The organism is Hydrotalea sp. GW822-HT8A01 (genome assembly GCF_058798575.1).
On the sequence record NZ_CM179506.1, the window covers coordinates 1,242,844 to 1,358,186 of the forward strand.

A 115,343-nucleotide genomic window follows, 5' to 3' on the forward strand; every position below is an offset into this window, starting at 1 on the left:
TTGAAATATCTAATGATTGTTGCTGCAGTAGTTCAACAATCTTATTGTGTAAATTTTTCTGATACACTGCCGGTTTAATTTATAGGATGTAAAAATTTAAGCTTTAAAAATATCACTATTCAAATGTTTAAATGCCTCCATCGCGCCCATGTAGGCACAGGTTCTGGCACCGGCCTTATTGGCGTTGATAACAATTTCCTGCCAGTTGTTGATGTTTAGTTGCATTATGTTGTTTTTTTCTACACAACTTAACTGGTATAATACAGCGCCAACAAATGCATCGCCTGCACCGGTGGTATCCACCACTTCAACGGGTATGCTGGGTATGGTAATTTGTTTTTTTTGATAGCACAATAATGTACCCTCTTTGCCTAAAGTAATACAGAATACTGCATTTGAAAAATTAGCCAGCCAATTTGCCGCATCGGCAACAGAACTGCAGCCCGATAATAACATTGCTTCTTCATCGCTCACCTTAAAAAAATCGCTTTCTTGTAAAAAGTACAACGATTGATGAATAAAATTTTGTTGTTGGTGCGCAAAAAGCAAATGCCGGTAATTGGGGTCAAAACTTACAAAACAATTTTTTGCTTTGGCTTCTTTTAAAAGGGTGCGGTAAGTTTCTTGTAAGGGGCCCGGTAAAAATGCAGTGGCAGACCCAAAGTGAACAATGCCGGTATCGTTAGTAAGCATTCCATGGGTTTCCTGTTGCATCAAATAGCCATCCGCACCGCGGTTAAAAACAAAGTCACGCTCACCATCTTCTTTTAATGAAACAAATGCAAAAGTGGTAAAATGCTCGTTGCTGGTATGCATCCATTGGGTATCTACACCAAAATCCTGCATCGTATGTATCAATTGATGCCCAAAGGGATCATTACCTACTTTGGCCGCTAATTGTATCCTGCCGCCAAGCGCTGCAATAGCTGCTGCCACATTGGTAGGTGCGCCGCCTGTTTTTTTCAGAAAATGTTCACTGGTTTCCAATGATTTTCCTTTATCGGTACAAATCATGTCTATCAACGCTTCGCCTATACAAATAATGGTATGCATAATTTTATTTTTATGTGTTCAGCTTTTGTTTTTCATGGCATTGCCTCTTGTGTCACTCACTGCATCGGTCAGAACAATGATGCGCTGTTTAATGTCCTCCACCCGATGCAGCGGGTATCAGTTTGTCGTCATCCATCTTTCCTCTTTTTATCAATGTAGTGGCTACAGCAGCCAGCAATAATAATATTCCCGCAAAGGCTATAGCGTTAGTGGGTTTATCAGACAGTAACCAGTGGTACACAAATCCAAATGTGGTAGTTTGTAAAATCATGGGTATTACAATCATCATATTAATAATGCCCATGTACACTCCATAACGTTCTTTCGGTATACTGCCCACTACCATAATGTAAGGTACCCCCATCATACTGGCCCAGGCAATACCAAAGCCAATCATGGGTACAAACAATAATTCTTTTTGTACAATATGTGGAAATATAAGCAGGCCAATTCCTGCCATGAGTAAGCAAAGAATATGCACATACTTAGCACTTATTTTTTTGGCAAGCCACACCAGGCCAAATGCAGAAACAAAAGTAACAATATTGTAAAAGCCGTTTACTTTTCCGGCCCAAACAACGGCTTGTTCATATAATTCGGCATTACCATCGGGCGTAGTGTGAAAAACCGATTGGGCAATGCTTAACGATACAAATTGCCAATAGCAAAACATGGCATACCATTGAAATAAATAGACTAATGCCAGTAACCACATAATGCGGGGCATATCACCAATAGCCAAAAATATTTCTTTCATGGAAGCAAAAAATCCTGATTTTTTTGCCCGCAGTTCAGCCAATTCTTCTGCTGTGGGCGGAATTTCAGGGGTGGTACTGACCGACCATACCACGCTTACAATTGAGCAAATAGCACCCACAAAAAAAGAGCCAAATACCCAGTAAGGAATACCTGAACGTCCATCGCTGGTGGTGCTTTCACCGGTAATGATGTTTTTAAAAAATCCAAGGGAGAGATTGGCTAAGGTAATACCCAGACCTGTAAAGAAACTTTGGGTTAAAAATCCCATAGCTCTTTGTTTTTCGGTTAGTTTGTCGGCTATAAAAGCACGGTAAGGCTCCATAGCCGTATTATTCGCAGCATCTAAAATCCACAATAAACCGGCGGCCATCCACAAACTGCGGCTAAAGGGAAAAGCAAACAGGGTTAAACTGCAAAAAATAGCACCAATTAAAAAAAATGGTTTGCGCCTTCCCCAGCGCGGATGCCAGGTTCTGTCGCTAATTGCACCAATTAATGGTTGAATCAGTAATCCGGTCATGGGACCGGCTAAATTTAATAGCGGTAATTCTTCAGGCCGGGCATGTAAAAACGTGTACAACGGATTTATGGCAGTCTGCTGTAAGCCAAAGCTGTACTGGATTCCAAAGAATCCTACATTCATATTAATGATTTGCCAGAAACTGAGTTTTGGTTTCGTAAAGGCCATGTATTTGGTTTAATCGTTAGCAGTTGTTACCTGTAATACTTTTTACCAAAAGCTTGCAAAAAACAAATGGTATTAAAGATAAGAAACACCAAGTTCCAAGTATGATTTATGTAAAGGCGCAATCGTTTGCTGTTTACATTTTGTAAAAGGCCAATTTTTACTGCTTATCCTCAATTATTTCAACTTTATCGGAAAAAATAGTTAAAAAAATTTTTCTATTGTGTAAAAAGTACACAAATTTGTATGGCATTGTGTATAAATAACACATTGCTGCAAACGTTTGCAGTACAACTTGAACCATATGAAACGATTTCTACTTGCTATTTTGTTGATTTTAACAGGTATAACAGTCGATGCGCAATTATTAAGATGGTCGCCTGCTTTTATTCAGGATACCAGTGCTTCTATTACCATTACCTGCGATGCAACCAAAGGAAACAAGGGATTATTGAATTACACACCTGCTACAGATGTATATGTACATATTGGTGTAATTACTTCTGCAAGCACATCATCATCAGACTGGAAATATGTACCCTTTACCTGGGGCACCACCAACCCTGCTGCCAATGCGCCAGCTGCCGGTACCAATTTGTGGCGGTATACCATTACCGGTGGTTTACGATCATTTTTTAATATCACCAATCCTTCTGAAAAGATTCTAAAAATTGCCATTCTTTTTCGAAATGGCAATGGCAGTATTAAACAAACCAATGCCGATGGTTCGGATATGTATATCCCGGTGTATGATAATGGATTGTATGCAAGAATTGATACACCCTTAAAACAACCTACTTATATACCCATCATTGAGCCGGTTACAAAAAATGTGGGTGATGTGTTGAATATCAATGCAAAAGCCAGCCAGCCCTCACGCCTTACCATTTATTATAACGGTACTGCCATTGCGTACGATAGTGCCGTTACACAACTATCTGCAGCACCCACTATTGCAGTAGCAGGCACACAAACCGTGATTGCAGAAGCATATAGCGGAAGTGCATTTTCGAGAGATACAGTAAGTTTTTTAGTTTCCGGCGGAACCAATTTTGCTCCATTGCCGGCCGGTGTTACCGATGGTATTAACTATGAACCCGGCGATACTTCTGCTACTTTGGTGTTATATGCGCCTAAGAAAACTAAAATTATTGTACTGGGTGATTTTAATAACTGGGCTCCCTCTTTAAATTACCAGATGAATGAAACCCCCGACAGCCTGCGCTTTTGGATTCGGTTAACCGGTTTAACGCCCGGTGTAGAATATGCTTATCAGTATCAGATAGATGGTAGCTTAACTGTGGCCGATTACAATGCAGAAAAAATATTGGATAAAAATGTAGATCCACAAATACCCTCAACTACTTACCCTAATTTAAAACCATTCCCTGCCAATGCAGTGGGTTCAATTGTAAGTGTATTGCAAACAGCAAAGCCTGCCTACAACTGGCAAGTTACCAATTTCTTCCGCCCTGATAAGCGCAACTTGCTGATATATGAATTGCTGATTCGCGATTTCACAGCTACACAAAATTGGAAAGGATTACAGGATACGTTAAGCTATTTAAAACGCCTCGGTGTGAATGCCATTGAAGTAATGCCCTTCAATAACTTTGAAGGATACAGCAGTTGGGGCTACAACCCTAATTTTTACTTTGCGCCCGATAAAGTGTATGGCACTGAAACAGCAGTGAAACAATTTATAGATGCCTGTCATCAGCAAGGCATTGCTGTTATAATGGATATGGTAATGAATCATTCATTCGGTTCTTCACCAATGGTGCAAATGTATTGGGACCCGGTAAAAAATATTCCTGCTGCCAATAATCCATGGTTCAATCAGTATCCTACCCATGCATATAATGTTGGGTATCAGTTCAATCACCAAAGTCAGGCTACCATTGATTTTAGAAACCGCGTCATAACCTACTGGCTTACTAAATATAAAATTGACGGATTTAGATGGGATTTGGCTAAAGGCTTTACCCAAAAAAATACCTGCGATGCTTTTGGCAACAATTGTAATGTAGCTGCATGGGGCAATTATGATACAGCCAGGGTAGCCACTTGGAAAAATATTTATGATAAAATTCAATCTGTTTCACAAGGGGCTTATTGCATATTAGAAATGTTTGCAGATAATTCGGAAGAGCAGGTAGAAGCCAATTATGGCATGATGATTTGGGGAAATTTAAACAGCAATTTTAATCAGGCTACCATGGGTTACAGCAACCCTTCCTGGGATGTAAGTTATGGTGTGTACACCAATCGGGGTTACAACCAACCCAACCTTATTACTTATATGGAAAGCCATGACGAAGAAAGGCTGATGTATAAAAATGAACAATATGGTAATAGCAATGGTAGTTATGCCATAAAAGATACTGCTACCGGTTTAAAACGCAATGCTATGGCTACTGCTTTATGGGCCATGATTCCCGGTCCTAAAATGTTGTGGCAATTTGGTGAGTTGGGTTATGACTATAGTATTAACACTTGTCCTAATGGAACTGTAGATGCTACCGGTGGATGCCGTACTGATCCTAAACCGCTGCGTTGGGATTATTACAGCAACCCCAATCGGTTGGCATTGTATAATGTATATGCCCAACTGCTTAAACTAAGAACCAATCCGGTTTACAGTTCAACATTTACAGCGCCAAAAAATATCAGTTATAATTTAGGTAATGCTTTTAAACAGTTAATCGTTACCGGCGATTCATTAAGCGTTGTATTTGTGGGTAATTTTGATGTAAATCAGCAATCCACCTCCGTTACCTTCCCTTCTGCGGGTACTTGGTACAGTTATTTATCTTCAAAAACCATTACCGCATCAGGCGGTGCCGATAACATTACATTGCAACCGGGTGAATATTATGTATACACCAATAAGAATGTAAACAATACTGTAGTAACGGCCGTAACACCGGTGAATAATCCGTTAGAAAACATGCAATTGCAGATATCACCTAATCCTGCTAATGCAGCAGCTATGGTGAAGTTTCAGGTACCGGCAAGCGGTGTGGTACGATTAGATGTGTATAATATAGACGGGCAATATATGGCCAATATATGGAATGGGTTTAAACCCAAAGGCATGCAAACAATTTCTTTGTATGCCAATGGGTTTAGCAGTGCAGGTTTGCCAAATGGAGTTTATTTTTTAGTGATGGAACAAAACGGACAAAGAAAAGTGCAACAATTTTTATTAGCGAAATAAATCAACTTTTTTACTTCTTAAAAAACAGAAAACATACAACTATGAATTTAAAACGACTGCTTGTTGCTGTTACGCTGGCCCTGTTTGCTTTTAGTGTGCCTGCGTTAGCCCAAAACAAGGAGGTTACCGGGAAAGTAACCGATGTAAAAGATGGTAGTCCGTTAGCCGGTGTAACTGTTGCCATAAAAGGCACGCAGATTGCTACCGCAACCGATGCCAATGGTTTATTTAAATTAAAAGTACCAGCTGATGCCAAAACGCTTACCATTTCAAGCATTGGTTTTGCAACACGTGAGGTACCTGTTGAAGCAGGTGAAATGAGCATTGGTTTATCGGCCATTAGCACTTCATTAAATGAGGTAGTAGTAATTGGTTATGGTACCAGCCGTAAAAAAGATTTAACCGGTTCGGTCATCAATCTTACGACAAAGGATTTTAACAAAGGTAGCATTACCACTCCTGAACAATTAATTATGGGTAAAGCAGCCGGTGTACAAATTACTTCGAATGGTGGTGCGCCCGGTGCAGGTAGTACCATACGTATACGCGGTGGGGCTTCATTAAATGCCAGTAACGATCCTTTAATTGTGATTGACGGTGTGCCCTTGTCGAATAACCAAATTTCTGGACAAGCTAATCCGCTTTCTTTAATTAATCCCGATGATATTGCCAGTTTTACTGTGCTGAAAGATGCCTCTGCTACCGCTATTTATGGGGCCCGTGGTTCAAATGGTGTTATCATTATTACTACCAAAACCGGCTCAAAAGGTAAACCTAAATTCAGCTTTACATCACAACTATCGGTATATACGCCCACTAAAGAAGTGCCGGTATTAACTCCTACACAGTTTCGTGCATACGTAAATGCCAATGGTAATGCTACACAAAAAGCATTAATGGGTAATGCCAATACCGATTGGCAAAAAGAAATATACCATACTGCTTTGGGCCAAAATAATGAGCTAAGTATGTCGGGCTCTTTGAAAAATATGCCCTACAGAATTTCAGCGGGCTTTTTAAATCAGGATGGTATTTTGAAAACCGATAACTTAAAAAGAACATCTTTAAGTATAAACTTAAATCCGCATTTGTTTGATAATCATTTAAATATTCAATTAAGTGTATTAGGTACTTACAGCCAAAGCCGTTTTGCGAACCAGGGTGCTATTGGTGCTGCTGTTAATTTCGATCCAACACAACCGGTATACTCCGGCAGCAATCGTTTTGGTGGATATTGAGAGTGGTTAGATCCTACTTCCATCAGCGGATTAAAAGGCCTTGCGCCTCGTAACCCATTGGGCTTGTTAATGATGCGGGAAGATAAAAGCACCGTGCAAAGAAGTATTGGTAGTGCTCAGTTCGATTATAAAGTACACTTCCTGCCCGACTTACATGCTAAATTGAATTTGAGTTATGATATTTCTCAGGGTGAAGGAACCATTTATGTACCCGATAGTGCTGCCGCCAGCTACAAACGCTTTGTAGATGGCAATGGTAATTACCATAGTGGTGTGAAAAACCACTACAAACAAACCAATTCCAATACCTTTTTACAGTTTTATTTGAATTATGTAAAAGATTTAAAATCAATACGTAGCCGCATTGACGTAATGGGTGGTTATGAATACAACGATTATTTAACTACCAATTATTATTATGCCGATTATTCTGCTAACGGCGTAAAAGCACCTAATTCAGATCCTACTTATCCGTTCGATAAACCCGAGAATACCATCCTTTCCTATTTCGGCCGTTTGAATTATACTTATGCCGATAAATATTTATTAACAGCTACTTTCCGTCGCGATGGTTCTTCTCGCTTTAGTCCCAATAACCGTTGGGGTAATTTCCCATCTGTAGCCGTTGCGTGGAAAATTAATCAGGAAAATTTTCTGAAAAATGTAAATGCATTGTCTGATTTAAAATTACGAGCCAGCTATGGTATCACAGGCCAGCAGGATGGTATTGGTAACTACGATTATATTTCTTATTATGGTTTAAGTAATGCAACCGCGCAATACGATTTTGGGGGAACGTATTACCAAATGTTCCGCCCCGGTGGTTATTATGCCAATCGTAAATGGGAGCAAACCGCCACCAGTAATATTGCTTTAGATTATGGCTTTCTCAACAATCGTATTACCGGTAGCATTGAGTATTATTATAGAAAAACAACCAACTTGTTAAACCTGATTAACCAACCTGCAGGTACCAATTTCTCTAACCAAATTGTGGCTAATGTGGGCGATATGGAAAACAAAGGTTTGGAATTTACCATTAATGCCACACCGGTTCGTACCAAAGATTTAGAGTGGAATGTAGGTTTTAATATTACTTACAATACCAATAAAATTACCAAATTAACCATTTCTAATGATCCCAATTATCCGGGTAACTTATACGGTGGTATTTCAGGCGGAACCGGAAATACCATCTTAATTAACTCAGTTGGTTATCCGCGTGGTTCATTTTATGTGTATAAACAGATTTATGATAAATCAGGCAAACCCATTGAAAATTTATTTGCCGATTTAAACAGAGATGGTATTATTACCGCCAGCGATTTATACCGTTATAAATATGCCGATCCTCGTGTATTCTTAGGGTTTAATACTAATTTAAATTACAAAAAATGGAATGGGGGTTTTTCTATGCGTGCCAACCTGGGTAACTACTTATACAACAACGTAGCATCCAGCACCGGTACCATGAAGAATATTTTGAATCCTTTAGGTTATTTGAGTAATGGTTCATCTGATGTATTAAATACCAACTTTACTGGCAATGGCACCAACTATTACTTGTCTGATTATTATGTACAGAATGCCTCATTCTTAAGAATGGATAATATTTTCATAGGCTACAATTTCGGGAAAGTGTTTAAAAATACAGTGGGCTTGCGTTTAGGCGCCAGTGTTCAGAATGTGTTTGTGATTACCGATTACAAAGGCACCGATCCTGAAATTAGCGGCGGTATAGACAACAATTTCTATATCAGGCCCAGAACCTTTGTATTGAACCTGAATTTAGATTTTTAATCAAAATTCCATTTGCTACAATTATAAAAAATAAGATATGAAAAATAATTTGCTTAAAATAACAATGGTGGCTACACTGGCAGCAGGAGTAATGATATCCTGCACCAAGAAGTTAGATCTAACCCCCACCAATGGTATAACCGCCAATCAGGTGTTTAGTACAGCGCAGGGGTATATAGAAGCGGCTGCAAAAGTATATGGCAGTTTTGCATTAACCGGAAATCAGGGTCCGGCCGGTAGTGGCGATATTCAGGGAATTGATGAAGGTACTTCCGATTTCTTTCGTCTGTATTGGAATGCACAGGAGTTAAGTACTGATGAAGCCGTTGTGGCCTGGGGCGATCCGGGTTTACAAGATTTTCATTTAATGAACTGGACTGCCAATAACCCCATGTTGCAAGGTTTGTATTATCGTTCTTTCTATCAAATAACATTATGTAACAATTTCATCAATCAGGCTTCTGATGCTAATCTGGCGGCCAGGGGCATTACCGGAACCAATGCAGATAATATTCGCAGCTTTAGAACAGAGGCACGTTTTTTAAGAGCTTATCAATACAGTGTGCTCATGGATTTATTTGGTAATCCACCATTTGCAACGGAGAAGGATGCCATTGGTTCATTCCTGCCCAAACAAATTAAACGTGCCGACTTATTCAACTATGTTGAATCTGAATTGAAAGCCTGTGATTCCAGCTTGCCGGCACCAAAAGCTAACCAGTATGGCAGGGCCGATAAAGCTGCAGCAGAAGCTTTATTAGCACGTATTTATTTGAATGCACAGGTGTATACCGGAACTGCTCGATATACTGATGCAATTACCTATGCTTCTAAAGTAATTAATGAAGGCTATAGTTTAATGCCCGATTATCGGTGGTTAATGCGTGCAGATAATAACTTAAATACCAATGAATTTATTTTTACCATTAACTATGATGGCTTAAAAACACAAAATTATGGCGGTTCAACATTCCTCTGCCACGGTTCATTAGGCGGCAGCATGAATGCCGGCGATTATGGATTGGATGCGGCCTGGGCCGGTATGCGAACCACTAAAAGTTTAGTGAATTTATTTCCTGACCCCAACGGCAATGCCGACCAACGTGCTGAATTTTATACCAATGGTCAGAATTTAGAAATCAATTCACTCACCACTTTTACCGATGGATATGCCGTTCAAAAATTCATCAATAAAACAAGGCCTACCACACCTAATGTATTAACATCGGGCAATAATGGCTCTAATCCCACATTTGCCGATGTTGATATTCCCTTATTCCGCCTGCCTGAAATGTATTTAATTTATGCAGAAGCGGTTTTACGTGGGGGTACAGGTGGCAGCGTTTCACAGGCATTAACCTATATCAATCAATTGCGCACCCGTGCTTATGGTGGCAGCACTGCAGGAAATATTGGAACAGCTGATTTAACACTCGATTTTATTTTAGCAGAACGTTCTCGTGAATTGTATTGGGAAGGATTTAGAAGAACCGATTTAATTCGCTATGGCAAGTTCACAACATCAGCCTATTTATGGCCTTGGAAAGGTGGCGTGCCTACCGGAACATCTGTAGGCGATTACAGAAACCTGTATCCATTGCCTTCATCAGATGTATCTTCTAATACCAACTTAACGCAAAATCCGGGCTATTAATTTTCAGGCTGCCGGCCTTCCACAAAATGTTGGCAGCTGTATTAAAATAAAGAAATTTATACAGCGAATATTGAAAATAAAACAGCAGATTCTTTATAAATAAACATTTTAAAATATACACAAATGAAAACATTACTTGCCAAACTCCTCATCTTCGGTGTAGCCATGGCATTGTTTGCATCTTGTAAAAAAGATGATGCCATCGATACCTTTCAGGGTGGCACTGCTCCGGTGTTAACTGCATCGGTAACAGGTAACATTCCGTTAAGTTATGCTACTGCAGGCAATACTGCATTTACCTTAAATTGGACCAATCCAAACTACATGTTCACATCGGGCATTAGTTCACAAAATGTATCTTACTTAATTGAAATAGATACCACAGGTTCTAATTTTACCAATCCTAATCGTCAAGCAGTATCCGTTAGTCCCGATTTAAGCATCACATTTACCCAAAGCCAGTTTAACGATTATTTGTTGAACCAGTTGGGACTTGCCCCTGGCGTACAGCACAATATTGAAATAAGAGTAACCGCTTCCATCAACTCAGTAAAAGCAACCAACTTGCTCTCAAATGTTTTGAAATTTACTGCTACACCCTATGCCATTCCTCCTAAAGTGCAGCCACCAGCATCAGGAAATTTATTTTTAATTGGTGGCGATCCTAAATTAAATTCCTGGGGCAATCCGGTACCAACACCGCAGTTGCAGTTTAAACAAGTAACACCAACATTATATACTATTACGGTGCAAATGAGTGGAGGTGATAATACTACATCTGCTAATCAATATTTGTTTATACCGGTAAATGGTGACTGGTCGCATAAATATGCCACAAAAGCATCATTAAGTCCAACAGAAACCGGTGGTGGTTTTGGTTATGATTTAAGTGATAATTTTCCCGGCCCCACTGCTCCGGGTACGTATACCATTACCGTTGATTTTCAAAAAGGGAAATATACAGTTGTTAAACAATAACATACGTTCAACTTACTGAACAGGTTTACTAAACAACAATTGATAATAAGAAAAAATAAATATATGAAACCAATTTTTAAACTCAGCTTTCTTGCTTTACTTCTTGCAGTAATTTTTACTGCCTGCGATAAGGTGGGAAGCTTGCCTACTTATAAGCCTGGCACTGTGGTAACATTAAGTGCATCAGCTACTAGTATTGCGCCTGCCATGGCCGATTCCGATAAAGTAGTGCTTACACTGAACTGGACAAATCCCAATTATTCCGTTGATACTTCTAATGTGAAGTTTATTGTTGAAATCGACTCTTCCGGCAGAAATTTTGCCAAAGAAGTTACCCGTGTGGTGAATGTTACCCGCAGCTATTCTTTTACAGCAAAAGATTTGAATAATATTTTGCTGGGCTTTGGCTTTGCTTACAACACCAAATACCCCATTGATTTTAGAATTACTTCCTCTTATGCCAATAACAATGAGCAACTGAAATCAAATGTAGTTACGATTAACTTTACAACATATAAAGTTCCACCCAAAGTAACGCCACCTGCTTCTAAAACACTTTTTTTAGTGGGCAGTGCCACAGCAGGGGCATGGAGCAATCCGGTACCATTACCTGCACAACAATTCAAAATGCTCGATTCTGTAACCTATCAGGGTAATTTTTATCTGAATGGAGGCGCTGAATACCTTTTGTTGCCTGTAAATGGCGACTGGAGCAATAAATATTCCGTAGCCGATAAAACTGTTCCCGGATTAAGCGCCGGTGGTAGTTTTGGAGCCAACCTAAGCGATAATATTCCCGGCCCGGCCAATACCGGTATTTATACCATTACGGTCGATTTTCAGCATGGCACTTTTACTGTAGTATCTGCACAGAAATTTGGTTTGCTATGGGTTCCCGGCGATTATCAGGGCTGGAATCCGGCAACAGCGCCTAACCTCGGTTCCCCTAAAAACGATGGTAATTACGATGGTTATATCAACATTCCTTCCGGTGGTTCCTATCAGTTTAAATTCACAACCGCACCCAATTGGAATAATGTATTGGGCGATGGTGGCGGAGGCACCTTAAGTCCGAGCGGAGGTAACCTTAGTGTTCCGGCCGGCGGTTACTACCATATTGTAGCCAATACTAATAACAATACCTGGTCAGCTACAGCAACTACTTGGAGTGTAATTGGTAGTTTTAGTGCCAGTGGCTGGAGCAATGATATTAATTTAACGTATGATGCAGGATCCAATACCTGGTCAGGTACCATTACTGCAACTGCAGGCGATCAGTTTAAGTTCCGCGCCAATCACGATTGGGGCTTAAATTATGGCGATACCGGTGCCGATGGTAGTTTAGACCTTGGTGGCGATAACATTAACCTTACTGCAGGTACACATAAAATTATTTTGTACTTAACCGGTGCGGGTTATTATACTTACACCATTCAATAATTTTTTCTTATTCTTTTTTTAAGCCGGGTACACTACTGCCCGGCTTTTTTATGCCTGTGCTTGGCTACTGTTTTTACCGGTATCAGGTAAACAATTCATCAGTCATTGATACATTACAATTAAACATTGCTTACTTTGCAAACACTAAAAAGGTATTATGTTATATTCAATGACCGGTTATGGAAGAACAGAACAAAGTATTGGTGATAAAACATTTATTGTAGAACTCCGCTCCCTGAACGGCAAACAATTCGATTTGCGATTGCAGATGCCTGCCATGTTAAAACCTTTTGAGTTCGATATTCGCAGTATGTTAAGCGAATCGCTGGAAAGAGGAAGTATAGAATGTATCATCAATCTAAAACAAAATGGCGGTGCAAAACCCGTAACCATTAATACCGATTTGTTAAAAGCTTACTATACCTCAGTTGTGCAAATAGCACATGAACTGAATGCAGAGGCCGATCACCTGCTGGCGGCTGTTTTAAGATTACCCGAAGTGGTGGTGAATACTACCGAAGTAATGACTGACGAGGAATGGGTAAGCTTTAAAAAAATATTGGACACCGCCCTGCAACAATTAAAACAACATCGTTTACAGGAAGGTAAGTCTATTGAAAAAGATTTATTGCTGCGCCTGCAGAATATTGAAGCACAGCAAAAACAAATTGCAGCTTTAGAACCTTTACGTCGCGAAAAAATAAGGGAGAATATTGTAAAATTGTTGGAAGAATGGGTAGGAAAAGATAATTATGATGCAAACCGGTTAGAACAGGAACTCATTTACTATATTGAAAAAATTGATATCAGTGAAGAACAGGTTAGGTTGCAAAATCATTGTAACTATTTCCGTTCTATTATTGAAGCCAACGAAAGCAGCAAAGGCAAAAAACTCTCTTTTATATTGCAGGAGTTTGGCAGGGAAATCAATACCACCGGTTCAAAGGCCAATGATGCTGCCATTCAAAAATGTGTGGTATTAATGAAAGATGAATTGGAAAAAGCGAAGGAACAAGTATTGAACGTTTTATAACAAGTAACGTTATTTTTAAATACAACTCAATTTAAGTAGAAATAGCTGCCGGCTGTTTCTCATCAAAATATACCTCAACCTATGAAGCATCGCTACTTCTTTATTGTTATGGTAGTATTGATAATGACCGCATGTACTACTCTGAATGTATTTGAAAAATCAATTCCTTTTCCAAGTCATACCTGGAGCAGTACCGATACCCCTTCTTTTCATTTTAATATTACCGATACCAATGCCTTCTATAATTTGTATGTAGTGTTCAGGCATGAAGATGGCTATCGCTACAAAAACATTTGGCTGCATATTACTGTTCATGATCCCGATTCAACCTATAGCTTCAACAGAGAATTTACCCTTGCCAACAATATGGGTTGGTTAGGTACAGCACTGGATGATATTGTAGACCATCGTGTGGCTTTTAATGCGTTACCTGCTAAATTAAAAAAGGGACAATATACATTTACCCTGCAACAGTTAATGCGGGAAGATCCGCTGCAACATGTGTTGAATGCAGGAATCAGGATAGAAAAATTTACACCATGAAGCTAACCTTTAAGCACAGATTAATTATAGTAAGTACCGTGTATTGGGTATTACTGCTCTATATTTTATCTGCTTTGCTTTGGTGGTTTATTGCGCTTAATCATCAAAATGATGCAATGACCTCGCTAAAACTTCAGGAAATTCAAACTTCAGATACCAATTATTTAAACCATGTAGCCAATATTTTACAGGAAAAACAACGCAAAACCGCACAATATATAGGAGAGGGGCTTACCTTTTTAGCGGTGATTATGATTGGCGCTGCATTTGTTTACCGCGCCACACGCCGCCAGATTAAACTATCGCAGCAACAGCAAAATTTTATGATGGCTGTTACGCATGAATTAAAAACCCCTATTGCCGTTGCACAACTTAATTTAGAAACTTTACAAAAAAGAAAATTGGAACCCGCTGTTCAGGAAAAATTATTGAGCAATACCCTGCAGGAAACCAATCGTTTAAATACACTTTGCAACAATATTTTATTTATGGCACAGTTAGAAGGCGGGGCTTACACAGTCAGTCATCAAAAGCTGAATATGGCAGCACTGGCGGATACTTGTGTAAAAGAAGCCATCAATCGTTTCCCCGGTCGCACTATTCAGGCGCACATTCAGGAGAATTGCTACGTAATGGGTGAACCGTTATTGTTACAAATGCTCATCAATAATTTAATTGAAAATGCGCTGAAGTATTCGCCTAAATCAGCACCTGTTTTATTACAATTATCTGCGCATGCACAATATGTTGTATTGGAAATAATAGATGAAGGTGCCGGTGTTGCAGAAGAAGAAAAGAAAAAAATATTCCGAAAATTTTACAGAACGGGTAATGAAAATGTGCGGAGCACAAAGGGTACCGGGTTAGGTCTGTACTTGTGTAAAAAAATTGCACAACAACACCACGCTACCATACAGGTATTGGATAATTTGCCCAATGGCAGTATTTTTAAAGTAACATTTCCTTTGTTGGAAGCGTAATTGTTGTTGTTGAAAGTTTATAACAAATCAATATAGAAGAAATGGCAGGAAAAGCAAGTATTTTATTGGCAGATGATGAAGAAAACTTACACGAAGCTTTAAAACTGAATTTAGAGTTAGAAGGCTATACCGTTACTTCTGCCTATAACGGAAGTGAGGCGCTAAAAGCTATTGCTAATGAGTATTTTGATTTAATTATATTAGATGTAATGATGCCCGAAGTAGATGGCATTAGCATAGCAGAAACCGTTCGGGTAAATAATAACGAAGTGCCTATTTTAATGTTAAGTGCAAAAAATACAGGAGCCGACCGGGTGCTGGGTTTAAAAAAAGGGGCCGACGATTATTTAACCAAACCCTTTAATTTAGAAGAGCTGTTAATACGAATAGAAAAACTGATTGAAAAGAATAAAAAATTGCAGGTAAAAGAAACCATTGGCGAGCAATATGATTTTGGAAATAACAAAATTGATTTTAAAGCGCAGGAAGCCATTACCTGGAATGGCACAAAAGTAGATTTGAGCAAAAAAGAAGCCATGCTGTTGAAATTACTGATTGAAAACAAAGGGGAAGTGGTATCCCGTGAAAAAATTTTACAGGTGGTTTGGGGTTACAATGTGTACCCCACTACCAGAACCATTGATAATTTTATACTAAACTTCCGGAAATATTTTGAGCAGGATAGTAAAAATCCTAAATACTTTCATTCAGTAAGAGGCTCCGGTTATAAGTTTACGCCGGAGGAATAAATAAAATTTTTAGCTGCTCTGCAATGTCATATCTGTTGGTATTAGCCACCTTCGCATACAATGCCCGGTTACATGCCGCTATTAATTCCTGTAATGCCTCTTTTCTGCTGCTATCTGTTTCCCGCTCTTCTTCTACCAATGCCATAGCTTTCACTGCTTTAAAAAAGGATATATCGTCTGGTATGGTTAGTAATTCGTAAATATGATTGGTTTCAATCGGTTGAACAATTGGCGACTCCTGTGTATTTGCTGTTATACCGGTTTCTTGTGCTGTAGTTTTATTGATTTGTGTTGCTGATGCCAGGCCAGGCTCTTGTTTGGCTGCGGCTTTCTTTTGCCTGCCATATACAATCCACCACCCAATGGCTACAATCAGTCCAATGCCGGGAATAATCCATATATATGTTGGATTGGTATTACCTTGGGTATACAAATCAGGATTGATGAAATTTTTTAAAGCAGGCCCCACCTGAATGGGAATACTGTCTGTTTGAATGGTTTGATAATCACCTGTTTCTGTATTATAAAAGTTGTATGTAATAGCGGGTATAACGGCATTGCCTTGTTGTTTACAGGTAAAAGGTATGGTAAAGGTTTTAGTACCCTCAGCAGGATATACTAATTTATTCACTTCACTTTCCTCTGCAATTGAGTAATGGGCAATATTTTTAGGCCAAATAATGGCAGGATCTGTAACCGATGAGAAATTGCCATTTCCCTTTATTTCAATCACTAATCTATTTACATCACCCGCCGTGTCAGTCTTTTTTTCCACACGGGCATTCATGGTAAAATGGCCAATAGCACCTGTAAAATGCTCGGGTTTGTTACGCAAGGGCAATGCCATTACTGTTAGTTGCATTGGTGCATTACTGCATAAACCGCTGTAGTCAACAGATCCATTAACGGCGTTGTTTTTTAACGTATAAAATGTTACTGTATTTTGAACGGTGGCTGCATTGAGTGTAATGGTACCCGTGGTTAATGGTATCAGTTGCACTTTCCTTATTATGAAAGTGTTGTACATTTTCCCATTCCATTGTTTTTTTTCAGAGTGTAAATCCTGAGTGGTCATTTCATACACCGTACATCCATTAAATGCCGGTTGCTGAATGAGTTTGGCCGAAGTTCGTAGCCGGGAATAAAGGGTATAGGTTACCAAAATAGGCTCGCCTACTACACATTTGCTTTTACTGGCTTCTACCCGAACAAAAATATTCTCTTTCGTTTTTTGCGCTGCATCTTCACCCGGAAATAAAATGGCATTGCGTTCTATACCGGTAGTTTCCTCTTCTTCATCGGGTTCAAAAAAACCTCCCGGCATTTGCACACCGGCTTGTGGCGAATGATCGGCAGGTATTTGCTGTTGTACCGTAATGGCAAGCGGCTTGCAATGTAAAGTAGTGTTGTTGATCTGTAAACCGGCTGCAGGTACAACCAATTTACCGGTTTTTTTAGGTTGTAGTAAGTATACAAAATTACTTTCTGCATGATACTTTCCGTTGGCATATACCTGTTGGGTTTGAAAGTCGGGCCCCGAAATAATATTCCAATTTTTAAAATCAGGTGCTTCCCAATTTTGCATTTCTGCTAAACCGGCATAAGTATAGCTTACCTGCAGTGTTTCTTTTAATCCGATTGTGGTATAGGTGGTATTAATTTGAAAGTTGCTTTGTGCAAATACAGAAACACCGGGCAGTGTCAATAAACCAACGAGTAAATAATATTTTAACAAATGAACCATAGGTACTAAACAAAAATAAAGCCTTACAGCCATGCTTTCAGTAAAATCTGGTTAATATGCGGTTAAAACATATTGCGCAATGATGTATGTTTGTTGAAAATAGTTTAGAATGAATTTTGAAAGTACGGTTGAATTTTTAGAACCGCTGCCTATTGATGCAATAGCCAATGAACAAATGTATCTGGAGTCGCATATAGGGGGGCAAATTGATATGCATATAGCCGATGCACCTTTTCCCAATATTGAAGAAGCCGATGTGGTATTGGTGGGTTGTAATGATATGCGTGGTGCCGGTATTCATAGCCATACATCAGGTACCGATGCTATTCGCGAAGCATTTTATCAATTGTTTTACTGGCACAAAGAAATAAAAATTGCCGACCTCGGTAATGTAAAACGAGGCGCTACTCTATCCGATTCGTATGCAGCATTAAAAACAGTAGTGCTTGAGTTAATGGCTAAAGGAAAAAGAGTAATGGTAATTGGCGGTTCACACGATCAAACACTGGCTTTGTACCAGGCTTTTGCTGATGCACAAAAAATTATAGAAGCAGTTTGTGTTGATTCGGTGATTGATTTAAATATGGATAGCCCTGCACCTGCTGATCATTTTTTAATACAAATGTTAACTTCAGAGCCCAATTATTTAAGACACTACAATCATATCGGGTTCCAGAGTTATTTAACGCATCCCAATATGTTGCAAACCATCGATAAATTAAGATTCGATTGTGTACGGGTGGGCAAGGTAAAAGAAAATATGGAAGAAGTAGAACCCTCTATTCGCAATGCGCATTTATTCAGCTTTGATATTTCGGCCATTCAGCATGCACATGCACCGGCCAACCGCTTAACACCAAACGGATTTACCGGCGAAGAGGCTTGTAAATTAATGCAGTTTGCCGGTATGAGCCATACCGTACAGGCCATGGGTATTTTTGGATATAATGCTGATAACGATGTACATAACCTCACTGCCAAACAAATTGCACACATGTTGTGGTATATGATGGATGGTATGCTGAAAAGCAAACAGGAAGCTCGTTTCGAAGAAAAGGAACATTTTAATTCTTTTCATTTGGCATTTGCAGAATTTGATACTGTTTTCATGCAAAGCAAAAAAACAGGCAGATGGTGGATGCAAACTTTTGATGGTAAATTTATTCCCTGCAGTAAAATGGATTATATCATTGCCTGCACCGATGAAATACCCGAACGTTGGTTACGTTATGCTGAACGCTTATAAAATTTGATTATGAAAATGATGGATGCACTGCTCCAAAAGCTTCAATCTTATCTTGCGGTTGCTATTGCAGTAATTTGTTTTACTTCCTGTATCACACATAAAAAAATACAGGCTGCACCGCCAAATGCTGCTACTGTTATCAACAATATAACAGTAGCAAAAAAAGCAGATGCATTAGACAGTCTGTTAGAGAACCCTGCCATTAAAGGTGCACAGGTGGGTATTTGTGTAGCAGATGCAGATAGCAGTAATTACCTGTTTCAATATCAGTCTGATAAATATTTTATACCCGCCAGTAACATGAAATTATTAACCTGTTATGCGGCCATGCAATATTTAGGGGATAGCTTAACAGCTTTACGTTATGTGGACAAAGGAAATGATACCATTGAGGTAGAACCCAATGGCGATCCTACTTTCTTAATTTCTGATTTTGCTAACCAGCCGGTATATCAGTTTCTAAAGCAACAAAAAAATATTTTGATAACCACCACTAATTGGAAAGACAATGCTTTAGGTGCCGGATGGGCATGGGATGATTATTCAGAAGATTATATGGCCGAACGCTCAGCCATGCCTGTTTATGGCAATGTGGCTACGTTTACCTATGGAAAAGTAGAACCTGCTTATTTTCAAGATAAGGTCAGTAATCCCAATCATATCCGTTCTCGTTTCTATGCTATTAAAAGAAACCTGGGTAGTAATCACTTTGAAATGATTCCTTCGGGAAGAGAAATGCACAGTGTACAAGTGCCTTTTTTTACGGCTCAAACCGGTTTATTGGCACAGTTGTTAACCGATACCCTGCATGTGCCGGTAACCGAAAGTAATTTTACACTGAACCGCCTGCCCGATGTGCAACGCATCTATTCCCAACCCACCGATTCACTGCTGAAAATAATGATGCACAGAAGCGATAATTTTTTTGCGGAACAGAGTTTATTAATGGTGAGCAATGAATTGCTGAGCGAAATGAATGACAGAAAAATCATTAACAGGTTATTGGAAACTGATTTTGCTGCCTTACCCCAAAAACCCAAATGGGTGGATGGCAGCGGATTAAGTCGCTATAATTTAATTACTCCCGCCGATTTGATTGCTGTTTTATTGAAAATGAAAAACAGTTTTGGTATGCCACGCATTACTGCCATTTTACCCGCCGCCAATGCGGGTACGTTAAGTGGGTATTACCAACCATTTTCCGGTAATTTATTTGCCAAAACAGGTACTCTCAGCAACCATGTAGCTATTAGCGGTTATGTAACTACGGCATCCGGTAAACCCATTGTATTTTCAGTATTGGTAAATAACCATGTAAGCAGTGCCACTGCGGTTAGAAGAGCTGTTGAAAATTACCTTACGGCTTTTATTCGCTCCCATTAAAAAAAGAGAGGTATCCATTTTTTGTCGGGATACTTTTTGCAGAATACACCCCACACACAAAAAATTTTGAAATACGAAGTATTCACGAACACCATTGGAAATAATACTGACGTGAGTAAATTAAAATTATTTGTATCCGTAAAAATATTTTTTCTGCGATGCACAGTAACCTTTATCTGGCGAATGATGGACTGATTCCTTACCCATTTTATTTCTTTGTTCTCTACTAAGTTTGCAAATTTCTAATGGCATTGAATCTATAGCAAACACATCAGCTTGTTTATTAGGCCTTGCTGCCATTAACTTTCGCGTCTACTCTGTTTTCTCAAATAAAAACTTTCTGCGGTCATTGTATTGTCTTCTGCCAATGATATTTTCAAATTCAACTGCATACTCCGATGTAAGTTTTGAAAACAAATAATGCTCACTATCAATACTTAAACATTCCGCAGTAAAACTTAATGCCATTACTTCTATATCCGAAAATCTTGGCACTACTCCACGCCTTTTAAAGTTCCCTTTTTCATTTACAGCTTCCCCTAAAATATCTTTTAGAACCTCAACTATTTTATCGAAATTTGTTTTGATGTTGTGCATGTTGAATAAGTAGGTTTAGTCACTTCCTTAGACAACTGCATGACATCTTTTAACGCTTCATCTAAAAATTTAATTCCGCCAACAGATTAATTTATTATTCATATTTTAATACAATTAGCATATTTCAAGATAGTTTGCTTGTTTATTGTTTTTTCTATTTTAACCCTAAACAACACAGGTAGTTGCGAGTATTGCTGAATGAAAATTTCTGTTTGTGGCGTATGTTCACCGTTAAATACAATACCAAGAACAGGGATATTTCTGCGTCTTAATTCCTGAATGGTTAGCAATGTATGATTGATGCTTCCTAAATAATTTCTTGAAACTAAAACAACGCTAACGCCCAAATGCGATATCAAATCGGCAATTAAACATTGGTTGTTAAGCGGCACCATCAAGCCTCCGGCACCTTCAATGATTATATGATTTTCTGTTTCCGGAAGATTAAAATCTTCCAAATTAATAGTTACTCTGTCAATTTCAGATGCTGCGTGTGGCGATAAAGGTTGTGAAAGTTTGTATATCTCAGGATGGTAAACTGTATCAGGATTATTTACTAAACTCTTAACTTTCATAGTGTCGGTATTTTGTAAATCACCCGACTGCACAGGTTTCCAATAATCTGCCTTTAATGCCTGCGTAAGAATAGCCGAAACAATTGTTTTACCAACATTAGTGTCGATACCTGTTACAAATATTCTTTTCATATTTATCTTATTTTTTCAAATTTTAATCTTTTGCCTTTTATATCACCTGTAATGTTTCCATTTTCATACACTAAGTTTCCGTTAACAAATGTGTGTGTGATTCTGCTCTTGAAAATTTGTCCTGATAAAGGCGACCATTTGCATTTATACAGAAGGTTTTGAGTAGTTACTTCCCATTGATTATTTATATCAAGTAAAACCAAATCGGCATAATATCCTTCTCTGATATAGCCCCTTTCTTTTATCCGGTAAATTTCGGCAACATGGTGACTTGTTTTTTCAACTAGCTTCTCTATACTTATTTTCCCTTGATGATAAAGTTCAAGCATAACCGGCAAAGCGTGCTGAACTAAAGGACATCCGGAGAGGGACTGAAAATAATTGCCGGCTTTCTCCTCTATTGTGTGTGGTGCATGGTCTGTGGCAATAATATCCAACTTGTTATCTAATAAAGATTGCAGCAGTCCATTTTTATCGGCTTCTGTTTTAATGGAAGGATTCCATTTTATTTTGGATCCCATTTTTTCATAATCCTTATCAGAAAACCAGAGATGATGAACGCATGCTTCTGCTGTAATTCGCTTATCCCGGATTGAGATTTTATTATTAAAAAGATTCGCTTCTGCTAAAGTTGAGATATGAAGAAGATGGAGACGATTGTTATGTTTACCTGCAATACACAATACTCTTTCAGTAGCTCTTAAACAAGCCTCCTCATTTCTTATCAGAGGGTGACAATTAAAAGGTATGTTGTCACCATATTTTTTCCAATATATTTCAGTATTCCTTTTAATGATATTGTCATCTTCACAATGCAAGGCAACTAAAGTATTTGTTCGTGAAAAAAGTTTTTCAAGGAAGTCCGGGTAATTAGCCAGAATCCCTTCATCATTATTAAAATAAAGTCCGTCATCTGTAATTCCGCAAACATTTTCCGTATCTGTTTTTAATGCTTCTTCTATATTATTTTTATTAATGCCCATAAAAAAAGAATAGTTGGCAAGCGATTTTTGCGAAGCGATGCTGTATTTTTCTTCCAGCAATTCCAGTGTAAGCGTATTCGGGATGGTATTGGGCATATCCATAAAAGAGGTAATGCCTCCTGCAACAGCGGCTTTAGATTCGGATGAAATATCTCCTTTGTGAGTAAGTCCCGGTTCCCTGAAATGAACCTGGTCATCAATTACACCTGGAATTAAATACAGCCCTTCGGCATTAATTTCCTGATAACCAGCTTTTAGTTTCATATCAATTTCAGATACAATTTTTTCAATTCTATCGTTTAAAATCAACACATCAGCTACAAATATTTTTCCTTCATTTACTACAGAAGCATTGCGTATAAGTGTATTCATGCCCTATCTTTTAGTTGCTCTTTCTAATCGGTCATTTATAGTTCTTCCAAGACCTGTATCAGGAAATCGTTCCGCAATAATAATATCTAAATTATTTTTATCCAGTCGATGTAAAGCAGCATATAAATTTGCTGCTGCTTCTTTTAAATCTCCCGATTTTGACAGCACTTCCTGATGAATAATTTTTTTATCCCGTATTTCCCGGTTAAATAATAGCAATCCGATTTTTTTGTCAGAGAATGTTTTGATTAGTTCTTGTACATCATTGGTGAGAATTGTAGTTGTAACCGGAGCATAATGTTTTGAAAGCATTCCGGGAGCTTCTGGTTCTGTTTCATTTTTAGTAACAATCTTTACTTTGCCAGCCACAGTTTCTATTTCTTCCACCGAAATGGAACCAAGCCGATACAAGATTACCTCATTATTATTAAAACCAATGATGGTTGATTCTATACCTTTTTTACAAATCCCTCCATCTAAAATAATTTGTAGTTCATCTTTAAAATATCCGGCAACATGTTTAGCACTTGTAGGGCTAATACACCCAAAAGGATTTGCGCTTGGAGCTGCCAGTGGAAAATTAACAGATTCTAAAAGCGATAATGCAACAGGGTGATTCGGAATTCTTACTGCTACTGTACTTTTTCCTGCAGTTACTATATCAGGAACAGAAGGATGTTTATTCAAAACTAATGTTAAAGGACCTGGCCAAAAAGTTTTGGCAAGCTTTAATGCACTTTCTGAAACATCAACAGCAACTTTGTCCAGGTAAGCCAATGATTTTATATGAACTATAAGCGGATTAATTAAAGGCCTTTTTTTTATTTCGTAAATTTTATTAATCGCTTTTTCGCTATAAATATTCCCTGCTAATCCATAAACTGTTTCAGTTGGAATTCCGATAACATCTTCATTATTTAAAAATTCGGATGCTACATCAATGTCAGTAATTATCAATGACATGTTGTTCTTTTAAGGATTACAATAATCACAATACGTAGGGTCTTCGGTAATGTTTTTATGCGGATACATTTCTTCTTTTAGGAATGAACATTTCTGACAGGTATAGATATAGCTGAGGGTTGAACGGGTAGGAGACCCACACAGATTGCATGGCAAGCCGGGTTTGGCTTCGGTTATTCCAAAGCCCGGGGTGCTGCATTGCGGGCAACAGGATTTGATTTTATCAATCAATTTTTGGAGGGCTTTCTCAATTACCAGCATACGGCTTGGGTTATACATTGCCCGCATGTCCGTTTCAACATAAGCAACTCTATACTTTTTTAAAAACTGATTGAAGGTTGTGCTTAGTTGTTCCCAATTAGTAATGCCTTTTATTATTTCTGTAAAATCTTCTTTTGCTTTTCTGACTATTAAACCGTGTGATGGAAACTTAGCCCGTTTAGCAAAATCTTTTAATTGCTTTTCCGTTTTAATTTCTTCACCATTAAAGTTGGTATCGGTGCTTAATTCTCTTGCAATAATTTCTAAATCGTTTTTCTTATCAATGAAAAGTATTATTTCATCATCCGCATAAACAAAGAACATTGCAGGATGCGGACCAAAAGAACCTTCACTGGCAATTGCCATATCGCAATCATATAATTGCATTGCCAGAAGGCATTTATTTCTTGCGGTGGTTACAGGGTCATCCTTTCTTTCAACCTCTCCGGTAAAAGTTCCTAAAATATCAGTGTCAAAATTTTCCGGAACAATGCATTCTACTCCCAACCCTTTTTGTAACAAAGGAGCAATTACCTTTTCTTTTTGGTGTTTAGTTGCAATTAATAGTTTTCTTCCTTTAAACATTTTTTGAAATTTCGATTTCGGCATTGATATTAATTGCCTTGTCTTTTTGTTCGATATATTTTCTTGCTTCATACAAATCTTTTTGCAATTGTTTGATTTTCTTTTCACGCATTTTTATATCTTCTTCACTGCTGTTTTTGCTGATTTTACTTTCGTGAAATTTTATTTTTATGTGAATCATTTGTGTGATAATGTCAATCGCATCTTTTGCGTTGAATTGACCTTGTATGAGTTCTATGTTCATTGTGTTTTGTTTTTTATTGTCCCTGACCCAATGAAAATGCCGGCTTACCATCAAAGGCATACAGGTTTTCAGTTTTAATGGTATCCAGGTTTTCAGTTACAGCATTTGCCAACAATTCAATAATGTCTTTTTTAGTCATGTAGTTACCTTCGGTTGGTTTAAACCGGCAGCGCCAATGGTCTGTGCAAAATGTTTCTTCAAAACCATCGGGCCAAACCTTTATACCTCTGTTTGTTATCATTGAGAGTTTTACTTTATCGGTTTCGAGTTGATGAAGGCTTTTTGCTAATTCATCAGGATTTGTTCCGCTCCAATCTACAAACACATCCACTCCTACTAATTCTTTTTTAGCAGCTTTTTTTCTTTTATATTTTGGTAAGTTTAATGCCGAGTTTTTCGCATACGAAACAGCTTTTAACATGGCAGGTTTATTTCCGAGATTGGCTATTACCGCTTGAGCAAATTCTTTTGTTCCAACTTTTTGCACGCTGAATCCTTCTTTAAAGATATCGTAGGTATGAGTTCCATCTTCAATTGTTTTAAGCCAGGCATTTTGAACCTTTTCTGCAATCTCCGTTTGTCCAATATGGTTGAGCATCATTACTGCTCCTTGCAATAAACCTGATGGGTTAGCTAAATTTTGTCCCGCTCTGCGTGGTGCTGAACCATGTATGGCTTCAAACATGGCACACTTTTCACCAATATTTGCCGAACCTGCCAAACCCACCGAACCTGCAATTTGAGCCGCAACATCAGACAAAATATCGCCATATAAATTAGGCATTACAATTACATCAAATACTTCGGGTGTATCAGCCATTTTTGCTGCACCTATATCTACAATCCAATGCTCATTTTCAATCTCAGGATATTCTTTTGCAATTTCATCAAACACTTTATGAAACAAGCCATCGGTTTGTTTCATGATATTATCTTTGGTAAAGCAGGTTACTTTTTTTCTGTCATACTGTTTAGCATATTCAAAAGCATAACGAACTATTTTTTCGCAGCCCGGACGGCTGATTAATTTCAAGCATTGTACCACTTCATCCGTTTGCTGATGCTCAATTCCGGCATAAAGGTCTTCTTCGTTTTCTCTCACTATCACAATGTCCATGATGGGATGTTTGGTTCTAACAAACGGATGCAAGCTCATACAAGGACGAACATTGGAATAAAGCCCCAAAAATTTTCTGGTTGTTACATTTAAACTCTTATATCCACCTCCTTGAGGTGTTGTAATAGGGGCTTTTAGAAACACCTTATTTCTGCGAATAATGTCCCATGATTCTTTGGCAATGCCTGAGGTATTGCCTGCCAGGTAAACTTTTTCACCCACTTCGATTTCTTCAATGTCAATTTTGGCTCCTGCTGCCAAAATAATTTCAAGAGTGGCGTCCATTATTTCAGGACCTATTCCATCTCCTTTTGCTACGGTTATTTTTGTCATATTGCTTTGGTTTATTTTTTGATGGGGTAAAATTGAGAAAAATAAAACATATATTTCTATTTATTTTTGCAATGATTAACATAAATAATTTTTATGAATTATACCTTAAACCAATTGCAGATTTTTTTAAAGATTACTTAAACTCAAAGCATTACCAAAGCAGCCGAAGAACTCCATTTAACACAACCGGCTGTGTCTATTCAACTCAAAAACTTTCAAGACCAATTTGAAATCCCTTTGACAGAAATTGTTGGAAGAAAAATATTTATTACCGATTTTGGAAAAGAAATTGCGATTACTGCTGAAAACATTTTGAATCAAGTGTATGCCATCAATTACAAAACTTTGGCACACAAAGGACAATTGGCTGGTTGTTTAAAAATTTCGGTTGTTTCAACAGATAAATATGTAATGCCTTGCTTTTTATCCGATTTTTTAAAACAGCATCAGGGAATTATCGAATGGCTTGGATGACAAATGTATAAACACCTCATCATAAAAACTCGGGAAGATAGTGTTTTTTCTATTGCTTTTTTATTGAGCAGAACAGTAACTCTCCTGTTTTCCGCACTTTTTGAAATGATACTCTGAAATCCTTGCTACTATTGAGTTGGGTTTTGAAAATGAGTGTCCTACTGCTATATTTGTAGATGTTTTTAAGAAAAAAGAAAAATAAGTCCGGCAGTATTTCTATACAAATAATTTCTAAGCAAAGAGGGAAGTATAAGGTTGTTAAAACAATTGGCAATAGCGATAATGAACAGCAAATTCAAAAATTGGTTTTTCTTGGAAAGCAGGAAATAGAACGATTAAATGGTCAGTCAAAATTATTTGTTTGAGAAAATGATACAGTCATTGAACAGGTATTTGAAACCATTGGAAGCGCAAGTGACAGAGCCGTTGGGCCAGAAATTATTTTCGGTAAAATATATGAAAGTATTGGCTTTAATAAGATAAAGGAAGATTTATTTAGGCATCTTGTAATTGCGTGGCTGGCTTTTCCTTTAAGTAAATTAAAAACTATTGAATATTTATATCGCTTTCAAAGTGTCATGCTTAATATAGACACCATTTACCGTTTTTTAAACAAGCTCAATAACAATTTAAAAGGACAGGTAGAACAGATAGCTTTTGCTTATACATTAAAAATTTTAGACCAAAAATAAGTATTGCTTTTTATGATATGACAACGCTTTATTTTGAAGCAATTGATGAAGACGATTTGCGAAAAGCCGGGTTTAGCAAAGATGGCAAGCATCAGAATCCGAAATTTTTTTTAGGCTTACTTGTAGGATTGGGCGGTTATGCAATCGGCTATGATATCTTCGAAGGTAATATTTATGAAGGCCATACACTCACCCCTTTTATTGAAAAAATCACCGGTAAATTTAATCTTGGCAAATCGATCATCGTTGCTGATTCCGGATTGTTATCCAAGGACAATATTCTTGCTCTTGAGGAAAAGAATTATGGATATATCATTGGAGCCAGATTAATTAAAAAGTGAGCCTGAAAAAATTAAAAAAAAATACTTGCGCACAAACTGATAGATGGTGGAATGATGGTAATAAAAAAATCATCTAACACACGCCTGATTGTAACTTATGCTAACAAAAGAGCTGCTAAAGATGAACATAACCGAAAAAGAGGATTACAGCGATTAGAGAAGCAAATAAAATCCGGTAAACTCACCAAATCAAGCATTAATAATAAGGGTTACAACAAGTATTTAAAATTGGACGGTGAAATCTCAATTGAAATTGATTATGAAAAGTTCAAACAAGACAGTGCCTGGGATGGATTAAAAGGCTATATCACTAACACAAAATTATCGGATAAGGAAGTCGTTGAAAACTATAAAAACTTATGGCATATTGAAAAAGCTTTTCGAATGTCGAAAACCGACTTAAGGATAAGGCCAGTATATCACAGACTGCGCCATCGTATTGAAGCTCACATTTGTATTACTTTTACTGCGTATTGTATTTACAAGGAATTAGAACGGGTTCTTTATAAAGAGAAATCTAGGTTATCTCTAAGAAAGGTAGTTGAATCAACTCATAATATGTATGAAATAACATATACCCTCCCCGAATCAAAACATACTAAATCAAAATTGCTAAAAATGAGTGATGAACAAGCTGAAGTGTATCAAATTATTGGCAAATTTTTTTAGGGTGTCCCAAAGATGAAAACAGATGTGGTAAAAGAGCTTACAACACTTTTCTTTCTATCAATTCTTCCCAAACATATGGTCTAAATAATCTTCTTTAAACTCTAAAAACGTAGGGCTGCCGTTAATGGTATAATTGGGCGTTTCACAATGCAATAAATCGTGAATTAATTGCTGCATTTCTTTCTGCCCCAGTGCTTTTCCGGCTTTAATGGCCTGTTGGCGACACATACACCGTACTAGTTTTTCGCGTTTACTAAATTTAATATCGCTGCTAAAATGCTTAAACTGTTCAATCAGTAATTCAATGGCTCTTTTTTCATTGCCTTGTAATACATCGGCAGGGGTTCCCTGAATTACAAAAGTGTGGTTACCAAATGCCTCTAATTGAAAGCCTATTTTCGATAATTCGGGTAGTAAATCGGTTAGCAAAGCGGCATCGGCAGCCGATAATTCAACGGTGGAGGGAAATAAATTTTTTTGTGCGGCTACCGGTTTTACGTGTAGTGCGGCCTGATATTTTTCATACAAAATACGTTCATGCGCCAATTGTTGGTGTATGAGTACAAAACCGCTGGTAGTAGGGGCAATAATATAAGTTTGGTGTACTTGCAATAAGGGTGCATTGGGCAGTAAGGTAAATATTGTTTTCTTTTCTGCAGCCGGTTGCCAAAGTGGTGCGTCAATACCCAATATTTCTGATGAATTTGCTGCAGCGGGTTTTTCAAAAAATGAACGCCAGTTTTTTAATTCGGAACTATCATTTTTCTCAATAAAATGTGCCTGATGTTTTTGTGTAAAGGTTTGGTAAAGTTGTGAGGCTTGTGTTTGTTCTTTCTGAGTAGATGTCATAGGTCTACTAACGGCATCCAATTGCTGTATATCGGCATTCAGTGTAAAGTCTAATGACGGCGCAATACTAAACTGTGCCAGTGCATGTTTTACGGCTGCCTGTACAAAAGCATAAATAATTTTTTCGTCTTCAAATTTTATTTCCTGTTTGGTGGGGTGTACATTAATATCTATCTGCGAGGGGTCAACATCTATATACAAAACATAGGTTGGGAAACTGTCTTTTGCTATTAAACTATCAAATGCAGTGGTAACGGCATGGTTCAGGTAGGCACTTTTAATAAAGCGGTCATTCACAAAAAAATATTGATCGCCTCTTGTTTTTTTTGCAATTTCAGGTTTCCCCACAAAGCCGTATACGTTCATGTAATCTGTTTCTTCTTTTACCGAAACCAATTTGGCATTGTATTGATTACCCAAAACCTGTACAATTCTTTGTTTCAGCGATCCGGCTTCTAAATGAAAAACTTCCTGACCATTATGGCTCAGGCTAAAAAATATCTGCGGAAATGCCATCACCACCCTAATAAATTCATCAATAATATGGCGCATTTCAGCAGCATTGCTTTTTAAAAAGTTTCTTCGGGCGGGCACATTAAAAAACAAATTCTTCATGCTGATGCTGGTGCCCGGTGCACAGGCGCAGGGTTCCTGCTGCAAAACTTTGCTGTTTTCAATCAGCAAATAAGTGCCAAAATCGTTTTCGGCCTGCCTGGTTTTTATTTCAACCTGTGCCACAGCAGCAATCGAGGCCAACGCTTCGCCCCGGAAACCCATGGTTTTTATGCGAAATAAGTCATCTATGGCTTTTATTTTGCTGGTGGCGTGCCGCTCAAAAGCCATGCGGGCATCGGTTTCACTCATGCCACTGCCATTGTCAATTACCTGTATTAAACTTTTACCGGCATCATTTACAATTAAATTAATTTTAGTGGCGCCAGCATCTACTGCATTTTCCAACAATTCTTTTACGGCACTGCCTGGCCGTTGTATTACTTCACCTGCTGCTATCTGGTTGGCTATATTATCGGGTAATAATTGTATAAAATCGCTCACTGCACTGCTTTATTTAGAAGATGTAAAAATAAAGTTTATTCGGCTGCCTTGCTGCATCATTCTTGTACCTTTGTACCCTTTTTACAGGTAAACAGGCTATACCATTGAATAAAGCCATGATTTTTAAATGAAAATTAAAACGAATAGCACATGCAGGAAACCATGATTGCCAATGCAAATATTGAGAAATTACCCCGCCAGTTTTTACCGGCAGATTTTACCGTAACCACCTGGGAGGCACTGGAACCTTATTTTTTGAATTTGAAAGAAAGGCCTATTCATAGTGTGGGTGAGTTAGAAAACTGGTTGCGGGACATGAGTGAACTGGAAGCAGTAGTAAGTGAAGATGCCTGCTGGCGGCAGATTAAAATGACCTGTGATACCACCAATCCGGCATTGGAAGAGGCGTATAATTTCTTTGTCATGGAAATTCAGCCCAAAATACAACCCTATGCTGATGCCTTGAATAAAAAATTAGTGGCATCGCCTTATTTGAAAGAGTTGGATCAGGATTTATATTTTACTTATATCCGTTCTGTTAAAAAAAATATTGAATTGTTTCGAGAAGCGAATATTCCTATTCAGGCCGAATTAGGCGTATTGCAACAACAATATGGGGTAATTGCCGGGAAAATGACGGTGGAAGTGGAAGGCCGGGAATATACCTTACAGCAGGCTGCACAGTTTTTAGAAAGTAGCAACAGAGCCCTGCGGGAATCGGTTTACCATAAAATTCAGGAAAGGCGTTTGCAGGATAAAGATGCGATGGATGCTTTGTATACCCAACTGATTCAAAAACGCCATCAGGTGGCATTGAATGCGGGTTTTGCCAATTACCGCGATTATAAATTTGTGGAACTTGGCCGGTTTGATTATGCCAAAGAAGATTGCTTTCAGTTTCATGAAGCTGTAAAACTGCACGTATTACCCATTGTTAATAAAATTTATGAAAAGAAAAGGGTGAAGTTAGGGTTAGATAGCCTGCGCCCCTGGGATACTGAAGCCGAACCGGCCGGAACAGAACCCCTGCGCCCCTTTAAAACCGGGAAGGAATTGTTGGAAAAATCAGTGGCTTGTTTCAGGCAAATGAACCCGTTTTTTGCGGATTGTTTATTGAAGATGGAGGAACTGCATCATTTTGATTTGGAAAGCCGGAAAGGCAAGGCACCCGGCGGGTATAATTGTCCGTTAGCCGAAAGCGGCGCTCCCTTTATTTTCATGAATGCAGCCGGACAAATGAGTGATGTTACCACCATGGTGCACGAAGGCGGCCATGCCATTCATTCTTTTTTAGCGCATCATTTACCGCTTTCTGCCTTTAAAGAATACCCGATGGAGATAGCTGAAGTGGCCAGTATGAGTATGGAACTATTTTCCATGAGCCATTGGGATGCTTTCTTTAACAATGCTGCCGATTTAAAAAGAGCCAAAGAACATCAGTTAGAGCGCACCATTACCATTTTTCCCTGGATTGCCATTATTGATAAATTTCAACATTGGGTATATGAACACCCCAACCATACAGTAGCCGAACGAACCGAAAACTGGATGCGGATTTTAAAAGAATTTTCTACCGATGCTATTGATTACACCGGGTTAGATGCTTATCGTGCCATTGGCTGGCAACGGCAATTGCATTTGTTTGAAGTGCCGTTTTATTATATTGAATATGGTATAGCCCAATTGGGTGCTATTGGTTTATGGATGCAATACATTCAAAACCCGCAACAGGCTTTACAAAATTATATGCGTGCTTTAAGCTTAGGCGGTACCAAAACCCTGCCTGAACTTTACGCTGCAGCAGGTTTACAATTTGATCTTTCCCCGGCACACATTAAAACTTTAATGGAATTTGTAGATGCACAAATGGAGGTATTGTAAACAAAACCTGTTGAGCTGATTACCCAAATAAAAAAGAGGCAATGCCAAAAACGCTGCCTCTTTTTTTATGATACTATTTTCATTGCCGTTATTACTCACCCAATGGCTGGTCTTTATTTTCACGCCCTTTGGGTGTATTTGGTTTACTAACGGGCCTGCTTTGCTGTTGTGGCTGGTTTCTATTATCGGGCCGGTTATTGTTGTTTCGGTTCCTGTTATCGTTTCTATTTTCGTTGCGATTGTTATTGTTTCGGTTCCTATTGTCGTTGTTGTTCAACGGGCGCTGCTCATTGTTGCGGCCATCGCGGCGTTGCTCGGGTTTATTACGCTTATTGTTTTTTTCTAAGCTCTTCAGGGTAATTTGCCCTACAACATCTACAAACTGTGGTTCAATTAATTTGGGTTTGCCGCTCACTACATCTACCGGTTCCAGATCATCCGGACGAATGTTTTGTGCGTTCATTCGTTTAATTTCTTTAACGCGTTCAATGGTTAACGGATAGTGCTTGCTGCCGCCATCCATCATGTACCACATCAAATTCCTAAAAATATCTTTTTTAATTAAAAAGGCATTGCCTTTGGTGGTTTGCAACGAATCGGCATTGTCGGGAAAATGTTGCAGGGCATCTAAATAGGTATCTAACTCATAATTCAAACAACATTTTAAACGGCCGCACTGTCCGCTTAATTTGGTTTGGTTAATTGATAAATTTTGGTAACGTGCTGCGGTAGTGTTTACGCTTTTAAAATCCTGTAACCAGGTGCTGCAACACAGTTCGCGGCCACAACTGCCTATGCCGCCAACTTTGGCTGCCTCTTGCCGAATGCCAATCTGCCGCATTTCTACTTTCAGTTTAAACTCTGCGGCAAATAGTTTTATTAATTCTCTAAAGTCAACCCTGTCTTCAGCGGTATAAAAAAAGGTAGCTTTTTTACCATCTGCCTGAATTTCCACTTCACTCAACTTCATTTGTAAATTGAGCTGGCGGGCCAATTCCCGGCTACGAGCCTGAACACCGGGTTCACGGTCCTTGCTGATGAAAAAGCTTTCCAAATCGCGATCAGTACTGCGGCGTAATATTTTTTTCATTTCAGGGTTAAATTCGTCAACCCCTTTTTTCTTCATTTGTAAGCGAACCAATTCGCCACTCAGGCCCACTTCACCCACATCAAAACCTGAAACACCCTCTACGGTAACATAATCGCCTTTTTCAAAATAATGCAGGGTGGTATTTCTAAAAAATTCTTTTCTGCTGCCTTGTTTAAAACTAACCTCTACTACTTTGCAATCGCTTTCAGGGTCGGTAAGGGGCAAATTGCGCAGCCAGTCGTGTACATTTAACCGGTTACAACCGCCGGTACTGCATCCTCCATTGCTTTTGCAACCGCCCGGTTTTTTGGTGCCGCATGATCCACATCCCATTGTATCTAAAGTTTAATGGTTCAATTAAATTGTAAATGCCAATGTAGAAAGTAGCGATAGTAGGGTATGTTGCGGGCAGTAGTACCTTGTTCGGCGCCTGTTGTGTCACTCCCTTCAACGTTCAGAACAGTAGTGAGCTATGGCGTTCCATAACACAGTGTATGCTTTTGAAAAATATATGGATACATCAATTGCATCAGGTACAAATTCCGTTTTCGCTCCGTACATCTTGTAACAGATGTTGGGGGCACAACCCTTCATTCCATTTTCTACAAATTCAAAAATAGGGAATTTATTGCCATTACCGTTTAAACATGAAAGGTTACTTTGTTTTGTATAATGTATTGTAGTTTAATAGTGAGTGCCATAAATAACATTTTAGCATTGGCATTGCGTTCAATGTAATAAATAGCATTGTCTAACTCTTCTACAATAGCCTGTTGCTGGGTTACGGAAGCAATTTTATTGAGGCGTTGGGCAAAATCGCTTTCCGTGGGCAGGCAGGTAGCTGCTTCAATGCCCAGTAACCGAATATGCAGGCTTTGTTCCAGTAAATGAATGAAATAGCGCAAAAACTGTTTTTGTTTTTCCCTGCCTGTTTTAGTCATTTCATCAATAAACTTAAGTTGGGCGGCGGGACCCGCTTTTAAGGTAGCATTCAGCCATTCGCGCAATAAACTTTGCCAGTCAGATTCCGCATGTTGAATCATTTGCAATGCTTCCCTGTAATTACCTCCACAAACACCGGCAATTAGCGCTGCTTTATCGGCAGGTAAATATGCCCGTTCAATTAAAGCAGCTTCAATATCCTGCTTTTCTATGAGTGGCACTCTAATAAGCTGGCACCGGCTTACTAATGTGGGTAAAATGCCTTCTTCCTGTTCAGCCACTAATATAAACAAGGTGTTAGCAGGAGGTTCTTCAATTAATTTCAGAAGTTTGTTACCTTCTTTCCCCAAATATTCAGGCATCCATAAAACCAATACTTTGTAAGCGCTTTCAAAGCTTTTTAGATTCAGTTTCCGCATAATATCATTGCACTCTTCTGCTGTAATATTACCCTGTTTATTCTCCGCCCCAATAAATTGAAGCCAGTCGTACACATTACCGTAAGGGTATTGCCGTATAAATTCTTTCCATTCCTTAAAATAGTCGGTACTAATAGGTTTATCGCCACTTTTTTTCGGGATAACGGGATAAGAAAAGTGTAAATCAGGATGCATGAATTGGGTAGCCCTGGAAAAATTAGGCATATTACTGATGGCTTCCGGGCTAATAAAATCGGTTTTTTCAATGGAAGATTCCTGTTCGCCAAAAAGTGCAGCGGCAGGGGCAGAGGCATGTTTACCCGGTTGGCAAACCATCCATTGGGCAAAAGCAACGGCAAGCGGTAAAGCACCACTGCCTTCTTTCCCTATCAGTAATAAGGCATGGCCCAAACGGTTTTGTTGCACCATTGCTACCAATTGCTTTTTCAATGCGGTTTGTCCAATAATATCCTTCAGTTCCATGATAGGTACAAAATAAAAGGAAGATGCGGTATAAACATCTTCCTTTTCAAAAAATCTTTATGCACCTATTTAATTCAGGTACTTCAAAATTTCGGGACTATCGGGTGTAACGGTGCTGGGGAAATAAGCCAATAATTTACCGTGTTCATCAATTAAAAACTTATTGAAGTTCCAGGTAATGGTGGCATCTAAAACACCGTTTTCAGATTTGTTGCACAACCATTTATATACCGGCGAAATATTAGGTCCCTTTACATCAACTTTTTCAGCTAAAGGGAAGGTAACGCCGTAATTTTTTTTGCAGAATTGTACAATTTCAGTACTGCTGCCGGGCTCCTGGCCACCAAACTGGTTACAGGGGAAACCTACAATAACTAATTTGTCTTTGTATTTTTCGTACAATTTTTCTAACGCTTCATATTGAGGGGTAAAGCCGCATTTTGAGGCCGTATTTACCACTAATATTTTTTTGCCTTCATATTTGGCAAACTCAATGGTACCCATATTAATAGAAGGTACTTTAAATTGATAAATAGTGTTGCTTCTTTTCATGGTGGTAAATGAGGTTAGTGCAACAATGGTTACAATAGTTAAAAAATACTTCATGTGCTTTATTTTTTGTGTGATGATGATAGGAATTTTACAGGTTTGAAGTTAGTAACAAATGATGGGGAATAAAGTTTAATTTTTGAATAAAGGGCATTAAATTGTATAAGCCACTGTTGCAATGCGAACAGAGGCAACCGGAACCGATAATAGTATAGTGGTGCAGGCTTCCAAAGTGGCACCGGTGGTAATTACATCATCTACCAATAAAATGTGTTTGTGTTGTAAAATATTGGGTAACAATACCGTAAAGGCATCTTCCATATTTTGCCAGCGTTCTGATCGGTTTTTTTGGGTTTGTGTTTGGGTATGCTTAACTCTTGTAAGTGCATTGGTTACCAAAGGTTTATGTACAATACGGCTGATGCCCTGCCCAATGCATGCAGCCTGATTATAGCCTCTCAACTTTTCTTTTTTGGGATGTAGCGGTAATGGAACAATGATATCTATTGGCTGAAAACGGTTGCTTGTAGCAAGTTGGCTGCCAACTTGTTCGCCCAGCCAGATGCCCATTTTTTTGTGCCCTTTATATTTTAATTGAAACAGCAAATGCTGTAACAGCGAATATTTGGTAAAGTAAAAGGCAGCACCGCCTGCTGCAATGGGTACCCTACCATAAAAAGAGCGCTCAACGGGGTTATCGGCAACTGCAAAAAATCCGGTAGCAGGCAACTGCAGTAAACATTGCGGGCAAAGCAGGGATGCAGTTGGCAATACATCGGTACCGCATCCTTCGCAGTTTTGCGGAAAAAAAAGATTTGAAAAGCTGTGCCAGTAATTTTTTAATAATTGCATCATGCTTTAAAAATAAAAATAAAACACATACAAATTGCATTGAATTTATTTTTTACGGATAGTGGTGAAGTGGGTACTGCATTTTAAAATAAACGTTGGTATAGTTCCTGCACTTCGCCCAATGCAACAATTTCAATGCGATGTTTGGCCGGTTGAACACCTTTTTTATTATAACGAGATACAAATATTTTTTCAAATCCTAATTTTTCTGCTTCAGCAATGCGTTGTTCAATTCTGTTAACGGCTCTTATTTCGCCATTTAAACCAACCTCACCGGCAAAGCAAATATGCGGGGGCAATGCCACATCTTCATAAGAAGAAAGCAAAGCTGCTATAATAGCCAAATCAATAGAGGGGTCTTCTACTTTCAAGCCGCCGGCAATATTAATAAACACATCTTTGGTGCCAAATAAAAAGCCACCTCGTTTTTCCAACACTGCTAAAAGTAATTGTAATCTTCTTAAATCAAATCCGCTTACCGTTCTTTGTGGCGTACCATATACACTTTGTGTAACCAGTGCCTGCACTTCAATCAATAAAGGCCGAATACCTTCAACCGTTGCAGCAATGGCACTGCCGCTTAATTCATTATCGCGTTGTGTTAAAAGAATTTCAGATGGGTTGGTTACTTCTTTCATGCCTTCGCCTGTCATTTCATATATGCCCAATTCGGCGGTACTGCCAAACCTGTTTTTAAGGGTACGTAAAATGCGGTAAGTATAATGGCGGTCGCCTTCAAATTGCAACACGCTGTCCACCATGTGTTCTAAAATTTTAGGTCCGGCAATGGTGCCATCTTTGGTAATATGACCAATTAAAAAAACAGGAGTGTTGGTTTCTTTGGCAAAGCGTTGAAATTCTGCTGCACATTCGCGTATTTGCGAAATACTGCCGGCGCCGGAATCAATTAAATTCGATTGTAATGTTTGAATGGAGTCCACAATCACCAATTGCGGCTGCAATTTTTTTATTTCGTTGAAAATAGATTGAGTAGTGGTTTCTGTAAGTAAATAAAAAGAAGAGTGCTTTGCCTGAATTCTGTCTGCACGCATTTTAATTTGTTGTTCACTTTCTTCGCCACTGATGTAAAGAACAGTAAGCGATTGTAAAGCCAAACCAATTTGCAAAAACAAAGTGCTTTTACCAATACCCGGTTCGCCGGCTACCAGTACAATACTGCCGGCAACGATACCACCACCCAGTACACGATTGAGCTCAGCATCGGTAGTAGTAATTCTTTGTGTTTCGTTATGCGTAACTGCATCTAACGCTATGGCCTTGTTGTTTTTTTGTTGTGTGCCATAGCTGTTCCAGTTTTGTTCTTTGTTATTGCCTTTGTCTATTACTTCTTCAATAAATGTGTTCCAGTTATTGCATGCCGGGCATTTGCCGAGCCATTTAGCACTTTCATAGCCACAGTTGCCGCAAAAAAAAGCAGTTTTAATTTTACTCATAACATCAAAGTTACAGGGCTGTAACAGAAAATGGTACTTCTGAAAATTGGAATGGTGGTTATCGGTAAATGATGTGCAAATATTTTTTCAGTGCACTGCATGAATAATGTGATGCAGTGGCATTTGTATTTTTCATAGATATCTATTTGTAATCATCAAGAAACACATTTTGAAAGAGGAATGAGATAGAATAGAAGTTTGGAAAATAGTGCGAAAGAAATGAAGCATGCAGATATAAAATTTTTCAATGCATTGGTCTCTATGTTCGCAATGCATTTGCAATGGCTGAATGGTGGTTGGAGCATGATTGTTATTGTATCTGATCTGATCAGGGGGTATTATTAACGCAAAAGGGCCAGCTGATAAGCCGACCCCTTTACTTACTAACCCATTAAATTCCACCACTAAATTACAATAATGAGGCAGATGGCAAAATATTTTTTGATGAAATGGGGTAAAAAAATACCCACAATGCCGCGAGTTGTTCTTTTTCGGCAGGAATGGCATGACGGGAGATATTAATATGACAATATGACTTTTTTAAGGTAATGATTAAAAAATACTAAATGTTAACGAAATGTTATCTATAAAGGCTTGAAATACATTGCAAATACATGCAAAAAAAATATTTAATCAACTTTAATAAAAAAAGTTAAATTATTTTTTGTTTTCTAAACAGCTAAATCTTAATTTGAGTGGTCATATAACGTGATAAACGGATTAATTCACCAAAACTACCGCAACATGAGAAAAAAACTATTGATGGTTTTTTCTGCCCTCTTGCTACTTTTTGCAGGTGTACATGCCCAAACAGTAACAATTTCGGGTAAAGTAACAGACGATAAAGGCAAGCCGATAGATGGTGCCTCTATTGTAGACAAAAAAACAAAGCAAGGTACCTCTACCGATGCTGATGGAAAATTTAAACTAAACCTTAAAGAAGGTTCAGTTATTCAAATTTCAAGTGTGGGTTTTGCCAAACGCGAAATGACCGTTCGGGCCAATGAAAATTTAAACATTACATTGGTTCCTGAGAATGAAGATTTAAGCGAAGTGGTAGTAACTGCCTTAGGTATTAAAAGAGAAAAGAAAGCGCTGGGTTATGCGGTTTCTACTGTGGGCAGTAAAGATTTAGAAGCAAGGCCCGAGGGGGATATCGCCAGGGTGTTAAACGGAAAGGCACCTGGTGTAAGTATAGTCAGTACCAGTGGCTTAAGTGGTAGTGGAACAAACATTAATATACGTGGTATTAGTACTATTACCGGCAACTCACAGCCTTTATGGGTAGTTGATGGAGTACCATTTGATGGAGGCACCAATAATCAATCTACCAATTTCACCTATGGTAACCAAACCTCCAGCAGGTTTTTAGATTTAGATCCCAATAACATTGCCAGCATTAGCATATTGAAAGGGTTAAGTGCTACTACGTTATATGGTTCTGCCGGTAGAAATGGTGTAATATTAGTAACTACAAAAAATGGTTCAACCAGCACAGTTCATAAAAAACAGGAAGTTACAGTTTCGCAATCTTTTTTTCAAACCAAAGCTGTATTACCAGATTATAATACGCAATATGGCGGTGGTTTTGATTTAAGTTTAGGTATTGCATTCTTTAGTAATTGGGGGGCTAAATTTACCAATCCACCTGCTGTTGTAAAGCATCCTTATGACAGAGCAGCCCTTGCAAATGTATTTCCTCAATTTGCAGGTGCACCTTATTTATACAAATTTTATAATAGTGTGCACAATTTCTTTCAAACAGGAAATACAAGTACCACCTCAATTAATGTTTCAGGCACTTCCGGTAAATTAAACTATAATATGAACTATGGTTATACTGGTGATGCCGGATATATTCCAATGAATAGTATGTTTAAAAATACGTTTGGTGTGGGGGGTAGTGCAAAATTGACGAATAATTTAACCATTAGTGGTACTTTGAATTATGTGTCTGATGATGTGAAATCACCGCCCACCAGTAATAGTTATGGTAACAACCCTGCCAATACATCTATTTTCGGTAACGTAATGTATACCCCTACGGCTGTAGATTTAATGGGATTACCTTACGAAAATCCTTTTGACCACTCTTCTGTATATTATAGGGGAAGTAATGATATTCAAAACCCCAGATGGACTTTATACAATTCATTTACAGATGACAAAGTGAGCCGTGTATTTGGCCAAATGCGTATTGGGTTGGATTTGGCGAAGGGTATTAATTTATCTTATCATGTTGGTATAGATAATTATACCGAATCTCAAATGTATGCGCAAAACAAAGGGGGTATTTTTACCCCAACCGGTATACTACGCACCTCTACTGCTTTGAATACAATTATGGATCATACTGTATTGTTGAATTTTAACAGAAACCTTAACAGCAACTTCAACTTAAACTTAGATGCGGGTTTCAATGCCAGAAAGTATAATTTTTCACAGACCGGGATGACGAGCACACAGCAACTGGTTTATGGATTAATGAACCACGGCAACTTTATTACTCATGATATCAATAGTGAAGCAGGTGCTCCTTTAAACTATAATACAGAAAAACTATTGATGGGTGCTTTTGCACAAGGGCAGTTAGGATATAAAGATTATGCATTTTTAAACTTTGGAGGCAGGAACGACTGGGCCTCTACTGTTGAAAAAAGCAATCGTAGTTTATTTTATCCAAATGTGGGTGTATCTTTTATCCCTACCAGCGTAATCAATTGGCTGCAAGGCAATAAGCAAATTAATTATTTAAAGTTTAGGTTAGGTTATTCAACCAGTGCTAATTTCCCTGATCCGTATAGCACCAGACCTTCTTTAAATATTGGTACACGTTCATTTATTACAGGGGGTGGAACTGCAATTAATGTGAATTCATTACAAACGCAATTGCCCAATCCGGATTTAAAACCTGAGTTATTAAAAGAAGCAGAGGCCGGTATTGAGGGCAGATTTATTGATAACCGACTAACATTAGACCTCTCATTTTATAGAAGAGTAGCTAATAATCAAATCTTAAATAGATTTTTAGACCCTTCAACCGGTTATACGTTCCAACAAATTAATGCAGGTACTGTAACCAATAAGGGAATAGAAATGGCTTTGGGTTATGATGTTATTAGAGGTAAAAAATGGAAATGGCACTTAGATGGTTTGTGGTCATTGAACAGAAGCAATGTGAGTGATTTGCCCAGCTATATCACCAGAATCAATACTTCCGGTTATTCAAACCAGGGAACATTTGCCATAAACGGGCAACCTTTAGGGGTTATTATGGGATCATACATACAAAGGGATCCCAAAACAAAACAGCGTTTAGTTGGTGTTGATGGAAACTATGTTGCTGCAAATGATATTGGTATTATAGGCGATCCGAACCCTAAATACAAATTAACCGGTATCAGTGAATTAAGTTATAAAGCGTTTTCATTTAGAATGCAATGGGATTATACTGCAGGAGGTGATTTATACTCTGGTACTTCAGGTGCCTTGTTAGGACGCGGTGTAACAAAAGATACACAGTTTGATAGAGCAGCCCCATATATTCTACCGGGTGTTTTAGCAAATGGTCAGCCAAATAATATACAGATATCAGCTACACAGGCATTTTTTAGTAATAGCATTACCGGTGGCGCTCCTGATGAAACTGCTATTTATGATGCAACCTGTATCAGGTTAAGAGAAGCTTCTCTATCCTACCAACTTCCTGCAAAATTGTTAACGAACTTACCTTTTGGTAGCATTTCAGTTTCACTTTCCGGAAGTAATCTTTGGTATTATGCACCTAATTTCCCTAAGTATATTCATTTTGATCCGGATGTGAATGGTTTGGGAGTAGGTAATGGAAGAGGAATGGAATTTTTAACTGGTCCTTCCGCACGTCGTTACGGAGCCAGTATTAGGGTAACATTCTAATTTTTAAATTAAAACTGCGTAAAATGACTTATAAAAAATTATTTATTGGATTGGGGATTTTTCTTACCCTTGTATCCTGTAACAAACAGCTGGATTATAATTTAAATAATCCAAACTATCCGGGCCTATCTACGGCCGATGTAGACTTGTACTTAAATCAGGTAGAAATAAGTTTTAATAACTTTTGGACTACTGCTTCTGATTATGGTGCACAATTAAGCAGACAACAAAACTGGGGTGGGCCTTTGTATAAAAACGCCTATCAACCTGCCAGTTTTGATGGTATGTGGACAACCGCCTATTCCAGTATGCTGGTGAATGCTACCGCCATGCTGCCTTTGGCCATTCAACAAAAAAAATACATCCATTCCGGTATTGCCAGAACACTAATGGCATTTACTTATGGCACTTTGGTAGATGATTTTGGAGATGTGCCTTATTCACAAGCAGTATTAGGTGCTGCCAATACCAATCCTAAAGTAGATGGCGGTGCAGCTATTTATACTGCCGTACAATCGCTTTTGGATAGTGCAATCGCTGATTTTCAAAAAACAGCAACAGCAAAACCTGCCAGCGATTTATTTTATAATGGCAGTGCTGTAAAATGGTTAACATTAGCCAAAACATTGAAGCTAAAGTTCTATATGCAGGCTCGCTTGGTAGATAATACTGTTGGGCCTAAAATTCAGGCTTTGTTAACTGAAAATAATTTAATTAATACCCCGGCACAGGATTTTGTTTTTAAATACGGAACAAATTTAACCGCTCCGGATAGTAGGCATGAACATTATGGTATAGATTATGTAAATAGTGGAGGTGTAGGTGAGTATTTAAGTAATTACTTTATTTGGGCAGTAACTGCTGAAAAATATAATGGTATTGTTAATATTGCCAATAATGCAAGCAGTAATGCAGATCCCAGAGCCAGGTATTATTTTTATCGTCAGGTAACCAATTATAGCTGGGCCAATCAACAAACCGCCCCATGTTTTGGCAATTCTTTGTATGGTAATTCTAATTTTCCTGCATGGTATCCAAGTGTGCCTGATCAAACACCCTATTGCGTAGTTGGTAAAGGTTATTTAGGACGTGACCATGGTGATAACAGCGGAGCCCCTCCAGATGGAAGTTTTAGAACTGCCTGGGGTATTTATCCTGCGGGTGGACAGTTTGATTATGATCAATCTCAATCAGTTTCATTAGGTATGGGTGCCGGGGGTGCTGGAATCAATCCAATATGGCTTTCTTCTTACACTGCTTTTTTAGAAGCTGAGGCTGCTTTATCACTCGGTATTACCACACAGGGCTCTGCCAGATCTTTATTACAAAGTGGTGTAACTGCCTCTATTAATAAAGTGATTAATTTTCCTGCATCTATTGGTTTTACAGGTGTTCCTGCAGCTCAAGTTCCAACTACTTCACAAATTAATAATTACATTAATTTAGTGTTGAATAACTATGATGCTGCACCAAATGCAGATGCACAAATGAATATAGTGATGAATGAATACTATATTGCTTTGTGGGGTAATGGTGTTGAGGCTTATAACAACTTAAGAAGAACAGGTAAACCCTCTAATGTGCAATTGGCTGTAACTACACCTTCTCCAGGTTTCTTTATGCGTTCGTTCTTTTATCCTTCTGTTTTTGTAAACAGAAACTCAAATGCGCCGGCACAAAAAACACCTGGCGATGCAGCAAACAAAGTATTTTGGGATAATAACCCCGATAACTTTATTAAATAAATGATTAAATTTATGAACATGAAGAAGCTAATATATATTTTATCGGTTGTCTGTTTAATAACAGTAACCAACTCCTGTAAAAAAACGGGGGGAGATATTAATCCTTTAAGCAGTTATAAAAATTTTGGGGTAGGGTCTTATTTAGTGTTAGATAGTACCATTAACCAAAATCTGAACTATGCATCTTTATCTAATTCTACAGTTGGAGTTATTGTTCACCAATACCCCAATGGCGAAGCAATTACCAGTATTACTGTTTTTGCTGTTGCAGGAACATCTTATGATACTACCCAATGGAAGAAGGTAAAGACCCTTAGTTATACAAGTCCTCAAACTACCATTACAGTAACAGGTGCAGAACTGGCAGCTGCTATGGGTGGTGCATCCGCCATTCAGCCCGGTGCCAATTACACTTTCTATAATCGAATTACTACCAAAAGTGGTAAAACCTATGATGTAAATAATACGGGCAATAACAGTGGTAGTGGATTGGTAACTGGTTTCTATTATCATAGTGCTTTCTCTTTCAGTGCTTATGTGGTTTGTCCGTTTGTGGCACCTATTGCCGGTACTTATAAAGTAATAAGAGATGATTGGGCAGATTGGAATCCGGGTGCCTTGGTGCAGGTAACAGATGGCCCAGGGCCTAACCAAGTAAATATAAGTAAGGTATATCCTAACCCAGCTTATGGAACAGTAGTAAGCCCATTAATTGTATATGTAGACCCCGCTTCAGGAACTGCCTCGGTTCCAAAAACAAATTTTGGAAATTATGGCGGCGGTTATAATATGACTGCTGTTGGTACCGGTGCAAAAACTTCTACTGGAAATATAGCCGGATATGTATTTTCCTGTACAGGTTATATTACTTTAACCATGGAATTAAAAGCAGACGGTCCCGGTGGAAACGGATATGATAATGGCCCTACCAAACTTATTCTCCAAAAACAGTAAAAAATATTTAAATATTTGTTTTTTTCTCTCGTGTTTTAATTTTCTATTCAATTCCGGGCGGTATTCTTACCGCCTGTTTTTTGTGGGCACATCAACATAAACACTTTTTATTAAACCATTCTTACTTTTTATCAGCCGTTCTTAATTTTTAAGCTTCACAATTTTATTTTTTTTAAAGATTTTTCTGTAGTTTGCTTCACTGGCAAGTATTTACGTTTAACTAAAACAACATTTATGAGAAAAAAGCTGTTGCTCATTATGAGTGCTGTATTGTTGCTTATGCTGCACGTACAGGCCCAAACCACCGTAACCATAATCGGTACTATTACCGACCAACAAGATGGGAAACCACTTTCGGGTGTTACTATTAAAGCAAAAGGTACCAATGAGGCTACCACCACCAATGCAGAAGGAAATTTCAAAATTGTAGTACCCCAATCGGTTACTACCTTAGAAATTAGTTATGTAGGCTATCGCGATATGGCTGTTCGTTTAACCGGTCAACCACTTACCATTAAAATGGCGGAGGCAGATAAAAGCCTCAACGAAATAGTGGTGGTTGGATATGGTACCAAAATTAAAAAAGATGTATTAGGGGCTGTTTCAACAGTAACAGCTAAAGAAATAGCCAATACTCCCGCTACCAGTTTTGAAAGTGCCATGCAGGGCAGGGCTGCCGGCGTATTGGTATCACAACAAAACGGCAAATTAGGACAGGCCATTAATATTAAAATCAGAGGTGCATCTTCTGTGTCAGCAGGTAATGAGCCGCTGTATGTGGTAGATGGCATTCCGATTACTACCGATAACCTTTCCAGTACTACCGCTGCTACCAATGCATTGGCAGATTTAAATATGAATGATATTGAATCCATTCAAATTTTAAAAGATGCTTCTTCTACAGCTATTTATGGTGCCAGTGCTTCTAATGGTGTTGTGCTAATTACCACTAAAAAAGGGAAAGCCGGTACCTCCCGAATTGATTTTAATTATTATACCGGAACCCAAAAGCCAACAGGTAAACGCGAATTTCTTAATTCAAAACAATATGTAGATTATTTTACCCAGGCAGCATTAGGTGCCGCTAATCAGGATTATCTGGCCGGTTATTATTCTACACTTCAGGCGGCTCAACAGGATTATTTAAATTTTGTCAATAGCCGGTTTACCCGCTACTCTGCCGGTAATAATGACTGGCAAACTGCTAAAGTAAATACCAACTGGCAGGATCAGGCTTTTCAAAATGCGCCCATTTCTGAATATGACCTGAATATTTCCGGTGGCGACCAAAAAACAAAATTTTATGTATCAGGTCAGTATTTAGACCAAACCGGTATATTGGTGCGCAACAGTTATAAAAGATATTCCGGCAGGGCCAATTTGGAACATAAAGTAAAAGACTGGTTAACAGCAGGTGTAAATTTGGCTTTTGCCCGTTCTATGAACAGCAGGGTATCGAATGATAATGCTTTTTCTACCCCTTTACAGATTGTAGCTTTATCACCCATTACACCATTAATTGACCCCCGTACCGGTTTAATTAGTGGTGCCTTAGACCCCAATAGCGGAGCCCCCAATACCAATTATCCGGTGTATTACAACCCATTGTTAAGTGTTATTGATGGTTTTTATAATACTTTGGTAAACCGAACTGTTGGTACTTTTTATGCTACCGCCAATTTAACAAAGAACTTAAGTTTTCATACCGACTTTGGTGTTGACCAATTGAATCAGTTTGAAGAAAGTTATTATGGAAGATTAACTGCCCGAAATAATGGCGTACCCAATGGCAGTGGTTTTTATGGTACTACACAGGTGTTGAATTTAACCACCAACAACTATTTTAATTATAAAGCTAATTTTAAACAGAAGCATGATGTTGATGTAATTTTGGGTACCAGCTACACCGACCGCTCCTTCGATTTCAGCAGCGCTAATGGTGAACAGTTCCCCAGTGATGCCTACAAAAAATTAATCAATGCCGCATCTAAAACCGACGCCAGCTCTTCCTCCACTTCTAGTACCCTGGTTTCTTATTTCTCAAGAATAAACTATAAATTCAATAATAAATATCTTTTATCTGTTACAGGCCGTTATGATGGTTCGTCTCGTTTTGGTGCCAATAACCGGTATGGTTTATTCTTAGGCGCATCTGCAGGATGGGTATTAACGGAAGAAGATTTCTTAAAAGATGTAAGCTGGCTTAGCTTTTTGAAAATTAAAGCCGGTTATGCCGGTAATGGTAACGATCGTATTCCCGATTTTGCTGCAAGAGGTTTGTATGCTGGAAATGCACCTTATGGTGGCCAGCCGGGGCAACATCCTACGCAAATTGCCAATCCCGATCTAAAATGGGAAACCACCTATGGCACTGATATTGGCATTGAAGCCAGTTTGTTCAATAACCGTGTAAGCGTTGAAATTGATTATTACAACCGCGATACCCGCGATTTATTATTGAATCAGGAAATACCCGGCACCAGTGGTTTTGCTACGCAATTAAAAAATATTGGCCGACTGAAAAATAACGGTATAGAATTTACCATTAATACTACCAATATTTCCAATAAAAATTTCAGATGGACAAGCTCTCTGAATTTTGGTGCTAACAAAAACAAAGTAATTAATCTTGGAGGCCAGTTATTGGGTACAGATGTAAACAAAGCAATGGAGGGCCAACCACTTGGCGTTTTTGTAGCACGTGAATTTGCAGGAGCAGACCCCGCCAACGGTGATGCATTATACATTAAAAATACTTTGAAGGCTGATGGCACCAGAGACAGGAGCACTACCAATGATTATAATGCTGCCCAGGATGTAGTGATAGGCAGCCCAATTCCTAAATTCATTTATGGATTTGGAAACACCTTTACTTTCAAAGGATTTGATGTAGATATTTTATTGCAAGGAGTGTACGGCAATAATATTTATAATGGTGGCGGGCAATACATGTCAGCCAGTGGTAGTAATGGCTTTGATAACCAAACAATTGACCAATTAGCTGCCTGGAAAAAACCCGGTGATAAAACGATGGTGCCGGAGGCCAGATTATTTTACGCCAATGGTACCAATCCTTCCAGCCGCTATATTTCAGATGGTTCCTATTTAAGAGTGAAAGCGGTGACTTTAGGTTATAATTTACCTGCTAACCTGATTAGAAAAATTAAATTAGAAAGTCTAAGGGTATACCTCCGTGCGCAAAACTTATTTACCATTACCAAATACAAAGGTTGGGATCCGGAAGTTACTGCCGACTTTTTGGCAAGTAACATTACCCAGGGTGTAGATTTTTACTCTGCTCCACAATTAAAAACCATTGTTTTTGGTGTAAATATTGGGTTGTAATATAATGTAAATTTATTTTTAATACGAAATAATTTTTTATGAAACAATATATGTATAAAAGCTTGTTGCTGCTGTTGGTTGTTTATGGAACAGCCTGCAATAAAATGTTGAATACGCAGCCTACACAAAGTATTGATCAAACCGCTGCATTAAATACCAGCAGCGATGTGTTGGTAGCTTTAACAGGCGCTTATGCCGATATGGGCGTGGAGAATGCTTATGGAGGATTAACTTTTGTTGCCCCCGATTTATTGGGCAATTTTGCTGAATTAAACTGGAGTGGAACCTATCAGGGAATGACTCAGATTTATAATAAAACCATTCCTATTGATAATAATTTTACGACTCAAAATTGGTTAACCAGCTATAAAGCTATAAACGATGTAAACAATGTATTGAGTGCATTGAACGTGGTTACAGCCGATAAAAAAGCATCGGTGGAAGGACAGGCTAAATTTATTCGTGGTGCAATGTATTTTGATTTGGTACGATTGTTTGCCAAAGCATGGAATGATGGTGACCCAACTGTTAATGATGGTGTGCCGCTTGTGTTATCTCCCACTGAAGGAATTACAGATGCAAATAAGGTAAAAAGAAATAAAGTATCTGAAGTGTATGCACAGGTAATTAGTGATTTAACTACTGCTGAATCATTATTGCCTGTTACCAATGGTTTTTATGCCAATAAAGCTGCCGCCAGTGCCATGCTGGCCAGAGTATATTTACAAAAGGGCGATTATGCCAACGCTGCAGCTGCCGCCAACAGAGCCATTACTACGGCCACTGCCAATGGCTTTGCATTAACACCTACTTATGCTGCTGCTTTTCCTGCTCCCTACCCTCCGGCCGGTGTAGCCAATACTACTGAAGATTTGTTTGCCATGCAGGTAACTCCCACATCGGGTTATAATACCTTTAATGAGTACTATTCACCATTAAGCAGGGGTGATATTCAAATTAATCAGGCGCATTTAAATTTATATGAACCGGGCGATGCCCGTTTGGGTTTATTCTATAATTCAGGCGGTTCTATTTATACTGCTAAATTCGATAATTTATATGGCAATGTGCATATTATTCGATTAGCAGAAATGTATTTAACAAGAGCTGAAGCCAATTTTAGAATGGGAACACAAGTAGGTGATGCACCGGTAAATGACATTAATAAAATAAGACAAAGAGTGAATTTGTTGCCATATACTGCAAGTACGTTAACACTTGCCGCCATTTTAAAAGAAAGAAAATTAGAATTGGCTTTTGAAGGTTTTACATTACATGACATTAAAAGAACGCAGGGTACAGTAGGGCCGTTAAATTTCGATTCACCTAAATTAGTGTTTCCTATACCCAAAAGGGAAATTATTGTGAATCCGAATTTAACACAAAATGCAGGATACTAACGGAGTATCATTGACTTCCTTAACATAAAAAATGCCGCCTCTTTGCAGGGCGGCTTTTTGTTTTCATAGGTTCTTGATATTTTTTATTTAGTCATCATCTCCTTCATCTCTATGACCCCAACCATGGTTATGACCTTCATGTTCATTCCTTTCTCTATTATAATATACTACTCTCCCCTTGTTATAATAATCATCCCTACCCCAGTTATCATAATAATCATATCTACGTCGTGTAGGTACTACAATAACAGCTCTGGGTGCGCAAACTGGATAAGGATCATCATAAACAACAACTGGCCGTGGAGCCGGATAATAAACCGGTGTGCCAATTCCAAGGTTTACATTCACTCTAACTTGTGCTTGTGTATGTTCGGTTAAGCCTAACACTACAAATAATCCGGCTGCGATGATTAGCTTTTTCATAAAAAATGGTTTAATGGTTTAAAAATCCGGGATAGGGAAAACTCCTGAAAGGGCAACTTATCCAAACCCGTTCTAATTGATATAATGCCAATTGCGTGCCAGAATTTATTTTTTAGGGAAGAAGTATTTCCGGCTTCTATTTTACAGGAAGTAATTGGGATGCCTGAAAAGCAGTATTTACAATATTTTCAGGCATAATTGGAAAATATTTTTGAAGATGATTTTATCCATTTGATGCGCAGCTATTAACAAATCATTTATTAAATTGACGTAACCGGACGATCAGGTTTTGCGTAATGAAAGCGTTGTGTAATATTTCCGCAGCAATAGGTGTCTGAACCCAAACAAGCCAATGAACCTGTTTTGTCAATAGCTATCAATCCATCCGCTTCCGGTAAAATATCTTTTAAAAAAATATCGGTTATTTCTCCTATTACCAAGAATGTATGGTTATGTGTAATGGGTATTATCTCTACCAACTGTAAAGCGTATCGAATGTTGCTTTCTGCTACAAATGGTGCTTCAATACCTTCTATCCATTGCATAGTTAGGCCGGTAGCTATAAATTCATTTACAGCTGCATCATATTTGGCACTGGTTTGATGTGCCTGTGCCACAAATGCTGCCTGGATATGGTTAATGGTATACACTTTCGTGGCTTGTATATTGGCCAGGGTATGTGGCGCGGCACTTATTGGCCGATTGATGTAGCCAATTAATGCAGGATTGGAGCCCAAATGAACAATACTACTAAAAATAGCCAGATTGGGAATGCCATCCGGACTGGTTGTTCCAATTAAAGAGGCCGGTTTAAAACCGGTAATACTCTGAATGAGGTTGGCACGGTAAAATCTTTCCCAACCAGCAATGATTTGTTGATTAAAATGCTGCATATGGTTATAGTAACATATAACCCATAAAATTGTTGTTAATTGGGATTGGTTGATGCAACCTCATAAGTGTGCATAGGTTTAAAACTTAGCCGATCACCTTCTCCTTTTTGGAGCTGGTATTGAATAAACCTTTTTTTACCGGTATAGGAGGCAGTTGAATCATTGGAAGAATACAATGGGAAGTTTCGCATCAACAATCCTTCCATTAATTGAAAATGATCCTGACCTTTATAGCCATCTCTTAGTTTCGGGTCATTTAAAATGTCGGGAAAGCTAACAAAGGATACGGATTTGTTTTCATTCGATACCAATGCAATAACGTTACCATACATTTCATTCGGGCCGTTATAAACATTCATCATTAAATCGGGGAATCCGTCATTATTAAAATCATCAATGGCTGCCTGCTTAATCACTCCCTTTACAAAAAACTCAGGATCTCTGGCATTGGTGAAACCTACTAATTTGATGCTGGCTAAATTATTATCCGGATTTTTGTTATTGCACCGAACTCTGTAACCAATTTTACCAATTAAAACCGTGGTATCAATTTTTGAGGTTTGTGCCAAAATACATACAGGAAAAAAAACTACCATTAATGCAATACATCTTTTATTCATGCTTTCTGATTTAAATTGTATTAAACATTCCACTTCCATTTCTTCAAAAATGTCAGGAACAGTAAAGATGAATTTTTTTGTTTTGTTGAACGATTAAAATCAGTACAAATTACATATTTCTTCTGTATTGGCCACCCGCCTGATACAGTGCATGTGTTATCTGGCCTAAACTACAATATGGAACTACTTCCATAATAGCCGTAAACAAATTTCCATTTTGTTTGGCAGTTTGCTGCAAATAAGCCAGTTTTTCATTGGCTACTCCGGCATTTCTCTGGTGAAAAGCCTGCAAATTTTGAATTTGTTGTTCCTTCTCTTCTGTTGTTGAACGAATCACTTCACCGGGAATTACAGTTGGACTGCCTTTTTTATTCAGGAATGTATTTACGCCTATAATTGGTAAGTTTCCATTGTGTTTTAAGGTTTCATAATGCAAACTTTCTTCCTGAATTTTATTGCGCTGGTACATTCTTTCCATTGCACCCAAAACGCCACCCCGTTCATTAATTCGGTCAAATTCTGCCAATACGGCTTCTTCCACTATATTGGTTAATGTTTCTATTGCAAAACTACCTTGTATAAAATTTTCAATTTGCGCTGTTCCCAATTCGCGGTTAATAATGAGTTGAATAGCCATGGCTCTGCGTACACTTTCTTCCGTAGGTGTAGTAATGGCTTCATCATAGGCGTTGGTATGCAGCGAATTACAATTGTCGTAAAGAGCATACAATGCCTGTAAGGTGGTTCTGATATCATTAAAATCAATTTCCTGTGCGTGTAAACTTCTTCCCGATGTTTGAATATGGTATTTCAGTTTTTGGGAACGTTCGTTGGCATTGTATTTAAATTTCATGGTTTTGGCCCAAATTCTGCGGGCTACCCTGCCAATAACACTGTATTCGGGGTCCATTCCATTGCTGAAAAAGAATGACAGATTGGGAGCAAAATCATCGATATGCATACCTCTGCTTAAATAGTATTCTACATAGGTAAATCCATTGGCAAGGGTAAATGCCAATTGAGTAATGGGATTGGCGCCGGCTTCTGCAATATGATAACCACTAATGCTTACACTGTAAAAATTACGTACCTTATTTTCAATAAAATATTCCTGCACATCGCCCATTAGTTTTAGTGCAAATTCAGTTGAAAAGATGCAGGTGTTTTGTGCCTGATCTTCTTTCAAAATATCTGCTTGTACAGTACCCCTTACCTGTGCTAATGCGTTGGCTTTTATTGAAGTATAAATTTCATGTGGTAATACTTCACTACCCTGTAAACCAAGTAACCGCAAGCCGAGTCCGTTATGTCCTTCGGGTAAACGTTCCGGTGCCATGGGATTATAGTAAACCGGGCGCTGCAATTTATTATATTTTTTTGTGGCATATGCTTCTACTTCAGGCCATAAACCATGTTGTTCAATATATTTTTCGCATTGCTGATCAATTGCAGCGCACATAAAAAAAGCCAGTAAAATGGGTGCAGGACCATTAATCGTCATGCTTACAGAAGTTTTTGGATCACATAAATCAAAACCACTGTATAATTTTTTAGCATCATCAACAGTGGCAATATTAACTCCGCTATTGCCAATTTTACCATATATATCCGGTCTTATGGCAGGATCTTCGCCGTATAAGGTAACACTATCAAATGCGGTTGATAAACGGATAGCGGGTTGCCCTAACGATACATAATGAAATCTTTTATTGGTTCGTTCCGGTCCGCCTTCACCGGCAAACATTCTGGTTGGGTCTTCCCCTGTTCTTTTCAATTCAAATACACCTGCAGTATAAGGAAATCGCCCCGGCAAATTTTCTTGTAATTGCCAATGCAACACATCACCCCAGTCTTTGTATTGTGGCAATATAATTTTATGTATTGCAGTTCCGCTTAATGAGGTAACGGTTAGGGGCTGCTGTATTTTTTTTCCCCGAACTTCATAACTTAAAAATTCTGACTGGTATTGTTTTTTGATTGAAGGCCATTCATCAATGCGTTGTTTACAGTCAGGGTCTAATTGTTGTAAAGTTTGGGTTACAGCATTTTGCAGGTCTGTATTTTCTTTCAACCATTTGTTTTCTAAAACACCCTGTAGCTGATATAGTTTTGATGCAATATTGGATTGTTGTATGACCCATGCATCATATTCTCTGATGCGTTCAACAATTTCTGACAGGTAGCGTATTTTTTTGGGTGGAATAATAGAGGGTTTATTGCTATGCAAATGCAGTTCTGTGGCCGGTAGATGTTCAATGGGCCAATGTATATTTAATTTTTCTGCTGTTTTTTGCATCAGTAAATTAAAAAGTGTGTTCATGCCCGGATCGTTAAACTGCGCAGCAATGGTGCCTACAATGGGTAATTCAGCTACACTTGCCTGAAACAATTGGTGGTTGCGTTTGTATTGTTTTTGTACATCGTGCAGCGCATCTAATGCGCCTGCTTTATCAAATTTGTTGATACAGATCAGATCCGCAAAGTCCAGCATGTTTATTTTCTCTAATTGAGAGGCTGCTCCATATTCGGGCGTCATTACATATAAACTGACATCACTGCAATGTAAAATAGAAGCATCGCTTTGACCAACACCTGCGCTTTCCACAATAATACAATCAAAGCCGGCAGCTTTGCAAATGTTAATGGCATCTTGTGCATGCGCACTGATGGCTGCATTGTCTTCTCTGGTTGCTAAACTGCGCATATAGGTTCTTGCCCCAGCTATGGCATTCATTCTGATACGATCGCCCAATAATGCACCACCGGTTTTTTTCTTGGAGGGATCAATACTGATTACTGCGATGGTTTTTTGCGGATATTGAAGCAGGTAACGCCTAACCAGCTCATCGGTTACCGAACTTTTGCCGGCACCGCCTGTGCCTGTTATTCCAATAACTGGAATGAAGGCAGGAGCAGTATTGGTTTGTTGTAAATAATCTGTAATTGCTGTGTATGGTTGCTTGTTTTCTGCCATTGTTATGGCTCGTGCTATGGCTATAACATCTTTTTGCTCTCCCAGTGCAAAATGGAGCGGTTTCTTATAAATTTGTTTTAATTGGGGAGATATAACGGTACTGCACTGTTGCAGCACATCTTCAATCATGCCATCCAAACCCATGTGCCTGCCATCATCAGGTGAGTATATTCTGGTGATTCCATATTGATGTAAAATTTCAATTTCCTCCGGCAATATGGTACCGCCGCCACCGCCGAATATTTTAATATGTCCGCAACCATTTTCATCCAATAAATCTTTCATGTACTTAAAAAACTCAACATGCCCACCCTGGTAGGATGTGATGGCGATTCCCTGAACATCTTCCTCAATAGCCGCTTCTACAATTTCCTGAACACTGCGGTTGTGGCCGAGGTGAATAATTTCGGCACCTTTACTTTGTAAAATGCGTCGCATAATATTAATCGCTGCATCGTGTCCGTCAAATAAACTGGCAGCAGTAATCAATCTAATCTTTGAATGGTTCTTTTGTTCCATAGCACATGCATTCTAGTGACCAACAAAATTAGGGTATTGATGTTAACGGTTGTTAGTTTTGTGGATACACAGATTTTATTTTTACATTGTGCCTCAAAAATTAAGGTATGCGATTCAGCAGCTCAGTCATTACAAAAACGCCATTTGAAGTAATACAGTTAAAAGATGAATTAAATGGAACGGTGGTTGAAATTTATAGCATGGGTGCATTAATGAACGGATTCTATGTTTTTGCAAACGGGCATTTACACAATGTGATAGATGGATTTGCTACACCCGAAGCTGCTCTAAAAGAAATAACCTATGGCTTTAAGAGCGCAAAACTGGCGCCCTTTGTATGCCGAATGGCAAACGGACAATTTACAATAGATGGTCATCAATATACCATCGGAAAATTTTATTTAGGCGATCATGCCATTCATGGTTTAGTGTACGATGCTTTATTTGATGTGATGAACATACATGCCGATGAACATGCCTGCTCCGTTGGGCTGCGCTACAGCTATACCGGTTCCGACAAAGGTTATCCCTTCCCATTTGAATTATTGGTGAATTGGAAATTAGAAACCAACAATAAAGTTACCGTAACAACCACAGTACTGCATCACCATGCATCTGCTATTCCTTATAGTGATGGCTGGCATCCTTATTTTACTTTGGGTACCAGTGTAGATGATTGTACACTTCAATTTACCGGTAACCAGCAGGTTGAATTTGATGAACGCTTGTTGCCTACCGGCGTAACCATTGATGACCATCGGTTTGTTAAGGGAACGAATTTGAAAGACATTGATTTAGACAATTGCTTTCTGCTCAATGCATCTGAACCTCCACGTTGCCTGCTCAAAAATAATTTAATGGAACTGTGTATTCAACCCGATACAGCATATCCTTATTTGCAGGTATATATTCCACCACATAGAAACAGCATTGCCATTGAAAATTTAAGCAGTACTCCCGATGCGTTTAATAATGAGATGGGGCTATTGTGGTTAAAACCCAATCAACATCACATTTTTAGTACTTCATATACAGTAAAATCGCTTGAATAATGGATAAAGATCAGGAACGAATTGTCAGCATCTTTAAAAATACATTTAAAGATACACCTGCTTTGTTTTTTTCTCCCGGCAGAATGAATTTAATAGGAGAACATATTGATTATAATGATGGATTTGTTTTGCCGGCTGCAATTGATAAAGGTATCTGGATAGCTATTTCAAAAAACAATACCCACACCATTCGTTGTATTGCGGCCGATATTCAGGAAGAACTTTTTGTAACTACAGATGCAATTCAAAAGCAGGACGGATGGAAAAATTACATACTGGGTGTATTGCATGTATTGCAACAGGAAAATTTTTCAGTTGAGGGATTTGATTGTGTGTTTGGCGGTAATTTGCCGCCGGGTGCAGGCCTTTCTTCTTCGGCTGCCATAGAAGCGGGATTGTTATTTGCATTGAATGAATTGTGCAACTACCGGCTTTCTACCCTGCAGTTGGCTTTGCTGGCACAAAAAGCCGAACATAGTTATCCGGGTGTGCAATGTGGTATCATGGATATGTTTGCGAATTTGTTTGGAAAAGAAGCCAATGCCATATTATTGGATTGTGTTTCCCTTCAATATAAATGGGTACCTTTTGTTTTGAAAGAATATACTATTGTATTAATTAATTCAAATATACATCATAGTCTTGCTTCCGGCGAATACAACAAGCGAAGAGAGGAGTGTAAAGAGGGATTAAGCATATTGTCTTCTTTGCATAAAGACTATCATTCTTTCCGAAATATTTTACCTGAAATGGTTGAAGCCAATAAATCTGTTTTACCTGAAGTAATTTTTAAACGTTGTTTATTTGTTACACAGGAAATACAAAGGGTACTGCAGGCAGTAGAAAAATTGGAACAACAAAATTTAAAAGCTTTTGGGCAATTATTGTATCAAACCCATGAAGGGTTATGCCACTTATATGAAGTTAGCTGTGCTGAAACCGATTTTTTAGTTGCGGCTACTCGGAATTATCCGGAAGTGATTGGCGCCCGGTTAATGGGTGGCGGATTTGGAGGTTCTGTTCTTTGTATGATGCAGGACGGAGCGGCAGAAGCAATAACCCGGGCAATTTTAGCCGCCTATCAACAGCAATTTAACATCAAAGCAGAGGCCTATTTTGTAAAACCGGCTCCGGGTACGTACCAACAGGTTACAGATGCTGCAATGCAATCATGCTGATTTCAACATGTACATTTTTAGGTAATCCTTTTACAGCAATCGTTTCTCTGGCCGGGTAATCACCGGAAAAATAGCTGCCATATACTTCATTTACGGCCGCAAACAATGCCATATCGCTTAAAAAAATGGTTGTTTTAACAACATGTTCAAAGCTTATTTTGCTGGCTTCTAAAATGGCTTTTATGTTTTGCATCACCTGATGGGTTTCTGCAACAATATCATCTGTAACTAAATTGCCGGTTTGGGGGTTAATTGCAATCTGTCCGCTTAAATAAATGGTTTCTCCGGCTTTAATGGCCTGGTTATAGGGTCCAATGGGTGCCGGTGCTTTATCTGTTTTGATAATTTGCTTCATTGTAAAACTTATTTTACTTTGGCAAGTAACTGTATTTTCTGTTATCAACCAACCTATTTTTGTATTTTAAATAATGGATAATGCATATACTGGTTAAAGCCAATCAGGCGCAACGGGCCGCTTTATTACAGAAAAAAATACCGGCAGGGGTACAAGTTTACTGGTTTGAAGAGAACAACCATCCAATAGCAGATGCTTATTTTGATTTTTTATATGAAACAGAAGGCCCTGCATTTCAGCATATTACCGATAAACCTGTTTTTGTAAATGCAGTTATTCCACTATGGAAAACAATGCCTGTAAACTTTATTCGTTTCAATGCCTGGCCTTTTTTTTGGGAGAGGTCTATTATTGAATTGGTCAATCAGGAAAGCTCCGTTCAACAAACAGCAGAAAAAACGATGCAGCAACTTAATTTTTCATTTATCTGGTGTCCGGATATGCCCGGTATGATTGCTGCCAGAATCATTGCTGCCATTATTAATGAAGCGTATTTTTGTTTGGGAGATGGCGTTAGTACAAAAGATGAAATTGATACAGCCATGCGTTTGGGCACCAATTATATTTTGGGGCCGTTTGAATGGGCTGAAAAAATAGGTGTAAGCAATATTGTGCGCTTATTAGAGGCAATGCAACAACAATCTTCTCAATACCAGGTTGCCCCACTTTTATTGGAATCAATTCATACAACATATTAAAATATACAGTATTGGCAATTATTTTAAATATTGATACCGCTACAGAAACAGCCTCAGTATGTATATGTTATAACACTGAAGTCCTTTCTATCGCATACAGTAATGAACAAAAAAACCATGCAGCATTTGTACAGCCTGCCATTCAACAAATATTGCAAAAAACAAATACCCATATTGCTGCTATTGATGCAGTTGCCGTAACAGGTGGTCCGGGTAGTTATACAGGCTTACGTGTTGGTTTAGCCACAGCTAAAGGAATTTGTTATGCATTACAAAAACCACTTATTATTGAAAATACACTCAGGGTAATGGCTCAGGCGGCTTTGGCAACACTATCGCATTACATACTACAAAATACAAATACCCAGTGGCTGTTATGTCCGATGATAGATGCCCGTAGAATGGAAGTGTTTACTGCGGTTTATCAACCGAATTTAATGTCGGTATCTGAACCTGCAGCACGTATTTTAGAAGAGCACTGCTATAATAACTTGTTAAAAGACCACCATATATTATTTTTTGGCAGTGGCAGCATAAAATGGAAAAAATTAATACAACACCCCAATGCACAGTTTGCCGAAATTAGTCAAAATGCAGGCCATCTCGGTGTTTTAGCCTATCAGGCATGGCGAAATAAACAATGGGTTAACCTGGCTTATGCCACTCCTTTTTACCTGAAAGAATTTTATCATCCAAAAAAAAATTACAAATAATCCTTTTTTGGTATACACCGTATTTAAAAAGTATTTAACTTTAGCCTTATATTGTAATTTTTTAATCCCCAATCACTAAACATGAGTAGTTCACAAAACACACTAACCTTAAGCAATGGCAGGCCCAGTGCAAAGGTTGACTTGATCCAGTCAAAGAAGGCGGCTCTAATTTTAAGAGCGCTGAACCACAAACTTCGCCAGCAAATGCTGAAGTTGTTGGATGAAAACAAAAAAATGACTGTTACTGAGTTGTATGTAAAATTGCGTTTAGAGCAATCTGTTGCCTCTCAGCATCTGGCCATTTTGCGTCGTGCAGAATTAGTAAACACACAACGCAATGGTAAATTCATTTTTTATGCACCCAACTATGCCCGCATTAACGAGGTGATGAAATTTGTTACCGAATTAGTAGGATAAATTTTTTGATTTATCCCATACCCAATTCCACCGGTTTTCATTAATCGGTGGATTTTTTTTGTATTACACTCGTTGCTTACGGAATAGTTTTATTGATTTTCAATACAAGTATTTCAAATTTTCAATAGTGTTAGTTTCATTGTAAACAAGGACTTACCTTTGTACACTTTTAATCAATTATTGTCCGACAAAACTTAACTAAAAAATCGCTGTAATCCTTTGTTGTATAGGATTACAGGCTAAAAAATGGTTGTTTCAAAATTGGATGGAGTCTCCCATCTTTTGAAATCGGCTGAAATATGGTTCTGTAAAGGGTTTGAACCATTATTTTACAATTTTAGTCGGCCAACAATGACTTTTAATAATAAGATTCATATGAACAAAATGCCCGAAAAGCCACTTGCTTTAACTGTAGCAGAAGTAAAACAATGGCTGATTCAAAATGATGAAATTCGTGTGTTAGATATTCGGCCGGCCCAAAGTTTTGAAGCAGGTTTTATTACCGGTGCCATTACAATTTGTTCGGAAGATAATCTCTCCGAATGTTTAACCGCATTACAGTTGCAAATTAAACCCATTATTTTGGTTACCGATACAGCCACTGAAGAACGCATTCAATTAATGCAGCAACAAGGTTATCAGCAAATTATTGGATATTTAAAAGATGGCATGAATGCCTGGAATACACTGAATGAGCCCATCGACCTGATGATAGCAGTAGAAGCAGATGAATTGGCTATGGATATAAAATTTGATGAGCAATTAATTTTAATAGATACACGTTCTGATGAGGAATTTGAAGCGGAACATTTGAACAATGCTGTCAATATTCCTTTCACCGAACTAAAAGATCCTGCCAGTATGGCTAATTTTGAAGATTTTCAAAATATTTATATTTATGGCGAAAATGGTTACAGGGGTATCACAGCTTGTTCATTAATTAAAAAAGAAGGCATCCATAATTTGCGGCATTTGCAGGGAGGTTGGCCCGAAATTAAGGCAATGGGTGCTGTATTTGAATTGATAAAGCCTTCCAAAAAGGCGAATCATGATCCAAAGGAAAATTAAAGCAGAGGAGCAATAACTTATTTTAGTAGATGTGCATGCTTCTCCTGCTGAAAAGTCCATTTCCAGCGCCGATGGCTCCACAAATAATTAGCCGGCCTTTTTCGCACTTCATCTTCTATAAAGGCAATCATTGCTTTCGTAATGGCTGCTTCCGGTAAATTTTTTGGGGTAGTAGTAAATACGGTGGCTTCTGATTGATAGTAGCCTCTTTTTACCCGGTAAAAATTGCAGAAAACAACAGCAGTATCATTGTAACGGGCACTTAGTTCAGGGCCTTTTACAAAAGGGGCAGGTTTCCCAAAAAAATTAAACCAATAAGTATTATCCGGCTTGCCTGGATTTTGATCACCTACCAAAATTAATGCATATTGTTGTTTTGATTCTTGTGCAAATTCTTTCTTGAAATTAGATGCAGATACCAATTTTGTTCCAAACCTGCTGCGAATGTGCATGAACAGTCGGTTAAAAATTTTATTTTCAATAGGCTTGTATACCACAATAAAGTTGTATAATAAATGTTGTGCATAGGCTACATTTGCCAGTTCCCAGTTAAAGAAATGACCCAGCAAAATTTGTACATTTTTGCCAGTGGCATATAATTCGTTAATAGTATGGTAGTCTGCCTTTACTCTTTTATTCAATTCTTTCCCTGAAATAGAAACTAATTTAATTACTTCGGCAAATGTATCGGTGAATTGCCGGTAAAATTCTTTTGCAATTTTTCTTCGCTCCGCTTCCGATTTTTCAGGGAAGGCTGTCATCAAATTTTCATCCACTACTTTTCTTCGGTAACCAATGACATAATAAATAATTACATAAAAAAAATCACTTATCCAATAAATTGCACGCCATGGTAGCAAGGAGAGTAAATAAAATAATGCGTAAACAATGTAATACATATTTTTTCTGTAATGAATGGTGAAAGGGGCGAGATTTTATTGAATAGAATAGTGAATAATGTTTATAGTACAATGTTTTGCAGTAAAGCACTCTTTTCCGGATGGTCAGTATTGAAATGAAGCCCCCGACTTTCTTTACGAAACATGGCGCCTTTTACAACAAGATATCCAACGGTAATTACATTTCTTAATTCACATAGTTGTGGTGATACTTTGGCGGTTCTATACAATTGTTCAGTTTCCTCATATAACAAGTCCAATCGTTTCATGGCTCTTTGCAAGCGAATATCTGTTCTTACAATACCCACATAATCACTCATCAGTTGTTCCAGCTCTTTTCTGCTTTGGGTAATTAAAATCATTTCTTTAGGATGGGTTGTTCCTAATGCATTCCAGTCGGGAATATTTTCCTGAAATGCTATATGAACAATTTGTTCAACACTGGCTAAATAACTTCTGTGGGCAAATACCATGGCTTCTAATAAACTGTTGCTGGCTAAACGGTTGGCGCCATGCAAACCAGTACTGGCACATTCACCACAAGCAAACAAGTGTTGAATGGATGACTCGCCCCATTCATTGGTTTTAATACCTCCACAACTGTAATGTGCGGCCGGAGCAACGGGTATCATTTGACGTGATACATCAATACCAATACTCAAGCATTTTTCATAGATGTTTGGAAAGTGATGTTTAAATTTCCCCATATCCATGTGGCGGCAATCTAAATAAACATGCTCTGTACCGTCCTTTTTCATTTCATTATCAATAGCTCGGGCTACTATATCTCTCGGTGCCAGATCTTTTCGTTCATCATATTTTTCCATAAATGCTTCGCCCTGCTTATTTCTTAAAATTCCTCCATCGCCCCGAACAGCTTCGGTAATTAAAAAAGATGGAGAAACGCCGGGCTGGTACAATGCCGTAGGATGAAACTGAATAAATTCCATATTTTCAATGCGGCCTTTGGCGCGGTATACCATTGCCACTCCGTCACCGGTTGCAATGGTAGGGTTGGTGGTAGTTCTGTAAACCTGTCCGCAGCCACCGGTAGCCAGTACGGTAATTTTTGCCAGTACTTTTTCTATTTCGTTGGTTAATGTATTTAGAACATATACGCCATAGCATTGAATATCCTGTGTTGATTTGGTAACTAAATAACCCAAGTGGTGTTGTGTAATCAAATCTACCACAAACCAATGGTGTATTAATTGTATGTTTTTTGTGGCCTGCACCTCATTTAATAAAGCTCTTTCTAATTCCTGACCTGTAACATCTTTATGGTGTAAAATTCTGTAAGCACTATGTCCGCCTTCTCTTCCCAATGCATATTGGCCGGAAGCATCTTTATCGAACTCTGCACCATATCCAATCAATTCTTGAATTCGGTTCGGGCCTTCCTTTACAACTATTTCTACAATTGCTTTATTGCATAGTCCATCTCCGGCAACCAAAGTATCTTCAATATGTTTTTCATAACTGTCGGTAGTATCATCCCAAACACCAGCAACGCCGCCCTGCGCATATTTGGTATTGGTTTCTTCTGCATTTGTTTTAGTAATAACGGTAATGGTTTTATCTGGAAAATGCTTAGCTACCTTCAACGCATAACTTAATCCGGCTATGCCGGAACCTATCACTAAGAAATCAGTACGCATATGGTTCATGTAATTATCAATAAAGGTATTAATACTAAAAATTATTCAATTTTAATGAACCGGTTCAATCCATACGTTGCTTTCTTTCAGCAAGTCAATGAGTTCATTTAAAGCAATACCACTGTCTATATTTCTTTTTACAATTTCTTTACCTCTGTATAAAGTAATTTTTCCCGGGCCACTTCCAACATAGCCAAAATCGGCATCGGCCATTTCGCCCGGCCCATTTACAATACAACCCATGATAGCTATTTTAACGCCTTTTAAATGGTGTGTTTTTGCCCTTATTTTAGCAGTGGTTTCCTGCAAATCAAACAAGGTTCTGCCGCAACTGGGGCAGGAGATGTATTCTGTTTTAGAAATACGGCAGCGGGTAGCCTGCAAAATTCCAAAAGCGGTATTGTTTAAAAATGCTTCTATTGTGCTGTTTTCCAAATAATTTCTACCGCTGGCTGCGGTGCTTTTTTGCGCCAGATTATTGTAGATTGCTGCATCAATTTCTAAAAATAAGCCATCGCCCATGCCATCTAATAACATGGATCCGGCAACGGTTGCAAAATGTATCAGATGTTCATCAACGGTATGCCATTTGCTTGTGATATTGAAAATTACCGGATTTTGAATATTTCTATTCATCAACTCTATTGCCATTTTTCTCATAGCCGGCATAGTATGGGTGTTTTTTGTTGTTAAACAAATCACCACGGTAGGATCATTGGCAAATTCTGTTAAATATGTATAATCATTCAGCGTGGTATCATCACTATAGCAATCTAATAAAACAAAATTAATAGCCGCATCTTTTTGAATGGCCTGTACATAACCTGATCCGCTGAATATAGGATGATATTTGCTTTTATCAGCAGCTAATGCCCAGCTGGCCGGATAACAAATTACCTGTAAGGTTCCCGGTAATTCAAATGATAGTAATTGATGGCCGGTGAAAATATAATCTGCTGCTGCATCTCCAATATTCCATTTATCTGTTGTTGCATCATAAGCATAACCAATACTACGCAAATGCTGTGGCGTTATGTTATCTATCTTACTGAAATCGGCTACAACAACAGGCACTTGTGTGCCTCCTGTATTCTGTACCATGAAAGAATCCCTTCTTTTATATTGAAATGGATTATAGGGTATGTTGTTTACAGCAGGAATTTTATTTTGATTGCTTGAGCTTTGTGTATAGCGCTTTACCAAATCTTTACAAACAGGTATTTCAAATTCAGGATCTTCAGTTAAAGAAACCCTGATGGTATCGCCAATGCCGTCTTCTAATAACGTACCAATGCCTGCAGCACTTTTCATACGTCCGTCTTCACCATCGCCGGCTTCGGTAACCCCGAGGTGTAAAGGATAACATTCGTTAAATTCTGCCATCATTTGTTGTACCAACAGGCGGTATGCTTGTACCATTACCTGTGGGTTGCTCGATTTCATACTAAGTACAATGTTATGATAATCTAAGCTTCTGGCAATTCTTAAAAATTCCATTGCGCTTTCCACCATGCCATTGGGTGTATCGCCATAGCGGCTCATAATTCTGTCGCTCAATGAACCATGATTGGTGCCAATACGCATGGCAGTGCCATATTCCTTACAAATATTTACCAATGGGGTAAACCGTTCGCGGATTCGTTCTATTTCTTCGGCATATTCCGCATTGGTATATTCAATTTGTTCAAACTTCTTTTTATCAACATAATTACCGGGATTGATGCGTACTTTTTCTACTATTCTGGCTGCTATTTCAGCTGCATTGGGCGTAAAATGAATATCAGCCACCAACGGTGTGTTATATCCTCTTTTGCGTAATTCATTTTTGATGTTCAGCAAATTCTCTGCTTCATTTTTTGAAGGAGCTGTAATACGGATTAATTCTGCACCGGCTTCAATACAACGAATGGCTTGCTCAACTGTGGCAATTGTATCCATGGTATTGGTGGTGGTCATGGTTTGTATGCGAATAGGGTGCCCGTTACCCAACAGCAGGTTGCCAATTTTTACTTCTCGTGTTTTTAAGCGACAGTATTTTGTTAGGTTGTTACAATAAAGTTGCATAACTAATATTTTGAAGCGATTTTAATAAAACAATTATTTGCGCTAAAAGTTGCTACCAGTCTTTTTCAGTATTAACCGGTTTTATTTTTTGTTTTTCGTATTGTTGTAATTCTTTTTCCTGTTGGCGTAACTGGTTTAGCAAATTATCTGCCTGTTGTTTGCTTAAAGGATTTTTAGGTTGTTTTTGCTGATTGTTTTGCTGCTGTTCATTCTTTTTTTGTTCATTCAGCGCCTTTTGCAAATTATTTCGGGCTGAGTCGCTATTAGGGTTTAATAATAAGCTTTCTTTAAATGCTTGTATGGCATCACTTAACTGTTGTTGTTTAATGGCTGCTACGCCTGAATTATAATAAGCCTTTGCTTTTAAGGATGCATTGTTGCTGGTTAATGCCGCTTGCTGAAACTGTTTGGCCGCAGCATCATAATTTTTTTGTTGTTGTAAGGCGTTTGCTTTGTTAAATAGGGCAATACTGTTATTAGGATTGGTGGCTAATATTTTATCATAAAGCGACTGTGCTTCTGAATAGTTGCCGGATTGGTACAATTGATTGGCTTTATATAACAAAGCCTCTTCTGTTTTGTTTTGTGCTGTTGCCTGAAAAAAAAGGAGTAAGCAGGTAAATATGATATAAATTATTTTCATTTTTTGTTTAGATATTTGCCAATTGGTTTGCCTTTTTTGTTTCTTTCTGTTTCTTTTGTACGTTCAATAAAACTTTGTTGCGCTTCTTTTCTGAAATAAATATTTCCAGCAAAAGTAATATAAGTGCTACTGACAAGAATACAGGGTAGTACAAAGTATATTGCATATACCCTCCATTGTTGTTCAACGGCTTGGTTTGCATATTGTTTAATTGCATGGCTATTGCATTGGCCACACTGCCGGTATTGTCTAAAAAATAATATTTACCTTCTGTTTGGTTGGCCAGTTCCTGCAATAGTGGGGCATCTAATTTTGAAATAACCGTTTTGCCATTGGCATCTTTTTTATAAGCGCCACTTTCCATAATCGGTGCACCTCCTTCCGTTCCCACGCCAACGGTATATAAAACGGTGCCATGCTCTGCCAATGTTGCGGCAGCATCTTTTGCACCTGCATCTAAATCCTCCCCATCGGTAACCAATACAACGGTTTTATATTTTTTTTCTTCATCATCCAGCGAGGCATCGGCTAATCGAAGTGCCGCACCAATATCGGTTCCCTGAACCGGTGCCAAATCGGGCGATGCATTGTCAATGAACAATTTCGTGGCCACAGCATCGGGCGTAAGGGGCATTTGCAAATAAGCCTCTCCGGCAAACACTACCAAACCAATACGGTTGTGTTCTATTTCGGGTGTAAGCTGATTTAAAAATGATTTGGCCTTTTCTAAACGGCTGGGTGGCACATCCTGGCTCAGCATACTTTTGCTTATATCCAATACCAGCATCACATCTATACCATTACCCTTACCGTTTTTTTCTGATGTAGGTTTTCTGAGGTTTGCCCAGGAAAATATTAAACAGCCAATGGCTGTAAATACCAGTACAATTTTCAGTCCGTACCTTTTGGGCATATAATTATTGGTGAGTTGTTGCACCAATGTTGCATTGCCCAACATTTTTCTTATATGGCGCTTATGCCTTATAGCAGCAATATATGCTACCGCTAACGGAACAAGCACCCATAGTGCCCATAAATAATTTTGATTACCAAATTGTACCATGTGCTGCAAGCTACAGGTTCCTGTTAAAAAGGAAAAACTAAATTATTGGTTCACCAACACTATTTCTTCCCTTTAAAAAATCCCAATTGGGTTAATATATCATCTACTATTTGCGGGCCGGTGTTTTGTAAGGGTGTATTTGAACTTCCCTCTATATTCAACACAAAAAAATAAGGATGCTTATTTTCTTCTACCCAGCCCAATACCCAGCCAATGCTTTTTTGGTTTGGCATAATGCCTTCGCCATCAATGTAAGATAACTGATAATTGGCATTGCTTCCTTTCAGCATCAACTTTTTGATGAGAATTTGCCAGGTTTTATCAAAGGGCAATTGGCCAAAGTAAAGGCGTTTTACCAGGCCTAATTGTTCATCTGCGGTAATGGTAAGGGTATTATTTAACCAAAAACTATCTATACTGCTGCCTATTCGATGATTCCCATATTGCAGGCTATCTAACCAATACTGCATTTTTTCTTTCCCGGTTCTTCTTGCTATTTCCTGAAAATAGGGGGTGGCAGCTGCCTGAAATGCTTCATCAAAACGCAGGGTTTTATTCCAAGCAGCAGCGCTGTCGCCATTGGCATATTTTCGTGTTTGTCCATCCCAGGGTATAAGCATTCTTTCATTGGCAATGGTGCCAATTTGTAAACCTATCAATGCATTTACAATATTAAATGTAGCGGCAGGCTGGTAGGCAGAATCTTTATACCGTTTTAAATGGTACATGGTAAAGCTGCCCCTTCCATTGTCTAACAATGCAAAGCTGCCCTGTACACCATGCTGTGTAAAATAAGTTCCCAGCGAAGCATTTTCCTCAATATTATTAGAGCTGCAGGCCGATAAAAATAGTAGCGGTAATAGCACTGCAGCAAGTAGTTTAAGCTGCTTTAACCCATCTGTTTTTTTAAAAAATCTGAGAGAACTTTGCATAAATATTATTTTAACACATTCAATTTTTTGCCTACTTTAATAAAAGCCTGAATGGCATGATCTAAATGATGTTGTTCATGTGCAGCACTCAATTGCACCCTTATTCTGGCCTGCCCTTTGGGAACAACCGGGAAAAAAAAGCCAATTACATAAATGCCTTCCTGTAACAAGGCAGCGGCAAATTCCTGTGCCAGTACTGCATCGTACAACATAATGGGTACAATGGGGTGTTCGCCGGGTTTAATGTCGAAACCTGCTTCTGTCATTTTGGTTCTGAAATAGCGGGTATTGTATTCTAATTTATCGCGCAGTGCAGTGGTTTCTGTTAACATATCTAATACCGCTATGCTGGCCCCGACAATGCTGGGCGCTAAAGTATTGGAGAACAGATAGGGGCGCGACCGTTGCCGCAGCATTTCAATAATTTCTTTTCGGCCACTGGTAAAACCTCCGCTGGCACCGCCTAATGCTTTACCCAAGGTTCCGGTAATAATGTCAATTCTGCCCATTACACCGCGGTATTCGTGGGTGCCCCTGCCGGTTTTACCTAAAAATCCGGATGAGTGGCATTCATCAATCATTACAATAGCGTTGTATTGGTCGGCCAGATCGCATATTTTATCCAATTGTGCTATGGTACCATCCATACTAAAACTGCCATCGGTAACTATAATGCGGCTACGACAGCCTGCAGCATTTTGCAGTTGTGCCGCTAAATCGGCCATACTGTTGTGTTCATACCGAAAGCGTTGTGCTTTGCAAAGCCTTATCCCATCAATAATAGAGGCATGGTTCAACGCATCGCTGATAATGGCATCTTCTTCATTGAACAAAGGCTCAAATACGCCACCGTTAGCATCAAAAGCGGCAGCGTATAAAATGGTATCTTCTGTTCCCAGAAATTGGGCAATTTTTGTTTCTAATTCTTTGTGAATATCCTGTGTGCCGCAGATAAACCGCACACTGCTCATCCCATAGCCATGGGTATCAATAGCTTTATGAGCAGCCTCAATTACTTTGGGATGGGCCGATAAACCCAGATAATTGTTGGCGCAAAAATTCAATACTTTTTGGCCGTTAACCATAATTTCTGCGCCTTGTTCGCTGGTAATAATGCGTTCTTTTTTCATTAAACCAGCTTCGGCTATTGCGGCCAGTTCTTTCTGTATCCGTGCAACAAAAGGTTCGTTCATGGTGCATTTCTTTAAGGTGACAAAGGTAGGGAAAGCCGTGGCAAGTAACTGTTTTGTATTCTATACCCATATCCCGGCATTCACCCTTTAAATAAAATGTGCTGTTGAAAATGAGGCGGGTATTGGTTGGTTTGCTCAACTTTGAAGAAACGGCCAAAAAAAGGCAGCTGCTGCTAACCCCCTCAAAAAAATCTGTTTCGTATATAACCGCTGATATTCAAATATACAAACCGGAAGATGCGATAACAAATATTTTTTTACAGTATATAAAAAAAGATTGCAGTTAAATATCATGCCTGTTTTCGATTGGCTTTCCCTTAATTTAGTGGCTGAATTCAGGATCGAATTCTAAAGGCGATTGGTGTGTTTTTGATAATCATTGAACAGACTTAATTTTTCTTTTTGAAAAAAATCAGCGTATACACGGCAGCCTCCATTGTAATTGCGAATATGATTGGCACCGGTGTTTTTACCAGCGTAGGCTTTCAACTCAATGCCATTCAAAATACCTGGAGTATTTTGAGTTTATGGGCTATTGGTGGCGTACTTTCACTTTTTGGCGCATTTGCTTATGCCGAATTGGGCACCCACTACAAAGAATCGGGCGGCGATTATATTTATTTATCCCGCATATTTCATCCGGTATTGGGTTATCTCTCGGCCTGGGCAGGTTTAACCGTTGGTTTTTCGGCGCCGGTAGCCCTGGCTGCTATGGCATTTACCCAATACCTTTCGCCCGTGCTGGGCTTTGCAGGTAACCAATGGATGGCCGTTGGTATTATTGTGCTAATTGGGCTAATGCATAGTTTTACCATTCGGCATAGCAGCCGACTCCAAAATATCAGTACATTGGTTAAAATAGGTTTTATCTTAATCTTAATCATCATTGGTTTGTTGTATGCCACACCGGCAGCCAATGCCATTCAGTTGAATAACAACTGGCATAAAGAAATACTACAACCCGGATTTGCAGTATCAATGGTATATGTAGCATTTGCCTATACCGGCTGGAATGCTGCTGCGTATGTGGTAGATGAAATTGAAAATCCCGGCATTAGCCTGCCACGTGCCTTAATAGGCAGCACTTTATTTGTTACCGTAGTGTATATTTTATTTCAATATGTATTATTGAAACATGCTACCGTATCGGCTTTAAAGGGCAGGGAAGAGGTAACTTTTATTGCCTTTAACAATATTTTGGGTACTACCGGCGGTAAATGGGTGAGTGCCTTTATTGCCATTCAGTTAATAGCTACCATTAGTTCTTATTTATGGGTGGGGCCAAGGGTAACCTGTGCTTTGGCGCAGGAAAATATGCTCTGGCGGCCTTTGGCAACTAAAAATAAAAATGGTATACCGGTGGCTGCTGTTTGGTTGCATGTGGGTATTGCTATTGTACTACTCTTAACCGGTTCGTTTGAAAAAGTATTGCTGTATGCCGGTTTTATTTTGCAGTTAATGGCATCCTTAACAGTAGTTACCAGTTTATTTACTACGCCAAAGCCACACAAAACATTTAAAAGTCCGTTGAAGCCTTTTTTGCAAATTATTTTTTTATTGTTTAATGCTTGGGTACTGGTGTTTACACTAGTAGATAAACCGGTTGAAAGTATGATTGGGATAGGTATATTATTGGCAGGATTGGTATTATATTTTTTCGATGCACCTTATAGCCGGCAACAAAAAGAGGCAACTGAAAATCAATTGCCTCAATAAAATCCAACTGTTTTTTTAATAATTAATCACCTGCTCTTGAATGGTTTCAGGAATGTTGCGCCACTCATATTGCTGATTCCTGAGCTGTGGTTCAAAGCCGGCTTCGCGAATGGCATCCTGAATGGTTTTATAGGTAAAACGATGCGGAGCACCTGCTGCGCTAACTACATTTTCCTCAATCATTATACTGCCAAAATCGTTGGCGCCGCTGTGTAAACATACCTGTGCTGTTTCTTTTCCTACCGTTAACCAACTGGCCTGAATATTCTTGATATTGGGTAGCATGATGCGGCTAATGGCAATCATCCGTATATATTCATCAGCGGTGGTTAAATTGTGTACACCTCTGATGCGGGTTAACAGGGTATCTACATCTTGAAATGTCCAGGGTATAAATGCCAGAAAACCTTTGGCATTGGCGGGTTTCATGGCCTGTACTTCGCGAATGCGGGCAAGGTGTATAAACCGCTCTTCAATGGTTTCTACATGGCCAAACATCATGGTAGCACTGGTGGTAATATTCAGTTCATGAGCTTCATGCATTATGGCCAGCCATTCATCTGCACCACATTTGCCTTTTGATATTAATCTTCTTACCCTGTCAACCAATATCTCAGCACCTGCACCGGGCAAAGAATCCAGTCCCGCTTCTTTCAATGCAGTTAATACTTCACGATGGGTTGATTGTTCTAATTTGGTAATATGGGCAACTTCCGGCGGCCCCAGTGCATGCAGTTTAATGGTGGGAAATTCCTGCTTGATTTGCCGAAAAATATTGGTGTAAAAATCCAAACCCAACTCCGGATGGTGGCCGCCCTGTAGCAGCAACTGATCGCCACCGTAACGAATGGTTTCCGTAATTTTTTTCCGATAGGTATCCATATCGGTAATATAGGCTTCCGCATGCCCAGGTATGCGGTAAAAATTACAAAACTTACAATTGGCAATACAAACATTGGTGGTATTTACATTCCGGTCTATCTGCCAGCTAACCTTACCATGTGGCACCTGTTTTTTCCGCAGCGCATCAGCCACAAACATCAATTCGGTTAATGGGGCCTGCTCAAACAAAAACATGCCTTCCTCAATGGTTAAAAATTCCAGATTTAATGCTTTCTGATACAAATCATTCAACTGCATAAACAATGTTTAAAGAGTAACAAAGGTAGGGGGCTAAAAGTTGTATTTACAAATGCAGCTTCCAATAAACCCCATTTTCATTTGCTGCCTCCTTTTGGTTGCATGGCACCCATCAACGTTTCGGTTAAAACATGTCTTTGTTTTTCCGTTTAAAAATTCATCACACCTTTCATGTTTTTGTATAAACTAAACTTGTGTAAATTATAAATCTTGCTTATATTGAATAAAATTACCCATACATGCTAAAATTTGAATGGGAATCATTGCATGAAATCAATCCTTGTATTTTGTATCAGTTTATTCAGTATTTCATTAATTGAGGCACAGTCGGTACAAGCTACTAAAACCTTTGCCCAATTGCTCCCAAAACCCATAGCCGGTTTTCAATTTATACAATTAAGCGGAGGCATCATTATTTTAAAAGCGGCTTTGGATGATATACCCGATTCACTCAATTTTATTTTAGATACCGGCAGTGGCGGCATATCGCTCGATTCGGCCACGGTAGATGAATTTCATTTGGAAAGGGTGCACACCGACCGCACCATTCGCGGAATTGCCGGCATTAAAACGGTTGATTTTACTTACCATCATCGCCTTTCATTTCCGGGGTTTAACTTAGATAGCCTCGATTTCCACATCAATAATTACGATTTGTTAACCAGCGTTTATGGCGTAAAAATTGATGGCATTATCGGCTATACTTTTTTTAGCAGGTATGTAGTAAGTATTGATTATGATACCCATACAATTGGGGTGTATCCGCCGGGTCCATTTAAATATCCAAAGGGGAGTGGCGGATATATTTTGCATCCCCGGTTTAGTACATTGGTATACCAGCCGGCTATCATTACCGATGCCCGTAAAGTACTGAGCCGTTTTATTTTTGATACCGGAGCCGGGCTGTATTTTTTAATATCTGATCGTTTTTTGCAGGATAGCAATTTGCTGAAAACCAAACGTAAATTATATCCCACACAAGCCGAGGGTTTGGGCGGAAAAAAGGAAATGCAGTTAACCGTTACAGAAAAAATTAAGATTGGCCCCTATCTGTTCAGAAGGGTGCCTTTACTAATATTTAGAGATGATTACAATATTACCAGTTATCCCTTTTTGGGTGGTATTCTGGGTAATGATTTGATGCGCCGGTTTAATGCAATTTTCAATTATTCTGAAAGAAGTATTTATATTGTTCCCAACCAGCATTACCTCGATCCTTTCGATTATTCTTATACCGGACTGGGTATTTATTGGGTAAATGGTGCCGTAAAAGTAGTGGATGTAATGCCCGGCTCGCCCGGCGACAGGGCAGGCTTTTTACCCGATGATATCATTCTTGCCATGAACAATGTGTTCACTCAAAATATTCAAACCTTTAAAAATATACTGCAAAATGCAGGCTCAAGAATAAAAGTAATTGTGCAACGTAAAGGCCGACTCGAAACTTTAGATTTGAAAATTGTGAATATTCTGCGCCGATAAATCCTGTTTTATCAATTTTTAAATCTGCTGATCCAAAACAGGTGTGCTAACTCTCCTTTTTTGTTGCTATTTTGCACCCTTCACTGAACGATTATGATTGAATTTAACCGATTTGTTTTAGAGAATGGATTAAGGGTACTGGTACATGAAGATACAGCTACACCCATGGCTGTTGTGAATGTGATGTATGATGTGGGTGCCAGAGATGAAAACCCAGCTAAAACAGGCTTTGCCCATTTGTTTGAGCATTTAATGTTTGGCGGCAGCAAACATATTCCCGATTATGATGAGCCCCTGCAAAGAGCCGGAGGCGAAAACAATGCCTATACCACCGACGATTTAACCAACTACTATTGCCAGTTGCCGGCCGAAAATATTGAAACCGCCTTTTGGTTAGAGAGCGACCGGATGTTAAGTTTAGCCTTCAGCAAAAAAAGCTTAGAAGTGCAACGGAAAGTAGTGTGTGAAGAGTTTAAAGAACACTATATCAACAAGCCTTATGGCGATATGTGGCATAAAATGCGGGCATTGGCTTATCAGGTGCATCCATACCAGTGGTTAACCATTGGTAAAGAACTGAGCCATATTGAACAGGTGCAGTTAGAAGAAGTAAAAGCATTTTTCTTCAAACATTATCGCCCCGTTAATGCCATATTGGTAGTAGCAGGCAATGTAAAAACCAACAATATCCGCCGTTTGGCCGAAAAATGGTTTGGCGATATACCCATGGCTCAAAAATATGTACGCCATTTACCTGCCGAGCCTTTGCAAACGGCTGCCAGAACAATGGAAGTAACTGCAGATGTGCCTCTGGATGCGTTGATGAAAACCTGGCACATGGATGGACGCTTACAGAAAGGCTACTACGTTGCCGACCTGATTACAGAAATTTTAGGTGGTGGCAGCTCTTCTCGTTTATACCAGGCATTGGTAAAAGAACAGCAATTGTTTTCTGATATTCAATGTTATCAGTTGGGTAGTATTGATCCGGGATTGTTAACCATACAGGGCAAATTGGTAAAAGGGGTTGCCATGCAACAAGCCGAAGCTGCCGTGAATGCGGTAATACAGCAATTGGTACAAGATCCGGTATCTGAAACTGAATTAATGAAAATTAAAAACCGAACAGAAAGTGTGATTGTGTTTGAAGATATGGCCCTCATGAACCGCGCCAACAGCCTGGCTTATTATGAACTGCTGGGCGATGCCAATCTGATTAACCATGAACTGAACCGTTATCATGCCGTTACTATAGAAGATATCAGGCAAGGTGCACAAACTATTTTTAAACCGGAAAATGTAAATACCCTTTATTATTACAGCAAAGCATTATGATGAACAGAACCCAACAACCGGCCATTACTGAACCTATACACCTGCATTTACATTTACAGCCTGTCAGGCATTTTACACTCGATAACGGTGTACCCGTTTATGCAGTGGAAGCTGGTGCTCAGGAAGTAGTACAGTTAGAATTGGTTTTCCATGCAGGCAACTGGTACGAGCAAAAAAATATACAGGCAGCTACCACTAATTTCTTATTAAAAAATGGTACCCGCACCAAAAATGCATTTGAACTGAATGAACATTTTGAAATGTATGGCGCTTATCTGAACCGGGGCTGCTACCACGAAAGGGCTTCCCTTAGTTTGCACAGTTTAACCAAATACCTACCACAGTTATTGCCTGCTATGTCAGAAATTTTAAGTGAGTCGGTTTTTCCGGAAGAAGAACTGAACATTTACCGGCAAAATCAAAAACAACGTCTGGCGGTGAATTTGAAGAAGGCAGATTTTGTGGCCAATCGTATAATAGATGCATATTTGTTTGGCGAACAACATCCTTATGGCAAATATAGTAATCCGGCTGATTATGATGCATTAACACGTGAAGATCTCTTGCAGTTTTATGCGCAATATTATTTGAAAGGCAACTGTACCATTTTTATTGCCGGTAAATTACCGGCCAATGTTGAACAGTTGCTCAACCAGTTTTTTGGTCAACTGCCATTGAATGGTACTGCATTGGCGAAGCCTGATTTTTCAATTACACCTTCGGCTCAGAAAAAGTATTCTGTAATGAATGATGCCAATGGAGTGCAGGCTGCCATTCGTTTGGCAAGGCCTTTCCCCAATCGCCATCATCCCGATTTTTTGAAAGCGCAACTGCTGAATGCATTGTTTGGCGGATTTTTTGGATCGAGATTGATGAGCAATATCCGCGAAGACAAAGGCTATACCTACGGCATCCACTCTTATATACAGGCACATCAGCAACAAAGTGCATGGATGGTAACTACCGAAGCAGGAAGAGATGTTAGCCGCGCTACCATTGAAGAAACCTATAAAGAAATGCTGGACCTGCAAAAAGAACCTGTAACGGCAGAAGAATTGAGCCTTATTAAAAATTTTATGATTGGAACCCTGCTGGGTGATGTGGATGGGCCTTTTCATATTATAGAACGTTGGAAAAGCTATATTCTGAATGAGATGCCGGCCGATTATTTTTATACCAGCATTCAAACCATAAAAGATACTACCGGTGAGGAGCTGCAGGTACTGGCAAAAAAATACCTGAATCCGGATGATTTTTACGAACTTGAGGTGATATAAATTAAAATTGTATGGTGTCATTCCTCTCCAAAGTATTATTCACAGCGGTAGCCATACTGCTGGCCACATTCATTTTGAATGGCGTGCATGTGAACAGCACTACTACGGCCATACTGGTGGCGGCTGTGCTGGGTTTATTGAACACATTTGTAAAACCTATCTTAGTGCTGTTAACCATTCCATTCACCATCCTTACACTGGGTTTATTTCTGTTGGTTATTAATGTAATAATTATTAAATGGACCTCGGCGCTGGTGCCTGGCTTCCGGGTAGATGGCTGGTGGCCTGCCCTTTGGTTCAGTATCATTGTATCGCTCGTATCTTCTTTTATTGAAGGGTTGGTACATGCTCAGAAATAAAAATGTTTTATAAAATTTTATGGGTTCAGCAATTATCTGTAATACATAACGATTATGGATTGGTGTACTTCATGTATTACCATATTCCTGCATTTTTCATTAACTGGTGTATAAATTTCGGAAAAGGTTTTTCTGCCAATTGTGCCAATGCTATGGTTTCATATTGTTGCAAGGCAGGCAGTGCTTTTTTGAATTGAACATGTATCAATCTTCCTGAAATTTGCTGGTGTGTAAGCTGCTGTGTTTCCTTGCCTGAAACCTGCAGTAAAGTATAATCCTTCACCCCCCATTGTTCGTGTAACCATTGCTGCACCTGCTTTTCCGTCCATTCTATTTCTTCTTCACTTTCAACCAAAAACAGTTCATACAAATTTTCCCATATATCTTTCCTGGTTCTTTTGTGTATCCATACCTTTCCATTCTGTTCTAATAAAAAATAATAAAACCTGCGTTTTTTCTTCAGTAATATTTTTTCTTTCACGGGTAATTGGTAAACGGTACCTTCATGATGTGCTTTACAGATGGGCTGCAACGGGCAGGATCTGCAAAGTGGCAGTATGGGTTTGCATACCGTAGCGCCTAAATCCATAATAGCCTGATTAAATAAATCCGGGTGTTGCTTGCACAATACTTCCTGTGCCAGTTGTGTAAATATCTTTTTTCCTTTTGTACTATCGGTAGGGGTATCAATGCCAAATACACGTGCCAACACACGAAAAACATTACCATCTACCACGGCATAAGGCAGTTGAAAGGCAAATGAAGCAATGGCTGCTGCTGTATAAGGCCCAATTCCCTTCATACCCAGCAGGGCAGTATAATCGGCAGGAAATTGTCCACCGTATTCTTGTAATACGAATCGTGCAGTACGCAATAAATTTTTGCAGCGGCTGTAATAGCCCAGTCCTTCCCATAATTTAAAAACAGCTTCATCTGTTGCATGGGCTAGATCGGGCAGGCCAGGGTACTGCTTTAAAAAGCGTTCATAATAAGCCCACCCTTGTTCTACACGGGTTTGTTGCAGTATAATTTCACTCAGCCATATTTTGTAGGGGTCTTTCTCCCCCTTCCAGGGCATGATGCGTTCATTGTGGTGCCGGTGCCAGTGCAAAAGCAAGGGTGTTAATTTTTGTTGCCGCATAGGGGGCAAAGTTGTAATAAAATTGGCACAATACATGAAACTGTTGAGCGGTTAAGGTATAATTCAATCAAAGAATATCTGGCACAATATTATGTAAATCATGCACTTATAAATAAATTTGCAGTCAGTCACTAATATGTATTATTTTTTTTATTTTCTTGTAATACACAAAATTTGTTCTAATTTTAAAAACTATTCAACTGAAAAGCTTTTTTATGAGAAAATCAGATCTCATTACCATCATTTCCGAAAAAACAGGTATACCAAAAGTGGATGTACTGGTAACGCTTGAAACTATGTTAGGCGAAATAAAAGGCAATCTGGCTGCCGGTCGTAACATTTATATCAGGGGTTTCGGCAGTTTTGTTACCAAAAAAAGGGCGGCTAAATTAGGCCGTAATATCAAGTACAATACCACGGTGCAAATACCCGAACATTTTGTTCCCGCCTTTAAGCCTGCAAAAGAATTTATGGAAGAAGTGCGGAACAAGCGCAAGTCGGAATAACTTTGCGCAAAATTGAAATAGTGAAAAGAAGTCAAATTTTACTGGTTGCCGGTGCCGTTGTGGTGGTAGTGTTGTTATTTGTATTTGGAAAAGTGAGTGCCCCCAAATCCTCCGGAGCCGCAGCGTCAATGGAGCAACAGACAGGTGCACCACCCGCAGTTCAGTTCAAAGATATTTTACAAAAAGCCCGCAAGCAGCTCAACCCCGAACAAAATCAAAGAATCATTGCTCTTGAAAATGCCATAACCCGTGGCGATGTAAAAGACCAGCAATTGCACGTTTACCACCAGTTGGCAAAGTTCTGGAAAGACTCTGCCCACGTTTTTGAACCCTATGCTTATTATACCGCACAGGCAGCTAAGTTGGAGAATTCGGAAAAAAGTCTCACATTTGCCGCCCAACTGTTTGTAGATAACCTGCTGACAGAGAATAATCCGGCTATGCAACACTGGCTGGCAGAAAATGCAAAAGATCTTTTAGATAGGGCACTTGTCATCAATCCCAACAACGATTCCAGTAAAATAGGGCTGGGGGCTTGTTATATGTTCGGCAATATTTCTGATAATCCCATGCAGGGTATCCTGCCGGTTCGTGAAATAGCGCAGAAAGACTCCAATAACCTCTATGCACAAATGGTATTGGGGTTAGGAGGTAAAAAAAGTGGTCAGTTAGACAAGGCAATTGAACGTTTTCAGTTCATTGTGCGGAAAGATCCGCATAATCTGGAAGCCATTTTTCAGTTAGCCGAAACCTATGATATGCAGGGCGATAAAGCCCATGCCATTCAGTGGTATGAAACTGCCAAACGAATGATTAACAATGATGCCATCAAAAAAGAAATTGATAAGCGTATCAATGAACTAAAATAAATTATTTAACTAAAAAAATCTGACAGCGTATGCCTTGTGGTAAGAAAAGAAAACGTCATAAAATTGCTACTCACAAACGTAAAAAACGTTTGAGAAAAAACCGTCATAAGAAAAAGAATAAATAATTTCTTAACAGGTTTTCATTTTATAGAGTAAAGGTCTCCGTATCCTTTATACAAGAGGCCTTACTTCTGTTTCACTGTAATGTATTTGCCGCTCTCCTTTCCGCTGCAACTTTACCTTTCCCACATTTAAGGGTAAATACATGAAGTGTACACTGCGTGCTCATGCTTATAAACGGGGTGCGTCATTATGTATATTAAAGTTGCCAAATTTGTGAACAAAGAACTGATTATTAGCGTTTCCCCCAGTGGGGTTGAGATTGCTTTACTGGAAGATAAAAAACTGGTAGAACTGCACAATGAAAAAGCAGATGCCAATTTTGCCGTGGGCGATTTGTATTTGGGAAAAGTAAAAAAACTGATTCCCGGATTGAATGCTGCATTTATTGATGTAGGATTTGAAAAGGATGCTTTTTTGCATTATACCGATTTATCGCCCTATGCCCGCTCTCTCCTGAAATTTACCCAAATGGCCATGCACGATAAGGGCGAAAAGCCATTCGATTTCAGCACCTTTAACATTGAACCCGAAATTGTAAAAACCGGTAAAATCAATGAAGTGCTCAATGGCAAACCCAATATTCTGGTGCAGATTTTAAAAGAGCCCATTGCAGCCAAAGGCCCACGCCTCAGTTGCGAATTAAGCCTACCCGGCCGGTTTGTAGTATTAACCCCCTTCAATGAAATTGTTGCTGTATCTAAAAAAATTCATTCGGCAGAAGAAAGAAAACGCCTGCATAAAATTGTAGAAGCCATTCGCCCCAAAAACTTTGGGGTTATTGTTCGTACTGCTGCTGAAGGTAAAAGTACTGCTGAACTGCATCAGGATTTAATTGCACTCAACGAAACCTGGAAGCAAATTCAACACAACCTGAAAGGTGCAGTGGCACCAGCTAAAATACTGAGCGAGCAGGATAAAACAACCAGCATGCTGCGCGATTTGCTGACAGTAGATTTTAACCGGGTGGTGATTAATGATAAAAATATTTACAACGATACTAAGGCCTATATTCAAAAAATTGCACCTGATAAGGCCGATATTGTTACCTATTACAATGGCCCCTTACCCATATTTGATCAATATGGGGTAACCAAACAGGTAAAAGGCTCTTTTGGTAAAACGGTGAACCTGCCCAGCGGTGCCTATTTAATTATTGAACATACCGAGGCCCTGCATGTAATTGATGTAAACAGTGGGTATAAAAGTGTTAGCAATAACCAGGAAGAGAATGCCCTGCAAACCAATTTGGAAGCAGCAGAAGAAATTGCGCGGCAGTTACGCTTACGCGATATTGGCGGCATTATTGTGATTGATTTTATTGATATGAAATTGCCCGATAACAAACGGAAATTGCAGGAAGCGATGGAGGCATACATGCAAACCGATCGGGCTAAACATGCCGTATTGCCTATTTCCAAATTCGGGTTAATGCAAATAACCCGCCAGCGGATGCGTCCGGAGGTAAACATCAATACTTCTGAAATTTGTCCGGCCTGTGGCGGCACTGGTATGGTAACGCCTTCTATATTGCTGGAAGATGAAATAGAAAAACGACTGCATTATCTGGTAACCCATGGTCATAAACAAATTGACTTATATGTGCATCCCATTGTATATGCATTCTTAACCAAAGGTTGGTTCAAGTCCATTGTAAAAAAATGGAAGAAAAAATTCAAAATTGCCCTGAAAGTCATGTCCAATAACAATTACAGTTTTATAGAATACCATTTTTTCGATGAAAATGAAGAAGAAATTAAATTCTAATCCATACAGAAAAGGCTATCATCGGGTAGCCTTTTTTTATTCCGGTATCCAATGAATGGTTGGAGAGTTTAAGCAATTTCCGACACGTTCATTTTTTTTGAGATAGCCTCTTTTTCTATCGTTAACGACTGCACGTTATAAGGGGGATGTTTGACGATTGCAGCATCCGGTTCTGTAAAATCCACTCTTTTTCATTTCTTTTACTTAATTTAACGCCTTGCCAAATACACTTCTATGCAACAACAGCGCTATTATTCCTTAGATGTGTTTCGCGGGGCTACCGTAGCACTCATGATTTTAGTGAATAACCCGGGCTCTTGGGAACATATTTATACCCCATTGGAACATGCACCCTGGCATGGCTGCACACCCACCGATCTGGTATTTCCTTTTTTCCTCTTTGCGGTGGGCAATGCTTTTTCTTTTGTAATGCCACGTTTTGAACAGAAGGGCAACAGCTATTTCCTGAAAAAAGTATTTAAGCGCTCCATCCTTATTTTTCTCATCGGCTTGTTCCTGAACTGGACCCCATTTGTGCAATGGAGCAATGGTCATATTGTATTCAAAGGTTTTGAGCATGTGCGTATTATGGGAGTTTTGCAACGCATTGCCCTCAGCTACTTTTTTGCAGCTCTGATTATTTATTATGCTAAGGCCCGTGGCGCTTTTGTGATTGGCTGTATTATTTTATTGTTGTATTGGGTATTCACCCTGCTGGCAGGTGAGCCTGGCGATCCTTATAGTCTGCAGGGCTTTTGGGGCACTTCATTCGATATTCATGTATTCGGACTGAACCATGTGTACAAAGGAGAGGGGGTGCCTTTCGATCCGGAGGGACTGTCGAGTACGCCCGGTGCTGTAGTGCAGGTAATTATTGGTTATTTAACCGGGCAATACATACAACAAAAGGGAAAAACCTATGATATGCTGGCAAACCTCTTGGTGCTGGCACTCGTATTAATGGCTGCCGGTTATGCATGGGATATGGTATTCCCCATCAATAAGAAAATATGGAGCAGTAGTTATGTGGTATACACCAGTGGACTGGCCATTGCTACTTTGGGCATCCTGATTTATGCCATTGAATTTAAGGAGGTACGTGGAGCCTGGAGCAGCTTTTTCGATGTGTTTGGTAAAAATCCTTTGTTCATTTTTGTGCTCAGTGGGTTCCTGCCCCGGGTATTGGGTTTGATCCGCATTCCCCATGGTATGAATGAAGAAGGATTGCTGGTATATCTTTCTCCTTTGGGATGGTTTTATGAACAGGTATGTAAACCCATCAGTACTGATGAACGCATTGGATCTTTACTCTATGCACTCATTTTAATTGCCTTCTACTGGCTGATTGTGTATGGCATGGATAAAAAGAAAATCTACATCAAGGTATAGCCGTTAGTGTCTGGTATTTGGCTTATATATCAATCATAAATAGAATTAATTCAATATGAAATTTACAAAATCCTAACACATGCCCAATGCGTAGTTATATTCCAAACTTATTAGTAGACATCCCGCTAACCAATCGGAAAAGCATAGAAGCTGCTACTGTGTTTGTTGAGTTATGTGTGACACCCATCGATGAATTTTACGAAAGTTAATGCCATATTTGGCACCCAATGGAAGATATCTGCAATCGCCTGTTAAGTACTCGGCTATGATAGCCTCTTTGTTTTTATCCATTTTGTCCAAATTTAAGTGACGAATAATCGTCAAAACGACAACTCCATAATCAATAAACACCCGGATAATTTACCGGTTTCGTTCAACAGGCGGCTTCATTGTTGGCGCTACGCACCCAACGAAGCCTTAGTTGTTGTACGCAGCTTTGTTGTTATCATTCCACAAGCTCAATTTTAATACCGTCATTTTGAATTGTTGAGTCAAATTTTTGTCTTATCAAATCAATAAATAGATCAATTTTTGTGCTGACTAAAATTGCTCTGTTCTCATGATATTCTGATAAAATTCCAATTAGGAATAGCTGAACGTGTGAAGGAGAATTTTTAGCAAGTAACCATAAACCACTGCCGCTTAGTCCGTGTGGCTTTGGAGCTCTCATTCTTTCTGCCGTGCTTGTTTCTTTAAAAGAACTAATTGGATATTCTACAATATGATGAAAGTCTTTAAGGAAATTCTCATTTTTCAAATCTTTTGAAAATGGTATTGTTCTCGCAATTAAAGGATTGAATTTTAGTCTATTAGTTCTAAAATCTATTTTGGTTTTGGATGCAGGATAACCAGTAATTAAAAGCACTTCATTGTTCAATAACTTTAAACCTGTTAGAATTTGGTCAAGTTTTAAAAAATGATAACCACCTTGCTTTAAATATTCTACAACGTCTGATTTTAGCTTAACTAAAGCAATATCAAAGGTGTCATCTTCTCGTCTGTTAGAAGATGGAAGTCGTGTATAAAAAATTTGTCCGCCAATAGTTACAGCCGAATTGTTTGATAAGAAAAATGTTTTTCCTAATTGTTTGTCAGCTAAAACATGAGCATTAGAAAAGCAATAGTGATTTGAGTTATATTCAAATAAAACCGCACAACCATTTGCTATAGGAAAATTTGAATTTCCATTTTTTGTTTGATATAGTTGGCAAGTTGCTCTAAGAGCAAATTCCGCTAATTTGATTATTTCAATACGTTCTTGATTTGAATTGTCAATTGTTGCCACACTATTTTGAAGCAGTTCTAAGTAAGGAGAAAATTTATATGTACCTGCTTGTATTTTTTTCTTTCAATAATCTTTAATTCTTTTTCTTTATCCCTTTTGAAGTTGGTTGCCGACTTTTTATCAATGCCTTTTGATTTAACCTTGACTACTTTCTTATCAAAGCAGCTTTCAAGGTTAGCATAAGAAAACTGGTCGGCATATTTTTTCTTCATCAAAATTTGAAGCGATTAAATAATAGATTCGTCAAAAGTGATTTTAATTCCGTCTTTCAGTTTCTCATACAAGATAAACGGAACTTCAATCGTTTCGCTGAGTGATTTTTTCATTTCATAAGAAGTTGGTTTGATGCTTACAGGTTTTTCTCCAATCAATCCATCAATGCCTTGTGATTCTTCTTCTGGTGTAGCAAGCCGGTAAGTTTTGTTTAATTCAGAGGCAACGCTTTTTAAAATTGCTTATTGAAATTTCAACCCGATGAAAGTTTTTAAAATCACTAAATCTTTTACCCACTTTTCAACCATTTCTTTGTCAATCTTTGTCATTACATCTTTGAAGTTCTCAACCATTTCAAAAACTTTTGTCGCTGCTTGCGACAACGCTTCAGGGTGTTTATTCAAATACCATTCTTCCCACTCCTTTAATTTGCTTCCAGGGAATTCCTGAATCAAATCACTCATTTGCCCTACAACAGATGGTCGTGTTCCCTGTGCGTTTTGATTTGCAAGATTTAAAATCTGTGTAGCGTATTTCGGAAAGTTGGTTGCTTCTGCATCAAGCAGTGAAAGGATTTCGTTATTTGAAATTTTTATTGTCTTCATTAATAAAATGTGCTTGATTGAATAATTGTTGAAATTTGTCTTTGTATTTAAACTCTGTTTTACTATCAACCTGAACCAACCCGTTTTTGATTAGGTGAGCATTAATGAAAGTTTTGTTTTCAAGATAGAGATAGCAAAGGAGATTATTCTCCTTATCGTGCTTCACTTCATCATAACGGATAAAAACTCTTTTGCCTTTTGTTTTTTCTTTCAAAAAATTTGTTGCGTCACCATTAATAATTGGGTCTTCCTTGATTCCGATAAGTTTTATCGTGAGGTCATTATTGAGACGAACTTTTTCTGGGCTGATAATTTCTTTTACTGTGTAAAATTCTTCTCGTTGAGTTGAGCTGTTTTTGTCAATTCGGCTTCCGAATTGTAATTTTTTTACATCAATTTTCTTATCAAGGGTGTGGGGGTCTTTGAAGATGTAAGGCAATTTTTGAATTTCTTTTTCAAAGTCAGTCTCAATCCCTTTTTGTTTAATGAAATTATATGTTGTTCCGCTCAAATCCTTTTGATGAGTTTCTAACTTTTCTTTAATGAAAGGAATAAATTCTGGATTGATTTCGTAACCAATTGAATTTCTGTCAAGATTTTTTGCAGCTAAAGCAGTAGTGCCACTACCAGCAAAGGGGTCAAGAACCGTTTCACCAACAAAAGAAAACATTTTGATTAAGCGTTTGGGCAATTCTTCGGGGAACATTGCGATGTGGTTATTTTGTCTTGCTCCTGCAAAATTCCAATGTCCTGCAAAGTAAGTGTTCCATTCTTCGGCGGTCATTTTAGAAAGTTCCTTTTGTTCTTTTGTTGGTTTGGGTGCGTCCCCCAATTTTTTGAAAACGAGAATAAACTCATAATCCAATTTCAAAATTCCGTTTCTCGGATATGGGTAAGAACCCATTTGAACACCACCGCCTGTTGTGTTGGATGTTGTAACTTTTTGCCAAATGATTGCTCCCATATAATCAAACCCAATGTTTTCGCAGAATTTGATTATCTCTTCACGAATCGGGATGACTTTATAGCGTCCATAATAAACAGCTCTAGCGAACTGGTCGCCAATATTTACACACAACCTGCACCCATTATGAAGAGTGCGGTAGCACTCTTTCCAAACCAAATTCAGATTGTTGATGTAGTTTTCATAACTGTCGTGAAACCCAATTTGATTATCTGTCCCGTAGTCTTTAAGTTGCCAATAGGGCGGCGAGGTAATAGCTAAATGAACTGAATTGTCTGGCAGTTCGGTCATTTGTCGGCTGTCGCCATTTACAATTTTATGATGAGTCTTCAATTGCTAAAATATTTGGGCAAATCTAAGTAAAAAGAGTCAGACCAATGAGCAGGGAAATGTCCACAAAAAGCTATGCCGAAAAAGACTGGCATTTGCATCGAACTTGTCGAACACCTGTCGAACAAATTCTCCCAAATCCCCATCATTCCTGCGTTTTTTTAAAAATACCTTAATTTTTATCTAAAACACAGACCAATCATCCATAATTTTTTTCAATACAACCCTGCCATGCTTATCTTAGATGCTCTTTTTTTAGAATACTACATTCATCAATCACATTAAAACCAAGCACATGAAGAAATGGATTTCTTTAGGTGCATTACTGGCCATCTTAACCGGCTCGTATGCACAAACTACCGGCAACTACAACCAACACGAGGCCTTTGCCCCTATGTTTTATCCAGCCTTCGGCGATAAAGTAAGAGCGGCAGATGGTACCCCCGGCCCGGAATACTGGCAAAACCGCGCCGATTATAACATCAATGTCAGCATCGATACCCTTGCACAAAGCATTAAAGGTGCTGTGCTCATTTCTTACACCAACAATAGCCCGCAAAACTTGTCGTTTTTATGGTTGCAATTAGATCAGAACATCTACAGCCTATCTTCACGTGGGGTAGCTACTACTGCGGTAAGCGGTGGTCGCTGGGCCAACCGCAATAATTTTAATGGTGGTTACAATATTGAATCGGTTGCAGTAATAACCGATGGTAAAACCGAAAAAGCCAACTACCTTATTAATGATACCCGTATGCAGATTAAACTGACCAAATTGTTGAAAGCACAAGGCGGAAAAATTCAGATAAAAATTAATTACAGCTTTAAAATCCCCGAATATGGTACCGACCGTATGGGTAGGCTCAATACCAAAAATGGCTGGATTTATGAAATAGCACAATGGTACCCCCGTATGTGTGTGTACGATAATGTATATGGATGGAATACATTGCCTTATTTAGGCCAGGGTGAGTTTTATTTGGAATATGGCAATATTGAATACCATGTTACTGTACCTGGCAATTTCATTGTAGTAGGTTCGGGAGAGTTAATGAACCCACAGGAGGTGTTAACTACTGCTGAATTAAAACGCTGGAAAGAAGCGGCACAAAGTGATAAAACGGTTATGTTGCGTTCTGCTGCCGAAGTAACCGACCCGGTCAGCCGTCCGTTTAAGAAAATGCTTACCTGGAAGTTTAAATGCCTGAATACGCGTGATGTGGCCTGGGCTGCCTCCAGATCCTTTATTTGGGATGCTGCCCGCATTAACCTGCCCAGTGGCAAAAAATCGCTGGCCATGAGTGTATATCCGGTTGAAAGTAATGGCGATAGTAGCTGGAAACGCTCTACCGAATTTGTAAAAGGCGCTATTGAATATTATTCAAAATATTTATTTGAATTTACATACCCTACTGCTACCAACGTAGCCGGTATTGTGGGTGGAATGGAATATCCGGGCATAGTATTTTGTGGTTATCGTGCTACAGGCCCCAGTTTATGGAATGTTACCTCACATGAATTTGGTCACAACTGGTTCCCGATGATTGTAGGAAGTAATGAACGTAAATTTCCCTGGATGGATGAGGGCTTTAATACCTTCATCAATACTATGGCCGATGCGCATTTTAATAACGGCGAATTTTTAAATCACCGAATGGATAACCTTCACATGGCTGCCCGTTATGTGTTTAGAGATAGTACCGAAAGTATTTTTACTATTCCCGATGTGGTACAACCCCAAAACCTGGGTATTTATGCTTATTATAAACCGGGTATGGGTTTAAAATTGCTGCGCGAAGAAATTTTAGGCCCCGGCCGTTTTGATAGTGCCTTTAGTTATTATGTACACCAATGGGCATTTAAACATCCTACACCCTGGGATTTTTTCCATTGCATTGAAAACTATACCGGCGAAACTTTAGATTGGTTTTGGCGGGGTTGGTTTATGCATAGCTGGCGTATTGACCAGGCGGTGAAAGGCGTTGCATATAACGATAATAACCCCGCTGATGGCAGTATTATTACCATTGAAAATTTAGGTCAGTTGCCCATGCCGGTTACTGTGGCAATTACAGAAGCCAATGGTAAAACCGGTACCGTTCATTTGCCAGTTGAAATTTGGCAGCATGGTGCTACCTGGAAATTCAGATACCCATCTACCGATAAAATTACCAAAGTGGTGATTGATCCAAACAACAAAATACCCGACTTTAACAACGCTAATAATACCTGGAAAGCAGAATAATTAACATTGTTATTTAGCTCATTAATTTCCGGATGGTGTACTTCAAAAATACCCATCCGGAATTTTTTTTAGATGAATGCAGCAGACTATTAATTGAATAATGCTTTAACAACAATATCCTCATTTGTTATCAAAAGTGATGCTTCATTTTGAAGTAATGGATTGAGTAGTTTTGTTAGATTGAATTAATTTGCAGATGGCAATCTTTGATTTCTTTTTTTGAAATCAGTACATCGTTGTATTAAACACTTTTATGAGCAATACCTTCATTCAGCACATCAACTCAAAAATAAAACTTACGGAAACAGAAGTAGATTTAATTCAAAAACACATAGTGCATAAAAAAATACGAAAAAAACACTATTTCTTGCAAGAAGGAGATATTTGTAAATACACTGCGTTTGTTGAAAAAGGTTTATTACGCTCCTACACTATTCATAATAATGGTAATGAACACATTGTACAATTTGCAATGGAAGGATGGTTTATTGCCGATTTATATAGTTATTTATCGGGTGAAACTGCGTTGTATAATATTGAAGCCATTGAAGATTCAGAACTGGTATTAATGTCTAAAGCCGCTAACGATTTGCTGCTGCAGCAATGCCCCAACTATCAAACTTTTATGCTGCAAGTAATTACGAATGCTTATGTAGCCTTACAAAAGCGTTTAAGTGCTATTCCGCATTTAACCGTAGATGAACGCTATCAACATTTATTGCAACAATACCCTACATTACCAAACAGAGTGCCACAACACATGATTGCTGCTTATTTGGGCATTACACCCGAAACATTAAGTAGGGTACGTAAGCGCTTACAACAGCCAAAATAAATTTGCCTGCATTGTTGCTTATCTTGATTCAAATCAACGTTTTTTATTGCTTTTTGTCATTGTACCCAAACTATGGTTGGGGTAGTTTTGCAGGGTTGTAATTGTAACAACTACTTTTATTTTTTTTGAAATACAAGTGTAGCTGTAACAATTCATTCTTATAAGCATATTCATAAAACCAAACCAATTAAACAATGAAAAAAATGTTCGTAGCAGCGTTGCTTTTATTACAATCGGCTGCCTTTGCTCAAACAACCTGGAAGAATGATAAAGCACATTCTAAACTCACTTTTACCGTTACCCATTTAATGGTATCGGATGTAGATGGATTATTGAAAAATTTTGATGTAACCATACAGGCTTCCAAACCCGATTTTAGTGATGCTGTATTTAGTTTAACTGCCGAGGCCGCATCTATTAATACTGAAGTAGAAATGCGTGATAACGACCTGAAAAGTCCCAACTTTTTTGATGTGGCTAAATTTCCTGTAATTACTTTTAAAAGTACCGCCATTCAACCTGTTGGCAATAACCATTATAAATTAACCGGCAACCTAACCATGCATGGTATCACTAATCCCGTTACCATGAATTTGGTGTATCGTGGTACCATTGTGAACCCTATGACAAAAAAAGACGATGCGGGTTTTAAACTTACCGGTACCATTAATCGTACCGATTTTAATATTGGTACCAAATACCCATCGGCAATGATTAGTGATGAGGTAACCATTAAGGCAGATGGCGAATTTGCAAAGCTCACAAAGAATGCACAGTAATTTAAACTACAAAATGGTTTGTAGCCACAAATGGACTCGCATAACCAATCACTTAATCACCAATTAATTCCGGTTGGTGCCCCCACCAACCGGTAGTTTAAATTTCAAAAGCTCACAAAGAATGCTTTGTAGTACACACCTCAAAATGATAAGTAGCCACAAATGACGCGGATAGACACGAATGAATATCACTAACACCCAAAGACCAACTACCTAAAGACCAGCCACCCATCTCTCTCTGCCCTTTGTGTAAAATCCACTGTGGGCTTTGTTGTTAAGAAAGTCAGGTGTAAATAATACGGGTAAACATGTGATAACGGCATTCCATTGCTGTGAATATCTAATACCCAACACCCAAAGACTAAAGAACTTCATAAACCAACAGAATCTTGAGTCCGGCTTATTTCAAAATATAAACTAAAAAAATATTTGTTTTCGTCTTTTCAGCGTTGTATATTCACACAGCGGTAATCGGAAATATACTCATTCATTATACTGCCCATTTTCCCTGATTTTATATTCAACACAACCATGCAATACATCAGCATTGCAGGTAACTGTTTGCATAATAGGCATTAGGGTAAATATATTCAGTTTAACCACTTAAAAACAACAACACATGAAAGCGCTGAGGTATTTTATATTTGGATGTATGCTATGGCCATTGGGAATGCAGGCACAAGTAACCAACCAGCATTTGTTTGATACTACGGGCTTTATACCCGAACATTATGCCGTTCGTATGGCTGCATTTGCAAAAGAGCCTATTGTAAAAGGCAAAATCATGTTTTTGGGTAATAGCATTACCGAAATGGGTAACTGGGAAATACTGTTAAATGATTCAACGGTGATTAACAGGGGTATTGGTGGCGATATTACTTATGGCGTTTTAAAGCGGTTAGAGGATGTAATTGCCCGCCAACCTTCAAAAGTGTTTTTACTAATTGGTATTAATGATATTGGGAAAGATATTCCCGATGCCGTTATTGCCGATAACATTGGTAAAATTGTGCGGCGCATACAAGCAGGAAGCTCGGATGCAAAAGTGTATGTGGAAAGTATTATGCCTGTAAATCCCGATGTAGTTAACTTTCCCCAGCATTATGATAAACAAAGCCATATTGTGCATACCAATCAACTCATTCAAAAAATGGCGGCACAATTAAAAGTACCTTTTATCAATATTCATGATTTGTTTACTGATGAAAAGGGAAGGCTCAATGCAAAATATACCGCCGATGGGTTGCACTTAACCGCTACCGGTGGGGGATATCAAAAATGGGTTGCTTATTTGAAAGATAAAGGGTATTTATAAACTTATACACTTTTACTTAGCAGGCTGCCTTAAGATGAGGTATTTGGAAATGGAAGAAAATAGGAAGTTGGCTTTTAGTTGCGATATAAAAAACTGACCGATTATAGAAATAATCGGTCAGTATCATTAAAGATTGCTTGCCAACTAGTTATACAAAAAGCATGTGGGTGCCTAAGCCGGAGCCTTGCTTGTAAAAATCGCCAACGGTAATAACGCCATCTAAATCATCGTACATGTCTTCTTTTTTGTAATGAAACATTTCCATGGCTAATTTACAAGCCCAAAGCTTAACGCCGGAGGCTTTTAGAATATCAAGAAATTCTAATACATCGGGCATATCAATTTTTTCCATTTCCTTTTTCATCATACTGGTGGCCAATGCTTCCACGCCGGGTAATCCGCCTAATAGGGTAGGCATGTGCAGGGCCGGGTTTCCAACAGTGGCAGTATGTAAATGTTCTAATTTGCCTTTGTGAATGGCTTCTAAACCAAAAAAAGTAAAAAACATTTCTGCTTCTATGCCTTCCATACGGGCACCATTGGCTAACACAAAGGCGGCATACACATTTTCAAGGGTGGCTTTAGAAAGTATAATCATCATCTTTCTTACTTCGCCATTAAACTCGTTCATATTTGTTCAATTTAAAGGGTTAAATACAACTAGCAGGTTTGGGTATACCGGCAATTTTGGTAGCAGCTTTTAAAGGGGCATTCGGAAATAGCTGGTAAAATTCCTTAATGTCTACTACACCGCTTTTGCCAATTTTACGAATGCTTAACGGACTATCATTTTTGTATTCATTCTGTAAATAGGTAATCACATCCCAATGCCTGGAGGTTAAAGTAATATTCAAATCTTTTGCAATGGCTTCTGCAACGGCGGGAGTCCATTGTGCAAAATTGGTTAAGTAACCTTCTTCGTTTACATCAACTGTTGTGTTGGCTAATTGTGTTTCCATTGTGTTTGTTTTTTATGGTGAATGAATTAATCAAAGTATTTGCCTGCTTCCTGCATAGTGGCAGAAACAAAAGGTATATGGGTTCCTTTCAGCAGCATGTTCCAGTAAATCCATCTGAAAGCTAATTTGCCCATGTGGTTCATTCTGCTTTCTTTTAAAAGTCTTAATGGTCCAACGCCGGGGAAGGGGAAGCTGCCTTCAACAGGTTCGTGGGTATAGTTAAAATCAATCAGCAATGCCTTGCCGTTACCGGTTTCAATAAAGCAGTTGGCATGCCCGTCAAATTCTTCTTTTAAAGGTTCTCCTTTCATATAGCGAAGAATATTTTCGGTGAGTATTTCTGCTTCAAAGTGGGCTACCGAACCTGCTTTGGATGCTGGTATGTTTGATGCATCGCCAATTACAAAAATATTTACATAATTTTTAGATTGCAGCGTAGTGCGGTTGGTGGGCACATAATTCAAATCATCCCCTAACCCTGAACGTGCCATTAATTCATCCCCTTTATTGGTGGGCACAGTCACCAGCAGGTCAAAGGGTACTTCCTTGCCGCTGTAATCAATTATTTTTTTGTTGGCATTGTCTACTTCCTGTATAGCAAAATCACTAACAATATCAATGTGTTTTTCCTGTAACAGGTGTTCTAAAGCTTCGGTACTTTTGGGTTTGGTAAAGGCACCACTCAATGGCGTAACAAAAGTAATTTGTACTTTATCACGCATGTTTTTATGTTTCAAATACGAGTCGGCCAGAAAAGCAAATTCTAAGGGTGCAACCGGGCATTTAATGGGCATTTCGGTAATGTGTACAACTAAACGGCCACCTTTCCAGTCTCTTAGTTTATTGCGCAAAGCCAATGCACCTTCAAAAGTGTAAAAGTCAAATACAGACTGATGCCATTCAGTACCTTTCATGCCCTCGGTTTCTTCCGGTGCAATTTTGGCACCGGTGGAAATAATTAAAATATCATAAGTAATAGTATCGCCATCGGTTAATGCTATGGTATTAGTGGTAGGTTCTATTTTTTCAATCCGTTTGTTGATGAAGTGTACACCTTTGGGAATAAATTCGGTGATGGATTTAATAATATCTTCCGGTGCATAAATATCAAAAGGTAAAAACAAATAGCCGGGCTGGTAATGGTGTTCTTTGCGTTCATCTATAATGATAATATCCCATTCGTCGTGCTTTAATTCATGTTTTAGGTGGTTGGCCATCATGGTACCTGCGGTGCCTGCGCCTAATATTACAATCTTTTTCATAACAATTTTTTAATGTGTTTACTGTTTCATTTGGTACTGTAAAAGTACATGGGGCATTTAGTGTATTATATGACGGTTGTTAGTTGCATTTATGATTAAAATCATATACTTTTAGCCAAGGAAAACGTGGTAGTGTAATAATTGTCACAATACATGCAATAGCTATTGGTAATTTTAAAATTTCTATAAAACCTGCACCTCTTTTATTGGTTGGGCACAGTAACAAAACAAGTATAAAAATATATTTTTATGGATTTAGAATTGCTTTCCCGCATACAATTTGCTTTTACTATTGCTTTTCATTACATCTATCCGCCCCTGAGTATTGGATTGGGTGTAGTGATTGTAGGATTGGAAGGCTTGTTTCTGAATACAAAAAATCCTTTATATGCAAAGCTTTCCCGTTTTTGGATAAAAATATTTGCATTGATATTTGGAATTGGTGTGGCAACCGGTATTGTAATGGAATTTGAATTTGGTACCAACTGGGCAACTTATTCACGTTTCGTGGGCGATATTTTTGGGAGTGCCTTGGCTGCAGAAGGCATTTTTGCTTTTGCATTAGAGTCTGGCTTTTTGGGTGTACTGTTGTTTGGATGGAACAAAGTATCTCCAAAAATGCATTTCTTCTCAGCAGTAATGGTTACTCTAGGCTCTATGTTTTCGGCGGTATGGATTGTAGTGGCTAACTCCTGGCAACAAACACCTGCCGGCTATCATTTGGTAGGGCATGGTTTAGCTGTGCGGGCAGAGGTTACCGACTTTTGGGCTATGGTGTTTAATCCTTCATCGGTTGATCGCTTGTTGCATGTTTGGGTGGGTGCATTTTTAGCAGGTTCTTTTTTAGTGTTGAGTGTACATGCTTATTACATTTATAAAAACAAACATGTTGAAATATCAAAAAGAGCATTTAAAGTAGCATTGGCAATAGCAACGGTATCGGCTTTACTCCAATTATTTATTGGCGATCGGTCTGCCAAAGGGGTGGCCGTTAACCAACCGGCTAAATTAGCCGCATTTGAAGGGCATTATGATAGTTTGGCTGCCGCCGATATGTATCTTATAGGTTATGTAAACATAAAAAAAGAACAGGTAACCGGTATTAAAATTCCGGGTGGTTTGTCTTATTTAATTGATGGCAATTTTTCAACACCGGTAAAGGGCCTGCGTTATTTTAAACCGGAAGACAGGCCTACGGCCGTAAACTTTGTTTTTCAAACCTACCACTTTATGGTGGCTATTGGTTTATTGCTTATAGCATTAACCTTATATGCAGCATTTTTATTTTGGCGCAAAAAATTGTTTGAAAAGAAATGGCTCATGCTTGTTTTTGCTTTCTCAGTACTGCTGCCTGAAATAGCCAATCAGTTGGGCTGGTATTCTGCTGAAGTTGGCCGCCAGCCCTGGGTAGTTTATGGTTTGTTACGCACCAGTGATGCTTTATCTAAATCTGTTAAAGAAAATGAAGTATGGTTTTCTTTAATTCTGTTTACTTTATTGTACCTGTTGTTGTTTGCCTTATTTATTTATTTGTTGAATAAAAAAATTCAGCACGGATTAGATGAAAATGATGGTGAAATAACCGATGCTATGCCTTCAACAACAAAACTTGATGACCCTTTAATACATTAATATGGAAACTTTTTTAGGAATAGAATTGTCTACCTGGTGGTTTGCCATTGTAGGCGCTGTATTTACCGGTTATGCTATTTTAGATGGTTTTGATTTGGGTGCTGGTGCCATTCATTTATTGTTTAAAAAAGAGGAAAGCCGCCGTATTGCCTTAAATGCTATTGGTCCTGTTTGGGGGGGTAATGAGGTTTGGTTAGTAATTGGCGGTGGTGCTTTGTTTGCGGGTTACCCGGATGTATATGCTACTATATTTTCGGCTTTCTATATACCCTTTATTTTGTTTCTGGTATTGTTAATTTTAAGGGCTATCTCCATTGAGTTTAGAAGTAAAGAACCTATGTTGTGGTGGCGTAAATTATGGGATATTCTCTATTTTGTTTCCAGCAGTCTGATAGGTTTTTTATTGGGTGTGGTGTTGGGTAATTTAATCATTGGATTGCCCATTAATGAACATTTTGAATATACCGGTACTTTTCTGCAATTATTAAATCCATATGCCTTGTTAACGGGTGCTACTACTTTGTCGTTATTTGCCATGCATGGTTCTATTTATTTAGTCATGAAAACTGAAAAGCGTTTGTACACCAAGCTTTCATTAATGGTGCATGATACCAGCAGGGTATTTGTAGTGTTTTATATGTTGTTAACCATTGTTACTTTGGTGTATTATCCGCACATGGCTAATACCATTAAAAGGTATCCTTTTTTAATTGCTGTGCCGGTAGTAACCGTATTTAATACCATTAATACAAGGCGTTTGTTAGAAAGTGGTAAATATTTAGTTGGTTTCTTTTCTTCTGCACTAACCGTTGCATTGCTGCTTATTACTTTTGCCATGAATTTGTATCCCAATATTGTACGTTCTACTATCAATCCACTGTATTCATTAACAGTGCATAATGCGGCATCTTCTCCCCGATCACTCACCATTATGCTTATTATTGCAGCCATTGGAGTGCCAATCATTGCTCTATATACCGGTTTTGTATTCTGGACATTTAAGGGGAAAGTGAAATTAGAGGAGAATAGTTATTAAATAGCAACTGATTTTTCATACTTAATCTATAGGATTAATATACTAATAAAAAACATTTGTTATGTGATTTTAGTCACATACCTGTATCTTGTAGTACATTATTTTCAACAAAAAATAAGATTGCTATGCCAGTACAACATCAAATTGTAATTATTGGTGGCGGAAATGCAGGTATTTCCGTTGCCGGTAAATTATTGCTTAAGAATAAGCAATTAGATATTGCCATTATAGATGCTGCCGATAAACATTATTATCAGCCTGCCTGGACATTAGTAGGCGGTGGTGCATTTAATGTGGCAGATACCGTTCGCTCTGAAGCATCGGTAATGCCTAAATCGGTACATTGGATTCAAAAAAAAGTAACCGGCTTTTTACCCAACGTCAATAAGGTATCGTTAGATGATGGTACTGAAGTGGGTTATGAATATTTGGTGGTGGCACCCGGTATTCAAATTAACTGGAGTGCTATTAAAGGATTGCCTGAAACATTAGGTAAAAATGGAGTTTGCTCTAATTACAGTTTCCAATCAGTAAATTATACCTGGGAATGTATTCAAAATTTTAAAGGCGGTAAAGCCATTTTTACCAATCCCAATACACCGGTGAAGTGTGGTGGTGCGCCCATGAAAATTATGTTTCTGGCAACAGATTATTTCAGAAAACATGATTTGCTCAATAAAACGCAGGTTGAATATTGGAGCGGTGGTACCCGTTTATTTGGAGTTGATAAGTATGAAAATACTTTGAAAAAAGTGATAGCCCGGGGTAATATAAAAACACAGTTTTTTGTGCGGTTAGATGAAATAGATGGCCCCAACAAAAAAGCAAAATTTGTGAGCTTTGGCGAAAATAATAAGGATCAGGAATATTGGGTTGATTTTGATATGATGCATGTAACCCCACCACAAAGCGCACCCGATTTTGTACGAAATAGCCCATTGGCCAATGCTGCAGGTTGGGTAGATGTGGATAAGAATACATTACAGCATGTGCGTTATGCCAATATTTTTTCTTTAGGTGATGCTTCCAGTTTACCCACCTCACGTACAGGCGCTGCTATTCGAAAACAAGCACCGGTATTAGTGCAAAATTTATTAGCGCTGATGCAGGGGCAGTCTTTAACTGCCAGCTACACAGGTTATACCTCTTGTCCATTAATTACAGGATATGGCAAACTGGTATTGGCTGAATTTGATTACAACAATCAGCCTATGGAAACATTCCCATTTGATCAGAGTAAGGAGCGTTGGAGTATGTGGATATTGAAAACGAAAATCTTGCCCTGGTTATATTGGCACAAAATATTACCGGGTACTGCCTAAATTTATTATAACCCCCATACAAGAGCCTGCGTTCAATTTTCTAAGCAGACTCTTTTTAGCGGCTACTTTCTAAAGTATGAAAATTGAATTTTTATTTTTTTAATATAAATTTCGTTAAAATTTCAATGGCTGTGTTGTCTGTGATTCATGTCACTTTACAATGCAGTAATAAAAGCCATTTTTACAAATAAATTTTTATCCATGCAGTTTATTTTTGGTTATTTGGCATCGGCTTTAATAGGTATATCGCTCGGTTTAATAGGTGGCGGCGGCTCAATACTAACGGTACCGGTTATGGTATATTTATTTAGTGTAAGCCCGCTTTTGGCAACCTCTTATTCTTTATTTGTGGTAGGCTCTACCAGTTTGGTGGGTGCTTATAACAGTTACAGAAGAGGATTGGTGCGTATTAAAACCGGTTTGTTATTTGGTATATCCTCTATTGCTACTGTGGTTTTAACAAGAAAGTTTTTTATTCCTGCCATACCCAAAAAAATAGCTACCATAGGCTCTTTTGTAATTACAGAAAATATTATGACAATGGTGCTTTTTGCTATTTTAATGGTAGTGGCATCTTTGTCAATGATGCGCAATGGCAACAAAAAAGAAATAACTGATGTAATACCCGATAAAAAAATTAATATCCCCAAATTGTTGGTTTATGGTATTGGTATCGGTTTTATTACCGGTTTGTTAGGCGCTGGTGGTGGATTTTTATTAATACCTACACTGGTATTGTTGGTGGGCTTGCCAATGAAAGAGGCAGTAGGTACTTCCTTGTTTATCATTGCACTCAATTCATTAATTGGTTTTACCGGTGATTTAGGCCATTTTGAAATGGATTGGAAGCTGTTGACAATTGTTACGATCATCGCTATTGGCGGTATCTTCGTAGGTGGATGGTTAAGTAAAAAAATTCATGGAGATAAATTGAAAAAAGGCTTTGGATGGTTTGTATTGGTAATGGGTATTTATATTATTGTTAAAGAATTGTGGTTGCATTAATAAAATATTGTTTTGTGATATGAGTCACTATTCATACTGAATCGTTTTATTAATTTTAATTTTTTAAAAATATGCTTATGGTAGTTGAACAAATTTATACCGGTTGCTTAGCACAGGGCGCATATTATGTTGAAAGTGATGGCGAAGCGGTGATCATTGATCCGCTTCGTGAGGTAGAACCCTATATTCAAAAAGCAGAAAGAAATGGTGCTATCATAAAATATGTGTTAGAAACGCATTTTCATGCCGATTTTGTATCCGGGCATCTTGATTTATCTAAAAAAACAGGTGCTCCCATTGTGTATGGCCCCAATGCTAAACCGGCATTTGATTTTTATGCAGCAAAAGATGGTGAAGAATTAAAAGTGGGTAAAGTAACCATTCAGGTATTGCATACACCCGGACATACCATGGAAAGTACCTGTTATTTGTTGAAAGATGAAAACGGCAAGCCAACCGCGTTATTTAGTGGCGATACCTTGTTTATTGGCGATGTGGGAAGGCCCGATTTGGCTCAAAAAGTAGTAGCTGATTTAACACAGAATAAATTAGCGGCGCATTTATTTCATTCACTTCGTAACAAAATAATGACATTACCGGATGATGTAATTGTATATCCTGCACATGGTGCAGGTAGTGCCTGTGGAAAAAATATGAGTAAAGAAACAACCGATACACTCGGCCATCAAAAGCAAACCAATTATGCACTGCGTGCAGATATGACGGAGGCTGAATTTATTAAAGAAGTAACAAACGGATTGGTTCCACCACCTGCATATTTTCCTTTGAATGTAATGTTGAATATTCAAGGCTATGAAAGTATTGATAAGGTGCTGGAACGCGGACAACATGCTTTTTCTCCCAATGCTTTTGAAGCTGCAGCCAACGAAACAGGTGCCATTATTTTAGATACCCGCGACCCTCAGGTATTTGCGCAAGGCTTTATTCCCAATGCTATTAATATTGGTATTGATGGAAATTTTGCGCCTTGGGTGGGTGCCATGATTCCCGATATTAAACAGGAAATTTTATTGGTAACAGATGAAGGTAGAGAGGAAGAAGTAATTACCCGATTGGCCCGGGTGGGTTATGATTATACCATTGGTTACCTGAAAGGGAGTTTTCAGGCTTGGAAAGAAGCAGGTAAAGAAGTAGATATCATTCTATCCATAACACCTGAAGAGCTGGCCGCAAAAATGGAACAAGAAGAAGTGGCTATTTTAGATGTACGCAAAAACAGTGAATATTTAAGCGAACATGTAGTAGATGCCGAAAATGCACCGCTCGATTTTATAAATGACAGCATGAGCTTGATTAATAAAAATAAAACATACTATGTGCATTGTGCCGGTGGTTACCGCTCCATGATTTTTAATTCTATTTTGCGGGCAAGAGGTTTTGATAATTTAATTGATGTAAAAGGCGGCTTTACTGCTATTAAAGAAAGCGGTAAGTTTCCTGTTACCGATTATGTATGCCCAAGCACTTTATTGTAAAACCAAATAAATACGGAAAAATAAAACATATGTCAACATTAAAAGAAATCGTAAACAATTCAGCAACAAGTATTGTAGATGTACGCACGGTAATGGAGTTTCAAGGCGGCCATGTGCCCGGTGCAATCAACATTCCATTAGATGAAGTCCAGAACCGTTTAGAAGAATTTAAAAAGTTGCCAAAACCAATTGTGGTTTATTGCCGCAGTGGGGCACGTAGTGGTATGGCCATGTCAATGTTAAAACAATCCGGAATCAACGAAGTATACAACGGTGGTGGATTGTTGGATATGCAATTTATGTTAAACTAAAAAATCAGTTATGCTTTCATTTCTTAAAAAATTATTTTCAGGTAAAGAAGTAGATTATCGGGAATTACAAAACCGTGGTGCTATTATTATTGATGTTAGAACACCTGCAGAATTTAAAACAGGCCATATTCGCGGGGCTATTAATATTCCGGTTGATCAAATCAAATTAAAAACAGCCGAACTGAAGAAAAAAAATAAGCCGGTAATTACCTGCTGCCGTAGTGGTGCCAGAAGCGGCATGGCTAAATCTGTGTTATCTGCTGCCGGTATTGAAGTATACAATGGCGGTGCCTGGTTTATGTTGGAGAAAAAATTATAAATACATTTTAAATTTAAAAAAATGTTAAATCAATTGAAATACGGCTGGAACCTGATGCGGATTATACGTCTTGCTATTGCAGGTTTTGCCATTACGCAGGCCTTTTTGTCGCACGATTGGTTACTGGGTATATTCGGGGGAATAGTAGCGTACATGGCTTTGGCGAATATAGGCTGTTGCGGTGTTGGTGGCTGCAGTACCAACACTTATCAACGCAAAACAATCAATCATCAGGCAGCAACAGAAGAAGTTACTTATGAAGAAGTGGATCATCAAAAATAAATTATACATAGCCGGTGCAATTACCGGTGGTGTTGCAGGCTATTTGTACTATTACTTTATAGGTTGTGCAACCGGCACCTGCTTAATTACCTCAAAACCGATAAATAGTACGCTGTATTTTGCCATGTTGGGTGCGCTTGTTTTTGGAATGTTTCAAAAGCGTTCGGCAAAGCCAACTAAAATGCAACCTTAAACAGTACTAATGTTGAATTAATTTGAGTGCTTTAAAATAAATTGATATGTTAACCTCTGCTGATATTCAGGTACAGAACATAAAATGTGGCGGCTGTGTAGCTGCCATCGAAAAAAATATTGGCTCCATGCCGGGCGTACAGCATGTTTCTGTGAACCAGGCAACCGGCATGGTTACCATTACCGGCATTGGTTTACAAACCGATGAAATTAAACAACAATTAACAAAGCTTGGCTATCCGCCCGCTCCAAAAAACAGTGTATTCAAACGCATTAAAACAAGTATTCAGTGCGTATTTAAACAATAAAAATTACTGTATGGAAATAAATATTAACAATATTGATATGGCTGCTTACGAAAAAATTAAACAGTCCATTACCAGTAAAGATAGTGTGGTAGGTATTGATGCGGTACATACACACATTCTTATCATTCATAAATTAATGCAGATAGAGCAGCAATTGCAACAGCTCCAGCAAAGGTTAGAAGGCATAGATAAATAATCTCTCAACATTACGTAAATGGTATGCCGTTTAGGAATAACATTTGCAAATTTATTTGGTATGAAACCTTACAAAGCTATTATTCAATTAACTTCTGATGAACCAAGGGTGTATAAAAGTATTATTGGACAAATAAATAATTTATTGCATGCTTTGCCGGGTAAAGTTACAATAGCAATGGTTTGCCATGGCGGTAGCAGCGCTTTTTGTTTGAATGATAACAATCCTAATCGAGAGGCTATTTTGCAATTAATGGAACAGGGTGTTGTAATTAAAGTGTGTGAAAATATGTTGCATGCCAATCATATTTCAGCAACACAACTCATCCCCGGCATGCAAACAGTAGCCGCAGGTATAGCCGAACTGGTTATCCGCCAACAAGATGGCTGGAGTTATATCAAAGCCGGCTTTTAAATATTTGCTTGCAGTAAAGAGAATAATTTTGTTATGCAAAAAAATTGTATGCAATTTTATGGTTGCTATTCGCACAATTTACGGCAGTTGACGCAACAGCACAAACGGCAGATACTTCATTGGCCGACGATGAGCATAGGGAAGAGCCAAAACAAAACGATACAACCACTTTATTGCACGCTCTTTTCGGAAAGGCAGTATTGAAGGGCGTTTCCGATACTTTTTTATTTCGGCCATCAACGAGGGGCAATTATCTGATTATTATGCCAATGCTTTTGGTGGCGGTATCAAATATCAAACGGCGTCATTCCATCATTTTAAATTCGGCCTGGGTGGTTTTTATACTTTTAATCTGTGTTCCTCCAATCTTGCAAAACCCGATTCTATTACTGGCTCCCCCAATCGTTATGAAATTGGATTATTCAACATATAAAATCCTTCGCAAACCAATAATCTGGATAAGTTAGAATATTTTTATTTAAAGTATCAGCACAAAAATTTTCAAGCTATATTGGGAAAATAATTGCTGCATACTCCATTTATTAATCCGCAAGACGGCCGTATGCGCCCAATTTTTGAAGATGGCTTGTATTTGAAATATAACCGTAACAAAACAATTTGGGAAGGGGAGGGGGCTGGTTATACAACATTTTGCCGCGCAGCACCATACAATGGTTTTTTGTTCCCAATTCAATAGGTTGGTATGCACAAGGCATTAATCCAGATGGAACAGTAGGTAATTACAGGGGTAATCTTTCCGGAGCCGGTATTGGTTTATTCGGCATTACGCATCATTTCAATAAAAATGTAAGTATTAAACTTTGGGAGCAGTTTGTTGAAAATATATTCAATACTTCGCTTGCCGAATTCAACTACATGCCTGAAACAATTCAGCAAAAGCCTGTTTTCTTTACCGGTATTCGGTTCATGATGGCGGTAATCAAAATCAAGATAAAACCTATATGCAGAAAGGCAATGTAGCCTATGTTCTTTCAGGGAGAGTGGGATTGAAAAATAAACGATGTGAAACCACTTTGAATTATACCCGTATTACAGATAATGGTTGTTTTCTCAATCCCCGAGAATGGGGTATTGAACCCTTTTATACTTTTATATATCGCGAAAGAAATGAAGGCAACGGCAATTTGAATGCTGTGATGTGGAATGTAAAATGGAATGCAATGGCTAAACAATTGCTGCTGGAAGGCCAATTGGAATATTTTGCCCTACCCGATGTAAAAAATACTGCCATGAATAAATATGGCATGCCATCTTACGGCCAATTGAATCTTGACCTGAGGTATCAGTTCAATAAGCAATTAGCAGGGTTTGATGCTGAGTTTTTGTACACCTACAAAAAAGGATATGGCGATACCTACAATAACCCAAAATATGTGTATAACAAGGCAAATCTTTCGCTCTTTAACTTTATTATCAATTATTCTTTCTGAAATTTATTGGGGGAAATAAATTTTTTGTACTTTCCCTGTTCGTTCAATTGTGTTTAAATTGTAATTAATAAAAACTGCTATGATTTTAGTAACCGGAGGTTCAGGTTTATTGGGCACTCATTTAATTGAGGAGTTACTGCGAAGAGATTTTTCCGTAAAAGCAATCTATCACAACAACATGCCCCCTCATCTGGCCAATAAATTAGAATGGGTAAAGTGCGATATATTAGATGTGGAAGCGTTATCTGCTGCTATGGAAAATGTGGAACAGGTTTACCATTGTGCAGGACTTGTTTCTTTTAATCCGGCCAAGAAAAAGTTGTTGTACAAAGTAAATGTAGAAGGTACCGCTAATGTGGTGAATGTTTGCTTAGAAAAAAACATAAAAAAATTAATTCATGTTAGTTCAGTAGCTGCGCTGGGTAGAATGCGGGAAGGCAGACCTGTTTCTGAAAGAATGAAATGGAGCATGGCCACCAGTAACAGTGAATATGGCAGAACAAAATACTTAGGCGAAATGGAGGTATGGCGCGGAATCGGCGAAGGGTTGAATGCCGTAATTTTAAATCCTTCCATGATATTGGGGGCAGGCGATTGGAATACCGGCTCTACAGAATTATTTAAAAAAGTATACCATGGTTATTCCTGGTATACAGAGGGCACCAGCGGTTTTGTAGATGTAAAAGATGTAGTAAGATCCATGCTCATTTGCATGCGTGGTACTTGCAACAAAGAACGTTTTATAATTAGTAGTGAAAATAAAAGTTACAAAGAAATTTTAACAAGCATTGCCCATCACTTTGCTGTAAAACCACCACATAGAAAAGTAACTCCTTTTTTAGCAGAAATAGTTTGGCGAATAGAAGCAGCAAAAGCATTTTTTACGAAACAAGAACCGCTGATTACAAAAGAAACGGCTAAAACTGCATTAACAAAAGTTACATACGATAATCTCCGCTTTCTTACCTATGCTGTAAATTTTGAATACACACCCATTGATGCAGCCATTGAAAGAATATGTGGTGAGTTAAAAGCTAAGTATGGATTATGATGGTGTATCCATTACTTTTTTCCATAACTCCGGAATTCTTTTTATCCAAACCAATTCTCTTCTTTTAACTGCGGCCTCCTGTGTGGGGGTACCCCAATACACTTTATTACCTTCTAAATCGCTCGGTACTCCGCCCTGTGCTAGTACAACAGCATTTTCGCCAATGGTTAAAGTTTTGCTTACACCTACCTGCCCCCATAAAGTAACCCCATCTTCAATTACCACAGCGCCTGCAATTCCTACTTGTGCAGCAAACAAACAATTTTTGCCAACAAGGGTATCATGCCCAATATGTACCTGATTGTCTAAAACAGAACCCCGACCAATTCTAGTTTCAGAAGTTACACCTCTGTCAATGGTACAACCTGCGCCTATTTCCACATAATCTTCAATTACAACATGCCCGCAACTTTTCATGCGCTTAAACCATACAGGTCTGTTTTTTTTTGTATTATAATAAAAAGCATCGCTGCCAATTACGGTGCCTGATTGTATTACAACATGATCTCCAATAATACAGTCATCACCAATGGTAACATTGGGATGTATGATGGTGTTTTTACCGATTACAACATGATTGCCAATATAACAATTGGGCATTACCACACTGCCTGCTCCAATTTTTGCTGAACTACTAATTGCTTTTTCTGAAGGTGTAAATGGTTTAAAATAATCTACAATTTTTAAGTACGCTTCAAACGGATCGGCTGTGTACAACAATGCTTTTCCTTCCGGTATTTGTACTGCTTTGCTATTAATAATTATAACACTGGCAGCACTTTGTAAACAAGTGTCATAATATTTTGGATGATCTACAAATACAATATCACCTTGTTCAACTTTATGAATTTCATTTATACCGGTGGGGGTTACAGCAGCATTGCCAACAACTTCAGCATCAATCAATGTTGCCATCCAGGTTAAGGTTACAGGTGTAGGAAATTTCATAATTCTATTTATGAGTGTAAAATGCAAAGTTAAATCTGCTTGCTGTTATAAATTTTTTTGTTGCAGAATAAATATAAACGTTGTGTTTTTTATGTAAAAACGCTTCGATTTTTTAATTTGTTATTCAAAATTTATAAAACAGTTTCTTTTGAAATGCACTGTTCATCGATATTACAGCTATTTGTAAAAAGTTAAATGCAAACAATTGAAAGTAGTGCGCTATAGTTTTTAGAACAAAAATTTTGAAGATCTGTACTCCGCTATTCACATTTTTTTTAAAGATGTGAATAAAATAGTTTGCAATTTTTTTTGTATTGGAAAAAACTCTTTATAATATTGTGGTGGGAATTGTATTCCCGTACTTACTAACCCATCCATATATAAAGTCCCGCTTCTGCGGGATTTTTATTGTAATAGAAAATCAACACCATCCATTCAAAAAAAATAGTGCAAGTTTAAACATAAAAAATTGGATGTACATTACAAATGTTGCATTAAAAAACAACTTTTACAAATTGTATGAAACACACTGTTCATCAATATTTCATTATTTATAAACCATTTCAGGTATTATCGCAGTTTACAGCAACGGATGATAAAAAATGTTTGAAAGATTTTTTTTCGGTTCCTGATAATGTATACCCTGTTGGTCGTTTAGATTTTGATAGTGAAGGCTTATTGCTGCTCACCAACGATAGCAGCATCAATAAGAAATTATTAGATCCTGCATTTGCGCATGAACGTGAATATTGGGTACAAGTAGATGGCGCTATTACACCTGACGCAATCTTTCAATTACAAAATAGTGTAAATATTCAGGTAGATGGCAAGCAATATCGAACTTTACCCTGCAAAGCTGAGCTGCTTGTAACTGCACCACAGGTGCCCGATCGTTTTCCACCCATACGATTTCGAAAAAATATTCCGGCACCCTGGATTAAAATAATTTTGAAAGAAGGCAAAAACAGACAGGTGCGTAAAATGACGGCTGCTGTTGGATTTCCTACCCTACGGCTCATTCGCCACAGAATTGGACATTTAACATTGGGGGGCTTATTGCCGGGAGAAATGCGAATATTACATGATACAGAGATATCGAGGTTTTTTTGCGGCAGATAAATTAAGGAGCAGACGAACTGTTTAAATGTATCCATAAACAATGGTTTGTATTGGTGCCTGCTACCAACACTCATTTTTTGTGAATAGCATTTGTAAAGATTTATTTCCTTTGAAACACGATTTCATTGAAACAAGTGCTGGTTGAATAAAAAGTAATGCAACGCTGCGAATGGCATAGCTGCTTTGCACTTATCTTTGCAGCCATTAATTTTCTAAGTTATGAGTGTACAACTGAGTGAACAAGAGCTAATTCGCAGAGAAAAATTAGCAAAATTAAAAGCAGCAGGCATAGAACCTTATCCTGCAGCCTTATACCCCGTTACACATTATTCATCTGATATTAAAGTCAACTTCAGTGAGGAAAATAAAGATAATTTTCAAAACGTTTGTGTGGCCGGCCGAATCATGAGCATCAACGATAAAGGAAAAGTTTTCTTTATAAAAATTCAGGATAGCAAAGGTATTTTTCAGTTGTATGTAAAGCGCGATGATATTTGCCCCGGTGAAGACAAAAGCTTTTGGGATGATGTAATTAAACATGGTTTAGACCTTGGTGATATTATTGGTGCAACCGGTTTTGTGTTCATAACAAAAACCGGTGAAACCTCATTACATACACAAACCATTACACTGCTTACTAAATCATTAAAACCACTTCCGGTTGTAAAGCGCGATGATGAAGGGAATGTGTATGATGAAGTAACCGATCCGGAATTCAGGTACCGCCAGCGGTATGTTGATTTAATCATTAATCCTTCTGTAAAAGAAAATTTTGTGCAGCGTACGCAACTCATCAATACCATCCGCACATTTTTAAATGAAAAGGGTGCATTGGAAGTAGATACGCCGGTATTACAGCCTATTCCCGGTGGTGCAGCTGCAAAGCCCTTCATTACCCATCACAATGCATTGGATATTCCATTGTATTTAAGAATTGCAAACGAATTATATTTAAAAAGATTAATTGTTGGCGGATTCGATTGGGTGTATGAGTTTAGCCGAAACTTCAGAAATGAAGGGATGGACAGAACACACAATCCTGAGTTTACAGTATTGGAATGGTATACTGCTTATAAAGATTATTTCTGGATGATGGAAACAACCGAACAACTCATGGAAAAAATTGCATTGGCTTTGCATGGTACCACTGAAGTGCAGGTGGGTGAAACAATCATTAATTTCAAAGCGCCTTATAAACGCATCAGTATTTTTGAAGCCATTCAGGAAAATACAGGTATTGATATTAGCCAAATGGATGAAGCCGGCCTGCGTGCAGTTTGTCAGCAACTGCATATTGATGTTCCAGGCAATATTGGAAAAGGAAAATTAATTGATGAAATTTTTGGTGCTACCAGCGAACACAAATACATACAACCTGCTTTTATTATTGATTATCCGGTTGAAATGAGCCCGCTTACCAAAAAGCATCGCAGTAAAGCCGGTTTGGTTGAACGTTTTGAATTGATGGTGAACGGAAAAGAAATTGCCAATGCTTACAGCGAATTAAACGATCCGATCGATCAGCGGGAACGCTTTGAAGAGCAACTGCAATTAATGCAACGCGGCGATGAAGAAGCCATGTATATTGATTATGATTTTTTACGTGCATTAGAATATGGTATGCCTCCTACTTCGGGTATAGGAATTGGTATTGACAGGTTGTGTATGTTAATGACCAACCAGCCTTCTATACAAGATGTTTTATTATTCCCCCAAATGCGGCCAGAAAAATTATAAAAATTAAATAGCCATTAATTTATAACCACTAACACCTCTTTTCGAGGTGTTTTTTTTGTGCCACTTGCAAATATGAAAAATGATTTTTACCTTAAAGCCTAAATCAAAACTCCTAACTATGAACAAAAACATGGTTTCTCGTATTTCCAGTATTGTATTTGCATTGGTAATAGCCGTATTTGGCATTAATCATTTTAGAATGGGTGATGCAATGGCAGGGTATGTTCCCGGTTACTTGCCTGTTGCAGTTTTTTGGGTATATCTGGTAGGTACAGCTTTAATTCTGGCAGCTATTGCTATTATTATTAACAAACAAACCCGTTTAGCCTGCTATTTATTAGGGCTTATGCTGTTTTTGTTTGTAATATTATTGCATTTGCCCGGAATGATGCATGCCACTGACCCTCAAATGAAAGCTATGTCAATGACCATGCTATTAAAAGATTTAGGATTGGCTGCCGGTGCTTTCTATATCGGTTCACACAATCAATAAAAGGCAATTGGCGGTTATAAATTTTTCCCGGCAATTGACCACTGCCGGGATTTTTTATGTGCAGTTCTATCATAATCTTTCGCTAAATCAATAAATTCGCAATAATATCAATGTTCTCCATCTATTTTTGCTAAAAATATTATTCATTGAGTTTAACCATACATACAGAAGCATTAGTAAAAAGTTACAAGGGCAGAACCGTTGTAAGCAAGGTAAGCGTAAATGTAAAACAAGGCGAAATTGTTGGGTTGTTAGGTCCCAACGGCGCCGGTAAAACCACAACGTTTTACATGGTAGTGGGCTTAATTAAGCCCGATGAAGGACGTGTTTTTTTAGATACTGCCGATATTACAAAATTACCTATGTATAAAAGGGCACAAATGGGTATTGGTTACCTGCCGCAAGAAGCCAGTGTATTTAGAAAATTAACCGTACAAGATAATATAATGGCTGTTTTGGAAATGACGAATCTTTCTAAAAAACAGCGTCATGAAAAATTAGAACAGTTGCTCAATGAATTTAATTTACATCATGTAAGACATAATAATGGCGATAGTTTAAGCGGAGGTGAAAGAAGACGTACGGAAATAGCACGTGCACTGGCTGTTGATCCTAAATTCATATTATTAGATGAGCCCTTTGCAGGGGTTGATCCCATTGCTGTAGAAGATATTCAAACAGTAGTAGCCAAATTAAAGTATAAAAATATCGGCATCCTCATTACCGATCACAATGTAAATGAAACCCTGTCTATTTGCGACCGGGCCTATTTGCTGATTGAAGGGAAGATATTTAAACATGGCACAGCCGAACAATTGGCGCAGGATGAAAAGGTACGCCGTTTATACCTCGGTACTAACTTTGAACTGCGCAGAAAAGACTGGATTATTGAAATGGAAAGAGATAATGCCATGAAACAAACCACTGAAGGTTTTACAGAAGCGATAGAAGAATAATCTTTTTACTGTAAAATTGTTTACTTAAATTGCTGCAACCCCTATTTGAATGAAACTGCTTAGTCCTGCCATATCAAGATTTGCACGGTTGCGAAACTGGCGTATTGAACAGTGGATGCAAAATCCCATTGCTACCCAGCGCGATGTGTTGCAAGATTTGGTTACCCACGGGCAGTTTACGGAGTTTGGCCGAAAATATGGTATGAATAATTTATTCACCATTAAAGAATTTAAACAACGGATACCCATTAACGAATATGAAGATTTAAAGCCTTACATTGAAAGACTGATGCAGGGCGAGCAAAACTTATTATGGAATACACCGGTTTATTGGTTTGCCAAAAGTAGCGGCACTACCAGCGATAAAAGTAAATTTATTCCCATTACAGAAGAAAGTTTACAGGATTGCCATTACCAGTCTGCGAAAGATGTGCTTAGCCTTTATTATAAATTTAATCCGGAAAGCGACTTACTAACGGGGAAGGGATTGGTGATTGGTGGAAGTCATCAAATCAGTCCTATTAATGATGAGGCTCAATATGGCGATTTAAGTGCCGTATTGTTACAAAACACGCCAATGTGGGCTTCGTGGATACGCACCCCCGAATTATCCATTGCATTAATGGATGAGTGGGAAAGTAAAATTGAATATTTGGCACAAACCACTATTCAGGAAAATGTAACTTCTATTTCCGGAGTGCCTACCTGGACTTTATTGCTGATTAAACGTATTCTTGAAATTACCGGAAAAAATACTTTGAGTGAGGTTTGGCCGAATTTAGAATTATACTTGCATGGTGGTGTTTCCTTTGTTCCTTATCAGGAACAATTTAAAAAGCTGATTGGGAAAAGTATATTTTATTTAGATTTATATAATGCCAGTGAAGGTTTTTTTGCTGCACAAAACGATGCACAGGAAGAAGGCATGTTACTGTTTTTAGATTATGGTATTTTTTATGAATTTATGCCTGTTGAGGAATATGGAAAACAAACACCCATTACTATTGGATTGAAGCAGGTAGAAATAGGAAAAAACTATGCACCGGTTATTTCAACCAATGGCGGTTTATGGCGCTATCTCACCGGCGATACTATTCAGTTTACATCAATATTCCCTTTTAAAATAAAAGTAAGTGGGCGGTTAAAACATTTTATCAATGCCTTTGGTGAAGAATTAATTGTAGATAATACTGATAAAGCCGTAGCCATTGCTGCCCAAAAAACAAATAGCATTATAAGTGAATATACTGCAGCCCCTGTATATTTTAACGATGAACAAAACGGTGCACATGAATGGCTGATAGAATTTGAAAGGCCGCCCCAAAATATGGAACATTTTGCATTTGAATTGGATTGCGCTTTAAAATCTTTAAATAGTGATTACGAGGCCAAACGCCAGAAAGATATTGCCTTACGGAAGCCCATTGTACATGCTGTTCAAAAAAATATTTTTAATGGATGGTTGCGGAACAAAGGCAAATTAGGCGGCCAACATAAAGTGCCTCGCTTGTCGAACAACAGAATATATGTGGATGAATTATTACAACTTATGCGGGAAGAGTTTAAACAATAATATTATTTTTATCCCACAAAAACAGTATTCGAAAGAATGAATGCAATGCAAACACATTCATCACACTCATTATCAAAACATAAAACAAGTGTATCTTTTATGAAATTGTTAGAAGGAAAAACAACCGTAATTACTGGCGCAGCCAGAGGCATAGGAGCCGCAATTGCTTTAAAATTAGCCGAACAGGGAAGTTATATTGCTTTTACCTATGTTAGTGATAGCAGCGCAGATAAAGCAGCCGAACTGGTAAAACAAATAGAAGCAATGGGTGTAAAAGCTAAAGCTTATCAAACCAATGCAGCCAGCTATAGTGATTCAGAATTGTTCATTAATGAAGTACTAAAAGAATTTGGAACCATTGATGTTTGTGTAAATAATGCCGGCATATCAAAAGATAATTTGTTATTGCGTATGAGTCCGGATCAATGGAATGATGTAATCAATACCAACTTAAATAGTGTGTATAATGTTACCAAACAGGTAATTAGACCCATGATGAAAGCCAAAGCCGGCAGCATTATCAACATGAGTTCTATTGTTGGCATTCGTGGCAATGCCGGACAAAGTAGTTATGCTGCCAGTAAAGCGGGTATCATTGGTTTTACAAAATCAATTGCTGCTGAGTTAGGTAGTCGTAATATTCGTTGCAATGCCATTGCACCCGGATTTGTTGAAACCGATATGACTGCTTATTTGAAAGAGGGCGATGCAGGTAATACATTCCTCAGTAAAATACCGTTGGGCCGTTTTGGTAAACCAGAAGAAATAGCCAACACAACCCTTTTTTTAGCGAGTGATTTAAGCAGTTATATCACCGGTCAGGTGTTGAGTGTATGCGGCGGATTGAATATTTAATTCAATAAAATTTGCTACCCTATGTAATTTTATGATTTAAGCAACATATTCTTTTTTAAATTTTGTTATTTTCGCTGCGATGCTAAAACCACTGATCGCTGCTTTTTTATTAATAACTATTTCCCTGCAAATCATTCCGATTAAGCAGGTGGGTGCGCTTTTATTCAATAATTCCATTACCGAAGAGTTGGCACATGGCCAAGGTCTTGAAAAAGATACCATCAAAAAATTCAATTTTTTGTATAATTTGCTTTATAACACTAATCAGCATTTCAATATCCTTTCCTTTAACGCATTGGATGTTTACATTCAACGCTCCGAGAAACTTCCCATTCAATTCAGTCCCGATATTTTAGTGCCTCCCCCCAACAAGGCCTAATGCAATCACAATCCGGATTGCAAGTATGCTCCACATTTTACCAATGATCATGCGTTTAATTCAATTATAATAATTATTAGGCATGCTTATCAATAAATACAGCATAGTTCTGTGTATGCAATACCGGAAGCCTGCATTTCTTTTTATTCTATTAAATTGTAATTAAACATATTCATGAAAAATTATTTCCGTTCTGCCGGAAAAGATATTCCGGCCTCTATTGTAGTGGTATTGGTAGCATTGCCCTTATGTTTGGGAATTGCTTTGGGATCAGGTGCACCATTGTTTTCAGGTATCATTGCTGGAATTGTAGGAGGTATTGTGATTGGATTATTAAGTGGTTCACATTTAAGTGTTAGTGGACCTGCTGCCGGCCTAACCGTTATTGTTGCAACGGCTATTGCCAAATTACAAGTGTATGAAGCATTCTTACTGGCTGTTGTAATAGCAGGAATATTGCAGGTGGTGTTGGGTTTTATAAAAGCGGGCATTCTGGGCGATTATGTACCCAATGCAGTGATAAAAGGCATGTTGGCTGCCATTGGCATTTTACTAATTTTAAAGCAAATGCCACATTTAGCAGGTTATAATTCCGATTTTATTGGTGATGAATCGTTTAAAGAAGCAAATTCGCAAAATACATTTACCGCTTTCGAAAACTTTGCTTCAAAAATAAATGAAGGTGCATTATTGATAGGGGTAGTTGCTTTATTAATTTTAATTGTTTGGGATGTTTGGATTGTAAAAAAAATTAAAAAAGTGCAATTGATTCCCGGGGCATTACTGGCTGTAATTGCAGGCACATTCATGAATGAATACTTTAAAACAAGTATACCTTTTATAGCGCTGCAATCAAACCATTTGGTAACCCTGCCTGTAGCAAAAGATGTTATCAGTTTTCTCTCTTTCTTTACCTTTCCTGATTGGTCGTTCATTACCAACAAAGAAGTATGGATTGCTGCCGTAACCATTGCCATTGTTGCTTCATTAGAAACGCTGTTAAGTATAGAGGCTATTGATAATTTAGATCCTTTAAAACGGGCAACACCTACCAACCGTGAATTAAAAGCACAAGGGGTGGGTAATTTAATCTCCGGTTTAATAGGCGGTATACCTGTTACTTCAGTTATTGTAAGAAGTTCTGCTAACGTATATGCAGGTGCAAAAACTAAACTTTCTGCAATTCTGCATGGGTTACTGTTATTGTTGTTTGTATTATTTATTCCTGAAATCATTAATCATATACCGCTAAGCGCATTGGCTGCTATCTTAATTTTTACCGGATATAAATTGGCTAAAGTTTCTTTGTTTAAAGAGTTTTACAAAAAAGGATTAGACCAGTTCATTCCTTTTGTAGTTACCATTCTTGCTATTTTATTAACCGATTTGTTAATTGGAATATTAATTGGGTGCGGAGTGGCATTGTTCTTTTTAATTAGAAGTAATTTTCATTCTGCTGTTTTGGTGGTGAATGATACCAATAACTATTTAATCAGATTACGGAAAGATGTATCATTTTTAAATAAGCCTATTATCAAACAAAAATTAGAGGAAATTCCTGAAAATTCTTTTGTACTGATTGATATTACCAGGGCTGATTTTATTGATAAAGATGTGATAGAAGAAATTAATCATTACATGCAACATGCACATCTGAAAAATATTAAGGTAGAAGTTAAGAAAAGCCGGAACAAAAGCATGCACCAATTATTTTCACAACCAAATGAATTAAAATATGAATTCAATTGATAAATTATTTTTAGAAAATAAAGCATGGGCCAATGAACGCAGGAAAGATGATCCTTCATATTTTAAACGCCTTAGCAAAATTCAAAGACCCGAATTTTTATGGATTGGTTGCAGCGATAGCCGGGTGCCCGCCAATGAAATAACCGGTACCGATCCTGGTGAAATTTTTGTACACAGGAATATTGCCAATATGGTGGTACATACCGATTTAAATTTGTTGAGTGTATTGGGGTATGCTGTGCATCATTTAAAAGTGCAGCATGTAATTGTATGTGGTCATTATGGTTGTGGTGGTGTAAAAGCTGCTGTTACACAACATAATTTTGGCATCATCAACAAATGGCTGCGCAATATAAAAGATGTAAAAAGGCTGCATCAATCTGAAATTGAACAATTACCAACCGAAGAACAACAACTAAACAGATTAGTTGAATTGAATGTAGAAGAGCAGGTGATTAATTTAGCCAAAACTTCTATCATTCAAAAGGCATGGCAGTATCATCATCGTCCAAGCTTGCATGGTTGGGTATACAATTTGGAAGACGGGTTATTAAAAAAAATAAAAGAAATACAACCAAATGATGTAATCGATGACTTATACTGTTACGATAATTTGTAAAACTGTTTTCTAAATGCCTATCAATACCTTTATGGTACTAATTTATTCACTCAAATTAATCATTTTATGAAAGTTTACGAGCAATTATTAAAAAACAATGAAGAATGGGCCAAGAAAAGAGTAAGTGATGATCCTGAATTTTTTTCAAGATTAGCACACTTACAAACCCCACAATTTTTATGGATTGGTTGCAGCGATAGCCGTGTGCCTGCCGATATGATTACCGGTACACAGCCGGGCGAAATTTTTGTGCATCGGAATATTGCCAATATGGTGGTGTATACCGATGTTAATTTGTTAAGCGTTTTAGAATATGCCGTGAATCAGTTAAAAGTGCAGCACATTATAGTTTGTGGGCATTATGGCTGTGGTGGTGTTAAAGCGGCCATGACCAAACATAGCCTGGGCATTATCAACAAATGGCTGCGTAATATTAAAGATGTATATCGTTTTCATAGGGAAGAGTTAGATGCCATAGCAGATGAAGAATCAAGAGCAGATCGGTTAACCGAGTTGAATGTTCGTGAACAGGTAATGAATCTGGCCAAAACATCAATTATTCAAAAAGCCTGGAAATATGAAAATAAACCACATTTACATGGCTGGGTGTATGGGTTAAAAGATGGCATTATACATCCTGTTTTTGAAATGACTTCCCGCACACATATTGATCCGTTGTATGAATATGATGACTTATAATAACAAATTAAAAATAATATGACAAAAACTGCAAATATTTCAATTATTGGTGCAGCAAAAAAATTTTTTGAAATTTTAAAGTTCGATAGAAGGGATATTTATGCTATTTATTTCTTTGCCATTTTAGGTGGGTTAATTTCACTTTCGCTACCACTCGGAATTCAATACA

104 protein-coding genes and 2 pseudogenes (2 of these 106 only partly in view) are annotated in these 115,343 nt (G+C 38.3%); 66 read left to right on the forward strand and 40 right to left on the reverse strand.

The annotated features are described in order from the left end of the window. The 3 genes from AC3QLY_RS05450 to AC3QLY_RS05460 form a co-directional block, all read right to left on the reverse strand. Positions 1–67: the 5' portion of an alpha-amylase family glycosyl hydrolase gene (locus AC3QLY_RS05450; RefSeq protein WP_492990866.1), read on the reverse strand. Its footprint begins 1,889 nt before the window's first position; 67 of the gene's 1,956 nt are visible here — the first part of the coding sequence; the start codon lies at positions 65–67; its stop codon lies beyond the left edge, outside the window. Between the two features lie 29 nt (positions 68–96). Next, a complete protein-coding gene (locus AC3QLY_RS05455; protein WP_492990868.1) occupies positions 97–1,053 on the reverse strand; it encodes a carbohydrate kinase family protein in 957 nt (318 codons plus the stop codon). Positions 1,054–1,141: 88 nt separating this feature from the next. Continuing rightward, positions 1,142–2,500, reverse strand: coding sequence for an MFS transporter (locus tag AC3QLY_RS05460; RefSeq protein WP_492990870.1), 1,359 nt, complete (start codon positions 2,498–2,500; stop codon positions 1,142–1,144). 301 nt (positions 2,501–2,801) lie between these two features. Here AC3QLY_RS05460 and AC3QLY_RS05465 point away from each other — a divergent pair, with 301 nt between their 5' ends. The 10 genes from AC3QLY_RS05465 (at position 2,802) to AC3QLY_RS05510 (ending at position 16,132) form a co-directional block, all read left to right on the forward strand. Then, positions 2,802–5,717 (forward strand): alpha-amylase family glycosyl hydrolase, encoded by a 2,916-nt coding sequence (locus AC3QLY_RS05465; RefSeq protein ID WP_492990872.1) that lies wholly within the window; start codon positions 2,802–2,804, stop codon positions 5,715–5,717. 41 nt (positions 5,718–5,758) lie between these two features. Continuing rightward, on the forward strand, positions 5,759–6,955 hold the full coding sequence (locus AC3QLY_RS05470) for a TonB-dependent receptor plug domain-containing protein (RefSeq protein WP_492990874.1): 1,197 nt from the start codon (positions 5,759–5,761) through the stop codon (positions 6,953–6,955). Between the two features lie 57 nt (positions 6,956–7,012). Continuing rightward, positions 7,013–8,755, forward strand: coding sequence for a SusC/RagA family TonB-linked outer membrane protein (locus AC3QLY_RS05475; protein WP_492990876.1), 1,743 nt, complete (start codon positions 7,013–7,015; stop codon positions 8,753–8,755). A 37-nt stretch (positions 8,756–8,792) separates the two neighbouring features. Further along, a complete protein-coding gene (locus tag AC3QLY_RS05480; protein ID WP_492990878.1) occupies positions 8,793–10,409 on the forward strand; it encodes a RagB/SusD family nutrient uptake outer membrane protein in 1,617 nt (538 codons plus the stop codon). A gap of 123 nt (positions 10,410–10,532) precedes the next feature. Next, on the forward strand, positions 10,533–11,387 hold the full coding sequence (locus AC3QLY_RS05485) for a SusE domain-containing protein (protein ID WP_492990880.1): 855 nt from the start codon (positions 10,533–10,535) through the stop codon (positions 11,385–11,387). A gap of 63 nt (positions 11,388–11,450) precedes the next feature. Beyond that, positions 11,451–12,827, forward strand: coding sequence for a SusE domain-containing protein (locus AC3QLY_RS05490; protein ID WP_492990883.1), 1,377 nt, complete (start codon positions 11,451–11,453; stop codon positions 12,825–12,827). 157 nt (positions 12,828–12,984) lie between these two features. Next, positions 12,985–13,860: a YicC/YloC family endoribonuclease gene (locus AC3QLY_RS05495; protein ID WP_068242144.1), complete on the forward strand. Its 876-nt coding sequence runs from the start codon at positions 12,985–12,987 to the stop codon at positions 13,858–13,860. 81 nt (positions 13,861–13,941) lie between these two features. Then, positions 13,942–14,403: a gliding motility lipoprotein GldH gene (locus AC3QLY_RS05500; protein WP_218331721.1), complete on the forward strand. Its 462-nt coding sequence runs from the start codon at positions 13,942–13,944 to the stop codon at positions 14,401–14,403. After that, positions 14,400–15,383: a sensor histidine kinase gene (locus AC3QLY_RS05505; RefSeq protein ID WP_218331719.1), complete on the forward strand. Its 984-nt coding sequence runs from the start codon at positions 14,400–14,402 to the stop codon at positions 15,381–15,383. The genes AC3QLY_RS05500 and AC3QLY_RS05505 overlap by 4 nt, the downstream gene beginning before the upstream one ends. Positions 15,384–15,424: 41 nt before the next feature. Further along, positions 15,425–16,132, forward strand: coding sequence for a response regulator transcription factor (locus AC3QLY_RS05510; RefSeq protein WP_218331717.1), 708 nt, complete (start codon positions 15,425–15,427; stop codon positions 16,130–16,132). On the opposite strand, the gene AC3QLY_RS05515 is transcribed toward AC3QLY_RS05510, so the two are convergent. Further along, entirely contained in the window at positions 16,116–17,876 is a 1,761-nt protein-coding gene (locus AC3QLY_RS05515) for a BatD family protein (protein WP_492990887.1), read from the reverse strand. The genes AC3QLY_RS05510 and AC3QLY_RS05515 overlap by 17 nt on opposite strands. 109 nt (positions 17,877–17,985) lie before the next feature. Between AC3QLY_RS05515 and AC3QLY_RS05520 the strand changes: the two genes are divergently transcribed. Beyond that, a complete protein-coding gene (locus tag AC3QLY_RS05520; RefSeq protein WP_218331713.1) occupies positions 17,986–19,122 on the forward strand; it encodes a formimidoylglutamase in 1,137 nt (378 codons plus the stop codon). A 9-nt stretch (positions 19,123–19,131) separates the two neighbouring features. Then, entirely contained in the window at positions 19,132–20,505 is a 1,374-nt protein-coding gene (locus tag AC3QLY_RS05525) for a D-alanyl-D-alanine carboxypeptidase/D-alanyl-D-alanine-endopeptidase (protein WP_218331711.1), read from the forward strand. A gap of 312 nt (positions 20,506–20,817) precedes the next feature. On the opposite strand, the gene AC3QLY_RS05530 is transcribed toward AC3QLY_RS05525, so the two are convergent. The 7 genes from AC3QLY_RS05530 to AC3QLY_RS05560 form a co-directional block, all read right to left on the reverse strand. Continuing rightward, on the reverse strand, positions 20,818–21,102 hold the full coding sequence (locus tag AC3QLY_RS05530; protein WP_218331709.1) for a hypothetical protein: 285 nt from the start codon (positions 21,100–21,102) through the stop codon (positions 20,818–20,820). A 98-nt stretch (positions 21,103–21,200) separates the two neighbouring features. Further along, positions 21,201–21,809 carry a dethiobiotin synthase gene (gene bioD, locus AC3QLY_RS05535; RefSeq protein WP_218331707.1) on the reverse strand — a complete coding sequence of 203 codons (609 nt, stop codon included), beginning with the start codon at positions 21,807–21,809 and terminating at the stop codon, positions 21,201–21,203. 2 nt (positions 21,810–21,811) lie between these two features. Next, positions 21,812–23,164 carry a dihydroorotase gene (locus AC3QLY_RS05540; RefSeq protein WP_218331705.1) on the reverse strand — a complete coding sequence of 451 codons (1,353 nt, stop codon included), beginning with the start codon at positions 23,162–23,164 and terminating at the stop codon, positions 21,812–21,814. Between the two features lie 3 nt (positions 23,165–23,167). Beyond that, positions 23,168–24,127, reverse strand: coding sequence for an L-threonylcarbamoyladenylate synthase (locus AC3QLY_RS05545; protein WP_218331703.1), 960 nt, complete (start codon positions 24,125–24,127; stop codon positions 23,168–23,170). Positions 24,128–24,136: 9 nt separating this feature from the next. Beyond that, the gene (locus AC3QLY_RS05550) at positions 24,137–24,973 is read right to left on the reverse strand and encodes a DUF6671 family protein (protein ID WP_218331695.1); all 837 of its coding nucleotides are present in this window, start codon (positions 24,971–24,973) and stop codon (positions 24,137–24,139) included. Beyond that, positions 24,966–25,217, reverse strand: coding sequence for a hypothetical protein (locus AC3QLY_RS05555; protein WP_288072580.1), 252 nt, complete (start codon positions 25,215–25,217; stop codon positions 24,966–24,968). The genes AC3QLY_RS05550 and AC3QLY_RS05555 overlap by 8 nt, the downstream gene beginning before the upstream one ends. 13 nt (positions 25,218–25,230) lie before the next feature. Beyond that, on the reverse strand, positions 25,231–26,667 hold the full coding sequence (locus AC3QLY_RS05560) for an NADP-dependent isocitrate dehydrogenase (RefSeq protein ID WP_074420219.1): 1,437 nt from the start codon (positions 26,665–26,667) through the stop codon (positions 25,231–25,233). A 150-nt stretch (positions 26,668–26,817) separates the two neighbouring features. Here AC3QLY_RS05560 and AC3QLY_RS05565 point away from each other — a divergent pair, with 150 nt between their 5' ends. Together AC3QLY_RS05565 and AC3QLY_RS05570 are read left to right on the forward strand one after the other, a co-directional pair. After that, positions 26,818–27,141, forward strand: a complete 324-nt coding sequence (locus AC3QLY_RS05565) for a LysR family transcriptional regulator (RefSeq protein WP_288072582.1) — start codon at positions 26,818–26,820, stop codon at positions 27,139–27,141. A 667-nt stretch (positions 27,142–27,808) separates the two neighbouring features. After that, positions 27,809–28,843, forward strand: a pseudogene (locus AC3QLY_RS05570) (IS1634 family transposase). A 57-nt stretch (positions 28,844–28,900) separates the two neighbouring features. Here AC3QLY_RS05570 and mutL read toward each other — a convergent pair. Continuing rightward, on the reverse strand, positions 28,901–30,748 hold the full coding sequence (mutL, locus tag AC3QLY_RS05575; RefSeq protein WP_492990890.1) for a DNA mismatch repair endonuclease MutL: 1,848 nt from the start codon (positions 30,746–30,748) through the stop codon (positions 28,901–28,903). 150 nt (positions 30,749–30,898) lie between these two features. Between mutL and AC3QLY_RS05580 the strand changes: the two genes are divergently transcribed. After that, positions 30,899–32,629: a M3 family oligoendopeptidase gene (locus AC3QLY_RS05580; protein WP_228733242.1), complete on the forward strand. Its 1,731-nt coding sequence runs from the start codon at positions 30,899–30,901 to the stop codon at positions 32,627–32,629. A gap of 91 nt (positions 32,630–32,720) precedes the next feature. On the opposite strand, the gene AC3QLY_RS05585 is transcribed toward AC3QLY_RS05580, so the two are convergent. The 5 genes from AC3QLY_RS05585 to radA form a co-directional block, all read right to left on the reverse strand. Continuing rightward, entirely contained in the window at positions 32,721–34,052 is a 1,332-nt protein-coding gene (locus AC3QLY_RS05585) for a PSP1 domain-containing protein (RefSeq protein WP_218331682.1), read from the reverse strand. A 308-nt stretch (positions 34,053–34,360) separates the two neighbouring features. Further along, positions 34,361–35,563, reverse strand: a complete 1,203-nt coding sequence (locus AC3QLY_RS05590) for a DNA polymerase III subunit (RefSeq protein WP_288072883.1) — start codon at positions 35,561–35,563, stop codon at positions 34,361–34,363. A gap of 69 nt (positions 35,564–35,632) precedes the next feature. Beyond that, positions 35,633–36,169, reverse strand: a complete 537-nt coding sequence (locus tag AC3QLY_RS05595) for a glutathione peroxidase (protein ID WP_492990893.1) — start codon at positions 36,167–36,169, stop codon at positions 35,633–35,635. A gap of 96 nt (positions 36,170–36,265) precedes the next feature. Further along, a complete protein-coding gene (locus AC3QLY_RS05600) occupies positions 36,266–36,967 on the reverse strand; it encodes a ComF family protein (RefSeq protein WP_218331676.1) in 702 nt (233 codons plus the stop codon). An 80-nt stretch (positions 36,968–37,047) separates the two neighbouring features. Beyond that, entirely contained in the window at positions 37,048–38,418 is a 1,371-nt protein-coding gene (gene radA / locus AC3QLY_RS05605) for a DNA repair protein RadA (RefSeq protein WP_288072885.1), read from the reverse strand. Positions 38,419–39,162: 744 nt separating this feature from the next. Between radA and AC3QLY_RS05610 the strand changes: the two genes are divergently transcribed. From AC3QLY_RS05610 to AC3QLY_RS05630, 5 genes are all read left to right on the forward strand, one after another. Beyond that, entirely contained in the window at positions 39,163–42,333 is a 3,171-nt protein-coding gene (locus tag AC3QLY_RS05610; RefSeq protein ID WP_288072887.1) for a SusC/RagA family TonB-linked outer membrane protein, read from the forward strand. A gap of 23 nt (positions 42,334–42,356) precedes the next feature. After that, positions 42,357–44,078 (forward strand): SusD/RagB family nutrient-binding outer membrane lipoprotein, encoded by a 1,722-nt coding sequence (locus tag AC3QLY_RS05615; RefSeq protein ID WP_074418333.1) that lies wholly within the window; start codon positions 42,357–42,359, stop codon positions 44,076–44,078. Positions 44,079–44,096: 18 nt separating this feature from the next. Further along, positions 44,097–45,032 carry a hypothetical protein gene (locus AC3QLY_RS05620; protein WP_141676791.1) on the forward strand — a complete coding sequence of 312 codons (936 nt, stop codon included), beginning with the start codon at positions 44,097–44,099 and terminating at the stop codon, positions 45,030–45,032. A gap of 234 nt (positions 45,033–45,266) precedes the next feature. Continuing rightward, on the forward strand, positions 45,267–48,377 hold the full coding sequence (locus AC3QLY_RS05625; protein WP_492990897.1) for a SusC/RagA family TonB-linked outer membrane protein: 3,111 nt from the start codon (positions 45,267–45,269) through the stop codon (positions 48,375–48,377). Between the two features lie 38 nt (positions 48,378–48,415). Next, a complete protein-coding gene (locus AC3QLY_RS05630; RefSeq protein ID WP_492990899.1) occupies positions 48,416–49,777 on the forward strand; it encodes a RagB/SusD family nutrient uptake outer membrane protein in 1,362 nt (453 codons plus the stop codon). 87 nt (positions 49,778–49,864) lie between these two features. Here AC3QLY_RS05630 and AC3QLY_RS05635 read toward each other — a convergent pair whose 3' ends face one another. The 4 genes from AC3QLY_RS05635 to AC3QLY_RS05650 form a co-directional block, all read right to left on the reverse strand. Beyond that, on the reverse strand, positions 49,865–50,200 hold the full coding sequence (locus AC3QLY_RS05635) for a hypothetical protein (protein WP_492990901.1): 336 nt from the start codon (positions 50,198–50,200) through the stop codon (positions 49,865–49,867). Between the two features lie 260 nt (positions 50,201–50,460). Further along, the gene (locus tag AC3QLY_RS05640; RefSeq protein WP_218330995.1) at positions 50,461–51,093 is read right to left on the reverse strand and encodes a flavin reductase family protein; all 633 of its coding nucleotides are present in this window, start codon (positions 51,091–51,093) and stop codon (positions 50,461–50,463) included. Positions 51,094–51,128: 35 nt separating this feature from the next. Next, positions 51,129–51,713 (reverse strand): hypothetical protein, encoded by a 585-nt coding sequence (locus AC3QLY_RS05645; RefSeq protein ID WP_218330994.1) that lies wholly within the window; start codon positions 51,711–51,713, stop codon positions 51,129–51,131. A gap of 109 nt (positions 51,714–51,822) precedes the next feature. Beyond that, the gene (locus AC3QLY_RS05650) at positions 51,823–55,206 is read right to left on the reverse strand and encodes a methylmalonyl-CoA mutase family protein (RefSeq protein WP_218330993.1); all 3,384 of its coding nucleotides are present in this window, start codon (positions 55,204–55,206) and stop codon (positions 51,823–51,825) included. Between the two features lie 107 nt (positions 55,207–55,313). On the opposite strand from AC3QLY_RS05650, the gene AC3QLY_RS05655 reads away from it, so the two are divergent. Continuing rightward, positions 55,314–56,258: an aldose 1-epimerase gene (locus AC3QLY_RS05655; protein ID WP_218330992.1), complete on the forward strand. Its 945-nt coding sequence runs from the start codon at positions 55,314–55,316 to the stop codon at positions 56,256–56,258. After that, on the forward strand, positions 56,258–57,436 hold the full coding sequence (gene galK, locus AC3QLY_RS05660) for a galactokinase (protein WP_218330991.1): 1,179 nt from the start codon (positions 56,258–56,260) through the stop codon (positions 57,434–57,436). The genes AC3QLY_RS05655 and galK overlap by 1 nt, the downstream gene beginning before the upstream one ends. On the opposite strand, the gene AC3QLY_RS05665 is transcribed toward galK, so the two are convergent. Further along, the gene (locus AC3QLY_RS05665) at positions 57,408–57,791 is read right to left on the reverse strand and encodes a RidA family protein (RefSeq protein WP_218330990.1); all 384 of its coding nucleotides are present in this window, start codon (positions 57,789–57,791) and stop codon (positions 57,408–57,410) included. The genes galK and AC3QLY_RS05665 overlap by 29 nt on opposite strands. A gap of 80 nt (positions 57,792–57,871) precedes the next feature. Between AC3QLY_RS05665 and AC3QLY_RS05670 the strand changes: the two genes are divergently transcribed. The 4 genes from AC3QLY_RS05670 to AC3QLY_RS05685 all read left to right on the forward strand — a co-directional run bounded on the left by AC3QLY_RS05670 (position 57,872) and on the right by AC3QLY_RS05685 (position 60,687). Continuing rightward, positions 57,872–58,489: a 3-hydroxyacyl-CoA dehydrogenase family protein gene (locus tag AC3QLY_RS05670; protein ID WP_218330989.1), complete on the forward strand. Its 618-nt coding sequence runs from the start codon at positions 57,872–57,874 to the stop codon at positions 58,487–58,489. Positions 58,490–58,500: 11 nt separating this feature from the next. Next, positions 58,501–59,202: a tRNA (adenosine(37)-N6)-threonylcarbamoyltransferase complex dimerization subunit type 1 TsaB gene (gene tsaB, locus AC3QLY_RS05675; RefSeq protein ID WP_074421326.1), complete on the forward strand. Its 702-nt coding sequence runs from the start codon at positions 58,501–58,503 to the stop codon at positions 59,200–59,202. Between the two features lie 81 nt (positions 59,203–59,283). Next, positions 59,284–59,619: an ArsR/SmtB family transcription factor gene (locus AC3QLY_RS05680; RefSeq protein WP_068242201.1), complete on the forward strand. Its 336-nt coding sequence runs from the start codon at positions 59,284–59,286 to the stop codon at positions 59,617–59,619. Between the two features lie 375 nt (positions 59,620–59,994). Beyond that, positions 59,995–60,687: a rhodanese-like domain-containing protein gene (locus AC3QLY_RS05685; protein WP_218330988.1), complete on the forward strand. Its 693-nt coding sequence runs from the start codon at positions 59,995–59,997 to the stop codon at positions 60,685–60,687. Positions 60,688–60,704: 17 nt separating this feature from the next. On the opposite strand, the gene AC3QLY_RS05690 is transcribed toward AC3QLY_RS05685, so the two are convergent. Genes AC3QLY_RS05690 through kbl form a run of 7 tightly spaced genes read right to left on the reverse strand, consistent with a single transcriptional unit; the run spans position 60,705 to position 69,139 of the window. Next, on the reverse strand, positions 60,705–61,604 hold the full coding sequence (locus AC3QLY_RS05690; RefSeq protein ID WP_492991257.1) for a lysophospholipid acyltransferase family protein: 900 nt from the start codon (positions 61,602–61,604) through the stop codon (positions 60,705–60,707). A 44-nt stretch (positions 61,605–61,648) separates the two neighbouring features. Further along, positions 61,649–63,244, reverse strand: coding sequence for an L-aspartate oxidase (gene nadB, locus AC3QLY_RS05695; protein WP_074421207.1), 1,596 nt, complete (start codon positions 63,242–63,244; stop codon positions 61,649–61,651). Positions 63,245–63,295: 51 nt separating this feature from the next. Further along, positions 63,296–65,308 carry a (E)-4-hydroxy-3-methylbut-2-enyl-diphosphate synthase gene (gene ispG, locus AC3QLY_RS05700; RefSeq protein WP_218330986.1) on the reverse strand — a complete coding sequence of 671 codons (2,013 nt, stop codon included), beginning with the start codon at positions 65,306–65,308 and terminating at the stop codon, positions 63,296–63,298. Between the two features lie 52 nt (positions 65,309–65,360). Next, positions 65,361–65,951, reverse strand: coding sequence for a tetratricopeptide repeat protein (locus AC3QLY_RS05705; protein WP_218330985.1), 591 nt, complete (start codon positions 65,949–65,951; stop codon positions 65,361–65,363). Between the two features lie 7 nt (positions 65,952–65,958). Beyond that, positions 65,959–67,014 carry a vWA domain-containing protein gene (locus AC3QLY_RS05710; RefSeq protein WP_218330984.1) on the reverse strand — a complete coding sequence of 352 codons (1,056 nt, stop codon included), beginning with the start codon at positions 67,012–67,014 and terminating at the stop codon, positions 65,959–65,961. A 59-nt stretch (positions 67,015–67,073) separates the two neighbouring features. Next, a complete protein-coding gene (locus AC3QLY_RS05715) occupies positions 67,074–67,946 on the reverse strand; it encodes a penicillin-binding transpeptidase domain-containing protein (protein WP_218330983.1) in 873 nt (290 codons plus the stop codon). A 5-nt stretch (positions 67,947–67,951) separates the two neighbouring features. After that, a complete protein-coding gene (kbl, locus tag AC3QLY_RS05720) occupies positions 67,952–69,139 on the reverse strand; it encodes a glycine C-acetyltransferase (protein ID WP_492990908.1) in 1,188 nt (395 codons plus the stop codon). Between the two features lie 402 nt (positions 69,140–69,541). Here kbl and AC3QLY_RS05725 point away from each other — a divergent pair, with 402 nt between their 5' ends. After that, a complete protein-coding gene (locus AC3QLY_RS05725; protein WP_218330981.1) occupies positions 69,542–70,855 on the forward strand; it encodes an APC family permease in 1,314 nt (437 codons plus the stop codon). Positions 70,856–70,870: 15 nt separating this feature from the next. Here AC3QLY_RS05725 and mqnC read toward each other — a convergent pair whose 3' ends face one another. After that, positions 70,871–71,995, reverse strand: a complete 1,125-nt coding sequence (mqnC, locus tag AC3QLY_RS05730; protein ID WP_218330980.1) for a cyclic dehypoxanthinyl futalosine synthase — start codon at positions 71,993–71,995, stop codon at positions 70,871–70,873. Positions 71,996–72,262: 267 nt separating this feature from the next. On the opposite strand from mqnC, the gene AC3QLY_RS05735 reads away from it, so the two are divergent. The 4 genes from AC3QLY_RS05735 (at position 72,263) to AC3QLY_RS05750 (ending at position 76,448) form a co-directional block, all read left to right on the forward strand. Then, entirely contained in the window at positions 72,263–73,477 is a 1,215-nt protein-coding gene (locus AC3QLY_RS05735; protein ID WP_218330979.1) for an aspartyl protease family protein, read from the forward strand. A gap of 93 nt (positions 73,478–73,570) precedes the next feature. Continuing rightward, positions 73,571–74,812, forward strand: coding sequence for a M16 family metallopeptidase (locus AC3QLY_RS05740; RefSeq protein WP_074421135.1), 1,242 nt, complete (start codon positions 73,571–73,573; stop codon positions 74,810–74,812). Next, positions 74,809–76,089, forward strand: a complete 1,281-nt coding sequence (locus tag AC3QLY_RS05745; RefSeq protein ID WP_492990912.1) for a M16 family metallopeptidase — start codon at positions 74,809–74,811, stop codon at positions 76,087–76,089. Before AC3QLY_RS05740 ends, AC3QLY_RS05745 begins: the two co-directional genes overlap by 4 nt. A gap of 11 nt (positions 76,090–76,100) precedes the next feature. Then, entirely contained in the window at positions 76,101–76,448 is a 348-nt protein-coding gene (locus tag AC3QLY_RS05750) for a phage holin family protein (RefSeq protein ID WP_074421137.1), read from the forward strand. Between the two features lie 76 nt (positions 76,449–76,524). On the opposite strand, the gene mutY is transcribed toward AC3QLY_RS05750, so the two are convergent. Further along, entirely contained in the window at positions 76,525–77,589 is a 1,065-nt protein-coding gene (mutY, locus tag AC3QLY_RS05755; protein ID WP_492990915.1) for an A/G-specific adenine glycosylase, read from the reverse strand. A 215-nt stretch (positions 77,590–77,804) separates the two neighbouring features. Between mutY and AC3QLY_RS05760 the strand changes: the two genes are divergently transcribed. The 4 genes from AC3QLY_RS05760 (at position 77,805) to AC3QLY_RS05775 (ending at position 82,240) form a co-directional block, all read left to right on the forward strand. Continuing rightward, on the forward strand, positions 77,805–78,095 hold the full coding sequence (locus AC3QLY_RS05760; protein ID WP_074421138.1) for an HU family DNA-binding protein: 291 nt from the start codon (positions 77,805–77,807) through the stop codon (positions 78,093–78,095). 20 nt (positions 78,096–78,115) lie between these two features. After that, the gene (locus AC3QLY_RS05765; protein ID WP_288096665.1) at positions 78,116–78,964 is read left to right on the forward strand and encodes a tetratricopeptide repeat protein; all 849 of its coding nucleotides are present in this window, start codon (positions 78,116–78,118) and stop codon (positions 78,962–78,964) included. 312 nt (positions 78,965–79,276) lie between these two features. Next, positions 79,277–80,851, forward strand: a complete 1,575-nt coding sequence (locus AC3QLY_RS05770; protein ID WP_228733165.1) for an Rne/Rng family ribonuclease — start codon at positions 79,277–79,279, stop codon at positions 80,849–80,851. Between the two features lie 234 nt (positions 80,852–81,085). Further along, positions 81,086–82,240: an acyltransferase family protein gene (locus AC3QLY_RS05775; protein WP_218330975.1), complete on the forward strand. Its 1,155-nt coding sequence runs from the start codon at positions 81,086–81,088 to the stop codon at positions 82,238–82,240. Between the two features lie 153 nt (positions 82,241–82,393). Here AC3QLY_RS05775 and AC3QLY_RS05780 read toward each other — a convergent pair whose 3' ends face one another. The 5 genes and pseudogenes from AC3QLY_RS05780 to AC3QLY_RS05800 all read right to left on the reverse strand — a co-directional run bounded on the left by AC3QLY_RS05780 (position 82,394) and on the right by AC3QLY_RS05800 (position 85,640). Beyond that, positions 82,394–82,531, reverse strand: coding sequence for a hypothetical protein (locus tag AC3QLY_RS05780; RefSeq protein ID WP_492990919.1), 138 nt, complete (start codon positions 82,529–82,531; stop codon positions 82,394–82,396). Positions 82,532–82,685: 154 nt separating this feature from the next. Then, positions 82,686–83,525, reverse strand: coding sequence for a hypothetical protein (locus tag AC3QLY_RS05785; RefSeq protein WP_492990921.1), 840 nt, complete (start codon positions 83,523–83,525; stop codon positions 82,686–82,688). 17 nt (positions 83,526–83,542) lie between these two features. Beyond that, positions 83,543–83,740 (reverse strand): hypothetical protein, encoded by a 198-nt coding sequence (locus tag AC3QLY_RS05790; RefSeq protein ID WP_492990923.1) that lies wholly within the window; start codon positions 83,738–83,740, stop codon positions 83,543–83,545. 12 nt (positions 83,741–83,752) lie between these two features. Further along, positions 83,753–84,343: pseudogene (locus AC3QLY_RS05795) on the reverse strand (MjaI family restriction endonuclease). Then, entirely contained in the window at positions 84,318–85,640 is a 1,323-nt protein-coding gene (locus tag AC3QLY_RS05800; RefSeq protein ID WP_218330966.1) for a DNA methyltransferase, read from the reverse strand. The pseudogene AC3QLY_RS05795 and the gene AC3QLY_RS05800 overlap by 26 nt, the downstream one beginning before the upstream one ends. Before the next feature lie 292 nt (positions 85,641–85,932). Between AC3QLY_RS05800 and AC3QLY_RS05805 the strand changes: the two genes are divergently transcribed. From AC3QLY_RS05805 to AC3QLY_RS05820, 4 genes are all read left to right on the forward strand, one after another. Next, positions 85,933–87,882, forward strand: a complete 1,950-nt coding sequence (locus AC3QLY_RS05805; protein ID WP_492990925.1) for a M1 family metallopeptidase — start codon at positions 85,933–85,935, stop codon at positions 87,880–87,882. Positions 87,883–88,135: 253 nt separating this feature from the next. Next, positions 88,136–88,717 carry a Crp/Fnr family transcriptional regulator gene (locus tag AC3QLY_RS05810; RefSeq protein ID WP_218330964.1) on the forward strand — a complete coding sequence of 194 codons (582 nt, stop codon included), beginning with the start codon at positions 88,136–88,138 and terminating at the stop codon, positions 88,715–88,717. A gap of 194 nt (positions 88,718–88,911) precedes the next feature. Further along, positions 88,912–89,496, forward strand: a complete 585-nt coding sequence (locus tag AC3QLY_RS05815; RefSeq protein ID WP_218330963.1) for a YceI family protein — start codon at positions 88,912–88,914, stop codon at positions 89,494–89,496. Between the two features lie 619 nt (positions 89,497–90,115). After that, on the forward strand, positions 90,116–90,811 hold the full coding sequence (locus tag AC3QLY_RS05820; protein WP_288096896.1) for a GDSL-type esterase/lipase family protein: 696 nt from the start codon (positions 90,116–90,118) through the stop codon (positions 90,809–90,811). Positions 90,812–90,959: 148 nt separating this feature from the next. On the opposite strand, the gene AC3QLY_RS05825 is transcribed toward AC3QLY_RS05820, so the two are convergent. The 3 genes from AC3QLY_RS05825 to sqr are packed head-to-tail and all read right to left on the reverse strand — an operon-like array spanning position 90,960 to position 93,032. Next, positions 90,960–91,442 (reverse strand): DsrE/DsrF/DrsH-like family protein, encoded by a 483-nt coding sequence (locus AC3QLY_RS05825; protein WP_074420779.1) that lies wholly within the window; start codon positions 91,440–91,442, stop codon positions 90,960–90,962. Between the two features lie 19 nt (positions 91,443–91,461). Next, complete coding sequence (locus AC3QLY_RS05830; RefSeq protein WP_074420778.1) at positions 91,462–91,770, reverse strand: TusE/DsrC/DsvC family sulfur relay protein; 309 nt, start codon at positions 91,768–91,770, stop codon at positions 91,462–91,464. Positions 91,771–91,796: 26 nt separating this feature from the next. Beyond that, complete coding sequence (sqr, locus tag AC3QLY_RS05835) at positions 91,797–93,032, reverse strand: type III sulfide quinone reductase, selenoprotein subtype (protein ID WP_074420777.1); 1,236 nt, start codon at positions 93,030–93,032, stop codon at positions 91,797–91,799. A gap of 249 nt (positions 93,033–93,281) precedes the next feature. On the opposite strand from sqr, the gene AC3QLY_RS05840 reads away from it, so the two are divergent. The 16 genes from AC3QLY_RS05840 to AC3QLY_RS05915 all read left to right on the forward strand — a co-directional run bounded on the left by AC3QLY_RS05840 (position 93,282) and on the right by AC3QLY_RS05915 (position 104,047). Further along, positions 93,282–94,664, forward strand: coding sequence for a cytochrome ubiquinol oxidase subunit I (locus AC3QLY_RS05840; RefSeq protein WP_074420776.1), 1,383 nt, complete (start codon positions 93,282–93,284; stop codon positions 94,662–94,664). A gap of 1 nt (position 94,665) precedes the next feature. Beyond that, positions 94,666–95,700, forward strand: coding sequence for a cytochrome d ubiquinol oxidase subunit II (gene cydB, locus AC3QLY_RS05845; protein ID WP_074418259.1), 1,035 nt, complete (start codon positions 94,666–94,668; stop codon positions 95,698–95,700). A gap of 125 nt (positions 95,701–95,825) precedes the next feature. Then, positions 95,826–97,022 (forward strand): NAD(P)/FAD-dependent oxidoreductase, encoded by a 1,197-nt coding sequence (locus tag AC3QLY_RS05850; RefSeq protein WP_074420775.1) that lies wholly within the window; start codon positions 95,826–95,828, stop codon positions 97,020–97,022. A gap of 201 nt (positions 97,023–97,223) precedes the next feature. After that, positions 97,224–98,027 carry a sulfite exporter TauE/SafE family protein gene (locus AC3QLY_RS05855; RefSeq protein ID WP_074418261.1) on the forward strand — a complete coding sequence of 268 codons (804 nt, stop codon included), beginning with the start codon at positions 97,224–97,226 and terminating at the stop codon, positions 98,025–98,027. A 77-nt stretch (positions 98,028–98,104) separates the two neighbouring features. Beyond that, entirely contained in the window at positions 98,105–99,523 is a 1,419-nt protein-coding gene (locus tag AC3QLY_RS05860) for an MBL fold metallo-hydrolase (protein ID WP_074418262.1), read from the forward strand. Positions 99,524–99,552: 29 nt separating this feature from the next. Beyond that, positions 99,553–99,834 carry a rhodanese-like domain-containing protein gene (locus AC3QLY_RS05865; protein WP_074420774.1) on the forward strand — a complete coding sequence of 94 codons (282 nt, stop codon included), beginning with the start codon at positions 99,553–99,555 and terminating at the stop codon, positions 99,832–99,834. 10 nt (positions 99,835–99,844) lie between these two features. Continuing rightward, entirely contained in the window at positions 99,845–100,153 is a 309-nt protein-coding gene (locus AC3QLY_RS05870) for a rhodanese-like domain-containing protein (RefSeq protein WP_074420773.1), read from the forward strand. Positions 100,154–100,174: 21 nt separating this feature from the next. Beyond that, entirely contained in the window at positions 100,175–100,435 is a 261-nt protein-coding gene (locus AC3QLY_RS05875; protein ID WP_074420772.1) for a hypothetical protein, read from the forward strand. Beyond that, on the forward strand, positions 100,410–100,628 hold the full coding sequence (locus tag AC3QLY_RS05880) for a hypothetical protein (RefSeq protein ID WP_074420771.1): 219 nt from the start codon (positions 100,410–100,412) through the stop codon (positions 100,626–100,628). Before AC3QLY_RS05875 ends, AC3QLY_RS05880 begins: the two co-directional genes overlap by 26 nt. A gap of 46 nt (positions 100,629–100,674) precedes the next feature. Then, positions 100,675–100,935, forward strand: a complete 261-nt coding sequence (locus AC3QLY_RS05885; protein WP_074420770.1) for a heavy-metal-associated domain-containing protein — start codon at positions 100,675–100,677, stop codon at positions 100,933–100,935. A gap of 10 nt (positions 100,936–100,945) precedes the next feature. Continuing rightward, a complete protein-coding gene (locus tag AC3QLY_RS05890) occupies positions 100,946–101,131 on the forward strand; it encodes a hypothetical protein (protein WP_074420769.1) in 186 nt (61 codons plus the stop codon). A gap of 60 nt (positions 101,132–101,191) precedes the next feature. Beyond that, complete coding sequence (locus AC3QLY_RS05895; protein ID WP_074420768.1) at positions 101,192–101,545, forward strand: DsrE family protein; 354 nt, start codon at positions 101,192–101,194, stop codon at positions 101,543–101,545. Between the two features lie 44 nt (positions 101,546–101,589). Further along, positions 101,590–102,012 carry a hypothetical protein gene (locus tag AC3QLY_RS05900; RefSeq protein ID WP_143439525.1) on the forward strand — a complete coding sequence of 141 codons (423 nt, stop codon included), beginning with the start codon at positions 101,590–101,592 and terminating at the stop codon, positions 102,010–102,012. A gap of 151 nt (positions 102,013–102,163) precedes the next feature. Further along, positions 102,164–102,526 (forward strand): hypothetical protein, encoded by a 363-nt coding sequence (locus tag AC3QLY_RS05905; protein ID WP_074420766.1) that lies wholly within the window; start codon positions 102,164–102,166, stop codon positions 102,524–102,526. Further along, positions 102,508–102,996: a hypothetical protein gene (locus tag AC3QLY_RS05910; RefSeq protein WP_074420765.1), complete on the forward strand. Its 489-nt coding sequence runs from the start codon at positions 102,508–102,510 to the stop codon at positions 102,994–102,996. The genes AC3QLY_RS05905 and AC3QLY_RS05910 overlap by 19 nt, the downstream gene beginning before the upstream one ends. Before the next feature lie 79 nt (positions 102,997–103,075). After that, positions 103,076–104,047 (forward strand): NAD-dependent epimerase/dehydratase family protein, encoded by a 972-nt coding sequence (locus AC3QLY_RS05915; RefSeq protein WP_074420764.1) that lies wholly within the window; start codon positions 103,076–103,078, stop codon positions 104,045–104,047. On the opposite strand, the gene AC3QLY_RS05920 is transcribed toward AC3QLY_RS05915, so the two are convergent. After that, positions 104,042–104,995 (reverse strand): UDP-3-O-(3-hydroxymyristoyl)glucosamine N-acyltransferase, encoded by a 954-nt coding sequence (locus AC3QLY_RS05920; protein ID WP_074420763.1) that lies wholly within the window; start codon positions 104,993–104,995, stop codon positions 104,042–104,044. The genes AC3QLY_RS05915 and AC3QLY_RS05920 overlap by 6 nt on opposite strands. A gap of 519 nt (positions 104,996–105,514) precedes the next feature. On the opposite strand from AC3QLY_RS05920, the gene AC3QLY_RS05925 reads away from it, so the two are divergent. From AC3QLY_RS05925 to AC3QLY_RS05975, 11 genes are all read left to right on the forward strand, one after another. Next, the gene (locus AC3QLY_RS05925; RefSeq protein ID WP_074420762.1) at positions 105,515–106,114 is read left to right on the forward strand and encodes a pseudouridine synthase; all 600 of its coding nucleotides are present in this window, start codon (positions 105,515–105,517) and stop codon (positions 106,112–106,114) included. Between the two features lie 219 nt (positions 106,115–106,333). Then, on the forward strand, positions 106,334–107,851 hold the full coding sequence (lysS, locus tag AC3QLY_RS05930) for a lysine--tRNA ligase (RefSeq protein WP_218330962.1): 1,518 nt from the start codon (positions 106,334–106,336) through the stop codon (positions 107,849–107,851). A gap of 118 nt (positions 107,852–107,969) precedes the next feature. Beyond that, a complete protein-coding gene (locus AC3QLY_RS05935; protein ID WP_218330961.1) occupies positions 107,970–108,344 on the forward strand; it encodes a DoxX-related protein in 375 nt (124 codons plus the stop codon). Between the two features lie 146 nt (positions 108,345–108,490). Next, positions 108,491–109,300, forward strand: coding sequence for an LPS export ABC transporter ATP-binding protein (gene lptB, locus AC3QLY_RS05940; RefSeq protein WP_074420760.1), 810 nt, complete (start codon positions 108,491–108,493; stop codon positions 109,298–109,300). 49 nt (positions 109,301–109,349) lie between these two features. Further along, on the forward strand, positions 109,350–110,873 hold the full coding sequence (locus AC3QLY_RS05945) for a GH3 auxin-responsive promoter family protein (protein WP_075051508.1): 1,524 nt from the start codon (positions 109,350–109,352) through the stop codon (positions 110,871–110,873). Positions 110,874–110,972: 99 nt separating this feature from the next. Continuing rightward, positions 110,973–111,728 (forward strand): 3-oxoacyl-[acyl-carrier-protein] reductase, encoded by a 756-nt coding sequence (gene fabG, locus AC3QLY_RS05950; protein ID WP_075051520.1) that lies wholly within the window; start codon positions 110,973–110,975, stop codon positions 111,726–111,728. 79 nt (positions 111,729–111,807) lie between these two features. Further along, complete coding sequence (locus AC3QLY_RS05955; protein WP_074417841.1) at positions 111,808–112,107, forward strand: hypothetical protein; 300 nt, start codon at positions 111,808–111,810, stop codon at positions 112,105–112,107. 174 nt (positions 112,108–112,281) lie between these two features. Further along, positions 112,282–113,856, forward strand: a complete 1,575-nt coding sequence (locus AC3QLY_RS05960) for a SulP family inorganic anion transporter (RefSeq protein ID WP_288071414.1) — start codon at positions 112,282–112,284, stop codon at positions 113,854–113,856. Then, positions 113,843–114,475, forward strand: a complete 633-nt coding sequence (gene can / locus AC3QLY_RS05965) for a carbonate dehydratase (RefSeq protein ID WP_074417839.1) — start codon at positions 113,843–113,845, stop codon at positions 114,473–114,475. Before AC3QLY_RS05960 ends, can (AC3QLY_RS05965) begins: the two co-directional genes overlap by 14 nt. 66 nt (positions 114,476–114,541) lie before the next feature. Beyond that, a complete protein-coding gene (can, locus tag AC3QLY_RS05970) occupies positions 114,542–115,174 on the forward strand; it encodes a carbonate dehydratase (RefSeq protein ID WP_218330959.1) in 633 nt (210 codons plus the stop codon). An 18-nt stretch (positions 115,175–115,192) separates the two neighbouring features. Further along, a protein-coding gene (locus AC3QLY_RS05975) for a peptidase domain-containing ABC transporter (RefSeq protein WP_218330958.1) crosses the window boundary here: on the forward strand, positions 115,193–115,343 show its 5' portion. It continues 1,532 nt past the right edge of the window; only the first 151 of its 1,683 coding nucleotides appear in the window; it begins with the start codon at positions 115,193–115,195; the stop codon falls past the right edge of the window.

What these genes read in the sequence shown, in the direction of transcription:
- AC3QLY_RS05925 (WP_074420762.1), top strand. Translation starts at nt 105,515, where the DNA reads ATGAAACACACTGTTCATCAATATTTCATTATTTATAAACCATTTCAG.
- AC3QLY_RS05740 (WP_074421135.1), top strand. Translation starts at nt 73,571, where the DNA reads ATGATTGAATTTAACCGATTTGTTTTAGAGAATGGATTAAGGGTACTG.
- AC3QLY_RS05825 (WP_074420779.1), bottom strand. Translation starts at nt 91,442, where the DNA reads ATGAACGAGTTTAATGGCGAAGTAAGAAAGATGATGATTATACTTTCT.
- AC3QLY_RS05630 (WP_492990899.1), top strand. Translation starts at nt 48,416, where the DNA reads ATGAAACAATATATGTATAAAAGCTTGTTGCTGCTGTTGGTTGTTTAT.
- bioD (WP_218331707.1), bottom strand. Translation starts at nt 21,809, where the DNA reads ATGAAAAGAATATTTGTAACAGGTATCGACACTAATGTTGGTAAAACA.
- AC3QLY_RS05750 (WP_074421137.1), top strand. Translation starts at nt 76,101, where the DNA reads ATGGTGTCATTCCTCTCCAAAGTATTATTCACAGCGGTAGCCATACTG.
- AC3QLY_RS05610 (WP_288072887.1), top strand. Translation starts at nt 39,163, where the DNA reads ATGAGAAAAAAACTATTGATGGTTTTTTCTGCCCTCTTGCTACTTTTT.
- AC3QLY_RS05880 (WP_074420771.1), top strand. Translation starts at nt 100,410, where the DNA reads ATGAAGAAGTGGATCATCAAAAATAAATTATACATAGCCGGTGCAATT.
- AC3QLY_RS05650 (WP_218330993.1), bottom strand. Translation starts at nt 55,206, where the DNA reads ATGGAACAAAAGAACCATTCAAAGATTAGATTGATTACTGCTGCCAGT.
- AC3QLY_RS05830 (WP_074420778.1), bottom strand. Translation starts at nt 91,770, where the DNA reads ATGGAAACACAATTAGCCAACACAACAGTTGATGTAAACGAAGAAGGT.
- AC3QLY_RS05550 (WP_218331695.1), bottom strand. Translation starts at nt 24,973, where the DNA reads ATGTTTAAAGGAAGAAAACTATTAATTGCAACTAAACACCAAAAAGAA.
- AC3QLY_RS05485 (WP_492990880.1), top strand. Translation starts at nt 10,533, where the DNA reads ATGAAAACATTACTTGCCAAACTCCTCATCTTCGGTGTAGCCATGGCA.
- AC3QLY_RS05525 (WP_218331711.1), top strand. Translation starts at nt 19,132, where the DNA reads ATGAAAATGATGGATGCACTGCTCCAAAAGCTTCAATCTTATCTTGCG.
- AC3QLY_RS05670 (WP_218330989.1), top strand. Translation starts at nt 57,872, where the DNA reads ATGCATATACTGGTTAAAGCCAATCAGGCGCAACGGGCCGCTTTATTA.
- AC3QLY_RS05910 (WP_074420765.1), top strand. Translation starts at nt 102,508, where the DNA reads ATGCAGAAAGGCAATGTAGCCTATGTTCTTTCAGGGAGAGTGGGATTG.
- AC3QLY_RS05620 (WP_141676791.1), top strand. Translation starts at nt 44,097, where the DNA reads ATGAAGAAGCTAATATATATTTTATCGGTTGTCTGTTTAATAACAGTA.
- AC3QLY_RS05600 (WP_218331676.1), bottom strand. Translation starts at nt 36,967, where the DNA reads ATGATGCAATTATTAAAAAATTACTGGCACAGCTTTTCAAATCTTTTT.
- mutY (WP_492990915.1), bottom strand. Translation starts at nt 77,589, where the DNA reads ATGCGGCAACAAAAATTAACACCCTTGCTTTTGCACTGGCACCGGCAC.
- AC3QLY_RS05855 (WP_074418261.1), top strand. Translation starts at nt 97,224, where the DNA reads ATGCAGTTTATTTTTGGTTATTTGGCATCGGCTTTAATAGGTATATCG.
- AC3QLY_RS05895 (WP_074420768.1), top strand. Translation starts at nt 101,192, where the DNA reads ATGAAACCTTACAAAGCTATTATTCAATTAACTTCTGATGAACCAAGG.
- AC3QLY_RS05480 (WP_492990878.1), top strand. Translation starts at nt 8,793, where the DNA reads ATGAAAAATAATTTGCTTAAAATAACAATGGTGGCTACACTGGCAGCA.
- AC3QLY_RS05500 (WP_218331721.1), top strand. Translation starts at nt 13,942, where the DNA reads ATGAAGCATCGCTACTTCTTTATTGTTATGGTAGTATTGATAATGACC.
- AC3QLY_RS05580 (WP_228733242.1), top strand. Translation starts at nt 30,899, where the DNA reads ATGCAGGAAACCATGATTGCCAATGCAAATATTGAGAAATTACCCCGC.
- AC3QLY_RS05710 (WP_218330984.1), bottom strand. Translation starts at nt 67,014, where the DNA reads ATGGTACAATTTGGTAATCAAAATTATTTATGGGCACTATGGGTGCTT.
- AC3QLY_RS05840 (WP_074420776.1), top strand. Translation starts at nt 93,282, where the DNA reads ATGGATTTAGAATTGCTTTCCCGCATACAATTTGCTTTTACTATTGCT.
- kbl (WP_492990908.1), bottom strand. Translation starts at nt 69,139, where the DNA reads ATGAACGAACCTTTTGTTGCACGGATACAGAAAGAACTGGCCGCAATA.
- AC3QLY_RS05860 (WP_074418262.1), top strand. Translation starts at nt 98,105, where the DNA reads ATGGTAGTTGAACAAATTTATACCGGTTGCTTAGCACAGGGCGCATAT.
- AC3QLY_RS05865 (WP_074420774.1), top strand. Translation starts at nt 99,553, where the DNA reads ATGTCAACATTAAAAGAAATCGTAAACAATTCAGCAACAAGTATTGTA.
- galK (WP_218330991.1), top strand. Translation starts at nt 56,258, where the DNA reads ATGGATAAAGATCAGGAACGAATTGTCAGCATCTTTAAAAATACATTT.
- AC3QLY_RS05915 (WP_074420764.1), top strand. Translation starts at nt 103,076, where the DNA reads ATGATTTTAGTAACCGGAGGTTCAGGTTTATTGGGCACTCATTTAATT.
- AC3QLY_RS05540 (WP_218331705.1), bottom strand. Translation starts at nt 23,164, where the DNA reads ATGAATACACTTATACGCAATGCTTCTGTAGTAAATGAAGGAAAAATA.
- AC3QLY_RS05505 (WP_218331719.1), top strand. Translation starts at nt 14,400, where the DNA reads ATGAAGCTAACCTTTAAGCACAGATTAATTATAGTAAGTACCGTGTAT.
- fabG (WP_075051520.1), top strand. Translation starts at nt 110,973, where the DNA reads ATGAAATTGTTAGAAGGAAAAACAACCGTAATTACTGGCGCAGCCAGA.
- AC3QLY_RS05920 (WP_074420763.1), bottom strand. Translation starts at nt 104,995, where the DNA reads ATGAAATTTCCTACACCTGTAACCTTAACCTGGATGGCAACATTGATT.
- AC3QLY_RS05955 (WP_074417841.1), top strand. Translation starts at nt 111,808, where the DNA reads ATGCTAAAACCACTGATCGCTGCTTTTTTATTAATAACTATTTCCCTG.
- mqnC (WP_218330980.1), bottom strand. Translation starts at nt 71,995, where the DNA reads ATGCAGTTGAATGATTTGTATCAGAAAGCATTAAATCTGGAATTTTTA.
- ispG (WP_218330986.1), bottom strand. Translation starts at nt 65,308, where the DNA reads ATGCAACTTTATTGTAACAACCTAACAAAATACTGTCGCTTAAAAACA.
- sqr (WP_074420777.1), bottom strand. Translation starts at nt 93,032, where the DNA reads ATGAAAAAGATTGTAATATTAGGCGCAGGCACCGCAGGTACCATGATG.
- AC3QLY_RS05465 (WP_492990872.1), top strand. Translation starts at nt 2,802, where the DNA reads ATGAAACGATTTCTACTTGCTATTTTGTTGATTTTAACAGGTATAACA.
- AC3QLY_RS05645 (WP_218330994.1), bottom strand. Translation starts at nt 51,713, where the DNA reads ATGAATAAAAGATGTATTGCATTAATGGTAGTTTTTTTTCCTGTATGT.
- AC3QLY_RS05460 (WP_492990870.1), bottom strand. Translation starts at nt 2,500, where the DNA reads ATGGCCTTTACGAAACCAAAACTCAGTTTCTGGCAAATCATTAATATG.
- AC3QLY_RS05510 (WP_218331717.1), top strand. Translation starts at nt 15,425, where the DNA reads ATGGCAGGAAAAGCAAGTATTTTATTGGCAGATGATGAAGAAAACTTA.
- AC3QLY_RS05615 (WP_074418333.1), top strand. Translation starts at nt 42,357, where the DNA reads ATGACTTATAAAAAATTATTTATTGGATTGGGGATTTTTCTTACCCTT.
- AC3QLY_RS05945 (WP_075051508.1), top strand. Translation starts at nt 109,350, where the DNA reads ATGAAACTGCTTAGTCCTGCCATATCAAGATTTGCACGGTTGCGAAAC.
- AC3QLY_RS05960 (WP_288071414.1), top strand. Translation starts at nt 112,282, where the DNA reads ATGAAAAATTATTTCCGTTCTGCCGGAAAAGATATTCCGGCCTCTATT.
- AC3QLY_RS05775 (WP_218330975.1), top strand. Translation starts at nt 81,086, where the DNA reads ATGCAACAACAGCGCTATTATTCCTTAGATGTGTTTCGCGGGGCTACC.
- AC3QLY_RS05560 (WP_074420219.1), bottom strand. Translation starts at nt 26,667, where the DNA reads ATGACAAAAATAACCGTAGCAAAAGGAGATGGAATAGGTCCTGAAATA.
- AC3QLY_RS05635 (WP_492990901.1), bottom strand. Translation starts at nt 50,200, where the DNA reads ATGAAAAAGCTAATCATCGCAGCCGGATTATTTGTAGTGTTAGGCTTA.
- AC3QLY_RS05470 (WP_492990874.1), top strand. Translation starts at nt 5,759, where the DNA reads ATGAATTTAAAACGACTGCTTGTTGCTGTTACGCTGGCCCTGTTTGCT.
- AC3QLY_RS05935 (WP_218330961.1), top strand. Translation starts at nt 107,970, where the DNA reads ATGAACAAAAACATGGTTTCTCGTATTTCCAGTATTGTATTTGCATTG.
- AC3QLY_RS05640 (WP_218330995.1), bottom strand. Translation starts at nt 51,093, where the DNA reads ATGCAGCATTTTAATCAACAAATCATTGCTGGTTGGGAAAGATTTTAC.
- AC3QLY_RS05760 (WP_074421138.1), top strand. Translation starts at nt 77,805, where the DNA reads ATGAGAAAATCAGATCTCATTACCATCATTTCCGAAAAAACAGGTATA.
- AC3QLY_RS05875 (WP_074420772.1), top strand. Translation starts at nt 100,175, where the DNA reads ATGTTAAATCAATTGAAATACGGCTGGAACCTGATGCGGATTATACGT.
- AC3QLY_RS05705 (WP_218330985.1), bottom strand. Translation starts at nt 65,951, where the DNA reads ATGAAAATAATTTATATCATATTTACCTGCTTACTCCTTTTTTTTCAG.
- AC3QLY_RS05870 (WP_074420773.1), top strand. Translation starts at nt 99,845, where the DNA reads ATGCTTTCATTTCTTAAAAAATTATTTTCAGGTAAAGAAGTAGATTAT.
- AC3QLY_RS05585 (WP_218331682.1), bottom strand. Translation starts at nt 34,052, where the DNA reads ATGGGATGTGGATCATGCGGCACCAAAAAACCGGGCGGTTGCAAAAGC.
- AC3QLY_RS05555 (WP_288072580.1), bottom strand. Translation starts at nt 25,217, where the DNA reads ATGAACATAGAACTCATACAAGGTCAATTCAACGCAAAAGATGCGATT.
- AC3QLY_RS05805 (WP_492990925.1), top strand. Translation starts at nt 85,933, where the DNA reads ATGAAGAAATGGATTTCTTTAGGTGCATTACTGGCCATCTTAACCGGC.
- AC3QLY_RS05715 (WP_218330983.1), bottom strand. Translation starts at nt 67,946, where the DNA reads ATGCAAAGTTCTCTCAGATTTTTTAAAAAAACAGATGGGTTAAAGCAG.
- AC3QLY_RS05665 (WP_218330990.1), bottom strand. Translation starts at nt 57,791, where the DNA reads ATGAAGCAAATTATCAAAACAGATAAAGCACCGGCACCCATTGGACCC.
- AC3QLY_RS05590 (WP_288072883.1), bottom strand. Translation starts at nt 35,563, where the DNA reads ATGGAACTGAAGGATATTATTGGACAAACCGCATTGAAAAAGCAATTG.
- AC3QLY_RS05495 (WP_068242144.1), top strand. Translation starts at nt 12,985, where the DNA reads ATGTTATATTCAATGACCGGTTATGGAAGAACAGAACAAAGTATTGGT.
- AC3QLY_RS05515 (WP_492990887.1), bottom strand. Translation starts at nt 17,876, where the DNA reads ATGGTTCATTTGTTAAAATATTATTTACTCGTTGGTTTATTGACACTG.
- AC3QLY_RS05625 (WP_492990897.1), top strand. Translation starts at nt 45,267, where the DNA reads ATGAGAAAAAAGCTGTTGCTCATTATGAGTGCTGTATTGTTGCTTATG.
- AC3QLY_RS05820 (WP_288096896.1), top strand. Translation starts at nt 90,116, where the DNA reads ATGAAAGCGCTGAGGTATTTTATATTTGGATGTATGCTATGGCCATTG.
- AC3QLY_RS05455 (WP_492990868.1), bottom strand. Translation starts at nt 1,053, where the DNA reads ATGCATACCATTATTTGTATAGGCGAAGCGTTGATAGACATGATTTGT.
- AC3QLY_RS05745 (WP_492990912.1), top strand. Translation starts at nt 74,809, where the DNA reads ATGATGAACAGAACCCAACAACCGGCCATTACTGAACCTATACACCTG.
- radA (WP_288072885.1), bottom strand. Translation starts at nt 38,418, where the DNA reads ATGAGTAAAATTAAAACTGCTTTTTTTTGCGGCAACTGTGGCTATGAA.
- AC3QLY_RS05890 (WP_074420769.1), top strand. Translation starts at nt 100,946, where the DNA reads ATGGAAATAAATATTAACAATATTGATATGGCTGCTTACGAAAAAATT.
- AC3QLY_RS05815 (WP_218330963.1), top strand. Translation starts at nt 88,912, where the DNA reads ATGAAAAAAATGTTCGTAGCAGCGTTGCTTTTATTACAATCGGCTGCC.
- AC3QLY_RS05655 (WP_218330992.1), top strand. Translation starts at nt 55,314, where the DNA reads ATGCGATTCAGCAGCTCAGTCATTACAAAAACGCCATTTGAAGTAATA.
- AC3QLY_RS05850 (WP_074420775.1), top strand. Translation starts at nt 95,826, where the DNA reads ATGCCAGTACAACATCAAATTGTAATTATTGGTGGCGGAAATGCAGGT.
- AC3QLY_RS05545 (WP_218331703.1), bottom strand. Translation starts at nt 24,127, where the DNA reads ATGTCATTGATAATTACTGACATTGATGTAGCATCCGAATTTTTAAAT.
- cydB (WP_074418259.1), top strand. Translation starts at nt 94,666, where the DNA reads ATGGAAACTTTTTTAGGAATAGAATTGTCTACCTGGTGGTTTGCCATT.
- AC3QLY_RS05780 (WP_492990919.1), bottom strand. Translation starts at nt 82,531, where the DNA reads ATGGATAAAAACAAAGAGGCTATCATAGCCGAGTACTTAACAGGCGAT.
- AC3QLY_RS05680 (WP_068242201.1), top strand. Translation starts at nt 59,284, where the DNA reads ATGAGTAGTTCACAAAACACACTAACCTTAAGCAATGGCAGGCCCAGT.
- lysS (WP_218330962.1), top strand. Translation starts at nt 106,334, where the DNA reads ATGAGTGTACAACTGAGTGAACAAGAGCTAATTCGCAGAGAAAAATTA.
- can (WP_074417839.1), top strand. Translation starts at nt 113,843, where the DNA reads ATGAATTCAATTGATAAATTATTTTTAGAAAATAAAGCATGGGCCAAT.
- can (WP_218330959.1), top strand. Translation starts at nt 114,542, where the DNA reads ATGAAAGTTTACGAGCAATTATTAAAAAACAATGAAGAATGGGCCAAG.
- AC3QLY_RS05810 (WP_218330964.1), top strand. Translation starts at nt 88,136, where the DNA reads ATGAGCAATACCTTCATTCAGCACATCAACTCAAAAATAAAACTTACG.
- AC3QLY_RS05595 (WP_492990893.1), bottom strand. Translation starts at nt 36,169, where the DNA reads ATGAAGTATTTTTTAACTATTGTAACCATTGTTGCACTAACCTCATTT.
- nadB (WP_074421207.1), bottom strand. Translation starts at nt 63,244, where the DNA reads ATGCGTACTGATTTCTTAGTGATAGGTTCCGGCATAGCCGGATTAAGT.
- AC3QLY_RS05530 (WP_218331709.1), bottom strand. Translation starts at nt 21,102, where the DNA reads ATGCACAACATCAAAACAAATTTCGATAAAATAGTTGAGGTTCTAAAA.
- AC3QLY_RS05770 (WP_228733165.1), top strand. Translation starts at nt 79,277, where the DNA reads ATGTATATTAAAGTTGCCAAATTTGTGAACAAAGAACTGATTATTAGC.
- AC3QLY_RS05885 (WP_074420770.1), top strand. Translation starts at nt 100,675, where the DNA reads ATGTTAACCTCTGCTGATATTCAGGTACAGAACATAAAATGTGGCGGC.
- AC3QLY_RS05735 (WP_218330979.1), top strand. Translation starts at nt 72,263, where the DNA reads ATGAAATCAATCCTTGTATTTTGTATCAGTTTATTCAGTATTTCATTA.
- AC3QLY_RS05520 (WP_218331713.1), top strand. Translation starts at nt 17,986, where the DNA reads ATGAATTTTGAAAGTACGGTTGAATTTTTAGAACCGCTGCCTATTGAT.
- AC3QLY_RS05685 (WP_218330988.1), top strand. Translation starts at nt 59,995, where the DNA reads ATGAACAAAATGCCCGAAAAGCCACTTGCTTTAACTGTAGCAGAAGTA.
- AC3QLY_RS05490 (WP_492990883.1), top strand. Translation starts at nt 11,451, where the DNA reads ATGAAACCAATTTTTAAACTCAGCTTTCTTGCTTTACTTCTTGCAGTA.